This is a genomic window from Asanoa hainanensis, assembly GCF_900188485.1.
Classification (GTDB): Bacteria; Actinomycetota; Actinomycetes; order Mycobacteriales; family Micromonosporaceae; genus Asanoa; species Asanoa hainanensis.
Map to the genome: position 1 here is coordinate 12,211 of NZ_FZPH01000021.1, position 106,427 is coordinate 118,637.

Sequence of the window (106,427 nt, forward strand, 5' to 3'; positions counted from 1 at the left end):
GCCGTGCGCCGTGCGCCGTGCGCCGTGCGCCGTGCGCCGTGCGCCGTGCGCCGTGCGCCGTGCGCCGTGCGCCGTGCGCCGTGCGCCGTGCGCCGAAGTCTGCTCGCGCAGCAGCGATGCGGCTAACCGCATGCAGTGCAACGCGACACCTTCAGAGGGCGACCAACCCCGACTGATAGGCGAAGACCACCAACTGCGCCCGGTCCCGGGCGCCCAGCTTGATCATTGCGCGGCTTACGTGCGTCCGAGCCGTCGCCGGCGAGACCACCAACCGCCCCGCGATCTCCTCGTTGGACAAGCCTTCACCCACCAGGCCGACGATCTCGCGTTCGCGGTCCGTCAGGGTGCCCAGCTGCGGGTGCGGCTTCAACGTCCGCGCCGGTCGGGTGGAGAACTCGCGTACCACCCGCCTGGTCACCGACGGCGACAGCAGCGCCTCGCCCGCCGCCACCAGGCGGATCGCGCGGAGCAGTTCCGCCGGCTTGGTGTCCTTGGTCAAGAAGCCGCTGGCTCCGTGCCGCAGCGCGTCGAACACATACTCATCCAGCTCGAACGTGGTCAGCACGATCACCCGGGTGTGCTCCAGCGCCGGGTCCGCCACGATCCGGCGGGTCGCCTCGATGCCGTCTATGCCGGGCATCCGTACGTCCATCAGCACGATCGACGGCGACGTCGCCGCGGCGGTCGCTACCACTTCGATGCCGTCGGCGGCCTCGCCTACCACTCGCATTCCGTCTTCCGCCTCGACCAGCGAGCGCAGCCCGATTCGCACCAGGTCCTGGTCGTCGGCGATCAGCACACCGATCTCTTCCACGGCACTCACCGATCCTCGTCCGACGACAACCCAGCCCCTACCGGCAACGACGCGTGCACCCGCCAGCCTCGGCCCGCAGCCAGCGGCCCGGCCGTGAGCGTCCCACCCAACGCCGTCACCCGCTCCCGCATCCCCTGCAGGCCATGGCCAGGGACGTCACCGACCACCCCACCACGGCCCGTGTCCGTCACCTCGGCCTCCACCGACGCGGGCAGATACGTGATCACCACCGCAGCGCTCGCGGCCCCCGCGTGCCGCAGCACGTTGGTCAAGGACTCCTGCACCACCCGGTACGCCGCCAGGTCCACCGCCAGCGGCAGCTCAAACGCCGAACCGACCACCGACAGCGACACCGGCAGCCCCGACTCCGCCAACCGGTCCCGCAGAGCCGGCACCTGGGCCAGCCCCGGCGCCGGCGCCCGTTCGCCGCGCGAGCGCAGCACCGACAGCGTGACCCGCAACTCGTCGAGCGCCGCCTTGCTGCTGAGGCTGATCCGGGTCAGCGCGGCCTCCGCCTCCTCCGGCTTGCGGGGCAGCAGATGCAACGCGATCTCGGCCTGCATGTTGATCGCGGCCAGCCCGTGCCCGACCACGTCGTGCACCTCCTGGGCGACCCGTAGCCGCTCGTCGTCCGCGATCCGGCGCGCCTCGTCGGCCCGGGACCGCTGCACCGCCTCCCGGCTCACCTTGACCGTCACCCCGATCGCGAACGGCACCGCCACGAACGCCGCCGCCGGCAGCAGGCCGCCGAACTTCGTGTTGGTCGGGTCCGTGAAGGGCACGAAAGCGTGGAGCGCCAGGAGTACGAAGGCGCCACCGCAGAGCCAGGCCGCACGGCGCAGCGGCACCTCCTCGGCCATCGTGTAGATGACCACCGCCAACGTGATCAAGATCGGTCCGTAGGGGAAACCGATGATCAGGTACGCCGCGGTCATCCCGGCCACGACGGCGAGCGTGCTGACCGGCCACCGGCGCCGCACGAGCGTCACCGCCGCCGCCGCGAAGATCAGCCCGTACGCGAGCGCGTCCAGCGGCGTCCGCAGCGTTCCGGTCGCCTGCTGGTTCTCCTGCGCGAAATGTGACCCGAAGGCACCAATGAGCAGCAGGAACGCCGTGACGAGCCCGTCCGCCACCCAGCGCCGCGCGGCGCCCCGGCGGGCAGACGAGCTCATCACAGCCTCCACACGTCAGAGAATGTCACGGCGGCGCAGGACCACCGCCCCCAGCGCCAGGAAGAAGACCAGGTACGCCGCCACCACCAGCGTCGCCGGCCCGCCGCCCATCAAGGCCGAGACACCCGGCGTGCCGGTCGGCGCGCCCAGCGCGGCCACCAGCGCCCCGGCACCCGGCCCGGGCAGCCCCCGCTGCGCGCTGTCCACCCACGGCAGCAGCGGCGCCGCCAACTGCGAGATCAGGTTCTGCACGGCCAGCATCCACACGAGCCCGAGCCCGACCGCCAACGCCACGCCGCGCAGCAGGATGCCCAGCACCGCCCCGAACATCGTCCACATCGTCGCGATCAGCCAGCCGGCGCCGATGCCCCGCACGATGTCGAACGCCGACGGGAACGTCAGAGAGGCGTCCTCGGCCAGAGCGATCAACACGCTCGCCACCGTGCCCATCAGGAAGATCGCCAGCACGAAGCCGAGCGCGGCCACCGCGAGCACGCCGAACTTCCCGAACAGCACCGTCGTGCGGGACGGCCCCTGGGTGAGCACGGTCTTCCAGGAACCCCAGCCGTACTCGCCGCCGACGAACAGCACACCCAGCACGACCAGCAGCGCACCGAGGAAGACCGGGTAGCCGCCGAGCGTGTTGCCGACGATGTTCGCCGGCAGGGTCGCCGCCAGGCCCCGGTCGGCGGTGGCACCGGTGGTGCCGGACGTGGCACCGAGATACGGAATCACATAGGCGAAGAGCGCCCCGAGCGTCAACGCGATCCCCAGCAGCAGCCAGGTCGCCGGCCGCTTACCCAGCTTCAGCAGCTCCGCGCGAAAACTACCGACCATTGCTCTCGCCTCCGGTGAGCTCGAGGAAGACCTGCTCCAGATCACGTTCACGGGTACGCAGCTCGCTGACCGCGATCCCGGCCTTGACCAGCGACTCGTTGATCTCCGCAGCCCGCGAAGGCGAGACGGTCACGTCCAGCGCCCCGTCCACGACCGCCACCGCCGCGGGCCCGAGCAGCAGGCGCAGCCAGGCGACCGCGTTGTCCAGCGGCGCGGCGAGAATCCGCAGCCCGGCGCCGCTGCGGAGCTCGGCCACCGTGTTCTCCGCGACCAGCGCACCCCGTGCGACGATGCCGACCCGGTCGCAGATCTGCTCGACCTCCCCGAGCAGGTGACTGGAGATCAACACCGTCGATCCGGCCGCCCCGAGCCGGCGGATCAGGGTGCGCATGTCGGCCATGCCGGCCGGGTCGAGCCCGTTGGTCGGCTCGTCCAGGATCAACAGCTGCGGGTCCTTGAGCAGGGCCGCCGCGACGCCGAGCCGCTGCTTCATGCCGAGCGAGTACGTGGCGAACTTGTGCCGCGCCCGATCCGTGAGGTCGACCAGGTCGAGCACGACGTCGATCCGCCGGTCGTCGACACCGGCGTAGCGGGCCAGCACCCGCAGGTTGTCCCGCCCGCTCAGGTACGGATAGAACGCCGGCCCCTCGATCAGCGCGCCGACGCCGGAGAGATCACCGGGCGGCCGGCCGTGCAGCAGCACCCGCCCGCTCGTCGGCCGCACCAGGCCGAGCAGCATCCGCAGGGTGGTCGTCTTCCCGGCGCCGTTGGGGCCCAGGAAGCCGTACACCTCACCGGCCCGGACCGACAGATCCAGATCCTGCACGGCGACCACCTCGCCGTACCGTTTCGTCAGCTTTTCGCACACCACCGGTTCCATGCCCACAGGCTTCCCGCAGAACCGGCAAAGAGCGTCAGTGCGCGAGCGGCATCCCGCGTACGCCCGGCAGCGTAGAAAGGCGCCCGAAAGCGCCGCCTCAGGACGCAGCGGCAGCCAGCACAGCCGCTTCGACGGCGGCCTCACCCGCCCCGATGCCGACCAGGTAGAAGGCGTCCACCACGTCGCCACCCAGGGTGGAGATCCGCGCGGCCCGCACCGATGCCCCGGCCTCGTCGAGCGCGCTGGCCACCCGATAGAGCAGGGCCGGCGAGTCAGCGGCCCGCAGCTCGAGCACGACCGCGTCGGTCGCCGCGTCCCGGTGCCAGACCACCCGCGGCGGCGCCCCGGAACCGGCCGACCGGCCACCCCGACCCCGCAGCCGCTGCGTCACCGACACGTCCCCGGCCACCGCCCGCCGCAGGTCGTTGGCCAACGCGATCGGATCCGGCGAAGTGCCATAGCGCGGAGACGTGACGAACTCGACCAGCGCCCGATCCTCCACCGTGGACACGTCGGCCCCCCGCACGTCGAGCCGGTGCAGCGCGAGGCACCCGGCCACTGCCGCCAGCAACCCGCGCCGGTCGGCCGCGGCCACCGCGACCCGGTCACCGTCGAGGTGTACGGCCGGCAGCGGCCCCTCCACCAACGCCGGGTCGGGGGTCGGCAGCGCGGGCAGCACGCCGGTGTCCAACGCAGTGTGGGTTAGGCGCACGAGCGTGTCGATCAGCCGGCCCTTCCAGTCGGACCAGGCGGCCGGCCCGGTGGCCCGCGCGTCGGCCCGGGCCAGCCCGTGCAGCAGGTCCAATGTGGTCGCGTCGCCGACGGCCGAAGCGACTGCGGCGATCGTCTTCGGGTCGGAGAGGTCCCGGCGGGTGGCCACCTCGGGCAGCAGCAGGTGCAGCCGGACCAGCTTCTCGATCAGTGCGACGTCGGCCGCCGGCAGCCCGATCCGGGCGGCCACGGCGGCCGCGACCGGCGCGCCGGCGGTGCTGTGGTCGCCGGGCAGGCCCTTGCCGACGTCGTGCAGGAACGCGGCCAGCAGCAGCAGGTCGGGCCGGTCGACCTCGCGGGTGAACCCGGTCGCCTCCGCCGCCGCCTGCACCAGGTGGCGGTCGAGGGTGAACCGGTGCACCGGGTTGTGTTGGGGCAGGCTGCGCATCCGGGCCCACTCCGGCAGCCAGCCGTCGACGAGCCCGTAGCGGTCGCAGGTCTCCCAGGCCGGCACCAACCCGGCACCGGAGCCCAGCAGGGTGATCAGCGCGGCAAGCGCGGAAGCCGGCCAGGGCGACGGCAACGGCGGGCAGTACGCGGCCAGCCACTCGCAGGTCGCCCGGGAGATCGGCAGGCGGGTCGTGGCGGCCGCGGCGGCGACCCGCAACGACAGCGACGGGTCCGGCCGGGCCCCGATCGCGGTGCGGGCCAGCACGAGCTCGCCGTCCTGCTCGACCACGTCGCGGGCGACCGGGCGGCGCAGCGGCTTGCCGTCACCGCCCCGCCGGCGGATCACCCGGACCCGGTCGGCGGCCCGCCAGGCGTCGTCGAGGGCGTTGGCGACCGTACGCGCGTCACTGGCCACCCGCCGCAGCAGCGCGTCGCCGTCGTCGAGGCCGAGCAACCCCGCCACCGCGAAGCGCTCCTGTGCCACGAGCCGGTCGACCCGCCGACCGACCGCGATGTGCAGCGCGTCGCGGGTGTCCAGCAGCCGCAGGTGCGCGGCCCGGACGGCCGGCCGCAGCGCGTCGGTGACACCGGAGCGCGCGATGCCGCGCAGCACACCGACATCGCGCAGCCCGCCCGCCGCCTCTTTGAGATCACCCTCCAGCAGGAAAGCCAGCTCGCCGTGCGCCTCCCAGCGGGCCGTCGTCACGGAACGCAGCGCGGGAAGCTGCCGGATAGCGGTGCGCCGCCACTGGTCCGCGGCCGCGGCGGCGAGCGAAGCGGTCAGGTCGGCGTCGCCGGCGATGTGCCGGGCGTCGAGCAGCCCGAGTGCGACCTTCACGTCGTCGTGCGCGACGGACAGCGCCTCGGGCAGGGTCCGCACGGAGTGGTCGAGGCCGAGCCTGGCGTCCCAGATCGGATACCAGAGCGACGCGGCCAGCTCGTCCATCCCGGGCACGCCCGCGTGCAGCAGCACCAGGTCGAGGTCGGCGTGCGGGGCGCACTCGCGCCGCCCCAGACCGCCGACGGCCACCAGCGCGACGCCGGCAACCGAGGCGGGAAACAACTCCCGGAGCCACGCGTCCAACGCGGACGCGCGGGCGTCCCGGGCAGCGGCCCCGATGCCGTCAGGAACGGGAGGAACAACAGGAGCGACCGAGGGACCGACTCCAGCCGAAGCTGGCGCCGATCCCCCGGTCGTCGTCATGCCACTCAGAGCGCGTCGAGGCCGCGCTCGCCGGTGCGGACCCGGACGACGTCCTCGACGGGCGTCACCCAGACCTTGCCGTCACCGATCTTGCCGGTCCGTGCCGCCGTGACGACCGCGTCGACCACCTTGTCGACGTCGATCTCGTCGGTCAGCACCTCGACCCGGATCTTCGGCAGGAACTCCACCGTGTACTCGGCACCCCGGTAGACCTCGGTGTGCCCCTTCTGGCGGCCGTAGCCCTGCACTTCGCTGACGGTCAGGCCAGCCACGCCGAGGGCGTGCAAGGCCTCTTTGACCGCGTCCAGCTGGTAGGGCTTGATGACCGCGGTCACCAGCTTCATATCCAACCCCTCCATCGCTAGAAAACTTAGCCTGAGACCTTCTCGCTGACCGGTTTCTCGTCTGGAACGTCGCTGTTCGATTTCGCCGTGGTGATCCCGGCGAGCTGGAACGCGCTGGCGGAGCCGCCACCGCCGGCCGGCGACAGGTCGTACGCCGACTCGGCGTGCTCAGCCACGTCGATGCCCTCGACCTCGGCCTCGGGCGAGGTACGCAGGCCGATGACCTTCTTGACCACCCACGCGATGCCCATCGCCAGCACCAGCGAGTACACCGTGACGATCGCGCTGCCGGCGAACTGGCGACCGAGCTGGGTCGCGCCGCCGCCGTAGAAGAGGCCGTTGCTGGCACCCAGCACGTCGGTGATGGCGCCGTTGACCTGCGTGGTCGCGAAGAAGCCGATCGACAGGGAGCCGATCCAGCCACCGACGAAGTGCACGCCGACCACGTCGAGCGAGTCGTCGAAGCCGAGCTTGTACTTCAGGCTCACCGCCAGGGCGCAGACCGCACCGGCGATGGCACCGACGATCACGGCCGGGATCGGGGCGATGAAGCCACACGCCGGAGTGATCGCGACCAGACCGGCGATCGCACCGGACGAGGCACCGACCAGGGTCGGCTTTCCGCCTCGGATCCATTCGACGATGATCCAGCCGAGTACGCCGGCCGCCGTCGCGACCTGGGTGTTGAGGAACGCCACCGCCGTGGTGCCGTCCACCGTGAGCTCCGAGCCGGCGTTGAAGCCGAACCAGCCGAACCACAGCAGGCCGGCGCCGAGCGCGACCAGCGGCACGTTGTGCGGCTTGGTGCTCTCCTTCGGCCAGCCGATCCGCTTTCCGAGGATCAGCGCCAGGCCGAGCGCGGCCGCACCGGCGTTGATGTGCACCGCCGTACCACCGGCGAAGTCCAAGGCTTTGATCTTGGCGCCGATGAAGCCGCCACCCCAGACCCAGTGGGCGACCGGGATGTAGACCAGCGTGAACCACGCGCCCGCGAACAGCAGCCAGCCGGCGAACTTCATCCGGTCGGATACCGCGCCGCTGATCAGAGCGACGGTGATGACCGCGAACATCATCTGGAACACGAGGAACACGTACACCGGAATGCCGGTCGTTCCCCAGATGTCACCGAGGAAGTTCGTCTCGGTGCCGAGGTACTGGGTGAAACTGCCGATGACGTTGTTGAGCCCGGAGTTGCCGTTGGAGCCGAATGACAAGGTGAAGCCGTAGATGACCCAAAGCACTGAGATGAGCCCGATCGAGCTGAAGCTCATCATCATCATGTTCAGTACGCCCTTGGACCGGTTGAGGCCGCCGTAGAACAGCGCCAGACCCGGTGTCATGAGCAGCACCAGCGCGGACGACAGAAGTAGCCAGGCGGTGTTCCCGGTGTCGATCTCCACGCTGCCTCCTCTCGGTAGGTTTCCTCCCTCCGGCAGGCAGAGCAGCGTCGCCCGACAGCCGGTTCGGGCTGAAGCCTCCCGGGCCGCTGTTTCGCGCAAGGTCGCGAGTCGGTTACCGCATCGTGACGGGTTGTTTCGTACGTGTGAAGAAACCCGCGATCAACGCAGTGCGTATTCCAAGGTGTGGCGTTCGTAGTCGAGCAGGCGGAGATCACGCATCGGGCGCCGAAGGTGACCCTTGTGCACGATCCGGACGAACGCCGGGTCGCCCGCGGCCGCCATCCGGCGGATGCCCTCCACGTGGTCGACGATCCGCTTGCGGATCGTGCGCACCAGCCGGTGCCGGTCGCGGGGGATCAGCCCGTACGCGTCGGCGAACATCCGCAGGCGCTGCGGCCGGTTGGGCCGCTTCCAGCCGAGCGTGTAGGAGTCACGGTCGGAGAACAGCGGCACCCAGGTCCAGGCCGCGTAGGCGACGTCGTAGATCCGCGCGCCGGGCGAGGCCAGGTCGAAGTCGATCAAGGCCAGAGTGCCGTCCGGACGCCAGATCACGTTGTGCGGCGCCGCGTCGTGGTGACAGATCACCTCGGTGTCCGGCGGCGGCGGCCCGAACGAGCGCCAGACCGCGTTGCGCTCCGGCGCGAAGCCGTACTGCGCGTCGTGGAACATCCGCAACATCGTCGCGACCGTGATCAGCGCTTCGTCGGTGACCCAGTGCGGGGCCAGCGGGTACTCGCCGCACTCCCCCTCGAGGTAGGAGAGCACCTCGCGGTTGCGCTCGTCCATGCCGAGCACGCGTGGTGAGCCGGTAAAACCGACATATTCGAGGTGACGCAGCAACGCGTGCACGGACGGGGTCCACGGACCGGCGTTACGCCGGACGGTGTCGCCGACGCGCACCACGGTGCTGACGTTTCCCCCGCGCAGGGGAACTTCGTGCTGCGTCACCGCGTTCCTCGCTCCGCTCGTCACTGGTGACTGAGTGCTGAGCCGGCTGTTGGGCTCGCGAGGCGAGCCCACAAACGGTCTCCCGAGCCCGGAGGCCTGCCAGTCGTAAGACACCCGAGGTTACGCGTCCGTGCCAACAAGGGCGTCGACGAAGGCGGCCGGCTCGAAGGGTGCGAGGTCGTCCGGGCCCTCGCCGAGACCGACCAGCTTGACCGGGATGCCGAGCTTGCGCTGCACGGCGATGACGATACCGCCCTTGGCGGTGCCATCGAGCTTGGTGAGCACGACACCGGTCACGTCGACCACCTCGGTGAACACCCGGGCCTGCTCGAGCCCGTTCTGACCCGTCGTGGCGTCGAGCACGAGCAGCGTCTCGTCGACCGGGCCGTGCTTCTCGACCACCCGCTTGACCTTGCTGAGCTCGTCCATCAGGCCGACCTTGTTCTGCAGGCGGCCCGCGGTGTCGACCAGCACGGTGTCGACGCCCGTGTCGACGCCCTTCTTCACCGCGTCGAACGCGACGCTGGCGGGGTCGGCACCCTCGGGGCCGCGGACCACCTCGGCGCCCACGCGGCCGGCCCAGGTGGCCAGCTGCTCGGCGGCGGCGGCGCGGAACGTGTCGGCGGCACCCAGCAACACGGAGTGCCCGTCGGCGATCAGCACCCGTGCGATCTTGCCGCATGTGGTGGTCTTTCCGGAACCGTTGACGCCCACCACCATCAATACGGACGGCTTGCCGCCGACCTTGAGCGAGCGGTCCAGCGTGGGGTCGAGCGCCTCGACGAGCTCGGCGGTGAGCAGGGCGCGCAGCTCCGTCGGGGTGCGGGTGCCGAGCACCTTGACCCGCTCCCGGAGCCGGCCGACGATCTCGCCGGTCGCCTCGACGCCGACGTCCGCGCCGATCAGGCTGTCTTCGATCTCTTCCCAGGCGTCGTCGTCGAGCCGGTCCCGGGAGAGCACCGAGAGCAGGCTCTTGCCGAACACGTTCTGCGAGCGGGAGAGCCGCCCGCGCAGCCGGACCAGCCGCCCGGCGGTGGGCGCCGGGGTCTCGATCGTGGGAGGGGCGGGCGCTTCGGGCGCCTCGGCCGGCCGTTCCGGTGCCAGAATGCCGACACCACCGGCCTCCTCGGCGGACTCCTCGGGTGCTCCGGTCGGGCGTGGCGGGGCCGGCGGCACCCGGCGGCGCAGCCGGGGCACGAGCAGGCCGACCCCGGCCAGCAGCAGCACGCCGGCCAGAACGATTCCGAGGATCACGTATTCCATACCGAAATCCTGACATGCCGCGCGCGGACCCCTGCGGCGGCCGGTGTGAGGTGTCGCGCCTTCGGCTATGGCGCCGGGGCACCCTGGGTAGAAAGGATGGTCCCGGTCACTGTTCCGTCCTGGAGGTAGGAAACGCATGTCGACCGCACGTCTGCTGATCGGTCCGGTGCTCCGCCGGGTCGTCGACACCCGGGCCACGATCTGGGTCGAGACGGCGACGCCTGCGCTCGTCACGGTGCGTGCGGAGGGAGGTGCGGAAGGTAGCGCAAACACCTTCACCGCCTTCGACCACCACTACGCGCTGGTCGTCGTCGAGGGGCTGCCGGCCGACGCGGTCACCCCGTACGAGGTGTTCGTCGACGAGGAGAAGGTGTGGCCGGAGCCCGACTCCGCGTACCCCGGGAGTGTGATCCGCACCCGCATGGGTGACGACCAGGGCCAACCGGTCAAGTTGGTCTTCGGATCGTGCCGGGAGGCGACACCGCGCTCGACCGGGCACAAACTTCCCCCGGACGCGCTGGACGCGTTCGCGCGGCGACTGATGGCCGACGAGGGGGTCCGGCCCGACCTGCTGGTGCTGCTCGGCGACCAGGTCTATGCCGACATGACCTCCCAGGAGGTACGCCGGTTCCTCCGCAAGCAGCGCAAGCGGCGCAAGGCCAAGCTGACCGACGCGCCGCCGCACCAGGTCGTCACGTTCCACGAGTACACCCAGCTCTACCTGGAGTCATGGCGCGACCCGGAGATCCGCTGGCTGCTGTCGACGGTGCCGAGCGTGATGATCTTCGACGACCACGAGATCATCGACGACTGGAACTCGTCGGCGTCGTGGCGGGTAGCGGCCCGCGAGCAGCCGTGGTGGGCCGAGCGGATCACCAGCGGGCTCGCCTCGTACTGGGTCTACCAGCACCTGGGCAACCTGCACCCCGACGAGCTGGCCACCGACGCGCTCTACCCCAAGGTGGTCGGCTCCGGCGACGCGACCGAGATCCTGCGCGAGTTCGGGGAGCGCGTCGACAAGGAGGCCGACGCGGCGCACGACACCGAGCGCTGGCGGGCGACCCAATATCAGTGGTCGTACCGCGTCGACCTCGGCCGGACCCGGCTGGTCGTGCTCGACAACCGGTGCAGCCGGGTGCTCGACCCCGACTCCCGGGCGATGCTGCCGCCCGGCGAGTGGTCGTGGTTCCTCGACCAGGCCCACGGCGACTACGACCACCTGGTGGTCGGCTCGTCGCTGCCGTGGCTGCTGCCGCACGGCATCCACCACCTGGAGGCGTGGAACGAGCGGCTGGCCGCCTCCGACCGCGGCTTCGTGGCCAGCGCCGCCGAGCGGGTGCGCCGCGCCGTCGACCTGGAGCACTGGGCGGCGTTCCAGCGCTCGTTCGAGGACCTGGCCGAGCTGTTCGCCCGGATCGGCTCCGGCCCGCGCACGACCGGCGGCGAGCGGGTCGGTGCCGGCCCGGCCTATCCCGCGCCGGCGTCGATCAGCGTGCTCTCCGGCGACGTGCACCATTCCTATGTGGCCCGGGTCCGCTTCCGCGACCACGAGGTGAACACGCCGGTGCACCAGCTCACCTGCTCGCCGATCCACAACGCGGTGCCGGCGGTGATGAAGCCGGTGATGACGCTGGGCTGGTGGCGCGGCCCGTCGGCGCTGGTCCGGGCCCTGGCCAAGACGGCCCGGGTACGCAAGAACAGCATCGGCTGGCGCAAGCTGGCCGGCCCGTACTTCGGCAACGCGGTGAGCACGCTCTCGCTATCGGGGGTCTCGGCCGCGGTCACCATCGAGGGCACCCGCCCCGACGGCGTCCTGACCCGGGTGGCGTCGCTGCCGCTGACCGAGCCCGCCGAGCCGCAGCCCCCGGTGCCGACCCAGAAACCGGGCGGCGTGCCGGCCACCGAACCGGCATGATGCCCCGATGACCTGGGTTGCCCCTGACATCGACCGCCGCAACGAGCCGTACGTCGCCGACGAGCGCACCATGCTCCAGGGCTGGCTCGACCTGCACCGTGACACCCTGCTCTTCAAGTGCCAGGGTCTGACCGCCGAGCAGTTGACGCGCCGGACGGTCGAGCCGTCGACGCTCAGCCTGCTCGGCCTGGTGCGGCACATGGCGGCCGTCGAACGAAGCTGGTTCCACCGCGCGGCGGGCGCCGCGCACGAGAACCTCTTCTACACCGACGACAACCTGGACGGCGACTTCAACGACGGCACCGCGGAGTCGGCCGAGGCGGACTTCGCGACGTTCCGCGCGGAGTGCGCCAAGGCCGACGCCCTGGTGGCCGATCTGCCGCTGGACCACACCTTCGACACGACCCGCGACCGCACGATCAACCTGCGCTGGGTCTACACCCACATGATCGAGGAGTACGCCCGCCACAACGGCCACGCGGACCTGCTGCGCGAACGCCTGGACGGCAAAACCGGCGACTGACCCGTGCTCAGCGGCGGGCGATCAGCCGGTCGGTGAGGATGGTCAAGACCTCGGCGAGCACGTCTTTGCCGACGCGGCCGAGATGCCGGTGTAGGTAGCGCAGGTCAATGGCGCGGATCTGCTCTGTCATCACGAAGCACGGAGTATGCAGGCCGTTTTCCGCGTCCGGCACGACAGGCACGTGATTCGGGACGCCACGGTTGGTCGAGGTCAGCGGGCAGATCAGCGCCAGGTTGGGGATGCGCGCGTAGTCATGACTATGGACGATCAGGACGGGACGTCGCCCAACCTGCTCCACTCCACGGATGTGCCGTTCGCCGAGGTCGGCGATGTAGAGGGTGCCCGCTCTCACCGGTCATGCACGGTCGACGGCACATCGTCGATCATCTCCGGCGGCGTCGGGAAGGGACCGACGGCCGGTAGGTCTGCGTACTCGGGAAACTCATCGTCATCGCCACCGGCATAGCCGTCGGCATAGCCGATCGAGACCTTCTCCCAGAACTCATTGCGCTCAGCGATGTCCAGCAACACTTCTATCTCCTCCCCCATCGGTCGACCATGTCGGGCTGCCCATGCCGCTAGTCGGTCACGAGTGGCGGATTCGACGCTGATCGTGGTCTTGCCCATATCGATGAGGGTAGCGGGAGGCATTCATGATCGCATGCCTAAAGCTATGCCAGATTGAGTGCCGCTCGGATGTAGGGAAGGTCGGCCGGCCCGGTCCAGCGATAGGCAGCCAGCCCCGCGGCGCGCGCCCCCAGCACGAAGCGCTCACTGTCGTCGACGAACAACACGTTCCGCGGCGGGGTCCGCAACGCCAGGCACGCCGCGCCGAAGTACTCCGGAGCCGGCTTCGGGATCCGCAGCTCCGACGAGTTGATCACCGCGTCGAACTCATCGACCAGGCCCAACGTACGCAGGTCGGCCGGAAGCAGATCCGTGGCGTTCGTGGCCAGCCCGACCTTGATGCCGGCGGCCCGCGCCTCCCGGATCAGCGCCAGCAGCCCCGGCTCGACGGTGCCCCGGTACTGCTCCCACTCCTTGACCGCGGCCCGCGCCCGGTCCGGGTCGCCCGTCTGGTCGGCGAGCTCCGCCGCGATCACGTCGGCCCACTCGTCGTGGGTGATCTCGCCGATGATCGCCGGCATCAGCCGCGACCAGTCCAGCGCGGCCATATAGAGCGCGCCGGGCTTGAGGTCGTGCGCCGCCTCGATCCCGTGGATCACGGCCGGGTCCCAGCGGCGCAGGGTGCCGTCCAGGTCGACCAGCAGCGCGGTGGCCTTCGGGCGCATCAGTCCTCCTCGCCGCCGAGTCGCTGGCTGATCACTTCTGTGACGCCGTTGCGCATGGTCACGCCGTACAGGGCGTCGGCGACCTCCATCGTGCGCTTCTGGTGGGTGATGATGATCAGCTGGCTCTTCTCGCGGAGCTGGGCCATCAGCGTGATCAGCCGGCCGAGGTTGACGTCGTCCAGCGCCGCCTCGACCTCGTCCATGATGTAGAACGGGCTGGGGCGGGCCCGGAAGATCGCGACCAGCATGGCCACCGCGGTCAGTGAACGCTCACCGCCCGAGAGCAGCGAGAGCCGCTTGATCTTCTTGCCCGGCGGGCGGGCCTCGACCTCGACGCCCGTGGTCAGCATGTCCTCGGGGTCGGTGAGCACCAGGCGACCCTCGCCGCCGGGGAACAGCACCGTGAAGACCTGCTCGAACTCGCGGGCCGTGTCGTGGTACGCGTTCGTGAACACCTCGAGGATCCGGTCGTCCACGTCCTTGACCACGGTGAGCAGGTCCCGCCGGGTGTTCTTGAGGTCCTCGAGCTGGTCGGAGAGGAACTTGAACCGCTCCTCCAGCGCCGCGAACTCCTCCAGCGCCAGCGGGTTGACCTTGCCCAACAGGGCCAGCTCGCGTTCCGCCTTCGCGGCCCGCTTCTCCTGCGTCGGCCGGTCGTAGGGCAGCGCATCGGGCTCTGGCTCACCCGCCGCGGCGGCCGCGGCCAGAGCAACCTGCGTCGGGGGTACGGGCTGCGCCGGGCCGTATTCGGCGACCAGCGTCTCGACGTCGAGCGAGAAGTCCTCCGCGGCCTTGATCTCGAGCTGCTCGATCCGCATCCGCTGCTCGGCCCGGGCCACCTCGTCGCGGTGCACCGCGCTGGTCAGCCGCTCCAGGTCGCTGGCGAGCCGCTTGGCCGCCGCGCGCACCTCCTGGAACTCGGCCTCGCGGGCGGACCGGGCGGACGCGACGGCGTCGCGGGTCTCCTCGGCGGCGGCCAGCGAGACCGCGACCCGGGCCAGCGCCTCGCGGGCGCCGATCTCCACGGCACGGGCGATGCCGGCACCACGGACGCGGGCGGCCTTGCGCGCGGCCGTGCGCTCGCGGGCGGCGCGCTCGGCGGCGGCCTGGCGGGCCAGCGACTCGGCGCGGCCGGCGATCGACGCGACCCGCTCCTCGGCGGTGCGGACCGACAGCCGCACCTCCATCTCGTTCTGCCGCGCCTGCGGCACCATCGCGGCGAGCTGGTCGCGCTCCTCGGTCGACGGCTCCTCGTCGATCGGGGTGGTCTCGGCCAGCTCGAGCCGGGTCTCCAGCTCGGCCAGCGCGGTCAGGTCCCGGTCGCGGGCCTCCTGCGCCCGGGCCCGGGAAGCGCCGAGGCGCTCGGTCTCCGCGGCGGCGGACCGGGCGGCGGCGCCGAGCTCGGCGAGCCGGCGGGCGGCGGCGTTGCGCTGCCCCTCGGCGGCCCGCTTCTCGCGCTCGGTGACCTGCACGGCCTCCTTGCGCCCGGCGACCGCGGCCCGCGCAGTGGCGAGCTGGGTGCGGAGCTGCTCGATCTGCTCCTCGGCGGTGGACCGGTTGGTCGCCGCCTCGTCGACCGCCGCCTGCAGCTCGATGAAGCTCTGTGCCTTGGCCGAGCCACCCGCGGCGGCGTACGCGCCGACCACGTCGCCGTCCGGCGTGACCGCGCGCAGCTGCGGGTTGTCGGCCACCGCGCGGGTGGCCAGCTCCAGGCTCCCGGTCAGGATCACGTCGCGCAGTGCCCAGTGCACGGCCGGCCGGATCCGCTCGTCGCAGCGGACGACGTCCGGCGCCCACCGCGCACCGTCGGGCAGCGCCGGGCGCAGCGTGTCCGGGGAACCGATCATGCCGGGGCCGGCCGGCGTGCCGACCAGCAGCGACGCCCGCCCGGCGTCCTGGATCTTGAGGTAGCGCATCGCCTCGGCGGCCTCGTCCACGCCGGCGACCGCGACCGCGTCGGCGAGCGCGCCGAGCGCGGCGGCCAGCGCCGCCTCGTGGCCCGGCTCGACGGTCAGCATGCCGGCCAGGCTGCCGAGCAGGCCGGGTACCTGGTCGGCCCGGCTCAGCAGCGCGCCGGCACCGTCCTTGCGCCGCAGGCCGAGTGACAGCGCTTCTTCGCGGGCCTTCCAGGTCGCCGCGTCCTTCTCGGCGATCCGCTCGCGGTTGGTCAGCTCGCGGACCTCGGCCGCGGCGGCCTCGTGCGCGGCCACGGCCTCGTCGTGCCGGGCGTCCAGGTCGGCGTCGGCCAGGTCGGCCTCCGACGACTCCGCCGCGACCGCGTCGACCTCGGCCTGCGCCCGCTGGGCCCGGGCCTGCGCGTCGGCGTGCGCCGTGGCCAGGCGTTCGATCTCCTCGGAGCCGCTGCTGCTGCGGGCGCGGGCGGCGTTGACCTGGCCGGTGAGCTTGGCGAGCCCCTCGCGGCGGTCGGCGATCGCCTTCGCGGCCGCGCGCAGCGCCTGCTCGGCCGCGGCGAGCTGGCGCTCCAGCGCCTGCCGGGACTCGACCGCCTCGGCGAGGTGGGTCTGGTCGTCCTTGAGGGCGGCGCGGAGCGTGTCCTCCTGTGCCCTTATGCGCTCGGACTCAGCGGCCAGCTCGTCGGGGTCGCGGCCGGGGCGCTCGTCGTCGGGGGTGGCGCTCAGGTGGCGCAGCCGCTCGCTGGCCAGCTGCTCGGTGGACCGGAAGCGCTCCTGCAGCGCGGACAGCTTGTACCAGGCGTCCTGCGCGGCCGCGAGCAGCGGCGCGTCCTCGGCCAGGGCGGCCTCGAGCTGGGTCAGCCGGCGCTGCGCCTGCTCGTGCTCGTCCTCCACATATTCCCGCCGCTCGCGCAGGGCCGCCTCGTCGGCGATCTCCTTGTCGAGGGTGGTGCGCAGCGTGAACAGGTCGTCGGCGAGCAGCCGGAGCCGGGCGTCACGCAGGTCGGACTGGATGCCGGCCGCGCGCCGGGCCACCTCGGCCTGCCGGCCCAGCGGCTTGAGCTGGCGGCGCAGCTCGGCGGTCAGGTCCGTGAGCCGGTTGAGGTTGGTCTGCATCGCGTCGAGCTTCCGCAGCGCCTTTTCCTTGCGCTTGCGGTGCTTGAGGACGCCGGCCGCCTCCTCGATGAAGGCCCGGCGGTCCTCCGGCTTGGCGTGCAGCACGGCGTCGAGCTGGCCCTGGCCGACGATCACGTGCATCTCGCGGCCGATGCCGGAGTCGCTCAGCAGCTCCTGGATGTCGAGCAGCCGGCACGAGTTGCCGTTGATCTCGTACTCGCTCTCGCCGGAGCGGAACATCCGGCGGGTGATCGACACCTCGGTGTAGTCGATCGGCAGTGCGCCGTCCTGGTTGTCGATCGTCAGGGTGACCTCGGCGCGACCCAGCGGCGCCCGGCCGGCGGTGCCGGCGAAGATCACGTCTTCCATCTTGCCGCCGCGGAGGGCCTTGGCGCCCTGCTCGCCCAGCACCCAGGAGATCGCGTCGACCACATTGGACTTGCCGGAGCCGTTGGGCCCCACGACGCAGGTGATGCCCGGCTCCAGCCGCAACGTCGTCGCGGAGGCGAAGGACTTGAAGCCCTTCACGGTCAAGCTCTTGAGATGCACCTAATCGAATCCTCGTCCGACGGCCCGCCGTCGGGGCTCACGTGGGTGTCCAACTCTTCGTGTTCCGGCGCAAGCGTATCCCGGCCTCCCCCCGCAGGCCCGGTAGCTTCCCGGCAGTATGGATCCGTCGTACGGGTGATGCCGGCGACACGCCCACACCTCAGGAGGGCAAAAAGCTGCGCGCCGACACCTGGGTGGCGGCGCGCTTCTGGTGGTGCGTGCGGGTCACGCGGGCCGGCTGTTGCCGGCCGTCAAGATCAGGTCAGTGCGGGTTCCGGGAGCCGGAGCAGACCGTCTGCCTCGGCCGCCGCCGCCGCGAGCCGGTCGTTTTCGGCACGCAACCTGGTGATCTCGAACTCGAGCGCCTGAACCCGGGCACGCAATCGGGTGACCTCGTCGAGTAGACGCCGGTCGGGCGCCGAACCCACGTGGCCGTAGAGGGCCTTCGCCATATCGTCTCCTTGTAAAGCGCAGCCGGAAATGGCCGGCCAACGCGCGCCCAATGCCTCGCGACGTCTGCCCACGGGCACAAGTGGGCACGATCGGGCGCGACTGGCGACACCTCCATGTTCCGCCTGCGGCCCGCGTTCGTCAAGCGCAACAAGAAAGCCTTAGGAATTCCTTAGGCAGATTGCCCGATTCAGCAGGTCACGTATAGCGTCCCGACCTGGCTTGATGCAACAGGTTCGACCCAAAGGGGTCGCGTTAGGAGGGCCGAGTGCAGGACACCGAGCACGCCGGCACAGGAAAGCACCGAAACGCACGGCGTACATTCGGGCCTCTCGGCCTCGCCTTTGTCGTCATGATCATTCTAGGCGGTTTAGGCGCCGGAGCGGCACTGTTGCCATCAAGTTTTATCGGCACCTCCAAGAGCTCCACCAAAGGCGCCATCGCCGGCCCGGGCGACAGCGCCTTCGACGCCGACACCAGCGGTGGCGAGGACGGCCCGGACAGCGACGCCTACGGCGACGAAGCGCTGTCCGAGCCGTCGCCGGCGCCGGTCGAGGTCATCCCTACCGCTCCCCCGTCGCCGAAGCCGACGGTGCGCAAGACCACCGCGCCGAAGAAGACCACCTCGTCGCCGAGCAAGCGGTCGACGACCAGCGGGAACACCGTCTCGGTCTCCGGCGCCGGCGGGTCCGAGCAGGCCAAGGTGGTGGCGGAGACCAACCGGCAGCGCGCGCTGAACGGCTGCGGCGCTGTCACCGTCAACGCCAAGCTGACCGAGGCCGCCCAGCTGCACAGCATCGACCAGGCCGACCACAACACGATGTCGCACGACGGCAGCGACGGCAGCAGCCCGTGGGACCGGTCCCAGGCCGCCGGCTACGACAACGCGATCGGCGAGAACGTGGCGATGGGCTACCGCGACGCCGCCGCGGTCATGGACGGCTGGATGAACAGCCCCGGCCACCGGGCCAACATCCTCAACTGCAGCGCGAAGGCGATCGGCGTGGGCCTGGCCAAGGCGGCCGACGGCAGTCCGTATTGGACGCAGATGTTCGGATCAGTGAAGTAGCTGTCGCTTAGTCGACATCGCACTAGTCGGCGCGGCGCTGGGTCGTTGCCTTCTGCATGACCCAGACCGCCGCCGCCGCGGCGCACGGAGTCCCGTCGTGCGCGTAGCACTGATCAACGAAGGCACCTACCCGTACGCGCCCGGAGGCGTCGGCACCTGGTGCCACCAGATCCTCAACGGGCTCGACGGGCACGAGTTCCACGTCGTCGCCCTCACCGGCCACGGTGGCCCGCGCGAGCCCGCCTACCCGGTGCCGCCCTCCGTCACCGCGGTCGAGACGTACCCGGTGTGGGACCGACCGATCATGGTCTCCGGCGGGATCGCCCGGCACCGCCGCCGGCGCGCCGCGTCCGCCGCGGCCGTGCTGCTCTGCCGCGGACTGCTCGGCGACGACCCGCACAGCGCCGGCATGTTCGCCGACGGGCTGCGCCGGCTGACCGAGCTGTCCGGCGACGGCACGCACCCGCTGTTCGGCACGGAACTGCCCGAGGTGCTGCTCGACGCCTGGCAGGCCTCCGCCGGACCCGCCGCCGGCCGCCCGCCGCTGCCCCGGCTGTCGCTGCGCGACGCCCGGTCCGCCGCGGTGCTGCTCGAGCACGCCGTCCGGCCGCTGGCCTGCCGCACTCCCCGGGTGGATCTCTGCCACCCGGCCGCCGCCGGCCTGCCGGTGCTGGTCGCGCTGGCCGCCAAGTGGCGCGCCGGCACGCCGTACCTGCTCACCGAACACGGCGTCTACCTGCGCGAACGCTATCTGGAGTACGGCGCGGGGATGCCGCTCGCGGTCAAGACGGTGGTGCTGCGGTTCTACCGGGCACTGGCCCGGCTCGGCTACGACGAGGCCGCGTTGGTCGCCTCCGTCAGCCGCTTCAACCAGCGGTGGGAGCTGCGGCTCGGCGCCCATCCGGCCAAGGTCGTGGTGGTGCCCAACGGGGTCGAGCCGCTGCGCTACCCGCCGCTGGCCACCGAGCCGACCGTGCCGACGGTCACCTGGGTCGGCCGGATCGACCCGCTCAAGGACCTGCACACGCTGATCCGGGCGATGCGCACCATCCGCGACGCGGAGCCGCTGGCCCGGTTGCGGCTCGCCGGCCCGGTGCCCGAGACCGGCCGGGAGTACGCGGCGAGCTGCCTCGCGCTGATCGAACGGCTGGGCCTGCGGGCGGCGGTCGACCTCTCCGGCCCGGTGACGTGCAGCCGGCAGGCGTACGCGGACGGTCACCTGGTCGCGCTGTCGAGCATCTCCGAGGGCCTGCCGTACACGATCATCGAGGCGATGATGTGCGGCCGGCCGACGGTCAGCACCGACGTCGGAGGGGTGTCCGAGGTGGTCGGCGGCACCGGGCTGATCGTGCCGCCCGGCGACCCGGTCGCGTTCGGCCAGGCCTGCCTGGAGCTGCTCGGCGACGGCGAGCGGCGACGCAAGCTCGGCGCGCAGGGCCGGGACCGGGCCCTCACGCATTTCACCGTCGACCGGATGCTGGCCGCCTACCGCCAGCTCTACACGGACGTAAGAGCGGCATGAGCGCACCGACGATCGGGCCGGTAGGCAGCGTCCCAGCGCCAAAAGGCCCCCCGCCGAGGTCGATCGCCGATCTGGCCGAGCGGTTCGCCGGCCGCGTGCTGGTGGTCGACGTCGAGGAGCTCGTCGCGACCATCGAGGCGGCCGGCATCAGCGACAGGCAGGCGCAGGTGAGGTACGGCGTGCCGACGGTGTTCGCGCTCGGCGAGGCGGTGCTGGCCCAGCTCTGGGCCCAGCGCGGCCACCCGGGTGCGCGACCGCGCCGGCCCGCGATGGCCCCGTTCGCCCGCGCCGCGCTGGCCCGCGCGGCCCTGTTCCTGACACCGGCCCTGGCCGCCAACGCCGGCGGCGCGACGCTCGACCGGGTCGGCTGGCCGCTGCTCGCGATCACGCTGGTGCTCGGCTGGTCCGGCGGTCAGGCGCTGGCCTGCGCGGGGTACGCCCGCGCCGGGCACGGTGCGATCGGTTCGGCGCTGCGCCGGCTCGGGCTCGGCCTGCTGGTCGGCACCGCCGGGTGCGGCGCCCTGGTCGCCCTCGGTCCGAGCTGGCTGGTCGGTGCGCGCGCGGTCGCGTACGCCGTCTGCGGTGTCGGGCTCGTCGCCTTCGCCACCGTCGCCGCCGCCCTGGTCGGGGACCGGGTCGGCGCGGTGCTGCGCTGGTCGGTGCCCGTCTCGCTGGTCAGCCTCGCGCTGCTGGCCGGGCTGCTGCCGGAGCGCTACACGTGGGTGCTCGGCGCCGCGGTCGGGCTCGCCGCCGCACGCGCCTTCGCACCGGCGCTGCGCCGCGACCCACCCGGCGCCCGCATGCCGGTGCGCACCCCGTACGGCGCGGTGGCCGCGTACCTGCTGATCGGTGCCGGGCAGGCGGGCGCGTTCTTGCTGGTATCCCGGCTGGAGGCGGGTGCCGGGGCGGCCGCGGTCCCGCTGCTGCTGGCCGTGCCGTTGATCGAGCTGTTCGTCGGCTGGCACGCCGCCGGCGCCGCGGCCGGCCTGGACCTCTACGACGACCTCGCCACCTACCGCCGGCACCTGCGGGCGCTGGGCGTGGTCACCCTCGCCGCGCTGGTGCCGCCGCTGGCGATCGGAGCCGCGCTCGTGTTCGCGGCCTTCCGGCTGCCCTACGAGCTGTCCCGCCACCCCGACGCGCGCACGCTGGTGCTGTCGGCGGCGGCCGGCCTGCTGCTGGCCGGCGTCTGGGCGGCGACGCTGCTGCTGGCGACGCGCGGTCGGCTGGTGCTGGCCGCGCTGCTGGCGCTGGCGCCCGTCGCCTTCGCGGTGGTGCCGGTAGCGGGTTGGCTGGTGGCCGTGCCGACGGGCAGCGCCGAGTCGTTGATCCAGGTGTTGTTGCCCGCGACGGTGGCCGGCCTGGCCGCGACCTCGGTGCTCGGCCTCGCCGCCACCGCACACACCGTCTTCCATTCCGGGAGCTACCGATGATCGAGCTGCCTCGCCGGGTGCCCGGCGCCTCCACCGCCGGGCCGGCGCCGACCAGGTTGGTGCCGCTCTACGTGCATCCGCACGAGGACCCGCAGGCCTGGGACCCGGACGCGCTGGCCGGCACCACCGTGATCGTCAACGTGCAGGACGGGCCGGGTGCCGCGCCCGACGAGTCGTACCTGTCGGCGACCGCCCGGCTCGCGCGGGACGGCGTGCCGATGCTCGGCTACGTCGACCTGGGCTACTCGGCCCGGCCGATCGCCGACATCCTCGACGACGTCGACCGCTGGACCGCGTACCCGATGTCGGGTGTCTTCCTCGACCAGTGCCCGACCGGCGCGTTCGGCATGGGCCCGGTGGCGTTGGCGGTGCGCGTCGCCCGCCGGGCCGGCCTGTTCGCGACGGTGCTCAACCCCGGCACGCCGCCCGAGCCGGTCTACCGGGACCTCGGCGTGCCGATCTGCGTGTACGAAGGCGCCTGGGACGACTACCAGGAGTGGACGGGCGAGGGCGCGCTGCCCGGCGACGGCCACCTGATCCACAGCGTGCCGCCGTGGCAGCTCGAACACGCCCGCCGCGTGATGGCCTGGCGCGGTGCCGGCTTCGGCCTGGTCACCGACCGCTGGCCGCCGAACCCGTGGCAGGGCCTGCCGTCGGACTCACCGCGCCCGCTGGCCGTGGTGCCCGGCTAAGCCGCGATACGGGGTCGCGGCTGGCACTTCGGGCACGAGAACGACGAGCGGTTCATGAACGCCTCGCGGCGCATCGGCGCGCCGCAGCGGTTGCAGGGCAGGCCCTCCCGGCCGTACGCGTTCAGGCCCCGCTCGAAGTAGCCGCTCTCGCCGTTGACGTCGACGTAGAGCGCGTCGAAGCTGGTGCCGCCCGCGCGGATCGCCTCTTCGAGCACGTCGCGGACGTGTCCGAGCAGGCGCAGGGCGGCGGGCCGGGTCAGCCGGTCGGTGGGCCGGGCACCGTGCAGGCGCGCCCGCCACAGCGCCTCGTCGGCGTAGATGTTGCCGACCCCGGAGATCAGCGTCTGGTCGAGCAGCGCGCGCTTCACCTCGGTGCGGCGGCGGCGCAGGCCGGCGGCGAAACCCTCGTCGGAGAACTCCGGGTCGATCGGGTCCCGGGCGATGTGGGCGATCTCCGCGGGCAGGTCAGCGCCGCCCGAGGAGACCGACAGGCCGCCGAACGTGCGCTGGTCGACGAAGCGCAGCTCGGGATCGCCGTCGTCGAAGCGGAAGCGGATCCGCAGGTGGGTCTCGTCCGGGGTGCTGGCCGGCTGGAGCAGCATCTGGCCGGACATGCCGAGGTGGCCGACGATCGCGTCGCCGCTGTCGAGCGGGAGCCACAGGTATTTGCCCCGGCGGCGGACGTCGAGGACCCGGCGGCCGACGAGCTGGCCGGCGAAGTCGAGCGGGCCGGGCAGGTGGCGGCGGACCGAGCGCGGGTGGTGCACCTCGACCGACGCGATCCGCCGGTCGGCGACGTGCTTCTCCAGACCGCTGCGGACGGTCTCGACCTCGGGTAGCTCGGGCACCGGGTAAACCTATTCGGCGGCGGCCGGTGCGGCCACCTTCTCCGTCACCCGATCGGACAGCTCCCGCCAGGCGGACTCGGCCGCCCGCTGCTCGGCCTCCTTCTTGCTGCGGCCGTCGGCGCCGCCGTAGCGCTTGCCGGCCACCACGACCCAGGCGGTGAACGTCTTGGCGTGGTCGGGGCCGGCCTCGTCGATGCGATATTCCGGGACGCCGAGGCTCAGCGTCGCCGTCAGCTCCTGGAGGCTGGTCTTCCAGTCGAGTGCGGCGCCCCGGCCGGCGGACTCCGCCATCAGCGGGTCGAACAGCCGGTGGATCACCTCGGCCGCGGTGTCCAGGCCGTACTGGAGGTAGATGGCGCCGAGCAGCGCCTCCAGGGTGTCGGCCAGGATGCTGTTCTTGTCGCGCCCGCCGGTCGTCTCCTCACCCTTGCCGAGCAGAAGGTAAGGGCCGAGCCCGCCCGGGCCGAGCCGACGGGCCACGTCGGCCAGCGCCCGCATGTTGACGACGCTGGCCCGCAGCTTGGCCAGCTGGCCCTCCGGCAGGTCGGGGTGGTTGTTGAAGAGGGCGGTCGTGATCACCACGCCGAGCACCGAGTCACCGAGGAACTCGAGGCGCTCGTTGGTCGGCAGTCCGCCGTTCTCGTAGGCGTAGGACCGGTGGGTCAACGCCCGCTCCAGCAGGTCGACGTCGAACCCGATGCCGAACGCCGTCTCCAGCTGCGCGACCGGTGGTCGCCTGCGCTTGTCAGTCATGTGGTCACCTCGATCAGGTCGGCCAAAGCCGTCGCGATACGCGCGATCGCGTGGTTTCGGTGCAGGGTGGCGGCGAGGGCGAGGCCCGACGCGATGTCGTCGCCGGTCGCGCCGCCGTGACAGATCACGACGGTGCCGCACACTCCGAGCAGGGCGGCGGCCCGCGGCGCGGCGCCGCCCGGCGGTGGTCCGCCGGCCATGGCGTAGGCGCCCTCGATGCCTTTGAGCAGGACATTTCCGGTGAAGCCGTCGGTCACCACGACGTCGGCCCGCTCGCCGGACGAGACGTCGTAGCCCTCGACGAGGCCGACGTAGTGAGCGTCGCCGCAGAGCTTGAGGTCGGCCAGCATCGGGTCGGTGCTGCGCCGGGCGCGGTCGCCCTTGCCGGGCTCGGTGCCGATGGAGAGCAGGCCGACGCGGGGGCGGGCGATGTCGTGCACGACGCTGGCGTACGCGGCTCCGAGCAGGGCGTGCCCGGCCAGCGTGATCGGTCGCGCCTCCAGCGAGCCCCCGACGTCGAGCAGGGTCACGGGGCCGGCGATGGCCGGGATGGTGGCGAGCAGCGCGGGACGCCGGATGCCGGGCCAGCGGCCCAGGCTGAGCACGGCCGCGGTGACGATGGCCCCGGTCGCGCCGGCGGAGACGAGCGCGTCGGCCGCGCCCTCGGCGACGGCCAGGGCGGCACCGCGGACGGTGGTGTCGAAGCGGCCACCGCGCTGCGGCGGGTCGGCCATGCCGACCGCACCCCACAGGGCGCGCACGGAGACGCGGTGGCGATCGGCGGCCGGGATGGCCGCGATGAACTCGTCGGCCACCTCAGCGGGGCCGACGAGCAGGAGGCGCAGATCGGGATCAGCCGCGAACGCCCGCAGAGCGCCGTCAACCACGACGGCGGGAGCTCCGTCCCCGCCGAGGAGGTCAACGGCGATCCGCACGGCGACCGGTTCCAGGGAACGTCCGGGAACCGGGTCGCCGGGCGCCGACGCTGCCCGACCGAGGGTCGGGTGCGTCACGCCGAGATCAGACCTCGATGACCTGACGGCCGTTGTAGGTGCCGCAGACGCTGCACGCGGCGTGCGGCAGCTTCGGCGACTTGCACTGCGGGCAGGCCACGGTCGCGACCGCCGTGGTCTTCCACTGCGCCCGGCGCGACCGGGTGTTGCTCCGCGACATCTTGCGCTTGGGAACGGCCACGGTAGTTACTTCCCTTCACGGTTAAGTTCAGACAGCGCCGCCCAGCGCGGGTCGACCTGCTCGTGATTGTGGTCAGCGGGCAGTTCGTCGAGCAGTCCCCCACAGTCGGGGCACAGCCCGGGGCAGTCGGCACGGCACACCGGGTTGGTCGGCAGTGCCAGCACCACCGCGTCCCGTACCGCCGGCTCCAGGTCGATCAGATCACCCTGGACCCGGCCGATCTCGTCCTCGTCGCTCGTCTCGTCGGTGGTGCTGTGCTCGTAGGCGAACAGCTCCTGGATCGGGACGTCTTCGGAGTCGCTGATCGGGCGCAGGCAGCGGCCGCACTCGCCGGTGATCGGGACATGGACCGTCCCGGAGACGAGCACGCCCTCGGACACCGACTCGAGTCGCAGATCGAGACCCAACTCGGCGCCTTCCGGCACACCGATCATCTCCAGGCCGAGGTCGGACGGTGCCGCGACGACGCGCTCGACGGTGCGCATGGCACCAGGGCGCCGTGGCAGTTCTCGGGTGTCGAGAACCAGCGGGGCGCGGGGGTCGAGGTTGTGCTGCGTGTTTTTTGGCATAGTCAGACTCCGGCCTGTCGAGGCCGACATGCCAGGTTACCCGAGGCGTGACGGCCGAGGCCAATCGGGCCGGCAACCGGTCAGAAGGGCAGTGGACGTTCGTTTTCCTCGCCGACGAAGGTGCCGATCTCGCGCAGCGCGTGCATCTTGTCGCGCCCTCGCTCGATCGAGGCTAGCGCGCGGGTGAGGAACTGCTCGAAGTTGGCGAGCGCGGTGTCGACGTAGTCGTCGACCTCTTCCCGGAGCCGCTGCGCCTCGGCCCGCGCCTCGGAGATGATCCGGGCGCCCTCGTGCTCGGCGCTGACGGTGATCTCGTTGACCGACACCAGCCGGGCGTGCTCGGCCTCGCCCTCGCTGATGATCCGGTCGGCCTCGCGCTTGCCGGCGTCCATGATCTTGTCGCGCTCGTCGAGGAGCGCGGCCGCGCGCCGCAGCTCGCTGGGCAGGTCGGCGCGGAGCTCGTCAAGCTTGGCGATCATGGGACCGCGATCGACCATGGCGCTGTTGCGCGACATCGGGACCGCGCGCGCGTGCTCCACAATCGCGATGATCTCGTCGATCTGCTCGAACGGATCCACCGCACTCTCCTGTCATCTTCGGCCGGCGGCCGGTCGGCTGCTCCATCCATGATGCGGCTCGGAGGCGACACCGGGCCCATTCCGGATCGGCGCGTCGCCCTATGTATCGAGGGGCCTGCGCACCCGGTATCGAACCACGACGATCGGTTGGCCGGAAGGTCAGTGCACTCCCTTGGCGGCCAACCGGTCCCGCAGAGCATCCAGGACGTGGTCGGGCACGTGCGCCGACACGTCACCGCCCCATTTCGCCACCTCTTTGACGAGGCTGGACGAAAGGAACGAATAGAGCGGGTTGGTCGGCATGAACAGGGTCTCCACGCCGGCGAGCCCGATGTTCATCTGCGCCATCTTGAGCTCGTAGTCGAAGTCGCTGACCGCCCGCAGGCCCTTGACCACGACGGCCGCCTGCACGGTCCGGCAGAAGTCGACCAGCAGGCCCTGGAAGGACTCGATCCGGACGTTCCCGTAACCGCCGGTCGCCTCGCGGAGCATCTCGATGCGCTCGTCGACGGTGAACAACCCGGTCTTCGACTGGTTGATCAACACACCGACGATCACCTCGTCGAACAGCCGGCTCGCCCGGCCGATGATGTCCAAGTGACCATTGGTGACCGGGTCGAACGATCCAGGACACACCGCACGCCTCATGATCGGCGACCGTACCAAAGCGTCGTCTCCCCGTAACGGCGGCTGCGCACGGACGTGACCCCTTCCACCTGCGGCGGCGGGCCGCTGCGGGACGAGCGCTCGAAAACCAGCACGGCGTCCTCGGCCAGCCAGCCGCCGTCGACCAGTGCGGTCGCCGTCGCGGCGATCTCCTCGTCGATCACCGCGTACGGAGGGTCGGCGAAAACCACATCGTAGGGCGCGCCGTCGGGCCCGCGGCCGAGGACCGCGGCGACCCGGTCGACGACCAGCCGGGCGGCGGGCTCGGCGCGCAACGTCGTCAGGTTGGTCTGTATCGTCCGCGCGGCGCGGCCGTCCGACTCGACCAGCAGCACGTGGGTGGCACCCCGGGACAGCGCCTCCAGCCCGACCGCGCCCGAGCCGGCGTAGAGGTCGGCGAACCGGGCGCCGTCGAGGTCGACCATCGAGTCGAGGCTGCTGAACAACGCCTCGCGTACCCGGTCGGAAGTGGGCCGGGTGCCCGCACCCGGCGGTGCCGTCAACCGGCGCCCGCCGAGCGTGCCCGCGACGATGCGGGTCATGACTGCCTGCCCATAAACGTGCAGGCTACTCGGCCGGCCGGGCGGCTGCCGCGCCCGCACCGCGACGTTCGGGGATCAAGAGGTGACCGGGCGTGTATCAACAATCACGAATCAATATCACCATCCTTAGGTCTTGCTGATAGCGGCGTGTCCCTTTTAGAAACCGCTAAGGTCTCCGCCTGTGTCGACTGCCGCCCAGTTGGCACACGACGGCGAGGCAGACGACCCGGGGCCCGACTGACCACACTCGACGGTGGCGACGGGGTGTCTCGACCGTGTCCTGAAAAGCCCCAATCTGTCAGGAGTACGCGTGTTCCACATCCCATCCGTAGTGCGGCGACCGCTCGCCGTCGCAGGGGCCGCGGTCGTCGGTCTCGCCGCAGCGGTCGTCCTCGGCGGCTCCCCGGCGAGCGCGCACCACCCCGTGGTCACCGGCGACGCGACCTGTGTCGACGGCAAGTGGCAGGTCGAGTGGAAGGTCGCCAACAGCGAGACCGACCTCGACGGTGACATCGTCAGCGCCACCTTCACACCCACCTTCGAGAGCGACACCATCAAGGCCGGCGCCGTCCTGCCGAAGTTCCAGGGCGAGGCCAGCCTGCTCAAGGCCACCCAGACGCTCGACATCAGCGTCACCAAGGCTTCGCTGAGCGTCGAGGCGCACTGGAAGCGCGGTCGCCAGAACATCACCAAGACCCAGGGCGCGACCGTCAACATCCCCCGGGGCGGCTGCAAGACCTCCAAGCCGGCCGTGGCGTTCGCTGACGACTGCGCCGGCCAGGTCACCGTCGTGGTGTCCAACGGCGAAGAGGCCACCAAGGATCTCCGCTACACGATCGTCGTCGGCGACGAGAAGGTCTCCGAGGGCACCGTCGAGCCGGGCAAGTCGTCCGAGCCGTTCGTGGTGCCGGGCAACGAGGACGGCACGCCCGTCAAGGTCGTCGTGAAGAGCAAGGACAAGGTGATCGGCGAGCACGAGTGGACCGGTCCCGAGGGCGGCTGCGAGCCCGAGATCGCCGTCGAGTCGACCTGTGACGACCTGAGCATCTCGGTCACCAACCCGCCGGAGGGCCTCGAGTTCGAGGTCGTCTTCACCCCGAGCACCGGCGAGCCGCAGACCATGAAGGTGGAGAAGGGCAAGACCTCGACGGTCACCTTCCCGGCCTCCGACGGCCTGACCGTGACCCCGAGCATCGGTGAGGACAAGCTCGACGCGATCGCCTGGGAGAACCCGGGCAACTGCGAAGAGGACACCCCGACCCTGCCGGTGACCGGCGCCAACGCCGGTGCGATCGCCGGTGGCGCGGGTGGCCTGCTGGTCGTCGGTGCCGCGGTGTTCTTCTTCGCCCGTCGTCGTCGCCTCCGGTTCACCGCCTGAGGTTCTGACTAGCTAGACAACGCGAGCGCGCCACCCCTCGTCACGAGGGGTGGCGCGCTTGTCTGTGTCGACTGACACGTTGCCGTCAGCGAACCCCGGCTCTGACCTAGGCGTCCTTATTCTGGTCGGGTCGATCTGGGGGGAGCTCGTAAAACCGTGTCCACATCTGCGACCAGAACCTGGGAGGGCATGACCATCCCGAGTGCCGGTGTCTACAAATTGGACCAAGCGCACAAACGGGTGGGCTTCCTGGCCCGACACATGATGGTCAGCCCGGTCCGGGGCGAGTTCCGGGAAGCCAGCGCGCAGATCGTGGTCGGCGAGGATCCGCTGTCGTCGTCGGTCACCGCGGTCATCAACACGGGCAGCCTGACCACACACAACCCGGACCGCGACACCCACCTGCGCAGCCCCGACTTCCTCGACGTCGAACGCTTCCCGCTGATGCGCTACCGCAGCACCGGCATGTCCTGGAAGGGCGCCGACGACCCGATCTTCCTGTGGGCCAGGCTGCGCAACAACAAGCTCAACCGCCGGGTCACCGGCCCCGAGCCGGCGCCGGGACCGGTGCGCTTCACCCTGCACGGCCAGCTGACGGTCCGCGACGTGACCCGCGCCGTCGACCTGCGCGTCGAGTGGGGCGGCGCCCGCCGCGACCCGTACGGCCAGGACATCTTCGGTTTCAGCGCGAGCGCCGAGATCGAGCGCGAGGACTACGGCCTGCTGTGGAACGTCGCCCTGGAAAGCGGCGGCGTGCTGGTCGGCAAGACGGTGCACATCGAGATCGCCGGCGAGGCCCTGCGCGCCGACTAGCTCGCGAGCACCCGCTGGTGGATCGCGGTGACCACCGACCGGGCCGAGACGAAGGCGCCGTCACTCCCTGGGCCAGGGCCCGCGCCTCGCGTTCGGCGTGCGGCAACGCGCTGTAGGTCCGCGCCGCGGCGCCGGTGTTGTAGTAGCCGACGACCAGGCCGCGGCGGCCGTGGAAGCCGTACGACGGGTACCAGATGTGCTGCAGGTCCAGGTCGGTCTCGGTGATGCCGCCGTAGATCCGGTCGTCCTCCTCCCACCACCGGCGCTTGTACTCGAGGCCGATCTTCCCGGCGGCGGTGACGCCGAACTCCGCCAGCGCCGAGGTGACCGGCGTGCCCAGGTTGTGCGGGATCCGCGCCATCAGGTGCGGTGGCAGCGTCGCGACGCAGAAGTCGGCGTGCAGCACCCGGACGGCCTTGCTCTGCCGGTAGGTGACGGCCACCGACGAGCCGGTGTCGGTCACGTCGGTCACCTCGGCGCCGTTCTTGATCCGGTGGCCGCCGACCGCCCTGCCCAGCGCCTTGGGGATCTGGTCCATCCCGCCGACCGGCTGGAACATCAGCATCGCCTGGTCGTAGCCGAGCTCGAAGGAGAAGTACCGCCCGACGTTGCTGGCGAAGACGTCGGCGAGCGCCGCCGGCCCGGCCAGCGGGGTGTCCTCGTCGTTGCCGGCACCGGGATAAGCGGCGAACCCGCGCCGGCTGCCACCCGCGTAGGCGAAAGTCGAGCCGAGCGACCCGTACGACCGCAGGAACGTCATCAGCCTCTCCTTGTCGGCCGTGGTCAGCGCGGCGTCCAGCGCACCCTGGTTCGTGGCCTTGGCCAGCAGCTCCGAGACGTAGCCGAAGACGTCCGCCTTGGCGGTCCGGAAGCGCACCGGAGCCGTCATCCCGGCGGACTCGTTGTAGATCAGCGCGTCGGCGTTGGCGTTCGTGAACACCTCGATCGGCACGCCGAGCCCGCGACAGTAGTCGAGGGTGACCATCCACTGGGCGAGCCGGCCCGGGCCCGCGTTGAGGTAGACGCCGTCACCGAAGCGCGCCTGCTGGGTGCGCCCGTCGAGGTCGGTCTCCGTCGTGCCCCGGCGCACGGTGAAGTTGCGCCCGCCGACCACGTCGCGGGCCTCCAGCACGGTGCAGTCGTAGCCGGCCTTGCCCAGCTCGTACGCTTTGGCCGGACCGGCGATGCCGCCACCGAGGATGGCCACCCGGGCCCGGCCGCGCCCGGTCAGGTGGAAGTCGGCCGGGCTGGGCGCCCGGTACGCGGGAGCCGCCGCGGCGGCGGTCGGTGCGAGGCCGAGGGCGCCCATGGTCGCGAACATCGCGCCCGCTCCCCCGCTGATCCCAACGGCCTGCAGCGCTCTTGCTTTGCTACAGACCCAATTCCATACGTCAGGCCGAGCCGGCGCAGCCCGCGGGTGGGGTGGCGAGCTTCGGGACGGTCTCGATGATCGGGTTCGAGAACACGATCGCCCACTGGCCCGCGGCCTCGTACGCCTTCGGCACCGTGACCTGGATCGTGACCTCGCGGTCGACGGTCGTCAGCACCGTCGCCTCCGGGGTGACCACGTCGTGCCAGCAGACCTTGTCGAGCAGGCTGACCAGGTCGGTCTGCGGGAAGGTCGGCGCCGGGACGCCGCAGGCCAGGGTGATCGCGGGGTCGCCGTAGGCGGCGTTCTGCTCCGTGCCCGCCGTCACCGGGCGTTGGGCCCGGTCACGCAGGGCCTGCGGCAGTTGCGAGAGCAGCGCGCGGCAGAGCGTGGTCGCGCGGGGCGTGAGCGCCGGCGCGGTCATCGTCACCGGGGACGTCGCCTGCGGCGCGGGTGCGGAGGTGGCCGGCGCGGCCTTCGGCTCGTCAGGCGAGAAGCGCCAGAACGACAGCAACACGACGAGTACGGCCAGGGGAACGGCAACCGCGGTCGCGAGGAGCGCGGCCTGGCGGGTCGAACGGTCCACTCAGAGATGCACCACCGAACAGGTGATCGTGCGGGTGATTCCGGGTACGAGCTGGACCCGGGAAACGATCATCTTCCCGAGCTCGTCAAGGGTGTGTGCCTCGGTCAGGGCGATGACCTCGTAGGGTCCCGTTACGGCGTCGACCCGGACGACGCCCGGAATATCCGAGATTGACGCGGCCACGTCACGCGCCTTTCCGACCTCGGTCTGGATGAGGATGTACGCCTGGACCACGACCCGTCTCCAATCGCCGCCAACGGCACGAGAAGTGAAACTACCGCAACGGAGCAGGCACCGAACCCGGAGGTTACTGGTGAGTGTGGCCCGCACGGGTGAGTTCGGGCTGATCGCCCGGGTCACCGCTCGGCTTCAGCCCGGCGCCAGCACGCTGCTGGGGCCCGGGGACGACGCCGCGATCGTCTCCGCGCCCGACGGCCGCGTGGTCGCGTCCACCGACGCTCTGGTCGAAGGTCGCCACTTCCGTCGCGACTGGGCCAGCGGGGTCGAGATCGGGCACCGCGCCGCGGCGGCCAACCTGGCCGACATCGCCGCGATGGGCGCGACGCCCACGGCGCTGCTGGTGGCGCTCTGCGCGCCGCCGGGCCTGGACACCCGGTGGGCCGAGGACCTGGCCGACGGGCTGGCCGCCGAGGCCGCCCTGGTCGGTGCCGCCGTGGTCGGCGGTGACATGGCCGGTAGCCCGACCCTGACGATCGCGGTGACCGCGCTCGGCGACCTGGCCGGGCGGCGGCCGGTGACCCGCGACGGGGCCCGCGCCGGCGACGTGGTCGCACTCTGCGGGCGGGTCGGCTACGCGGCCGCCGGATACACCGTGCTGAGCCGCGGCTTCCGCACCCCTGTCCTGCTCGTCGACGCGTACCGGCGGCCGAAGGTGCCCTATTCCGCCGGTCCGGCGGCCGCCCGAGCCGGGGCGAGCGCCATGCTCGACGTCTCCGACGGGCTGCTCCAGGACCTCGGGCACATCGCGCGCGCGAGCAAGGTGTCGATCGACATCGACCGCGGGGCGTTCGAGGTGCCGCCGCAGATGCGGGACGCGGCACAGGCGCTCGGCGTCGACCCGTACCACTGGGTGCTCGGCGGTGGCGACGACCACGCGCTGGCCGCGACCTTCCCACCCGACCGGACCCTCCCGGAGGGCTGGCGCGAGATCGGCCGGGTCAGCGAGGGTACGGGCGTCACGGTCGACGGCAAATCGCCCAAGGGCCCGCTCGGCTGGGACCATTTCGCTTCCTAGGGCCTGGAACGGGGAACCTCGATGGGGCGTCGTGGCAAGTAGGGGTATGACCACGACGACCACGGGAGCCGACCTCGGCGCCGACCCGGCGGATCTGGCCGGCATGTTCACCGCCTACGGGCGCGAACTGCTGCGCTACTGCACCCGCCGGGTCGGCGAGCATGTCGCCGAAGACGTCGTGGCGGAGACGTTCCTCGTCGCGTACGAGCAGCGGTTCCGCTATGACCCCAGCCGGGGTGGTGTCCTGCCGTGGCTCTACGGCATCGCGACCAACCTGCTGCGGCGGCACCGGCGCACCGAGGTCCGCGCGCTGCGGGCGCTCGCCGACACCGAGCCCGGGCCGGACGCGGCCACGGATCGGGTCGACGCCCAACGCACCGTTGCCAGGCTCGCCGCCGTGCTCGCCGGGCTGCCCCGGCGCCAGCGCGACGTGCTGCTCCTGTTCGCGGTGGCGGAGCTCGACTACGCCGAGATCGCCACGGCCCTCGATATCCCACCCGGCACGGTCCGGTCGGCCCTGCACCGGGCACGCGCGAAGGTTCGCGCCGCCCTCACCCCTGAAGGAACCGTTCCCGCTGAAGGAGATGTGCCGTGAACCGCGCCGATCCCGACCTCATCGCCGTGCGCGACCTGCCGCCGGGCACGGTCGAGCCGACCGACGAGTCCGTCTCCCGCACCTGGCACACGATGACCCGCCGCCAGGCGCCGCCCGCCCGGTCCCGGTTCCGCCGCCTGGTGCCGGCGGCGGCCGCGCTGGTGGTCGCCGGCCTGGCCACGACCGGCGTGGTGGCCCTCCAGGGCGGCGGCAGCGACCCGGGCGTCAGTGTCGGCAGCGCACCGAGCTCGCCGCCGAACCCCAAGGGTGGGGAGGTGTCCCACGGGCCCAAAGGCGGCGGTGGCAAGAATCCGTCGCCGGCGGTGGGCACGCCACTGCCGCTCGGCGCCAGCAAGCCGATCAACGCCAAGCAGTCGCTCGACCGGCTGGCCGCCAAGGCCGCCACCTCGAAGACCGAGACGGTTCGGCCCGACCAGGTGATTTACACCCGGATGTACGGGGTGAGCTCGACCGACAACATCGGTGACGCCGCACCGCCGGTGCTCGGTGCGGACGAGACCGAGCTCTGGTTCGCACCGGAGGGCATGACCGCCGTGGCGAACATCCGCAACGGCGTCGACCGGGGCGGAAGCACCGACCCGAGCACGCCGGTGGACAAGCCGTCGATCTGGCAGCCGACGCCGGAGTGGCTGGCGGCCCTGCCGACCGACCCGGCGGCGTTGCGGGCGGCGCTGCTGGAGGGCATCGGCGGGAACGACAAGCGGAGCGACGACAGCCTGCTGGCCAAGGAGATCGGTGAGCTGCTGGTCAGCTCCGAGACACTGCTGAAGGCCGACGTCCGGGTGGCGATGCTCAAGTCGATCAAGAGCTGGCAGGGGCTGTCGGCTCGGGAGACCGTCTTCGACGGCCGGAAGCTCTGGGCGATCCGACAGACCGAGCGGGGCCGCTTCGACGAGCTGCTCTTCGACCCGGCCACGGGGCGGGCCGTCGGGCGGGCGTCGGGCACGGACAGCACGGTCGACTACCAGGTCCTCTGGACCCACAAGATCGTGGCGAAGGCAGGTGACCGATAGCGGGAGTGATCGTCGCTACAGCGGCGGCGGCCGGTCACCCACCGGTCGCCGCCGTACCGTCGTGTCCGTGGAACATCTCGACATCAAGCGCCTGCCGTTCACCGCGCCCGAGTCGGTGGCGCTGGTCACCGAGCTCATGATCGACCTCGGCGCCCGCTACGGCAGCTCGGGCGACGACACCCCCGTCGACCCGACCGACTTCTCCCCGCCCAACGGCGACTTCCTCGTCGCGTTCCTAGACGGGGAGCCCGTCGGCTGCGCGGGCTGGCGCGTCCACGGCGCCGAGGAGGCCGAGCTCAAGCGGATGTACACCGCGCCCGCCGGCCGCCGCCGCGGGGTGGCCAAGGCCGTCCTGCGGGCGATCGAGGACTCCGCCCGGGAGGCGGGGCGCAAGCGGTTGATCCTGGAGACCGGCGACAAGCAGCCCGAGGCGATCGCGTTCTACGTGGCCAACGGCTACGAGCGGATCCCGGATTTCGGCTACTACCGCGACTCGCCGGGCGTGCGGTCGTACGGCCGCGTTCTGTGAGCACAGCAAGCCGCCGGGCCCTGTCAGGCCCGGCGGCTTGGTGAAAGTACTCGGTCGCGCCGTCAGGCGCGCGTGACCTTGCCCGCCTTGATGCACGAGGTGCAGACCTGCATCTTGCGGGTGTTGCCACCACCGGCCGGGGTGCGCACCGTCTGGATGTTGGGGTTCCAGCGGCGGTTGGTCCGCCGGTGCGAGTGGGAAACGTTGTGGCCGAAGCCCGGCCCCTTGCCACAGACGTCGCACACGCTAGCCACGGGTTACTCCTGGGATCTGGTCGCCTTGGGGGTTGCTGGTGGGTCCTCGCCGACCAGGCAACCTGTCGAGAATACCCGACCCCTGCCGCACCCGGCGAATCGGCTCCCACCGCAGCGCGCGGCGGGGTTGACTGGAGGGCGGGAGGTCGTCATGAGGGTACTGCTCGCGGGCGCCACGGGCGCCATCGGGACGCCGCTGATCCAGCGGCTGGTCGCCTACCACCACGAGGTCATCGGGATCACGCGGCTGCTGGCCAACACCCGGCGGCTGGAGGCGTTCGGCGCGAAGACGCTGGTCGCCGACGTGCTGGACCGGGAGGACCTGCTGCGCGCCGTGTCCGGCCTGTCCGCCGACGTGGTGATCCACGAGTGCTCCGCCCTGACCCGTCCCCCACTGCGCTTCCACGACCTGGACAAGACCAACGACCTGCGCACGATCGGCAGCGCCAACCTGGTGGCCGCGGCGCGGGAGGTCGGCGCGAAGCGCTTCCTGACCCAGTCGATCGTGTACGGGTACGGATACGGCGACCACGGCACCAAGGAGCTCACGGAGGCCGACCCGTTCGGGGTGCCGGCCGAGGGCCCGCTCGGCCCGATCATGGACGCCTTCCACGAGGCCGAGGCGACGGCGTGCGAGACGCCCGGGCTGGAGGGCATCGCGCTGCGGTACGGCCTCTTCTACGGCAGCGATCCTGGGACAAAACGGATGATCGACGCAGTACGCAAGCGGCGCTTCCCGGTACTCAAGGGCGGCGGCGGCGAGGTCCCGATGGTCCACCTGGACGACGCGGCATCGGCCACCGTGGCGGCGATGGAGAAGGGCCGGGCGGGGAGCGCCTACAACATCGTCGATGGTGTCCCGGTGACCTGGGGCGAGTTCCTCGACGAGGTGGCCAGCCTGGTCGACGCCAAGCCGCCGATGCGAGTGCCGGCGCCGGTGCTACGCGCGGCCGCGCCTTACGGCTACACGGCCATGACCACCTCGATGCGCGTCTCCAACGACAAGGCCCAGAACGAGCTTGGGTGGACGCCGGCCGTCGTCGACTACAAACAAGGCCTTCGGATGGTGGCAACGGAATAGCTCAGGTAGATCAAGATCTAGATCGAGTTCAAGATCTGGTCCCGGGTCCGTCGTGGGCACGACCGTTGCTCCCGGGGACCGGGCCGGGCCCGAGGGGGCCCGTCCCTGCCAGGTCCGCGGTCGGAAGGTCCGGAAGCTGAGGGCTGGGCGGCGCCCGGCCCGAGGGCTACCGCGTGATGGTTGTTCAGGACCGGATCCTCCGACCGTGCCCGACCCGTCACCCCCGGGGACCGGGCCGGGCCCGAGAGGCCCGTCCCCGCAAGGCCCGCGGTGGGAAACGCGGAAGCTCAGGGGTGGGGCAGGGGACCGCACAACGCCGTCACCCGGACCTGCACGTCGGAGACGACCTCGGCGCCGCCCGGGGCTACAGCCACCCCCTTCACCGCCCAGGAGAACGACACCCATACGTCACCGACGGGTTGGATGGACGGCATGGCGCTCGATCGGCACCCAGCCCGGGGCCTACCGCGTGATGGTTGTTCAGGACCGATCCCCCGGCCGTGGGCACGACCGTTACCCCCGCGAACCAGGCCCGGGCCTTGGCGGCCCGTCCGTGCAAGGTCCGTGGGGCGAACGCTGAAGCTCAGGGTTCGATGGGCGTCCGGCCCGCGGCGTACCGCGTGATGGTTTCCAGGACTGAGTCCGCCGGACGGTCGCCGAACGTCAGCGACGCGTGCAGTGGTGTGCCGTAGAAGCGCTGGAGCACGTCGAAGACGTCGACGTTGGGGTAGGACCGGAGGTGGAACTCGCGCGGGTTCCGTGGCGCGACGCAGATGCGTTTGTCGAGGGCCACCCGCCGCACGTAGATCCGGTCGATCGCGGCCCACGGCACGAAGACGGCGGTGAACTGCGGGCCCAACCGGACGAAGCCGCGCACCCGTAGGCTGACCCAGATGCCCTCCGGGTTGATGGCCAGGGTCGGGCCGCGCCGTGCGTTCGTCGCGAGGTAGACGAACAGGATCAGCAGGGCGGGCAACGCGGCCAGCGCGACCGGCAGCAGGAGGTAGTCGCCGATCAGCAGGACCTGGAGGCCTCCCACGACCACCATGGCACCGACCCAGTAGAGGCCGAGCCGCACCAGGTTGAGGCTCAGCTCGAAGGGCTGGCCGGCCGGGATCCGGCGCGGTGCGGCGGTGGGCTGGTCCAACGGGAGTTCGTAGCCGGCCATCGTGTCGCCTCCGATCGGAGATCCATGGACATGGTAGGTCCCGACCGCAATGCGTGGTCTCCCGCGAACCGGCAGTCAGTCGATCCGGACCTGGCCCGCGGAGAATTGCTCGATGGCGGCGAGCACCGCGGGCGCCGGCCGATCGCCGAACGTCAGCGACGCGGTGAGGACGCCGCCCTGGAACAGCGCCGAGGTCAGCCCGAGGGCGGCACGCGGGTCACGGGGACGCACATGGAACAGGCGCTCGAAACCGCGGCGCGCCACGTACACCCGCTCGATCGCGGCCCAGGGCAGGAAGACCGCCTGCCTTCGGTTTCGCCGCCGCCGGATCCAGACGCCCGCCGCGTTGACCGCGAGCACCGGCCCCGAGGCCTCCCGATAGACCTGGACGCCGGCGACGACCGTGAGGACCACGAACAGGACGAAGACCGGCCCGCCGGTGCCACCCTCCGCGAACGTGGCGGCGCCGACCAGGCAGAGGATGAAGAGCAGGATCGCGGCCGGCGGGAGGATCCGCTTGCGGAGGTCGAGCCGCAGCACGAAGGGCTGGTCGTCTGGGACTCGGTCGGCCGTTTCGACCGGGGGTGGCGGATAGGCGGGAGTCGTCACGCGAGCCTCCGGGGGTAGGCCGATCTTGGCGCCAGGCTAGGACCGTCGCGCCAGACCCGCTGTCCCCCGAGCCGGGATCGACGGAGTTGTCAGGCCCAACCGATAGGCTCGGGGCGTGTTGGAGAGCCTCGACGCCCCGGCGCTGCGCCGCTGGTGCGGCGGTGCCCTGGCGGCGCTGCGCCGCCACCAGAGCGAGATCGACGCGCTCAACGTCTACCCGGTGCCCGACGGCGACACGGGCACCAATCTCGTGCTCACGCTGACCTCGGCCAACGAGGCGCTGGTCTTCGACCCGATCGCCGAAGGCGACCTCACCCCACACGGCCAGGTGTTGCGCCTGATGGCCCGCGGCGCCCTACTCGGCGCCCGAGGCAACTCCGGCGTGATCATCTCGCAGATCCTGCGCGGCCTGGCCGACGCCACGTCGCCCCTGACCGTGTTCGACGGGCCCGCCCTCGCCCGCGGGCTGCGGGCGGGCGCGGACGCGGCCTACGGCGCGGTCGCCGAGCCGGTCGAGGGCACCGTGCTCACGGTCGCCGCGGCCGCCGCCACCGCAGCGGAGCACGCGGCCGCGAGGGCCGGCGGTGCCACCGGCGACGCCGGCCCATCGGCCGAAACCGCCGCGCCGCCCTCCCGCGCGAACGCCGGCAACGCCGAACCGCCCGCCGAAGGCGGCGCGCCGCCGGGCGGCGGTCCCGCTGGCGAAGCCGGGTCGTTGGCCGACGTGGCCCGGGCCGCGGCGGCCGCCACCGCCGCGGAGCACGCCGGCGGTGCCGCCGGCGACGCCGGACCGTTAGCCGAAGACGGCGCGCCGCAAGGCGGCGATGCCGCTGGCGAAGCTGGGTCGTTAGCCGCGGTGGTGCGGGCCGCGGCGGCGGCCGCCGCCGAGGCGTTGGCGCTTACGCCCACCCAGTTGCCGGCGCTGGCCCGGGCCGGCGTGGTCGACGCCGGTGGGCGCGGCCTGTGTGTGCTGCTCGACGCTCTGGCCGAGGTGGTGACCGGCGAGGTGCTGGCCGAGACCCGGCTGTTGCCCGCCCCGCGGGCCAGGCGGCCGCTGGTCGCCGCGCGGGAGAGTGGCTCGGCCGACTTCGACTACGAGGTGCAGTTCCTGCTCGACGCGCCCGAGCCGGCGGTCGAGAAGCTGCGCGCCCGGCTCGCCGAACTCGGCGACTCGCTGGTCGTGGTCGGCACCGGCGAGGGCGACGAGTCCACCTGGAACGTGCACGTCCACGTCAACGACGCCGGCGCGGCGATCGAGGCCGGCGTCGAGGCGGGTCGGCCCCACCGCATCACCGTCACGCGCTTCGCCGACCAGATCGGCGCCGGCGGGCCCGACCGGGCCGCCGTCGTGGTGGCCGCCGGCGAGGGCATCGCGGAGCTGTTCGCGAGCGAGGGCGCGGCCGTCGTCGGCGCCAACCCGTCCACCCGCGAGCTGCTGGCGGCGATCACCGCCACGGGCGCCGCGCACGTGGTCGTGTTGCCCAACGACCCCAACACCCAGACCGTCGCCGCCGCCGCGGCCCGGGAGTCCACCGCCGCCGTGCGGGTGGTGCCGACCCGTTCGCCCGTGCAGGCCCTGGCCGCGCTGGCCGTGCGCGACCCGGCGCGCGAGTTCGACGACGACGTCATCGCGATGGCCGAGGCCGCCGGCGCCTGCCGTTACGCCGAGGTCTGCCACGCGAGCCGCGACGCGTTGACCGTCGCCGGTCCGTGCCGGCGCGGCGACGTCCTCGCCCTCGTCGAGGGCGAGGTGCACCTGATCGGCGCCGACCTGGCCGAGACCTGCCGCGACCTGCTCGACCGGCTGCTCGGCGGCGGCGGCGAGCTGGTCACCCTGATCACCGGGGCCGACGCGCCGGCGGGGCTGGCCGACGGGCTGGTCACGCACGCCGCTGTGCACTGGCCGTTCGTCGAGGTGCAGGTCTTCGCCGGCGGGCACCCGCACTATCCGCTGCTGGTGGGTGTCGAATGACCACGCTGGCGGAGCCGCTCAAGAAGGTGCTCGGCGACAAGACCGCCAAGGCCCTCGACAAGCACCTCGACCTGCGTACCGTCGGCGATCTGGTCTATCACTTCCCCCGCCGCTACGACGAGCGTGGCGAGCACACCGACATCCGCTCCCTGTCGGTCGGCGAGGACGTCACCGTGCTCGGCCAGGTGCGGCGGGCCACCACCCGGCCGATGCGGCAGCGCAGCGGCCGGCTGCTCGAGGTGCTGGTCGAAGACGGCACCGGCGGCCTGCTCACGCTGACCTTCTTCAACCAGGCGTGGCGCGAGCGCGACCTGCGGCCGGGCCGGTGGGGGCTGTTCGCCGGCAAGGTCACCGAGTTCCGGGGCAAGCGCCAGCTCAACGGCCCTGACTACGTGCTGCTCGGCGACGAGGGCGAGGCCTCCGAGGAGATCGAGGAGTTCGCCGGCGCGCTGATCCCGGTCTACCCGGCCGCAGGTGCCGTGCCCACCTGGACCATCGCCCGCTGCGTCCGGGTGGCGCTCGACACGCTCGCCCCCGTCGACGACCCGCTGCCGGCGACGGTCCGCGCCGGCCGCGGCCTGCTCCCGCTCGACACCGCGTTGCGCGAGATCCATCGCCCGGGCTCCCGCGAAGACCTGCACAAGGCCCGCCGCCGGCTCAAGTGGGACGAGGCGTTCGCGGTGCAGCTCACCCTGGTGCGGCGCAAGGTGCGGGCGACCGCCCTGCCGGCCCGCCCGCGCCCGGCCACGGCCCAGGGCGTGCTGTCCACGTTCGACACCCGGCTGCCGTACGAGCTGACCGAGGGCCAGCGGCGGGTCGGCGCCGAGATCGCCACCGACCTGGCCACCACCCATCCCATGCACCGGCTGCTCCAGGGCGAGGTCGGCTCCGGCAAGACGGTGTGCGCGCTGCGGGCGATGCTCCAGGTGGTCGACTCCGGCGGGCAGGCGGCCCTGCTGGCGCCCACCGAGGTGCTCGCCGCGCAGCACCACCGGTCCATCTCCGCCCTGCTCGGCCCGCTGGGCCGCGCCGGGGAGCTCGACGGCGACCCGGCCGGCACCCAGGTCGCCCTGGTCACCGGGTCGCTCGGTGCGGCGGCCCGGCGCGCGGCGGCGGCCGAGGTGGCCTCGGGCGCGGCCGGCATCGTGATCGGCACCCACGCCCTGCTCTACGAGAACGTCGAGTTCAACGACCTCGGCCTGGTGGTGGTCGACGAGCAGCACCGGTTCGGCGTCGAGCAGCGCGACGCGCTGCGCGCCAAGGCCGACCAGCCGCCGCACACGCTGGTGATGACCGCGACGCCGATCCCCCGCACAGTGGCGATGACGGTCTACGGCGACCTGGAGATCTCGATCCTCGACCAGCTCCCCGGCGGCCGTTCGCCGATCGCCTCCCACGTCGTGCCGGCCGCCGACAAGCCGGCCTTCCTCGACCGCGCCTGGCGCCGGCTCCGCGAAGAGGTCGACGCCGGCCACCAGGCCTACGTGGTCTGCCCGCGGATCGGCGACGGCTCGGCCTCCGACGCCGACGAGCCGCCGCCCGACGACGACGGCACCGCCCGCCGGCCACCGCTGGCGGTCACCGAGGTGGCGCCGCTGCTGGCCGAGGGCCCGCTGCACGGCCTGCGGATCGGCGTGCTGCACGGCCGGCTGCCCGCCGACGAGAAAGACGCGGTCATGCGCAGCTTCGCGGCCGGCGACCTCGACGTGCTGGTCGCCACCACCGTGGTCGAGGTCGGCGTCGACGTGCCCAACGCCACCGTGATGATCGTGATGGACGCCGACCGGTTCGGCGTCTCCCAGCTCCACCAGCTCCGCGGCCGGGTCGGACGGGGCTCCGCCGCCGGGCTGTGCCTGCTGGTGACCGAGGCCGTGGAGGGCTCGGCCGCGCGCGAACGGCTCGACGCGGTCGCCTCGACCACCGACGGCTTCAAGCTGGCCGAGCTCGACCTGGAGCAGCGCCGCGAGGGCGACGTGCTCGGCGCGACCCAGTCGGGCCGCCGCTCCCACCTGCGGTTGCTCTCGCTACTCAAGGACGAGAAGCTGATCGGCGAGGCCCGGCAGGAGGCCATCGACCTGGTCTCCGCCGACCCGGAGCTGACCGCACACCCGCTGCTGGCCCAGTCGATCGCGCTGCTCGTCGACGAGGAGCGCGCGGAATACCTCGAGAAGGGCTAGCGTCCCCGGGCATGGATGACTGTCTCATCTGTGCCAAGCATCGGGGTCAGGGTCCGCTGGTCGGTCCGGAGATCTGGCGCGACGACCTCGTCGCCGTCTCGCACGGCACGCTGGGCGAGGGCGGCGCCCTGCTCGGCTACCTCTTCGTCGAGACGTTGCGGCACGTGGGGTCACTCGACGCCCTGACCGACGTGGAGGCCGCGGCGGTCGGCTCGGCCGCCCGCCGGGCCGCGATCGCGATTCGCTCCGAGCTCGACCCCGAGCACGTGTTCTCCGCCGTCATCGGCCGCGGCATCCCGCACTTCCACCAGCACGTCTTCCCGCGCCACCGCGGCATCCCCGAGGAGACGCCGTGGCACGAGAGCGCATACGCCCCCGAGGCGCCGCGCGGCGACCTGGCGGAGGTGACCGCTCTCGCTGACCGCCTCCGCCGGTATTTCACCGCCGTCTAAGAGGTCAGTGCAGGCCGCTGCCGCGCCGCAGCGCGGTGCGGATCAACCGGTCCACCAGCTTCGGGTACTCCAGCCCGCTGGCCGCCCACATCCGCGGGAACATCGAGGTCGCGGTGAAGCCCGGCATGGTGTTGATCTCGTTGAGCAGCACCTCGCCGGCGTCCGTGACGAAGAAGTCCACCCGCGCCAGGCCGGCGCAGTCGAGCGCCGCGAAGGTCCGCACCGCGTAGTCGCGCACCTGCTGGGTCAACGGCTCCGGCAGCCCGGCCGGGATGTCGTACTCGCACTGCTCGCCCAGGTATTTGGCCTCGAAGTCGTAGAAGTCGTGCCCCGCACCGGTCACCCGGATCTCGGCGAGCACCGACGCCTCCGCGCTGCCGCCGGCCTCGGCCTCCAGGACGCCGCACTCGATCTCGCGGCCCACGATCGCGGCCTCGACCAGCACCTTGGGGTCGATCTGGCGGGCGGTCGCGACGGCCGCGTCGAGGTCGGCCCAGTCGGAGACCTTGGTGATGCCGTACGACGAGCCCGCCCGCGACGGCTTGACGAACACCGGCAGCCCGAGCCGCTGCTTGTCGGCCTCGCTGAGCGAGACACCGGCCCGCAGCACCACGTAGTCGCCGACCGGGATGCCCTCGGCCGCCGCGAGCTTCTTGGTGAACTCCTTGTCCATGGCGGCCGCGCTGGCGAACACGTTGGCACCCACGTAGGGAATGCCGGCCATCTCCAGCAGACCCTGGATGGTGCCGTCCTCGCCGTAGGCGCCGTGCAGCGCCGGGAAGACCACGTCGACGTCGCCCAGCGCGCTGAGCCCGGCGGACGGCTCGACCACCATCAGCCCGCGCGAGGTCGGGTCGCCCGGCAGCACGACGGCGGTGCCGGCGGCGGCGGTGACCTCCGGAAGCCGGGCACCCTCGATCGCGAGGGCGCTGGGATCACCGTCGGTGAGCACCCACTGACCCTCGCGGGTGATCCCGACCGGAATGACCTCGTACTGGTCGGGGTCCAGCACCCGCAGGATGCTTCCGGCGCTGACCGCCGAAATCGCATGCTCAGTGCTCCGGCCGCCGAAGACGACCGCGACTCGGATCTTCCTGGGTCTTGTCACGGTCAGGACCCTACTCTGCCGTGGCACGCGAGGCGGGCTGGTCCGGCGATCACGCTCCGTGCGCGCCGTTTTCCAACTGGCACCACGGGGAACACCCGGGCCCATGACGAAATGGGAGTACGCGCTGCTCGTCCGCCGGCGCATGGCGCGGGTCGACGCGGCCGGCTGGGAGGTCACCTTCCACTGGTACGGGCCGGACGGCTCGATGCTCGACGTCTCACCCTTCGGCGAGACCGCCCTGGCCCACCTCAACCGGGCCGGCGAGCAGGGCTGGGAGCTGGTCTCGGTGAGCGAGAACCCGAGCCTGGAGGGCACCAGCGAACTGCACCGCTACCACCTCAAACGGACGGCACCGGTGCCCGCACCCCGCGCGCGGCTCGGCGGCGGCTCGCGCGGGGTGCGCCGCCCGCGGGACTAGACCGCGTCGAGCGCCGCGGTGATGTCGGCGACCAGGTCGGCCGCGTCCTCGATGCCGCAGGACAGCCGGACGAAGCCCGGCGCGGTGTCGTCACCCCACTGCTCGCGGCGGTCGGCGCTGGTGTGCACCCCGCCGAACGACGTCGCGGCCGCGACCAGCCGGGACGCCGCGAGAAAGCGGGCCACCCGGTCGGCCGATCCCAGGTCGAACCCGACGATGCCGGGGATCCGGCGCATCTGCCGGGACGCCACGTCGTGCGCCGGGTCGCCGGGCCGGCCCGGCCAGCGCAGCGCGGCCACGTCCGCGCGCCCGGCCAGCGCCTCGACCACCGCGGCGGCGTTGGCGGACTGGCGGGCGAGCCGCAGGTCCAGAGTGAACAGTGAGCGGTGGGCGAGCCAGGCGTCGAACGCGCCCGGGATCGAGCCGGTCGTGTTGCGCCATCCGGTCAGCGCGGAAAGCAGCTCTGGAGAACGCGTAGCCACATAGCCCAGCAGCAGGTCCGAGTGCCCCGTCAGCGCCTTGGTGCCCGACGCCAGCGAGATGTCCGCACCCAGGTCGAGCGGGCGCTGGCCCAGCGGGGTCGCGGCGGTGTTGTCGACGGCCAGCAGCGCGCCGGCGGCGTGCGCGCGGTCGGCGACCGCCGCGATGTCGCAGACATCCAGTCCGGGGTTGGCCGGCGTCTCCACCAGCACCAGGCGCACGCCGGCGTAGTCCGGGTGCGGGCCGGCCGTCGGCGCGAACACCGCCGTGACACCGAGCTCCGCGAGCGTCGAGGTGGCGAAGCCGCGCACCGGGTAGTAGCCGTCCGCGGGCAGCACCACCGTGTCGCCGGGACGCAGGATCGACAGCAGCACGGCGGTCACCGCTGCCTGGCCGCTGGCGAAGGCCAGCGTCGGACCGCCCTCCAGCTCGCCGATCGCCGCCTCCAGCAGCCTGCGGGTGCGGTTGTCCGGCCGCCCGTAGCCGTTGGGCGACGCGGCCGGTCCGACCGCCGGATCGAGGTGGTACGGGGCCGCGAAGACCGGCCCGGGCAGGAAGGGCTCACCAGGGACCGCCGGCGGCAGTCCCGCGTGCACGGACCGCGTGCCGTCGCCGTATTCCGTCAAGTCACTCGGCTTTCGTGGTGCGGGTCATCAGGATGGTCAGCGCCTCGCGTGGGTCGGCGCCCTCGTGGCAGACCCGTTCCACCTGCTCGGTGATCGGCATCTCCACGTTGTTCTTGCGTGCGAGGTCGCGGATCGCGAGGCAGCTCTTGACGCCCTCGGCGGTCTGCCCGACCGCCGCCTGCGCCTGCTCCAGCGTCTCGCCCCGGCCGAGCCGCTCGCCGAACGTCCGGTTGCGCGAGAACGGCGAGTGGCAGGTGCCGACGAGGTCGCCGAGCCCGGACAGGCCCGCGAAGGTCAGCGGGTCAGCGCCGAGCGCGACGCCGAGCCGGGCCGTCTCGGCCAGGCCGCGGGTGATCAGCGTGGCCTTGATGTTGTCGCCGAGGCGCATCGCCTCGGCGATGCCGTAGGCCAGCGCGATCACGTTCTTCACGGCGCCACCGAGCTCGGCGCCGACGACGTCGTCGTTGGTGTACGGCCGCATGTAAGGCGTCGTGATCGCGTCCTGCACCAGCGTCGCGCGGCGCAGGTCGATGCCGGCCGCCACCGTCGCCGCCGGCTGCCCGCGGGCGATCTCGGGGGCCAGGTTCGGGCCGGAGACGACGACGACCCGGTCGGCCGGAACCTGGGCGGCCTCGATCACCACCTCGCTCATCCGCTTGGTGGTGCCGAGCTCGATGCCCTTCATCAGCGACACCAGCGTGGCGTCGGAGTCGAGGAACGGCCGCCAGTCGGCGAGGTTGCCGCGGAGCGTCTGCGACGGCACGGCGAGCACCACGATCTCCGCGCCGGCGATCGCCTTGCCGGCGTCGGAGGTGGCGGTCACCCGCTCCGGCAGCCGCACGTCGGGGAAGTAGTGCGGGTTGCACCCGGTCTCCCGGATGCCCGCGGCGACGACCTCCCGGCGCGACCAGATGGTCACGTCGCGGCCGGCGTCGCCGAGCACCTTGGCGAACGCGGTGCCCCACGACCCGGCACCGAGGACGGCGACGTGACTCATGCGGGGTCACCACCCGTCGGCGCGTCGGTGGTCGCGTCCTGCGTCGCGGTGCGCGCGGCCGGCTTGCGCGGCGGCGACCACAGCGGCGGCGGGTCGGTCACGCCGCGCAGGTCGGCCAGCATGTCGCGGAGGTGCAGCATGATCGCCTCGGTCATCGCGTCGAGGGTGTGCCGGGTGGGTGCCGCGCCCGCCCACTTGCTCAGGTCGATGGGCGCGCCGGCGTTGACCCGCACCGGGATCCGGGCCTTCAGGCCGACCTTGCCCGTACGCGGGTCGAACATCGCCTGCGGGCCGTCCATCACGACGGGGATCACCGGTGCGCCGGTGATCAGGGCCAGCCGGGCGGCGCCGGTCTTGCCCTTCATCGGCCAGAGGTCCGGCTCCTTGGTGGTGGTGCCCTCGGGGTAGATGATGACGCTGCTGCCGTCCTTGACGGCCGTGACCAGCGTGTCCAGCGAGCGGGCCGCGTCGACCGAGCCGCGCTCGACCGGGATCTGCTGGCAGCGGCTGATGATGTAGCCGACCACCGGCACCCGGAACACGCTGGCCTTGGCCAGGAAGCTCGGCCACCGGCCGGCGTCGTAGACGTAGTGCCCGATGACCACCGGGTCCGCGTGCGACAGGTGGTTGGCCACGATGATCGCGCCGCCGGTGGTCGGGATGTGCTCCATCCCGGTCCAGGTGCGCTTGGTCCAACCGGTCAGCACCGGCTTGACCAGGGCGACCACGAACCGTCGCCAGAACCCGAGCCTCCGCCGTGCCACCCTGCCTCCTCGCCACCGCCGACCGCGCCCGTCCGCGCGACCCGCAGCGAAATCATGCCTGCTCCGGGGCGCGGAGGGCCAGCCAGGGAGCCTGGCACGATAAGCGGGTGCGTGGGGACTGGGCGGTGGTGCTGGCGGTCAAGCCGCCCGCCGCGGGCAAGAGCCGCCTACGCGGCGCGCTGCCCGGGGTGCCCCACGAGGCCCTCGCGCTGGCCCTCGCCCTGGACACCGCGACGGCGGCGCTGGCCTGCGCGGACGTGGCCGAGGTGGTGGCCGTCACCGGCGACGCGGGCGCCGCGGCCGCGCTGGCCGCGCTCGGCGTTCGCACGGTGCCCGAGCCGGCCGGCGGCGGGCTCAACCCGGCCTTCACGCGGGGCGCGGCGGCGGCGACCGGCCGTCCGGTGGCCGCGCTGCAGGCCGACGTCCCCGCGCTGGACCACCACGAGCTCACCGCGGCCCTCAACGAAACGGGCGCCCGCCGAAGCTATGCGGCTGACGCCCCCGGCACCGGCACCGTGCTGCTGACCGCCCCGCTGGGCGTACCCCTGGATCCGCGTTTCGGTCCCGGGTCCGCCAAAGCGCACGCGGCCTCCGGCGCCGTGCCCCTCGACGGGCGGTGGCCCACCCTGCGCCGTGATGTGGACACGGCGGCCGATCTCGCCGCGGCCGCCGCGCTCGGGCTGGGACCGCACACCGCGCGCCTCGTGGGCTACGGTGCTGGCATGCAGGGCACCGTCGCCACGTACGACCCCGACAGCCGCTCCGGCACGGTGCTGCTCGACGACGGCAGCGAGCTCAGCTACCCGGCGGCCGCGTTCGACGCCTCGGGGCTGCGCCTGCTCCGCCTGGGCCAGCGCGTGCGCATCGAACAGGACCCGTCGGGAGTGGTGACCCGCCTCACCATCCCCACGATGCCCTGAGCCGCCACCAGTCGACTGAAGTGCATTTCACGTTCAGCTCGATCAGGTAATGATGATGGGGTGACCCAGACACCTCCCGGCCGACGCATGCCACGACCGCGGGGAACCGACGGGCGGTTCCTCCCCCTCGACGCGTCGAGTGAACATGCCGCCCTGGTGTCCGTCACGGGTCTGCCGACGGCCGGCCCGACCGAGACCCGCAGCGCGCCCGCACCGCACGGCCGCGGCGCACCACGCGCGGGGCACGGACCGGCGCCGGAGAACCCGGCCCCGCCGACCGCCAACGACCACGTCGACGGGCCGCCGCCGGACGACGTGCCGCCGCTCGGCTCGGACCCGTTGCCCGAGGACCGCTTTCTCAACCGCGAGCTGTCCTGGCTGGACTTCAACGCCCGGGTGCTGGCCCTCGCCGAGGACCCGTCGACGCCGCTGCTGGAGCGGGCCAAGTTCCTCGCCATCTTCGCCAGCAACCTCGACGAGTTCTACATGGTGCGGGTCGCCGGCCTCAAGCGTCGCCTCCAGGCCGGGCTGCCCGTCCGCGGCGGCGACCAGATGCCGTTGCGCACCCAGCTCGAGTTCGTCGCCGAGAAGACCGCCGACCTGGTCGCGCGCCAGGCGGCCTGCTTCGTCGACGAGGTGCTGCCCAAGCTCAGCGCCGAGGGCATCGAGCTGCTCCAGTGGGACGACCTCGCCGCGGAAGAGCGCGAGCAGATGCGCACCTACTTCCGCGACCACGTGTTCCCGGTGCTGACCCCGCTCGCCGTCGACCCGGCGCACCCGTTCCCGTACATCTCGAACCGGTCGCTCAGCCTCGCCGTCTCGGTGAAGGACCCCGACGGTGGGCAGGTGCTGTTCGCCCGGGTCAAGGTGCCCAACAACGTGCCGAGGTTCGTCCGGATCGGGCGCACCAACCGGTTCCTGCCTGTCGAGGAGCTCATCTCCACCCACCTGAGCCAGCTCTTCTCCGGCATGCAGGTCGTCGAGTGCCACCTGTTCCGGGTGACCCGCAACGCCGACGTCGAGGTCGACGAGGACCGCGACGAAGACCTGCTCCAGGCCCTGGAGCGGGAGCTGGCCCGGCGCCGGTTCGGTCCCCCGGTGCGGCTCGAGGTGGCCGCGTCGATCTCCGACCACGTGCTCGACCTGCTGGTCCGCGAGCTCGACATGGAGGCCAGCGACGTCCTGCGGGTACGCGGCCTGCTCGACCTCTCGTCGCTCTGGCAGATCTACGGCGACGTCGACCGGCCCGACCTCAAGGACCGGCCGTTCGTGCCGGCCACCCACCCGCGGTTGGTCGAGGGCGAGGTGCCGCGCAGCGTGTTCTCCGTGCTGCGCGACGGCGACGTCCTGGTGCACCACCCGTACCACTCGTTCTCGACCAGCGTGCAGCGGTTCATCGAGCAGGCCGCGGCCGACCCGAACGTGCTGGCCATCAAGCAGACGCTCTACCGCACCAGCGGCGACTCCCCGATCGTCGACGCGCTGATCGACGCCGCGACCGCCGGCAAGCAGGTGGTGGTGCTGGTCGAGGTCAAGGCGCGGTTCGACGAGGTGGCCAACATCGGCTGGGCCCGGATGCTGGAGCGCGCCGGCTGCCACGTGGTCTACGGGCTGGTCGGGCTCAAGACCCACTGCAAGACGGCCCTGGTCGTGCGCCAGGAGGGCAACCAGATCCGCCGCTACTGCCACATCGGCACCGGCAACTACCACCCCAAGACAGCCAGGTTGTACGAGGACTTCGGCATGCTGACGGCCGACCCGGAGGTCGGCGCCGACCTGACGGACCTGTTCAACGTGCTGACCGGCTACAGCCGACAGACCGCGTACCGCCGGTTGCTGGTGGCTCCGCACGGCATCCGCAGCGGCCTGATCGAGCGGATCGACCGCGAGGTCGACAAGGTCCGCCTCGGCGGCCAGGGCCTGGTCCAGATGAAGGCCAACGGCCTCGTCGACGAGGAGATCGTGGACGCGCTCTACCGGGCGTCCCAGGCCGGCGTGCACGTCGACCTGGTCATCCGGGGCATGTGCACGCTGCGGCCGGGCGTGCCCGGGCTCTCCGACAACATCCGGGTGCACTCGATCCTGGGCCGGTTCCTCGAGCACTCCCGGGTCTTCCGGTTCGGCGTCGACGCGAACGACCCCGAGACCGAGTTCTGGATCGGCTCCGCCGACATGATGCACCGCAACCTCGACCGCCGGGTCGAGGCGCTGGTGCTGGTCACCGACCAGGTCGCGCGGGCCGAGCTCGACAGCGTGCTGCAGGCGTCGATGAGCGACGACACCGACACGTTCGTGTTGCACGGCGACGGCAGCTGGACCCGACGCACTTCCACTTTGGACAAGCCGCTGGAGCACGTGCAGGACCGGTTGCTGCGCCGTATCGTCGGCACGGCAAGCTGATTAGGCTAGGTCGATGATCGAAGAGGAGCGCAAGTTCGCCGCCGACGACGCCTTCCAGCTGCCCGATCTGATCGACCGCCTCCCCGCTGGCGGCACCGTGGTCTCGGCCCCGCCGGCCACGCTGACCGCGACCTACTACGACACCCCTGACCTGCGGCTGGCCCGCGCCGGCGTTTCGCTGCGCCACCGCAAGGGTGACAGCGCGCCCTGGACCGTGAAGCTGCCGGCGGCCGTGCCCGGGCTGCGCCACGAGGTCTCCCGCAAGGGCCGGGCCGGCAACCCGCCGGCCGAGTTGCTGGCGCTGGTCACCGCCTGGTCGCGCGGCGAGGCGCTGGCTCCAGCCGCGAAGATCCAGACCGTCCGGCACGCGTACGACCTGACCGACGCCGAGGGCACCGTGCTGGCGGAGGTGGCCGACGACGCGGTCACCGTGTTCGACGGCAAGGCCGTGCGGATGGCGTTCCGCGAGATCGAGGTGGAGCGCAAGGCCGGCGAGCGCGGGCTGCTCGAGGCCGTCGCGGGCGCGCTGACCGGGGCCGGCGCGACGGAGGGCGAGTTCACGCCCAAACACGTGCGGGCCCTGGGCGCGGCGGCCGCGTTGCCGCCCGACCTGACTCCGCCGGGCGACCTGCCCGACCAGCCGTCCGCCGCCGACGTGGTGGTCGCCGCGGTGCGCTCCGGCGTCGGCCGGATCCTCGCGCACGACCCGCTGGTGCGTCTGGGCCAGCCGCTCGACGACGGCGACACCGCGGTGCACCAGATGCGCGTCGGTTGTCGCCGGCTGCGCAGCGACCTGCGTACCTTCGCCGCTCTGCTGGACCGCGAGTGGGTCGGCCGGATCCGCGACGAGCTCCGCTGGATCGCCGGCGTGCTCGGCGAGGCACGCGACGCCGAGGTGCTCCGCGAGCGCCTCCAGCACACCGCGAACGCCGACCCGCTCTGCCCGGTCGACCCGGCCGCCGTCGCCCGGCTCGACGAGGCGCTCGACGCGCGGCAGCGGCAGGCGCTGGCCAACGTCGACGAGGCACTGCGCAGCCCCCGCTACCACGCGCTGCTCGACCTGCTCGTCGACGCGGCCCGCGAGCCTCAGGTCTCGTCCACCGCGGCCCAGCCGGCGCTGCGGCTGCTGCCTCGCATGGTGGCCAAGCCCTGGCGGCGGCTGGCCTACGGCGCCAAGGGCGTCGACGGCGCCGCCGACCTCGACCCGCTGGCCGCCGACGAGCGCTGGCACGCGGTGCGGATCAACGGCAAGCGGGCCCGGTACGCCGTGGACGCGGTCTCGTCCGTGATCGGTGGCCCGGCCGCGAAGCTGGCCAAGGCGCTCGGCAAGGTGCAGAACCTGCTGGGCGAGCACCAGGACGCCGCGGTCGCGGCCGACACCTGGGTCGCGCTGGCCGCCGAGACACCCGGTGACACCGATCTCGCGGTCGTCGCCGGCCGCCTCTACGAGCGCGAGCGGGCGTCGATCCGCGCCGTCCGCGCCGCGTTCCCCGAGGCGTGGGCGGTCGCCGCCGAGCCGACAAGGACGCGATGGTTGCCCTGATCCGCGCCGCCGGCGGCGTGGTGTGGCGGCCGGCCGGGCGGGGCGTGGAGATCTGTCTCGTGCATCGCGAGCGGTACGACGACTGGTCGCTGCCCAAGGGCAAGCTGGAGCCCGGCGAGCATCCGCTGGCCGCCGCGGTGCGCGAGGTGGCCGAGGAGACGGGCGTGCACGCCGTGCCGCAGGTGCGCCTCCCGGGCGTGCGCTACACGGTGCGCGAGGGCTTCCCGAAGACGGTCGACTACTGGTCGATGCGCTACGCGACCGAGGAACCCGCCCTGGTCGAGGACTCCGACGAGGTCAACGAGACCCGTTGGCTGTCCGTGGACGACGCGCTCGCGCTGCTCACCTACTCCCACGACACCAAGGTGGTCCGGGACTTCGCCGCGCTGCCACCGGTCACCACCGTCTGCGGGCTGGTGCGGCACGCCCACGCCGGCAAGCGGAGCACCTGGTCCGGCCCGGACTCCGCCCGGCCGCTCGACAAGCCCGGCCGGGACCGGGCGGCCGAGCTGGCGCCGCTGCTGGCCCTGGTGCGCCCGGCCCGCCTGGTGTCGGCGACTCCGCTGCGGTGCGTGCAGACCCTCGAACCGCTGGCCGGCCTGGTCGACCTGCCGGTCGTGGCGGACTCCGCGCTCGACGAGCCAAAACCGGGCCAGGACCCGGACGAGAAGGCCCTCTCCACCGCCGGCCGGCTGGCCGAGCTCGCCGCCGAGGGCGCCGACTTCGTCGCCTGCAGCCAGGGCAAGGTGATGCCGGGCGCGCTGGCCCACCTGGTGGGCACTAGCAAGTCCGACGACCACCACACCCCCAAGGGCGGCGGCTGGCTCGTCGCCTTCACCGCCGAAGGCGCTCTCGCCGCCGACCGCCTGTGAGGGTTGCCTGGACCACCCCGGAGCGCCCTGATCGCGCTCTGGTTGATCTGAGCGGGCGCGCCGGCGGTCTCAGGGAAGCTGGAGGGTGGCCGCCACGGGAAGGTGGTCGGACGCCTCGGTCCGGGGCGCGACGACCTCGGTCACGCTGATTCCCGGTGACACCAACAGGTGGTCGATCTGCTCCCGGGGCGCGTCGGCCGGCGACGTGAGCAGCGGGCGGTGGGCGGCGAACCCGTCGACCAGCCCGGCCTCGGTGAAAGCGGCGAACGCCGCGTCGCCCGGCTGCGTGTTGAGGTCGCCGCCGACGACCAGTGGGCGGCCGGCGGCGAGGCCGCGCGCGAAGGCCGCGACCTCGCGCGCCTGACTCACGGGTCCGCCGTCCGGCGGCGGTTGCAGGTGGGTGGAGACGACCGCGACCTCCGTGCCGCCCACGTCGAGCACGACGCCGAGCGCCTGGGCGCCGGTGGGCGCGCCGACCGCCCGCAACCGGCTGGTCGCGGTCCGCCGCACCGGAAGCCGGGTCAGCACGGCGTCGCCCCAGACCGCGTCGGCGGCGGGCGCGAAGCGGAACGGCAGGTCGAGCCGTTCGGCGAGCAGTGCGAGCGTGTCGTGGCCGCCGTTGAGCAGCCAGGCGCGGTCGACCTCGCTGAGCAACACCACGTCCGGGCGCTGCTCCTCGATCGCGGCGGTCAGCCCGGCCAGGTCGAACCGGCCGTCGAGGCCGAAGCCCATCCGGATGTTGTAGGCCACCACCCGGATCGCGCCGGGCGTGGCCGGGCCGGCCGCGCTTCCCGCGCCGGCGGGCATCAGCAACGCGGCCAACAGGGTCACCGCCATGGCCACGGGAACGGCGGTCCAGGGCCAGGAACGGTGCACGACCACGCGGGGGTACGGCGGTCGGGCGGCGACAACCGCGACGACGACCGCGACCGCGGGTGGCACCCACTCGTTGGGGTAGCCGATGTCATATGAGGCGTAGTACAGCACCGCCGCCACGGCGAACACGGTCAGGCCACCGACCGCCGCGAAGCCGCGCCGGCGCGAGCCCGTCGCCGGATCGGGGTCTTCGGTGCGACAACCGGTGGCGCACAGCGACAGGCCGAGGCCCAGTGCGGTAGCCGGGATCGCCACGAGCAGACCGGATCCCCAGGACAGCCCGAACGTGGCCGTGCCGACTCCGAGCGTGACCACTGCCGCGACCGCGACCGCGCGGGACGGCCGCGGCAGCGACGCGCCCGCCGCCAACAGGCCGACCGACAGCGCCAGCAGCGCCGCGACCGCGACGGCCGAATCCGGGCCGGGACCGGCGATTCCCTTTTCCGCGCCGAGTGCGTAGGAGACGGCGGTGCCGGCGAGGGCCGGTGAGCCCGCGACCATCGTCCACAACAGCAGGACGGGCCCGACCACGAACCACGCCGCGGGGCCCGGCACGGATCCGGTTGTGTGGTTGGTCAATGCGGGCAGCAGCGCGCCGAATGCCAGGCACAGCAGGGCTGTCACCGACCATCCGAGCGCTCCGCCGCGCCACGTCAGGTCGAACGTGCCGACGGCGGCGTGCGTTGCCGTGCCCGCCGCGAGGCCGAGAACGAGGCCGGGCACGGGTTGCGCGCCGCCGACCGCGAGCGCGGCGAGCCAGGCGAGACCGGCCAACAGACCGGCGCTGGCGAGATAGAGCTGTGGTTGCCCGCCGTCGGTGGCGAGCAGACCGAGGCGGCAGGCGGCGAGCGCGATGCCCGCCACGAACGCCACCCGGCGGGGCCCCGACGGGCGCAGCAACGGCACGACCGCGAACGCGGCGGCGAACCACAGCAGCGCGAAGCCACCCATCAGCTCGGCCGGCGTCGAGGCCGCCTGGCCGAAGATGGTGATGATTGACGGAAGCCAGACGCGGAGCACGTCCGTCAGCAGGATCACACCGAGGGCGATCCCGACGGCGACAACAAGAGGGCGGCGCACCCGAGACATTCTCGCCAGCGCGACCGACCCGCGTCTATGGCCTGGCGGTCACCCGTCCACAGCGGACGGGCCCGGACAGACCAAGACGCCCACCGAGCTCCGGTGGGCGCCTTCGTCGTCTCGTCTGGTCAGCGGGCCTTCTTGGCCGGCGCCTTCCGGGCCGGGGCCTTCTTCGCCGCGGCGGTGGTGCGTGCCGTGGTGGTCTTCTTGGCGGCCGCGGTGCTGGTCTTCTTGGCGGTCGCCGCCTTGCGGGCGGTGGTGGTCTTCGCCGCGGTCGACTTGGCGGCCGTCTTGGCGGGAGCGGCCTTCTTCGTCGCGGTGGCGGTCTTCTTGGCGGCCGCCGCCTTCGTGGCGGTGGTGGCCTTGGCCGTGGTGGCCTTGGCGGTCGTCGCCTTGGCGGTCGTCGCCTTGGCGGTGGTCTTCTTGGCGGCGGCGGCCTTCGGCACGCGGCCGGCAGCGACCATCTCCTTGAAGCCCGCACCGGCGCGGAATGCCGGGACGGACGTCTTCTTGACCTTCACCGCTTCGCCGGTGCGCGGGTTGCGGGCTGTTCGGGCACCACGCACGCGCTTTTCGAAGACACCGAAACCAGTGATGGCCACCCGGTCGCCCTTGGTGACTGCCTGCTGGACCTCGGTGAGGACCGCGTCGAGCGCCGCCGTCGCCGTCTTCCGGTCCCCCAGGCGAGCGGCCAGCGCCTCGATGAGCTCGGCTTTGTTCACAACTTCCCTCCGATGTTTGCATGGCCTCAACGCGAGCCATTCTGCGCGCACCGTATGCCCATTGTCGTCGGTACACAAACATCTTGCCGAAAAAAGGCGTTGTGTCGTAACGGATTCGCCCCCTCCGGTGGAGTCCGGAGGGGGCGAATCAGCGGCTGGGACCGGCCGTGTGGCCGAGAAAGAGCTATCCGATAGCCGGCAGGAACGCCGGTCGGTGCTGCTCATACTGCGTGATTTCCGCCTCATGCCGCAAGGTCAGACCGATGTCGTCAAGCCCTTCGAGTAGCCGCCAACGGCTGAAGTCGTCGAGCGGGAACGCCCAAACGTGGTCACCCGCACGGAGTTCACGCTTCTCGAGGTCGACCGTCACGGCAGTGGTGGGCTCGGCCTCGACCAACGCCCACAGCTCTTCCACAGCCGGCAGTTCGAGCTCGACCGGCAGCAGGCCCTCCTTGAGAGCGTTGCCACGGAAGATGTCGCCGAACCGCGGCGAGACGACGGCCCGGAAACCAAAGTCGCGCAAGGCCCACACGGCGTGCTCGCGCGATGACCCGGTGCCGAACTCCGGACCGGCGACGAGCACGGTGCCGCCGGCGTAGGCCTCGTTGTTGAGCACGAACGACGGGTCCTCGCGCCAGGCGGAGAACAGGCCGTCGGCGAAGCCGGTGCGCGTCACCCTCTTGAGGTACACCGCCGGGATGATCTGGTCGGTATCCACGTTGGACCGCCGCAGCGGGACCGCGGTGCCGGTGTGCACGGTGAACTTGTCCATCTTCTCTTCTCCCTATGTCGCCGACGTCACAGGTCCGCCGGCGACGCCAGCCGGCCCCGCACGGCGGTGGCGGCGGCGACGGGTGGCGAAACGAGGTGGGTCCGGCCGCCGCGGCCCTGGCGGCCCTCGAAGTTGCGGTTGGAGGTGGAGGCGCAACGCTGGCCGGGCGAGAGCGTGTCGGGGTTCATGCCGAGGCACATGGAGCAGCCGGCGAACCGCCACTCGGCACCCGCGTCTGCGAAGACCTTGTCGAGGCCCTCCATCTCGGCGGCCTCGCGGACCGCCGCGGAACCGGGCACGACGAGCATCCGCACGCCGTCGGCGACCCGGTGGCCCCGGATCACGTCGGCCGCGGCGCGCAGGTCCTCCAGTCGCCCGTTGGTGCACGAGCCGACGAAGACCACGTCGACGGTGAGGTCGCGCATCGGGGTGCCGGGCGTCAGCGCCATGTATTCCAGTGCGCGGGTGGCCGCCGTCCGCTCGCCCTCGAGAACGAAGTCCTCCGGCGCGGGCACGGAAGCGTCCAGCGGCACGCCCTGACCCGGGTTGGTTCCCCACGTGACGAACGGGCTGATCCGCGTGGCGTCGAGGGTCACCTCGGTGTCGAAGACCGCACCGTCGTCGGTCGGCAGGCTGCGCCAGTGGTCCAGCGCGGCGTCCCAGGCGTCGCCCTGCGGCGCGTACGGCCGGCCCTTGAGGTAGGCGTAGGTGGTCTCGTCCGGCGCGATCATGCCTGCCTTGGCGCCCCACTCGATCGACATGTTGGCGATCGTCATGCGGCCCTCCATGGAGAGGTCGCGGATCGCCTGGCCCCGGTATTCCACGATGTGGCCGCGGCCGCCGCCGGTGCCGACCTGTGCGATCAGCGCCAGCACAAGGTCTTTGGCGGTGACGCCGGGCGCCAGGTCGCCGACCACGTTGACGGCCATGGTCTTCGGGCGCGACTGCGGCAGCGTCTGGGTGGCCAGCACGTGCTCCACCTCGCTGGTGCCGATGCCGAAGGCCAGGGCGCCGAAAGCGCCGTGGGTCGCGGTGTGTGAGTCGCCGCACACGATGGTCAGACCGGGCTGCGTGACACCGAGCTGCGGGCCGATCACGTGCACGATGCCCTGGTTGTCGTCGCCCAGCGAATGCAGCTTGACGCCGAACTCGGCGCAGTTGCGGCGCAGGGTCTCGATCTGCGTGCGCGACGTCGGGTCCGCGATCGTCAGCGGGTCACCGCGTCGAAGGTTGAACGCCGGGTTGCTGTAACCCGTGGGCGTGTTGTGGTCTTCGGTGGCAAGGGTGAGATCCGTGCGGCGCACGGTGCGGCCGGCGGCGCGCAGCCCGTCGAACGCCTGCGGGCTGGTCACCTCGTGCAGCAGGTGCAGGTCGATGAAGAGCAGATCCGGCTCACCCTCGGCGGATCGCACCACGTGAGCGTCCCAGACCTTCTCGGCCAGGGTCCTCGGCGACGTTGGCTTCGGAGTGACTCCCACCATCTGGACATCCTAAATTCTGGGAGGTATGTTTCGGCTTGTGGGACACAGTATGAGCGGTGTCGGCGTCCTCGACAAGGCGGTAGTGATCCTCGCGGCCTGTGTCGACGGCGCCAGCCTGGCCGAACTGGTGGAGCGGACCCGGTTGCCGAGGGCCACCGCACACCGACTGGCGCAGGCGTTGGAGATCCATCGCATGCTCGTGCGGGACACGCAGGGGCGCTGGCGTCCCGGCCCGCGCCTGGGCGAGTTGGCCAACGCGGCGCCCGATGTGCTGCTCACCGCCGCCGAGCCGCTGCTGTCCGCATTGCGGGACGCGACCGGCGAGAGCGCCCAGCTCTATCTGCGCCGTGCGGACGAACGGATCTGTGTCGCCGCCGCGGAACGGGCCAGTGGCCTGCGCGACACGGTGCCGGTCGGTTCGGTGCTGCCGATGACGGCCGGCTCGGCCGCCCAGATCCTGCTCGCCTGGGAGCCGCCGGAGGCGGTCATGCCCCTGCTGCCACGGTGCAAGTTTACCGGCCGCACGCTGGCCGAGGTCCGCCGCCGAGGCTGGGCCCAGAGCGTCGCCGAGCGCGAGCCCGGCGTAGCCAGCGTCTCGGCACCCATCCGCGACCGCACGGGCCGCGTAATCGCCTCGATCAGCGTCTCAGGCCCGATAGAGCGCCTGGGCCGCCGCCCCGGCGACCGCCACGCGATGGCCGTAGTCCGCGCCGGGCAGCGGTTGTCCGGCCTCTGACCCTATTGGACAGACCTGTTCCCGCCGCGGACCTGGCAAACGGAGCGAAGCGGAGTGATCCCCGGCGGGAGCAACGGTCGTGCCGCCGGCGGACCTGGGAAAGCCGCACTTGATTTTGGGCAAAGAAAAACCCCCCGATTGCTCGAGGGGTTGCTCTGTGTAGCCCCGATGGGATTCGAACCCACGCTACCGCCTTGAGAGGGCGGCGTCCTAGGCCGCTAGACGACGGGGCCAGGACTTCCGATGTCGTTGTGGCGACGGAGCGGAACTCTACCAGAGTCCAGCGCCGGTGCCATGTCGGCATCGTTGCTGGGGTACCAGGACTCGAACCTAGACTAACTGAACCAGAATCAGTTGGGCTGCCAATTACCCCATACCCCATTGGCGCTCGGAAGCGCCGAGTGAGAACTTTACCGGAGGGGGTGGCGACCCACAAATCCGCCACCCCCGGTTCGATCTCAGTCGATGGCGGTGACCGGGTTGGTCAGCTCGCCGATGCCCTCGATCCGCACGGAAACCGTCTCACCGGCCAGGATCGGGCTCACCCCGGCGGGGGTGCCGGTCAGGATCACGTCGCCCGGGCCCAGCGTCATCACGTGCGAGACGTAGGACACGATCGTCGGGATGTCGAAGACCATGTCGCGGGTGTTGCCGAGCTGGCGCACCTCGAGCTCCTCCGGCGGGCGGCCGACCTCGCAGCGCACCTCGAGGTTGCTGACGTCGAGGTCCGTGACGATCCACGGGCCGATCGGGCAGAAGGTGTCGAAGCCCTTGGCCCGGGTCCACTGACCGTCGGTGCGTTGGAGGTCGCGCGCGGTCACGTCGTTGGCGGCGGTGTAGCCGAAGATGGCCCGCTCGGCCCCGGCCCGGTCGACCCGGCGGGCGCCCTGCAGACCGATCACGACGGCCAGCTCGGCCTCGTGCTCCACCTGCTTCGACTGGATCGGCAGCTCGATCGCGTCGCCGGGCCCGATCACGGACGACGGGGGCTTGAGGAAGAGCAGCGGTTCCTTGGGCACCTCGTTGCCCAGCTCGGAGGCGTGCTCGGCGTAGTTGCGGCCGACCGCGATGATTTTGCGGGGCAGCATCGGCGGCAGCAGCCGCACGTCGGCCAGCGCCCAGCGCCGGTTGGTGAACTTGATCTCGCCGAACGGCAGGCCCTCGATCTCGGCGACGGTGAGCGCGTCGGCACCCGCGCCGGTCTCACCCTCGACGACACCGAACGACTGCCCGTTGGAATGGGCGAACAAAGCGATACGCACGCCTCAAACTTAGCCGTCGCACACGGTGTCCCCGTCAACGGCGCCGCGGTTGGCATGCTAAGGGCCGGGACGGGGAGGTCCGCGGTGCGCGACGAGCAACCCAATGTGGCCCGCATGTGGGATTACCACCTCGGTGGTGACCGGGCCGGCGAGGCCGACCGGCGGTTGGCCGACGCGGTCACGGCCGCCTGTCCCGAGGTTCCGCTTGCCGCGCGCGCCAGCAGGGCGTTCCTGGGGCGGGTGGTGCGCCATCTGGTCGACCTCGGTGTGCGGCAGTTTCTCGACCTCGGTGCCGGCCTGCCGACCGCACGCAACACCCACGAGATGGCCTGTGGCAGCCGGGTGGTCTACGTCGACATCGACCCGATGGCCGTGCTGCACAACAGGATCGGCGTCGTCGGCAACCCCGACGTCACCGTGGTGCAGGCCGACGTGCGCGATCCGGAGCTCGTGTTGCGGCACCGCGACGTCCGCCACTACATCGACTTCGAGCGCCCGGTCGCGGTGCTGGCGTTGGCCGTCTACCACCTGGTGCCCGACGCCGAGGAGCCGGCGGCCGGCACGGCCGCGATCTACGACCAGGTCGCACCGGGCAGCTATCTCGCGATCAGCCACGGCAGCGCCGACCTGTCACCGGAGCGGGCCGCCCGGGTGGCCGAGCTCTACGCGGCCTCCGGTTTGACGTTGCGACCGCGCAGCCGGGCCGAGATCACCACGATCTTCGATCGCTTCGGGCTGGTCGGGCCCGGCCTGGTGTCCGCCGACCGGTGGCATCCGGCCGCGCCGGCGGCACCCGTCCTGCCGGCCGGATGGTACGGCGGCCTGGGGCGGAAAGCGGGCCTATAGACCTTGCTCGGTTTCCGCACCCTGAGCCATCTGGCCACGCCAGGATCTGGGCATGACTGACAAAACCATGCGCTACACCGACCAGGAGCGCGACACCCTGCGCAACTCGGCGATGGGCGCGATGATGCTCGTCTCGAAGTCCGACCCGGGGATCATGGGCACGATCAAGGAGATGATCGCGGGCTCCAAGGCGCTCCGCGGCGCCTCCCCTGAGATGCAGGAAATCTTCAAGGGCAGCGGCGGCATGCCGAAGATGCCCAAGGGCTCGCAGGGCGACATGGAAAGCGGCGTCATGTCGGGGCTGCAGCAGTCGATGCAGATCCTGTCGAAGTCGCCCCAGGACCAGCAGAACTTCCGCAACACGATCATGAGCGCCTGCGACCAGGTCGCGAAGGCGCAGGGCGGCGTCAGCGACAACGAGACGCAGATGATCAACAAGATCCGGTCCGCCCTGGGCGGCTGACCCGCGTTGGCCGACGGTGGCGCCGCACGCACGGAGGGCGCGGCGCCACCGCTGGCTACGCTGGGGCGCATGACGGTTCTGGAGCGCCCCGCCTGGGTCGCCCGTCGGCTCGCGCACGAGCAGCGGGTCGACGGGTGGGTCGGGCCGCACCTGAGCCGCCGCAAGGCCGGCCGGCGGCATCCGGTCGAGGACTTCCTGTTCACCTACTACTCCCACCGGCCCGCCCAGCTGCGCCGCTGGCACCCCGGTGCCGGGGTGTTCCTGGCCGACGCCACCGTCGACGAGCTGGGCCGCGACTACGTCGCCCGGCCCGCGGGGGTCACGGTCGACACCGATGGCGTACGCGAGCGCCGGGCCGACTCGATCGCCTGGATCCGCACCCTGCTCACCCGCACCGCCGCCCGCCCCGCTCAGCTGGGCTGCTTCGGCATGCACGAGTGGGCGATGGTCTACCGGCAGACGCAGCAGGAGGTCCGGCACGACGCCTGGCCGCTGCGGCTCTCCCCCGCCGAGACCGCCACCGTCGTCGAGGAGCGCGGGGTGCGCTGCAGCCACTTCGACGCGTTCCGGTTCTTCACCGCCCCGGCCCGCCCGCTCAACGTGCTGACCCCGACCCGGGAGCTCCAGCACGAACTGGAGCAGCCGGGCTGCCTGCACGCGAACATGGACCTCTACAAGTGGGCCTACAAGCTCTCGCCGCTGGTGCCCAGCGAGCTGGTGGCCGACTGTTTCGCGCTGGCGCACGACATCCGCACCCTCGACATGCGGGCCAGCCCGTACGACCTGGCCGAGCTCGGCTACCCGCCGGTGCGGATCGAGACGGCGGCGGGCCGCGCCGAGTACGCCGCCGCCCAGCGCGCGTTCGCCGACCGCGCCGCGCCACTGCGCGCCCGGCTGGTGGCGGCGATCTAGGCGCGCCGCTTCTGGTAGTGGCGGCGGGCCCGGGCCCGGTTGCCGCACATCCGGCTGTCGCACCACTGTCTACTGTGGTTGCGGCTTTCGTCGACGAACAGCCAGCCGCAGGTCTCGCCCGGGCACTGCTTGAGGGGCGGGGCGTCGGGTGAGCCGAGCACCGCCACCGCGTCGGCGGCCGCCTCCCAGGACGGCACGTCCAGGCCCGTCCAGCCCGGCCGGTAGCCGCGTCCGTCGCCGACGCCCACCCGGATCTGCCGCATGCCGGCCCGGAAGACCCGGTCCAGCACGGCGAGGTCGGCGCCGTCCGGTTCGGCGCCGGCCGCGACCGCGGAGAAGAGCCGGAACAGCGCCTCACGCAGCGCCAGGGCCCGATCCAGGGCCGCCGTGGCGGCGGCCGGCTCGGCGGCGGCGCCGGCCTCCAGGTCGGTCAGCGCGGCGTCGTCGAGCCCGCCCGCGTCGCGCAGGTAGCCGGCCAGCGCCGGGTAGTCCGTGATGCGCTCGACCGGCTCGGCCGACCGCCGCCACAGCACGCTGTTGACCAGGGCCAGCGACAGCCGACCCCCCAGGGCGTGGGCGATCGGGCGGGCCGGTCGCAGTTCGACGCTCAACACCCTAACGAGTCTAAGGGCCTTGACCTGTTAAACCCGACAGCCGTACCGTGCCTAACATGTTTGGGACGTTAAGCTCGTTAGGAGGGCCGGTCTCCGTCACCCAGCACGGAGTCGAGGAACGCGGTGGCGTGCTGGTCCACGACATCACCTACGCCGCGCGCGACGGTGATCCCGTGCGCGCCTACCTGGTCGAGCCGGCCCGCCCGGGCCGCTACCCGGCCGTCCTCTACCTGCACTGGTTCGAGCCGCCCAACCCGACCAGCAGCCGCCTGGAGTTCCTCGACGAGGCGGTGGACCAGGCCCGCCAGGGCGCCGTCGCGCTGCTACCGGACCTGACGTTCCCGTGGTCGGTCGACCCGGTCGGCGACCGCCGGGACGTCGCCAACGTGGTGGCCCAGACCGTACGGCTGCGCCGCGGGCTCGACCTGCTGACCGCCCGGCCGGACGTCGACCGGTCGCGGATCGCGGTGGTCGGCCACGACTACGGCGGCATGTACGGGCTGCTGCTCGCTTCGGTCGACCGGGACCGGATTCACGCCGTGGTGGCGATGAACGTCGACGCCACGTTCGGCAACTGGTTCGCGACCTTCTTCCTCGGCCTCTCCGGCGACGCCACGATCGCCTACGAGAAGCTGTTCGAGCCCGTCGACCCGATCCGGTACGTGGCCGACCGCGGCGGCGTGCCCCTGCTGTTCCAGTTCGCCGAGCCCGACTTCTTCGTGCCCGACTCGACCCGCCGCACGCTCGTGTCCCTGGCGGAGCAGCCCACGGACTACCGCCTCTACCCCGGCGCGGGGCACGAGCTCGACGCTGCCGCCCGCGCCGACCGGGAGGCCTGGCTCACCTCGCGGTGGAAGGCCTAACCACCACCGGCGATGATCCGGTCGGCCGCCTGGGATGCCTGCTCGATCGGGATCGCGAACCCGATCCCGATCGAGCCGCCGCCTTCCAGCGACGCGATCGCCGTGTTGACCCCGACGACCTCGCCGCTCCCGTTGACCAGCGGCCCGCCGGAGTTGCCGGGGTTGATCGAGGCGTCGGTCTGGATCGCCGTCTGGCGCCGGCCCTTCGGCAGCTTCACCTCGCGGTCGAGCGCGCTGACGATGCCGGCGGTGACCGTCCCGGACAGCCCGAGCGGTGACCCGACGGCGATCACGGGCTCACCCACCTGGGTCGTGCCGGTCTTGGCCAACGGCAGCGGGCGCAGGCCGGTGCTCGGCGGCACCTTCAGCACCGCGATGTCCCGGTCCGGGTCCCGACCGACCAATGTGGCCTGGATCCGCCGACCGGACGGCGTCTCCACGTACACCGCCTTGGGTTCGCCCGTGCCCAGCGTGTGGTCGTTGGTGACGATGTTCTGGTTGCCGTCGAGCGCGAAGCCCGAGCCACCGGACACGCTGCCGTCCGCGGCCCGCACCTCCACCGAGACCACGCCGTCGAGGGTGTTCTTGGCCGCATTGATCATGTCGCCGGACAGTCCGCCGGCCGCCGCGCTCGGCGTGGGCGACGGCGCGCCCGCGCCGTTCTCCTGGCGTGCCACCAGGCCGCCGGCCAGCCCGCCGGAGGCGGCCGAGACCAGGACCACCGCGGCCCCGACGAGCGCGGCCCGCCGCCAGCCGGCCGTCGAGAAGGACCGCCGCCCCCGACCGGGCCCACCGGGCGGTCCGGCGCCGCCGCCGATCAGGTCGAGGTCGGGCGAGACGTACTCGGGGCCACGCGGCTCGCCGAGACCCGTTGGGCTCGTCGGTGTGGTCGTCATCGCCTGTCCCTTCTCACGGGATCCTGGAGAACCAGAACATCGACGCGAGCGCGGTCACCATGGCCAGGATGAGGGCGAGGCCGATGAAGCGCGCCGAGACGTCCGCGCGTTCGTTGACATAGCCCACCGAGGTGCCGATGTCGGCGTACACCTTGCGTAGTTCCTCTTTGGAGTCCGCCTCGTGGTAGCTGCCGTTGGTCTTCTCGGCCACCCCGCGCAGCGTCTCGCCGTCGACCGGCACCGACATCGCGACCCCGCCGCGCCGCGCGATCTCGCCCGCCGTGGTGCCGAAGGAGATCGTGTCGACGGGGATGCCGGCCGTGTCGGACTCGCTCGCCGCCTCGTCGGGGTCCCTCCCGGACGTGTTGGCGCCGTCGGAGAGCAGCACGATCCGGGCCGGCGGTGGGTCCTTGTCGGCCCGCGCGTCGATGCTGCGGATGGCGTCCAGCGAGGTGGTGATCGCCTCGCCGATCGCGGTGCCGCCCAGCCCCGCGGTGGTCTCGGAGAGCCGGTCCACACCGGCCTTGAACACGTCGCGGTCGGGGCTCGGCGGCACCACGACGGTGGCGTTGCCGGCGAAGGCGACCAGGCCGACGTTGAAGTGGCGCGGAAGCTGGTCGGCGAACTCGCGGGCGGCTTCCTTGGCCGCCCGCAGCCGGTCCGGCGGCACGTCCGTCGCGAGCATCGAGGCCGACACGTCGACCGCGATCATGACGGTGGCGCGCTCCTTGGGCACCCGCACCTCGTCGGTTGGCCGGGCGAAGCCGACCACCAGCAGGGCCAGCATCGCGATGAAGAGCGCGGCCGGCACGTGGCGGCGCCAGGCCGGGCGGGACGGCGCGACCTTGTCGAGCAGGCGCAGGTTGGTGAACCGCACGGCGTACCGGCTGCGCCGCCGTTGCATGTACACGTAGCCGACGGCCACCAGCGCCACACCGACCAGCAGCCAGAGCCGGCCCGGGTTGAGGAAGGCGACGTCCGGAACCCCGTTGTTCACCCGGCACCCCCGGCTGGTCGCGGCCGGGCCGGCGCGGCACGGGCCCGCCGGCGTTGGCTCAGCACGTGGTGGACGATGTCGGCCACCCAGTCCCGGTCCGTCCGCAGTGGAAGGTGGCCGACGCCGGTGCGGCGCAGCGCGGCGGCCACCTCCGCGCGCTGCTCCAGCGCGGCGGCCGCGTACCGCTCGCGAAGCTGGCGGTTGCCGGTCGAGACCTCGCGCCGCCGGCCGGTCTCCGGGTCGACGAAGGTGATCAGGCCGACGTCGGGCAGCTCGAGCTCGCGCGGGTCGGTCACCTCGACGGCCAGCACCTGGTGCCGGGCGGCCAGCCGCTTGAGCGGGCGCTCCCAGGCGAACGTCCCGTCGGCCGCGTCGTCGAGGAAGTCCGACACCACGACCGCGAGTCCCCTGTGGATGGCCGCGCGCTGCAGGCCTTCGATGGCGGTGGCGAGATCGGCGCCGTCGGCGCCTTCCTCCTCGCGCTTGGCGCCCAGCAGGTCGTGCAGCAGAGCCTGGAGGTGTACGCGACCGGTGCGCGCCGGCACGCGGCGGATCCCGTCGCGGCGCAGCACGTGGGCGCCGATCCGGTTGCCGGCACCGGCGGTGAGGAAGCCGACCGCGGCCACCGCCGCGACCGCCAGCTCCCGCTTCTCCACCTCGGCGGTGCCGAAGTCCATGCTGGCCGAGCCGTCCACGAGCACCCAGGTGGTCAGTTCCCGGTCCGCGTCGACCTCGCGGACGTGCGGCACGTTGGTGCGGGCGGTGACCGCCCAGTCCATCCAGCGCACCTCGTCCTCGCCCGGGCGGTACTCGCGCGAGCCGGCGAACTCGGATCCCGGCCCGGGGAGCAGACCGAGGTACTGGCCCTGGAGCATGCCGTCCAGGCGCCGGGTGACCATCAGCTCGAGCCGGCGCAGCCGCTCCTCCGGTGCGAGCTGCCGCACGGTCGTCTCGGCCGCGCCGCGGGTCATGCCGCCGCCAGTCCCCGAAGCTCCGCGTCGGTCTCCGGCGCCAGATGCGGCGGTGGGACCACCTCGACGAGCTTTTCCACCAGGGACTCGGCGGTCACGCCGTCGGCGATCGCGTCGAAGGAGAGCACCAGCCGGTGCGCGATCACCTCGGCCGCGAGCTCACGGACGTCGTCGGGCACCACGTAGTCGCGGCCGCGCAGCAGGGCCAGGCCCCGGGCGGCGGCGACCAGGCCGAGGGTCGCCCGCGGGCTCGCGCCGTACGCCAGGTGCCTGGCCACCTCGATCAGGCCGAACCGGGCGGGCTCGCGGGTCGCCAGCACCAGGCGGACGACGTACTCGGCGATGGCGTGGTGCACGAAGACCTTGCGGTTGAGGCCCTGCAGCTCGCGCAGGCGGGCCGGGTCGAGCACCCGGCGCGGCTGTGGTTGCTCCCCGCTCATCCGGTAGAGGATGCCCAGCTCGTCCTGGTCGGTCGGGTAGCCCACGACCACGCGCATGAGGAACCGGTCCCGTTGCGCCTCCGGCAGGTGGTAGACGCCCTCCGACTCGATCGGGTTCTGCGTCGCCAGCACGAGGAACGGCTCGGGGACCGGCCAGGACTTGCCACCGATCGACACCTGCCGCTCGGCCATGGCCTCCAGCAACGCCGACTGCACTTTGGCCGGAGCCCGGTTGATCTCGTCGGCCAGCAGGAGGTTGGCCATCACCGGGCCCAGCTCGACGTCGAACGACTCCGTCGAGGAGCGGTAGATCCTGGTGCCGACGATGTCCGAGGGCACCAGGTCGGGGGTGAACTGGATCCGGGAGAAGGTGCCGCCGATGGTTTCCGCGAGGGTCTGTGCGGCCAGGGTCTTGGCCACGCCGGGTACGCCCTCCAGCAAACAATGGCCGTCGGCGAGCAGCGCGACCACCAGGCGCTCGACCAGCCGGTCCTGTCCGACGATCACCCGCTTGACCTCGAAGAGCACCTCCTCCAGGACCGCGCTGGTCTGCCGCGCGGCGGCGGGGTCGGAGCCGGCCGCGTACGCCTCGTCGGGCGTCTCCTCCGCGAAGTCGAACTCGGACGGCGGCGGCAAGCTGGGCGTCATGTGTCGAGACTCCCGGTTGGACACGCGGTTGGGAGCCTTTTAGCCCAATTTGTGGCGACTATTCTCTAGATCATCTAGGTTCCCGCAGGTCAGCGACGAAGGCCGGCAGATCGCGCAGCCGGTCGCCCGCGGTGCGATCCAGTTCCTCGATCGGAAACGGGCTCGGGTCGCCCTCCCCCAGGGTCCAGTTGATCCGCTCGGCGAGCCGGCTGAGCATCAGCCCGACGCGGCGGGCGAAGCGGTCCTCCGGGGACGGCAGCCGCCCGCCGTGGGCCACGTAGGCGGCCAACGCGCGGTCGGTTCGCGGGCCATGGCCACCACCGAAGGCGTACGCGGCGTGCGCGGCAACCAGGCCGGCGCTGTCCCCGCCGGCGCCGTCCCAGTCGACGATCACCGGGCCTTGCGGGGTCACCAGGACGTTCCACGGCTCCAGGTCGCGATGGGTCTCGACGTAGTCGCCCGCGCGTTCGAACGCGCTCTTGACCCAGCGCGTGGCCTCGGCCACGTCGTTTCGCCTGCGGGCCAGCATTGCCGCCCACGGTCGGGCCTGGCGCTCGCCCTCGGCCTGCCACGCGGCCCAGCTCTCCGGCGGGTGGATGCCGTAGACGACGGGCTCGGCGGCTGCGCGCGGGCGCAGCGTGTTGAGCCGGGCCACCGTTTTGCCCAGCCAGTCGGCGAGGTCGTCGCCCGCCTCGATCGGGCGGCCGTCGACCCACTCCGAGACCCGGACCAGCGTGCCGTCCGGGAGCCGGGCGGCACACCCGACCACGGGGTGCACGGGCACGACCGGGCTTGGTACGGGGATGCCGGCAGCCCGCGCGGCGCCCTCCAGCGCCATCGCGGCGCCGATCTCGGTCGCCCAGGCCTCCGGGATCCGCTTGGCCAGGAACTCGGCGCTTTTGGTGGTCAACCGCCAGGTCACGTGGGTGTGCACGGTGATCGTCGCGCCGCGCTCCGGCAGCCCGAAGGCGGCGCACACGGCTTCCGCGGTGACGGGCATCGGCCGACGATACCGGCGGGTGGATCTCCGTCGGAAGCGCACCAATCCTTCACACCGGATGGTTAGCGTGCTCTGTGTGAAGACGGCTCGCCAGCAGATCATCGCCGCCGCCCCCGACCAGCGGGGGCGGTCGGTCGCGGCGGCGGTGGCCTGCTGGCTGACCGTCACACCGGGGGCGGCGCTGGCCGCGGTGCGCCTCGCGGGGTGGGAACGTGGGCCGCTGGTGCACCTGGTGGCCTACACCCCGTACGCCGCCGGCCTGAGCGTGCTGCCGCTGGTGGGTGCGCTGGCCCTGCGGCGCTGGAAGGCGGCGGCGGTCGCGGCCCTGTCGCTGGCCGCGCTGGCCGGCGTGGTGCTGCCGCGGGCCGTTCCTGGCCTTGCGGCCGACGCGGGCGGGCCGCGGCTGCGGGTCATGACGGCCAACATCAAGCACGGCGAGGCGGACCCGGCGGTGCTGGTCGACCTCGTCCGGGAACACAAGATCGACGTGCTCGCGGTGCAGGAGCTCAACTCCGGCTTCATCGCGGCCTTCGACGCCGCCGGCATCGGCGCGGAACTGCCGCACCGGATCGTCGACGACCCCGCGATCTACGTCAACGGCGGGCTGTACTCCCGGTTGCCGCTCACCGGGACTGGCATCCACCAGCACGAGTCCGGCTTCACGCAGGCGTACGCGACGGTGACGCTGCCCGGCGGCGCACCGTTGGTCATCGAGTCGGTGCATTCCTGCGCCCCACTCAGCCTGGCCGACGTGCCGTGCTGGTTCGCCGGCATGCGTGGGCAACGACCGGCCACACCGGACGGTCCGATCCGGCTGCTGATGGGCGACTTCAACGCCACATTGGACCATGAGCCGATGCGGGCCTTGCTGGCAACGGGATATCGCGACGCGGGGGCCACCGCGGGGCATGGGCTGTCGGGCACCTGGCGGCCGATCGACCACGGGTTCTCGTTGCCACCCATCGCGATCGACCACATCCTGGTCGACCCGCGGGTGGCGATCCGCGAGTACGCGGTGTGGCCGCTGCCGGGCAGCGACCACAGCGCCGTCTTCGCGGAGATCTCCCTGCCTTCTCTTTAGTTCTTCGCGGTGGCCCGGTTGAGGCCGTACGTCAGTGCGTCGACCAGGGCGTGCCAGCTCGCCTCGACGACGTTCTCGTGCACGCCGACGGTGGTCCAGTCGCGGCCGTGGCCGTCGTTGGTCTCGACCAGCACGCGGGTGACCGCACCGGAGCCGTGCGAGCCCTCCAGGATGCGCACCTTGTAGTCGGCCAGCACGAAGCTCGTCAGCTCCGGGTAGTGCTTCGACAGAGCCAGCCGCAGCGCCTCGTCGAGGGCGTTGACCGGGCCGTTGCCCTCGGCCGTGGCAATGACCCGCTCGCCCTTGACGCGCACCTTCGCGGTCGCCTCGGAGACCACCGCGCCGTCCTCGCGGTGCTCGACCAGCACCCGGTAGGACTCCAGCGCGAACGGCCGCGGCACCTCCGCGAACTCGCCCCGGACCAGCAGCTCGAAGCTCGCGTCGGCGGCCTCGAACGACCAGCCGCCCGCCTCGAGGTCCTTGACCCGCTGGGTGACGCGGGACAGCTCGGTCGGATGGCCGGCCAGGTCGATACCGAGCTCACGGCTCTTGAGCTCGATGCTGGCCCGGCCGGCCATCTCGGTTACCAGGATCCGCATGTCGTTGCCGACAACCGAGGGCTCGACGTGGTTGTAGAGCAGGGGATCCACTTTGATCGCGCTCGCGTGCAGGCCCGCCTTGTGGGCGAACGCCGCAGCTCCCACGTACGCCTGGTGGGTGTCGGGTGCGATGTTGGCGATCTCGGCGATCGAGTGGGACACCCGCATCGCCTGTTCCAGGCAGCCGTCGGGTAGGACGGGCAGGCCCAGCTTGAGTTGGAGGTTCGCGACGACGGCGAACAGGTCGGCGTTGCCCGGCCGTTCCCCGTAGCCGTTGGCGGTGCACTGGAAGTGCTCGACGCCGGCCTCGACCGCGGCGACCGTGTTGGCCACGGCGCACGAGGTGTCGTTCTGGCAGTGGATGCCGAGTTGGTCGGCGCTGACTCCGAGCCGGGTCGTGAGGTCCTGGATCGCGGCGGTGATCCGCGACGGGAGCATGCCGCCGTTGGTGTCGCACATCACCACGCGTTCCGCGCCGCCTTCGAAGGCGGCCCGCACCACTTCGGCCGTGTACGCGGGATCGTGGCGGAAGCCGTCGAAGAAGTGCTCGCAGTCGAGGAAGACGCGGCGGTCGTTCTTCACGAAGTGGGCCACGGTCTCCCGCACCATCGCGAGGTTCTCGTCGCCGGTCGTGCGCAGGGCCCGCTCCACGTGCCGGATGTCGGACTTCGCGACCAGGCAGACGGCGGGCGTCTCGGCGTCGAGCAGCGCGCGCACCTGCGGGTCCTCGTTGACCCCGACGCCGGCCTTGCGGGTGGCGCCGAACGCCACGAGCTGGGCGTGCTTCAGGTCGAGCTCGTTGCGGGCGCGCCGGAAGAACTCGGTGTCCTTGGGCATCGCGCCGGGCCATCCGCCCTCGATGAAGCCGACGCCGAACTCGTCGAGCAGGCGGGCGACGGCGAGCTTGTCGACCACCGAGTAACTGATCCCCTCGCGCTGTGCCCCGTCGCGCAGCGTGGTGTCGTACACCTGGTAGGGCATGATCCTGGTCCTTCTTTCGGAGGCGGTGGGGCTTTGCGCGTCGCGCACTGCAACACAGGGCTCGCTTCAAGCAAAAAGACCCCCCGCTGGAATGCGGGAGGTCTGCGCGCTCGGCGGTGTTGGTTGCCGGCGCGCTAGCTGCCAATAATGAGGGCGAGCGGTGTCACGCTCCGTACTTTGCCACGGTCGTGCCGTGACACCAAGCACCTGACCACATGTCGGGAACTCCCCTTGGTGGTTTTCGTCCGCGTTGCGCCGGGTAGGAACTTGTCGACCGAGTACGACAGTCGATACGAGGAGTGAAGGTTCTCATGGACCAGCTCAACCCTCAGCCGACGCCTCCCTCTGGTGCCCACGGCGGCGTGCCTACCGGTGCGTTCGACCCGTGGTCGTTCCGCGACGAGGCTGGTGTGACCGGCTCGGACCTGGTCGGCTACAAGGTCGAGGCGACCGACGGCAGCATCGGCAAGATCGATGCGCACAGCTACGACGTCGCTTCGAGCTACCTCGTGGTGGACACCGGCGCGTGGATCTTCGGCAAGAAGGTCATGCTCCCGGCCGGTGTCGTCAACCGCGTGGACCACGACGAGCAGAAGGTCTACGTCGACCGGGACAAGGACCAGATCAAGTCGGCTCCGGAGTACGACGCGGACAGCCACAGCGATCCGGCCTACCGGGACAAGCTCGGCGGTTACTACGGCGGCATGTACGACTCCGCCGGGCCGCGCTTGTAGTTCGGTTGTTCCTCGCGGCGGCGCCCGCCGTCCTTCCTTCGGCGGGCGCCGCCCTTTTCTTGTCCACAGTGGATTCTTCTGAATCGGTTAAGGTTCTGGCATGGAGCCCAACCGGTCGTATCCCCTCGACGGCGTCTTCAACTTCCGCGACATCGGCGGCTATGCCGGGCACGACGGGCGCACCGTGCGGTGGCGCCAGGTGTTCCGGTCCGACTCGGTGCACCGCGTCGACCCGGCCGCGCTGCCTTCTCTGGGAGTGCGCACGGTCATCGACCTCCGCCGCCCGCGTGAGGTGGCCCGTGACGGCCGGGTGGTCGACTATCCCGGGCTGAGCTACCAGCACATCCACCCGGAGCACCCGGAGTGGACCGCGGCGGGCCCGGACGAGACGATTGACCGGTTCATCGCCGACCGCTACCGGGAGCTGGCCGACATCGGCACAGCGGGCATCGCGGCGGCCCTGAAGGTCATCGCGGACCCGACCGCCGGCCCGGTGGTCGTGCACTGCGTAGCGGGCAAGGACCGCACAGGCGTGGTGTGCGCGCTGACGCTGTCGCTGCTGGGAGTCGCGGACGACGACGTGGCAGCGGACTACGCCCTGAGCACGGCGGCATCGCAACGGTTCTCGGCGTGGTTGCGCGCGGCGCTCCCGGACGCCGAGGTACCACCGACGCCGTTCATGGCCTCACCCGCGACGGCGATGCTGTTGTTTCTCGCTGAACTACGGGACCGGCACGGCTCGATCGAGGGCTACGCGACCCACGCCGGCCTGACCACGGACGACCTGGCGGCGCTGCGTTCGCACCTGCTGACGGACGGGGACCGCGCGGCGTAGGCCGCGGGCTCCCCGTCCGCGCCGGCGTCACTTCTTCTTGATGGGCTCCAGACAAAGCACGTGACCGGTGCCGTTCTTCTCGCCGGTCCAGTAGGAGACGGCCGTGGTCTTCCAGGGGTCGCAGGTAGCTTCGTTCTTACCTGCGGCCAGGAAGTCCTTCTGCCGAATCCCATCGACCCTGCCGACCACCGTCCATTGGGCGGTCGCGTCGTCGCAACGCACGATCTTCATGTCCTGGGCCGTCTGGCCGACCAGACACTCACCGGCGGAGGCGACCTCGGGTTCACGGTCGCGCGTCACCACCGACCACCCATAGCCCACGAGCCCCGCCACCCCGAGCACGGCGACGAGCACGGCCAGAACCTTGCCGAGAACGACCGCCTTGCTCCTCCCCCGGACGGGTTCCCCCAGCTCCTCCCGCTCCGCGAAAGAGTCACCGTCCGCCGACGGCACGGTGGCGTCGGCATCCAGCGAGGGGGCTTCCTCGCCCTCCGCCTGCGCCGGCGCCGGCGCCGGCGACGAGGTCTCGCCGACGAAAGTCGGAGTCCGCGCCTCGCCCGACAGCCCCGCAGTGGCGCCCCCGGGCAACGGCGGCGGAGCCTGCGCATCCGACGGGACCGGGCCCGCGTCCGCGGACTGAGACGCACCCGGCGCCGCGTCCGAAGCCACCGAGGCGGCGTCCGCGGACAGCGACGGCGCAGGCACCCCACCCGACGGCACCACAATCCCGTCCGCGGACAGGGACGCACCCAGCGCCTCGTCCAAAGCCACCGAGACGGCGTCCGCTGGCAGGGACGCACCCGGCGCCTCGTCCGAAGCCACCGAGGCGGCGTCCGCGGGCAAGGTCGCGGCGGGCGCCCCATCCGGCAGCGATGCGACGGCATCCGCCGACAGCGGCGGTGCGTCCGCCGCATCCACCGGCGGCGGGGTCGGCGAGGCGGGCAGCGACGAGGCGTTCCCTCCATCGGCCGGGGGCGAAGCGGGCGGGGTGGGCGCCCCGTCCAGCGGTGGTGAAGAGGGCGGCGGCGTCGTGGACGGCTCGGACACGGGTGTTCCTCTCGAAGATCAAACTCCGAGCGGAACGCTAGATGATCGGTTCCCGGCCCGTTGCCCCAAGCCGATCATCCATTTGGCCCCCGTGTAGCCCCGAACGACGGCCGCTTACTGTCACTTCGCTCTTTGTTCGGCAATTTCCTTTCGGTGGCTTTCGCCCGCCGGCACCGCCCAACGCGGAGCCAACCCAAACCCCGCACACCCAGACCGCACCACCGCCCACGCCACCGCCGCCACCGCCGGCGCCGCCGCCCGCGCCGGTGCCGGCGGCGGTGCCGGGCGGCGGCGGCGTCCCCACCAACGGCATGGCCACCCACCACGGCGGCGTAGGGGAGGCAGAGCACGGCGGTGACCGCGCCGAGCTTCGTCGCGCGGCGACCGCGCCGATCGCAGAGACCGCTGGCGACCACCCGTTGTCGGCAGCGCCCGGCCGCGCAATGATCCCCGCAGCTTCCGGCTCGTCGCCGCCCTGGCCGGACTACTGCTCACCGCCGGCGCATTGCTCGGCCGGCGGCGGGAGCGGGGTCAGAACTACGGGCCCAAATCCACATCGGACCCGGTCAGGTCCGAAAAGGAGCTTTGAGCGTAACCATCGGCGGAGGCTGAATTCCGGCGGGAGCGACGGTCGTGCCCACGACGGACCCGGGACACGGAAAGACGCACCTAGGCCAAGCCCGGCACGCCTTCCACCTGACCCGGGACACGGAAAGACCCACCTAGGCCAAGCCCGATGCGCCTTTCACAGTGAAGAAAGGTCAGAAAACCTTGTGCACCCAGCCATAGGTGTCCGCGGCGCGGCCGCGTTGGATGTCTACCAGGCGTTTGCGGATGTTCATCGTGACTTCGCCGGAGGTGCCGTCGCCCATTTTGAACGCGCCTCCTTCGAAGCGGACCTCGCCGATCGGGGTGATGACCGCCGCGGTGCCACAGGCGAACGCCTCGCGGATGCGGCCGCGATCGGCGTCCTTGTGCCATTCGTCGAAGGCCACTGGGCGCTCGATCACCGCCCGGCCGTCGTCCTCGGCCAGACGCATGATGGCTTCGCGGGTGATGCCCGGCAGGATCGTGCCGAGTGGCGGCGTGACCAGCGTGCCGTCGTCGTACACGAAGAAGATGTTCATGCCGCCGAGCTCGTCGATCCAGCGCTGTTCGACGGCGTCGAGGAAGACCACCTGGTCGCAGCCGTTGGCGGCCGCCTCCTGTTGCGGCAGCAGCGACGCCGCGTAGTTGCCGCCGAACTTCGCCGCGCCGGTGCCGCCCGGGGCCGCTCGCGTGTAGTTCGGTGAGACCCAGACGTTGACGGGCTTGATGCCGTGCTTGAAGTACGAGCCGACCGGCGACGCGATCACCACGTAGAGGTATTCCATCGCCGGGCGGACGCCCAGGAAGACCTCGCTGGCGAACATGAACGGCCGCAGGTAGAGGCTGCCTTCGTCGTCCGAGGGGATCCACTCGCGGTCGACGCTGATCAGGTGCCGGAGCGAGTCGACGAACGCGCCCTCGGGCAGGTGGGGCATCGCGAGGCGGGTGGCCGACGTGGTGAACCGCGCGGCGTTGGCCTCCGGGCGGAACATCGTCACCGTGCCGTCCGTGTTCTTGTATGCCTTCAGCCCTTCGAAGATCTCCTGGGCGTAGTGCAGGACGGCGCTGGCCGGGTCCATCGGGATCGGGGCGCGGGCCTCGACGCGGGCCTCGTACCAACCTTTGCCGTCGGCGTAACGCGCGGTCACCATGTGGTCGGTGAAGACCCGACCGAACCCTGGGTCGACCATCAGCGCGGCGCGCTCGGCGGCGGGTACCGGCTGGGGATTCGGGCGAATCTCGAAGTCGAGCTTGTCACCACCGCTCATCGGCGTTGGACCTCCAGGTAAGCCGGCGGGGGCCGGCAACGCTCAGTAAAGGCTGCGCAAGAAACTTACCCCGAACGGTCGTTCAAGGGCGAGAGGGCGGCGGACGAAACGGTTCGCCCGAAGGGTCCTGATTCTTCCGACGCCTAATGATGCGAAACGGTTCAACCGGAAAGGCGGGCTCAGCCCACGGCGCCGGCGGCGAGCCGGTCACCGACCTCGGCGGTACGCAGCGGCGTGCCGGACGTGCGCCCGGCGAGCTCGGCGGCGACCGCCTCGGCTACTCGGTGTGCGGCGTCGGCGTGCCCGAGGTGGTCGAGCAGCAGCGACACCGAGAGCACGGCGGCGGCCGGGTCGGCCACGCCCTTGCCGGCGATGTCGGGCGCCGAGCCGTGCACCGGCTCGAACATCGACGGGTGGACCCGCTCGGGGTTGATGCAACCGCTGGCGGCCATGCCGATGCCACCGGTCACGGCGGCGGCGATGTCGGTGAGGATGTCACCGAAGAGGTTGTCGGTGACGATCACGTCGTAGCGCTGCGGCTGGGTCACGAGGAACATCGCGGCGGCGTCGACGTGCTGGTATTCGGTGGCCACGTCGGGGTGCTCGGCGGCGACCGCGTCGAACGTGCGCGCCCACAACGAGCCCGCGTGGGTGAGCACGTTGGTCTTGTGGACGAGGGTGACCTTGCGGCGGGGACGCCGCGTGGCCCGGGCGAACGCGTCGCGGATCACGCGCTCGACGCCGTGCCGCGTGTTGAGGCTCTCCTCGGTCGCGATCTCGGCGGGCGTGCCCCGGTGGAGGCCGCCGCCGGCGCCGGCGTAGAGACCCTCGGTGCCCTCGCGCACCACGATCATGTCGATCTCGCCGGGCTTGACCCCGGCCAGCGGGCTGACCACGCCCGGGAAGAGCCGCGAGGGGCGCAGGTTGACGTATTGGTCGAAGGCGAAGCGGAGCTTGAGCAGCAGGCCGCGCTCCAGCACGCCCGGCGGCACGGTCGGGTCGCCGACGGCGCCGAGCAGGATCGCGTCGTGCCCGCGAAGCTCGTCGAGCACGGAGTCGGGCAGGACCTCGCCGGTGCGGTGGTAGCGCGCCGCGCCAAGGTCGTATTCGGTCGCCTCGACACCCGGGAGCACCGCGTCGAGCACCTTGCGCGCCTGGTCGATCACCTCGGGACCGATGCCGTCGCCGGCCACCACCGCGATCCGCGCCACAGACACGTCAAAGCTCCTTCGTAGCGAAACGTCTAACAAACGTTAAGCCATCGTCCCGCAAAGCGGTAAGTCGCTCCCACTATGCGGAATCGGGCAGACTTACCCAGCAAACTCTCAGCCGGTGCTCATGCCCTCGTCACCCGCAAATCCTAGGTTTAACGCAGTCACAGCCGGAAGGGGGCCCAATGCGCCCAGACCTACGCCTAGGCGGCGGCTCGGCCACGACGCTCGCCCACCCCGCCGCCGCCAACGGTGGCTTGGTCGCACACCACAGCGTGCAGACCTCGACCGCGGGTTTCACGCTGACCCTGGTCAGCCCCGCCACCATGAGCCGCAAGGAACTGGCGGCCGCCATCGCCGACGCCGTCGGTGAGCTGCGCGCGATCGACGTCGCCTACAGCCCCCTGCGCGAGGCCAGCCTGGTCGCCCGTCTCCGGCGCGGCGAGGTGTCCGCCGACGCGTACGCACCCCTCGCCGATCTCGTGGCCCGCTGCGACGCCATGCGCGCCGCCACCGACGGCTGGTTCGACGCCTGGTCCGCACCCGGCGGCTTCGACCCCAGCGCCCTCGTCAAAGGCTGGGCCATGGAACGCGCCGCCGCCCGGGTCCGGGCCGCCGGCATCACCGACTACGCGGTGGCCAGCGGAGGCGACCTGACGGTACGCGGCACGGCCCCCCATGGCGGCCCGTGGAAGGTCGCGGTGCACCACCCGTACGACGCGCGCCGCAAACCGGTTCAGCTCGAGCTCACGTCGGGCGCCATCGGCACCTCCGGCGTGACCGGCCGCCGCGGCCACGTCATGGACCCACACCGCGCGACTCCCGTCGACGAGATCCGCGCCGCGACGGTCATGGGCCCTGACCTGGCCGTAGCTGACGCATATGCGACAGCTCTCTACGCCGCCGGCGAGGCTGGGCTGGCTTGGTTCCCCACAACAGAGGGCTATACGGCGAGTTTGATGCAGGAGGAGTACGCGACACGCGGCGCCGTGTGACCCTTGCGTCCCGAGCCAGAGAATCGATAGCGTGGTCGCGCGGTTACGCAGTGAGGTTTTCCGACGCGGATCAGGTCTTCGGGTGACCTGTTGATGCGAAGGTGCTGTGAGCCACCCTCCGCAGTGCGCAACCAGTGCACGCGAACGTAGATCAGCTCCCCCATCGCCATTGCCGAGGCGACGGGGGAGCTGATTTTTATTGTGGCCAAGGTTTTACGGCGTCGGTCGTACCGGGCAGTGGGTGCGGCGCCAGCCGGGTTTGTCGCGTCCGACGAAGGTGCGACCCCTGCGAAACCACCGAAACCCGCACTGCGAAGCGGCGCTGATGTCGACAAGATCTTGCCCAACGAAAGGCGAGAAGGTGTCCACCGCAAACCGTGGCGACTACCCCGCCTAGCACGGTGGCTGCACACGCTTGGATGCGTAGTGGTGCGGTCGTGTTCCGCGGCGCTCTCTGCCCGAGCGAAGCAAGGGGCAGAGAGCGTCGCGGAACACGACCTGCTCGGCACCACGGAGCGTCCAAGCCATATGGCACAGTATGGGCCGTGAGTTTCGATCTGGTGGTCTGGGCGATGGAGCCGGACGCCTCGGCAGAGGATGTGGGCGCGGCCTTTGAGCTGTGCCGACAGGGCGAGCACGTTGACGGTGCGCCGCACCGGAAGATCGCCGACTTCTATGTCGCTATGACGTCGGCATACCCGGACCGGAACACGAATGGTTCGCCGTGGGCGGTCACGCCCCTCCACGTGGCGATCGACCACGTCGAGATGAAGCTCGACGAGGACTGCCCCGACGAGGTGCTGTTGGCCGTGGAGGAGCTCGCCGGCAAGCACGGGTTGCTGTTGTTCGACCCGCAGGGCGGCACGGTCTACCCGCCGGGAGCGATGACCTCCTGACAACATGAATAAACGGGACGGGCGGCACACTGGCCGCCCGTCCCGTTTTGATGCGCTTATTCGGTACGCAGGTCCACGGCGCTGGCCGAGCCGGCACCGATCTTGGCCTGGGCCGCCGCGAGCAGTTCCGCGTCGACCGAGTTGTCGACGGTCAGCGTCATCAGCGCCTCACCGCCGGCCTCGCGCCGGGCGACCTGCATGGCGGCGATGTTGACGCCCGCCTCGCCGAGGATCGAGCCGATCGCGCCGACCACACCGGGCCGGTCCGCGTACCGGAAGAAGAGCAGGATGCCGTCGGCGGCCAGCTCGAGCGCGAAACCGTCCACTTCGGTCAGCTTGGCGATCTCGCGGCTGCCCGAGATGGTGACGGTGCCCGAGACGCTCACCGTGCGGCCGTCCGGCAGGGCGCCGCGGACCGTGACGAGCGTCGGCTGGTCGCTGGTGTCGGTCAGCGTGACGAGGTCGACCTCGACGCCGCGGTCCGCCGCGATGTGCGGGGCGTTGACGTAGGTGACCTGCTCCTCGACCACGGACGCGAACAGGCCCTTGGTGGCGGCGAGCTTGAGCACCGACACCTCGTTGGCCAGGACCTCGCCGCTGACCTCGACGGTCACGCTTGCGGCGACGCCGCCGGCGACTGCGGTGAACGCGCGGCCGAGCTTCTCGGCGAGTGGCAGCAGCGGTCGGACGTCTTCGGCGACGACGCCGCCGGCCTGCACGTTGACCGCGTCGGCCACGAACTCGCCCTGGAGCGCGAGCTTGACGGAGCGGGCGACGGCGAGGCCGGCCTTGTCCTGCGCCTCGGCGGTCGAAGCGCCCAGGTGCGGGGTGGCGACCACGTTGTCGAACGCGAACAGCGGCGACGAGGTGCACGGCTCCTTGGAGTACACGTCGATGCCGGCACCGCCGACCCGGCCCTCGGCGATCGCGTCGGCGAGCGCCTGCTCGTCGATCAGGCCGCCGCGCGCGGCGTTGACGATGCGGACGCCGGGCTTGACCAGCGCCAGTTCCTTCTCACCGATCAGGCCGACGGTCTCCGGCGTCTTCGGCAGGTGGATGGAGATGAAGTCGCTCTCCCGCAGCAACTCCTCCAGACCAACCAGGCGCACGCCGAGCTGCGCGGCCCGGGCCGGCTGCACGTAGGGGTCGTAGGCGATCAGCCGGGTGCCGAAGGCCGCGATCCGCTGGGCGAACAGCACGCCGATGCGACCCAGACCCACCACGCCGACGGTCTTCCCCTGGACCTCGACGCCGGTGTACTTGGACCGCTTCCACTCCCCCGCCTTGAGCGCGGTGCTCGCGCTCGCCGTGTTGCGTGCGACGGCGAGCAGCAGCGCGACGGCCTGCTCGGCCGCGGACACGATGTTGGACGTCGGCGCGTTGACCACCATGACGCCACGCGCGGTGGCGGCGGGCACCTCGACGTTGTCGAGCCCGACACCCGCGCGGGCCACGACCTTGAGCCGTGGGGCGGCCGCGATCGCGGCGGCGTCGATCTGGGTGGCGCTGCGGACGATCACCGCGTCGGCTTCGGCGAGCGCGGGCAACAGTGCCTCGCGGTCGGAGCCGTCGACGTGCCGGACGTCGAAGTCGTGCGCGAGCACGTCGATCGCGGCGGGGGCCAGTTCTTCGGCGATAAGAACTACGGGAGTCATAGGTCCTCGTAAATTAGGGAAAGGGCGCCGGCAGCGGCTGCCTACCACTGAAATGGTAGGCGGCCGGCCGGCGCCCCATGTTCTCTCTCTGGCGTGTTTGCCCTCACAACGGGAGCTTTCGCCCCGGTGGGACCCGCTGTCAGACCCCGAACGTGTTGGTCGTCACGCGGTCTCGGTGATCGGGCGGTCCACCCAGCTCATCATGCCGCGCAGCTTGCGACCGGTCTCCTCGATCGGGTGAGCCGCGCCTTCCTGGCGCCACTTGGTGAAGTTCGGACGGCCGTTGTCGTCCTCGGCGATCCACTCACGAGCGAACTCACCGGACTGCACCTCGGAGAGAATGCGCTTCATCTCTTCCTTCACGCGGCCGTCGATGACGCGCGGGCCACGGGAGTAGTCGCCGTACTCGGCGGTGTCCGAGACGCTGTAACGCATCCGGGCGATGCCGCCCTCGTACATCAGGTCGACGATGAGCTTGAGCTCGTGCAGGCACTCGAAGTAGGCGATCTCCGGGGCGTAGCCCGCCTCGGTGAGCACCTCGAAACCGGTCTGCACCAACGCCGACGCGCCTCCACAGAGGACGGCCTGCTCGCCGAACAGGTCGGTCTCGGTCTCCTCCTTGAAGGTGGTCTTGATGCCGCCGGCCCGCAGGCCACCGATCGCCTTCGCGTACGAGAGGGTCAGCGGGAACGCCTCGCCGGTCGCGTCCTGCTCGACGGCGACCAGCACGGGCACGCCCTTGCCGTCGACGTACTGCCGGCGGACCAGGTGACCCGGGCCCTTGGGCGCCACCATCGCGACGTCCACGTTGGCCGGTGGGGTGATGAAGCCGTACCGAATGTTCAGGCCGTGCCCGAAGAAGAGCGCCTTGCCCGCCGTCAGGTTCGGCTCGATCGCCTCGGCGTAGAGCTTGCGCTGGGCGGTGTCGGGCGCGAGCACCATGGTGACGTCGGCCCACGCGGAGGCGTCAGCCGGCGTCTCGACGCGCAGCCCCTGCTCCTGCGCCTTCTCGCGGCTCTTCGAGCCTTCCGGCAGGCCGATCACGACGTCGACGCCGGAATCCCGCAGCGACAGGGCGTGCGCGTGCCCCTGGCTGCCGTACCCCAGGACGGCGACCTTCTTGCCCTGGATGATCGACAGATCGGCGTTGTCGTCGTAGAAAACCTCTGCGGTCATTGCTTCCCTCTCGCGTGTTGCTGTCTCTTAGGCGGCGCGGAGCGCCGGCCCCGTGGTGATGGAACGTGACCCGCGCCCGATCGCGACCATCCCCGACTGGACCATCTCCTTGATCCCGTACGGTTCCAGGTCGCGAAGCAGCGCGTCCAGCTTGTCCGAAGTGCCGGTGGCTTCGATAGTCAACGTGTCGGCGGCCACGTCGATGACGCGGGCGCGGAACAGGTCGACCGTCTCGAGCACCTGCGAGCGGATCGCGCGGTCGGCACGCACCTTGACCAGGACGAGCTCGCGCTGCACCGACTGCACCGGGTCGAGCTCAACGATCTTGAGGACGTTGACCAGCTTGTTGAGCTGCTTGGTGACCTGCTCCAGCGGCGACTCGTCGGCGTTGACGACGATCGTGATGCGGGAGATCTCGGCGTGCTCCGTCTCACCGACCGCCAGCGAGTCGATGTTGAAGCCGCGCCGGGAGAACAGACCCGAGACGCGGGCCAGGACACCGGGCTTGTTCTCCACGAGCACGGAAAGGGTGTGCTTGGACATCACAACTCATCCTCGTCGAAGGCCGGGCGGACGCCGCGGGCGAACATGATCTCGTCGTTGCTCGTGCCGGCGGCCACCATCGGCCACACCATGGCGTCTTTGCCGACCACGAAGTCGATGACCACCGGGGCGTCGTTGATCGCCATCGCGGCCTCGATCGTCTTGTCGACGTCTTCCTTCGTCTCGCAGCGCAGCCCGATGCAGCCGAGCGCCTCGGCCAGCTTCACGAAGTCGGGGATGCGGTGCTTGTGCGTGCCCAGGTCGGTGTTGGAGTAGCGCTCGCCGTAGAACAGCGTCTGCCACTGCCGGACCATGCCGAGGTTGCCGTTGTTGATCACGGCGACCTTGACCGGGATGCCCTCCAGCGCGCAGGTCGCGAGCTCCTGGTTGGTCATCTGGAAGCAGCCGTCGCCGTCGATCGCCCACACCGTGGTGCCCGGCATGCCGACCTTCGCGCCCATCGCCGCGGGCACCGCGTAGCCCATCGTGCCGGCGCCGCCGGAGTTGAGCCAGGTGTGCGGCTTCTCGTAGCTGATGAACTGCGACGCCCACATCTGGTGCTGGCCGACGCCCGCGCAGTAGATCGCGTCCGGTCCGGCGATCTTGCCGATCCGCTCGATCACGTACTGCGGCGCGAGCGTGCCGTCGGAGGGCTCGTCGTAGCCGAGCGGGTAGCGCTGGCGCAGGTCGTCGAGCTGGCCCCACCACGCGGTGCGGTCGCCGGTGCGGCCCGCGGCCTGCTCGGCGGTGATCGCGCCGATCAGCTCGTCGATCACGTAGCGGGCGTCACCCACGATCGGGACGTCGGCCGCGCGGTTCTTGCCGATCTCGGCGGGGTCGATGTCGGCGTGCACGATCGCCGCGTCGGGCGCGAACGAGTCGAGCTTGCCGGTCACCCGGTCGTCGAACCGGGCGCCGAGGCAGACCAGCAGGTCGGACTTCTGGAGCGCGTAGACCGCGGCGACCGTGCCGTGCATGCCGGGCATGCCGAGGTGCTGCGGGTGCGAGTCCGGGAAGGCGCCGCGGGCCATCAGGGTGGTGACCACCGGGATGTTGGTGAGCTCGGCGAGCTTGCGCAGGCCCTCGGTGGCGCCGGCCTTGAGCACGCCGCCGCCGACGTACAGGACGGGGCGCTTGGCGGTGCTCATCAGCCGCGCGGCCTCGCGGATCTGCTTGCCGTGCGGGTGCATCGTCGGCCGGTAGCCGGGCAGGTCGAGCGTCGGCGGCCAGGCGAAGGTGGTCTGCGCCTGCAGCACGTCCTTGGGCACGTCGACCAGGACCGGGCCGGGCCGGCCGGTGCTGGCCAGGTGGAACGCCTCGGCCAGGACCTGCGGGATCTCCTCGGCGGTCTGCACGAGGAAGTTGTGCTTGGTGATCGGCAGGGTGATGCCCTGGATGTCGGCCTCTTGGAAGGCGTCCGTGCCGATCGAGGGGCGCGGCACCTGACCGGTGATCGCGACGACCGGAACCGAGTCCATGTACGCGTCGGCGATCGGCGTGACCAGGTTGGTCGCGCCCGGGCCGGAGGTGGCGATGCAGACGCCGACCTTGCCGGTGGCCTGGGCGTAGCCGGTGGCCGCGTGACCCGCGCCCTGCTCGTGGCGGACGAGGATGTGGCGGACGGAGGAGTCGTAGATCGGGTCGTACAAGGGGAGGATCGCTCCACCGGGGATCCCGAACGCGACTTCGACGCCGAGCGACTCGAGCGACTTGACGAGCGACTGCGCGCCGGTGATCTTGGCCGGGGCGGGCTGGGCGGCCGGCGCCGGGCGCTCGGCCTGGTGCCGCTCCGCCGGCTGCTGGCGCTCGGCGTGGTTGCCGTGCGCCGCCTGTGCGGCGACCGTCGCGGGGGTCGCATGGATCCGGTGGGCGATGGTCTCGGGAGTGGGTCTCGTCATGGCGGGTGCCTTCGCTCGGTTCTGCGCTCGTGTGGTGTTGGTGTTCTTTGGTGACCTTCAGTGATCGGGGTCACGTGTGTCCGGGCACAAAAATGGCCCTCATGCTCGATGCATGGGGCCAGCGCACTCTCTAAGAACGAGAGTGCGCTCAGGTAAGTACTCGAGACGACCAGCGTGGCGACATGGGGCTAACTCTGACGTATCTCGCGGGATGAGTCAACTGATCCCACATCTTGGACGGGCGGTGTCGGTGCGAGCCGCTGGGCGGGTGGTGCGAGCTCCCCACACGCAGGGCGATCAGCGATCTTGTCGGTCTTGACCTTCTTCTCGGGTCGCGCGCCCGGTGAGGTGGACGCGTCGAGCAACGCCTCGAAGTGCTCCGCCGGCACGCCCCAGCCGAAGAGCTGGCCCTGGCCGAACCGGCACCCGGCGCCCTGGACGGCGGCCTGCTCGCGCTGGTTGGTGACACCCTCGGCGATCACCTCGAGGCCGAGCCGGTGACCTAGCCGGACCACGATGTCGACGAGCGGGCCACCCTGCGGCTTGGCCTTGGCGGTGGGCTCGAGCCCACCGGCCAGGGTGACGAGCCCGTGGTCGACGCTCGGCTCGGTCTCGGCGACCAGGCTGTGGTCGATCTTGAGGATGTCGATCGGTAGCCGGCGGAGTTGGCCGAGCGAGGAGAACCCGCTGCCGAAGTCGTCGAGGGCGATGCGGACGCCGATGGCACGCAGCGCCCGCAACCGCTTGATCAGCTCGTCGAGGTCGATGGCGACCGCCTGCTCGGTCACCTCCAGCACCAGCCGTTGCGGCGGCACGCGGTGTGCCCGCAGGGCGTCGGCGACCTGGTCGACGTATTCCGCCGCGTGCAGCTCGCGCGGCGAGACGTTGACGCTCACCCAGACGTCGTGGCCGTCGGCCAGCCAGCGGGAGAGCTGGTGGCACGCCTGGTGGAGGACCCAGGCGCCGACCTTGGCGATCATGCCGCACTCTTCGGCGATGGGGATGAAGTCGTCGGGCTTCACCTGGCCGAGCTCGGGGTGGTGCCAGCGGATCAGCGCCTCGGCGCCGACCGGCCGGATCGACGGCATGATCACCACGGGCTGGAACGCGAGGTGCAGCTCGCCCCGGTCGATCGCACCGCGCAGCTCGTGCTCGATCGTGGTGCGCCGGCGCAGGAGCTGGTCGTAGGAGGCGTGGTAGCGCTCGACCCGGTTCTTGCCGCGCTGCTTGGCGTAGCGCAGCGCGAGGTCGGCGTGCTGCAGGAGGGTGGCGTCGTCGGACGCGGTCTCGCCGCCGGCGACGCCGATGCTGACACTCAGGAAGACGCGGCCGGACTGTTGCTCGTAGGGCTTGTTGAGCACGCCCAGCAGGCGCTCGGCGGCGCCCTGCGCCTCGTGCGGCTTGGCCCACATCAGCACCGCGAACTCGTCGCCGCCCAGCCGGGCCGCCACGTCGCCGGGGCGCAGGTTCATCCGGAGCCGCTGGCCGACCTCGACCAGCACGTCGTCGCCGACGTCGTGGCCGCGCATGTCGTTGACGTTCTTGAAACCGTCGAGGTCGAGGCCGAGCAGCACGCAGGGCTTGTCGGGCTCGACCTCTTCGGCCAGCGCGCGCAGCAGGCCGCGGCGGTTGGCCAGGCCGGTGAGCGGGTCGGTGTGCGCCAGCTCCTTGAAGTGCGCCTCGCGGTCCTGCATGCGGATCGCGTAGTTGCGCACGTCGCGGAGCGCCACGAACTGCCGGACGGCCAGCGCGAAACCCTCGAGGCTGCCGAGCGCGATGCCCATCGTGGTGATCTGCCCGCCGGCCATCACGTGCACCATGCCGGAGATCGCCATCGCGAGCATCGGGACGAACGCGTAGGACGCCCCGCGCCGGATCACGTCGAGCTCGGCGATCGCCTCGGTGTCGCGGCCGCGGCCGGCGAAGGCCACCACCATCAGCGCGATCGGCATCACCACGCCGCTGAGCGTGGCCAGGCCGGGGCCGCTCTGGCAGAGCCCGGCGGTGAGCCCGACCCCGCAGGCGGCCACCGAGATCGCGCCGCAGCCCATCAACAGGAGACGCAGCCGCGACCCGGCGCCGCGCATGGTGACGATCACGACGATGCCGACCGCGAGGGCGGCCGCGGCGGCGGCGACGAAGATGCCGACGCAGGGGCGCGGGGTCGAGGCGCCGAAGATCTGGGCCGGTGGGGAGACCAGCACCCAGCCGACGAACCACAGCGCGAACGCGATCACCAGCGCGTCGAGCAGGTGCCGGCCGGCGATCCGGCGGGTGCCGGCCGCCCACGGCAGCCGGAGCAGCCCGGCGCACATCACGATGGAGCTGATGGCCGTGCCGAGGCCGATGCCGATCGCGAAGTTGGTGCGGGCCGCCTGGTGGTGGGTCCACTGCTCGGCGAAGGTGAGGACGCCGACGAGGGCGATCGCGGTGGTCAGCGCGGCGAGGGCGCTGCCGATCGCGAGCATGAGGTGGGCCTGCCGCGCGGCACCGACCCGGGCGCGCGCGGATGAGACCAACAGGACCGTGACGACCGCGGCCGCCAAGGTGCCTGCGGCGGCCGCCAACGCAGCACCAGTCCCGAAGTGCACGTATCAACTGTGCCGGATCGAAACCGTGCATGGGGGACTCTGTGTGCGACGTGTAGCGGACTGGCTTGTTGCGCACATTCCGGCATATGGCACAAATCACGCCCGCTGTCGTCCCGCCTGATGGACGTTTGGCGTACCTCACGAGCGCTCATCCGGTTTCGTGGTGCGAGACTTGACAACATGCCTGAGCTGCGTTCCAGAACTTCCACCCACGGGCGGACGATGGCCGGCGCCCGGGCCCTCTGGCGGGCCACCGGGATGACCGACGACGACTTCGGTAAGCCGATCGTGGCGATCGCCAACAGCTTCACGCAGTTCGTACCCGGGCACGTGCACCTTCGCAACATGGGCGCACTGGTGTCCGAGGCGGTCACCGAGGCAGGCGGCGTCGGCCGCGAGTTCAACACGATCGCCGTCGACGACGGCATCGCGATGGGCCACGGCGGCATGCTCTACTCGCTGCCCAGCCGCGAGCTGATCGCGGACGCGGTCGAGTACATGGTGAACGCCCACTGCGCCGACGCCCTCGTCTGCATCTCGAACTGCGACAAGATCACGCCGGGCATGCTGATCGCCGCGCTGCGGCTCAACATCCCCACCGTGTTCGTCTCCGGCGGGCCGATGGAGGCCGGCAAGACCATCGCCGTCGACGGCGTCGTCGGCAACAAGCTCGACCTGATCGACGCGATGATCGCCTCGTCCAACGACTCGGTGACCGACGCCGAGCTGAGCGAGATCGAGAAGTCGGCCTGTCCCACCTGCGGGTCCTGCTCCGGCATGTTCACCGCGAACTCGATGAACTGCCTGACCGAGGCGATCGGCCTGGCGCTGCCCGGCAACGGCTCGACGCTGGCCACCCACTCGGCCCGGCGCCAGCTCTTCCTCGACGCGGGGCGCACGGTCGTCGACCTGGCTCGCCGTTACTACGACGACGACGATTCCTCCGTGTTGCCGCGCAACATCGCCACCCGGCCGGCGTTCGAGAACGCCGTCGCGCTCGACGTGGCCATGGGCGGCTCCACCAACACCGTGCTGCACCTGCTGGCCGCGGCCCGCGAGGCCGAGCTCGACTTCGGCGTCAAGGACATCGACGCGATCTCGCGCCGCGTGCCGTGCCTGGCCAAGGTGGCGCCGAACACGCAGAAGTACCACATGGAGGACGTGCACCGGGCCGGCGGCATCCCGGCCATCCTGGGCGAGCTGGCCCGGGGCGGGGCGTTGGACACGTCGGTGCACTCGGTGCACTCGTCCTCGCTGTCCTCGTGGCTTGCTTCCTGGGACATCCGCAGCGGTTCGGCTTCCGCGTCGGCGATCGAGTTGTTCCACGCCGCGCCGGGTGGGGTGCGGACGACCGAGCCGTTCTCGACCTCCAACCGGTGGTCCACGTTGGACACCGATGCCGCCGACGGGTGCATCCGGGACTTCGAGCACGCGTACACGGCCGATGGTGGTCTGGCGATACTGCACGGCAACCTGGCGCCCGAAGGCTCGGTGGTGAAGACCGCCGGTGTCGACGAGGAGCTGTGGACGTTCCGCGGGCCGGCCAAGGTGTTCGAGTCGCAGGAGTCCGCGGTCGACGCGATCCTGGCCAAGGAGATCCAGCCCGGCGATGTCGTGGTCATCCGCTACGAGGGGCCGCGGGGTGGGCCGGGCATGCAGGAGATGCTCTACCCGACCTCGTTCCTCAAGGGACGCGGGCTCGGCAAGGCGTGCGCGCTGATCACCGACGGGCGGTTCTCCGGGGGTACGTCGGGGTTGTCCATCGGCCACGTCTCGCCCGAGGCGGCCGGCGGCGGCCTGATCGCCCTGATCGAGGAGGGCGACGAGATCGTCATCGACATTCCGTCCCGTGCGCTGACGCTCAACGTGTCGGACGACGTTCTCGAGGCGCGGCGGATCGCGCAGGAGAAGCGCGACAAGCCCTACACGCCGGTCGACCGGGTGCGTCCCGTGTCGGCGGCGCTGCGGGCGTACGCGTCGATGGCGACCTCGGCCAGCGATGGCGCGTACCGGAAGGTGCCTGAGTAGTTCGTCAGTCGTTGACGCAGCGGAGCACGGGCTTGGCCCATTGGTCCGGGGCGGTGGCGGTCGCGATGGTGAAGGTGACCGCCTCGCCCGGGAACAGGTTCCGCAGGGCGTCGTCTGCCTCGGCGTCCGGGTCGAGCCGGTCCGGATAGACGGTGAGGTCGCGCAGGAACGTGCGGGCCGTGACGGTCACCCCGCCGCTCTTCGCGTCGACGTCGTACTCCGCCTTCGGGTAAGCGATGTCCTTGTCCTCCGCGTAGAAATGCCAGGCGCGCTCCGCTCCGTCGGCCTCGGCCCAGAGCACCTCGGCGCGGAGGTCGCCTGGTGGGGCCACGTCGTGGGCCAGCTCCTCCCTGCTGTGTGGCGGGACGGTGACCGCTCGCCTCGTCTCCGCCTGCGTCTTCGCGTCCAAAGTGGACCGCCGGACGGCCAGCTCGGTGTGCCACGGCGTGGCCGTCTCGTTCACCAGCACAGCCCGGTCCTGGTCCAGGATCAGGATCCGGTCCGCGTACGCGCGGCGTAGGGCATACCACATGGGCTTGCGTCGGCCCTTCCCGTCCACGGCGCTCCAGGACGTGACCGGCCAGCAGTCGTTGAGCTGCCAGACGATCGTGCCCATGCAGTGCGGTTTGAGGGCTCTGAAGTGCTCGACGGCGGTGGTGATGGCGCGGGCCTGGTTGACCTGGGTGAGGTAGTGCCAGTCGGCGGTGTCGCGGGGTGCCGAGAAGTGCGCGTCGAGTCCACGTTGGAGCTTCTGGTCGCCGTCCGCCGCCTTCTGGTGGTGGCGCATGCCCGGCGAGGTCGGGGTGAGTGGGTCGTCGCTGATGGCCTCGGTCATGGTCGCCCAGGTGGGAGGCGCCTGGTAGCCGAACTCCGCCACGAAGCGGGGGCTGTGGTCGCGATAGTGGGTGTAGTCGAGCCTGTTCCAGACGTCCCAGATGTGCATGGTGCCGTGGTCGGGGTCGTTCGGGTGCCTGTCCGCTGTCCCTGACCAGGGGCTGCCCGGCCAGTAGGGGCGGGTCGGGTCGAGCGTCTCGACGATGTCCGGCAGCACGCGGTGGTAGTAGCCCGCTCCCCAGGACCGCTCTCCCAAAGCTGTTTTCCAGCCCCAGTCCTCGTGGCCCCAGAGGTTCTCGTTGTTGCCGCACCACCAGAGCAGGCTCGGGTGGGTCGAGAGGCGGACCACCTGCTCGGCCGCCTCCGCCGCGATCTCGGAGGCGAACGGCTCCTCCTCCGGGTACGCCGCGCAGGCGAACAGGAAGTCCTGGGTGACCATCAGGCCCTGCTCGTCGGCGAGGTCGTAGAAGTCGTCGGACTCGTAGCGGCCGCCGCCCCAGACCCTGAGCAGGTTGACGTTGGCCTCGGTGGCCTGGCGGAACCGGTGCCGGAGCCGGTCCCGGGTGATCCGGGTCGGGAAGGCATCGTCGGGGATCCAGTTGACACCGCGCACGAAGATCGGTTGGTCGTTGACGACGACCGTGAAGGGCGTGCCCCGCTCGTCGGGCGTGGTGTCCAGGCGGACGCTGCGGAACCCGACCTTCTGGCGCCAGGTGTCGAGCTTCGTGCCGGCGCTGTCGGTGAGGGTGACCTCGAGGTCGTAGCGGGGCTGCTCGCCGTAGCCGCGCGGCCACCAGAGTCGCGGCCCAGGCACCTCAAGAGTGACCACGGCGGTGCTGTTGTTGACGGTGGCAGTTCCCGTCTGGCCGACGCTTCGGCCGGCGTTGTGGCCGGTGCCGTGACCCAGGCTCCCGCCCGCGCCGTGATCCACGCCGCCGCCCGAGCCCTGATCCACGCCGGCGTCGGCGCCGTCAACCGGGTCGAGGTTGGCGTGACCCGTGCTCGCGCCCAGGCCGCCGCCCGCTTCCTCCCCCACTCCGCCGCCCGAGCCGAGCCTGACGCCGTGACCCCCACCGTCGTCGGCGCGGTGGACCCGGTCGCGGCCGGCGGCGCGGACGGCGCTGTGGCCGTGGCCCGTGCCGTGGCCTGCGATCGTCGCGGAGACGGTGAGGGGGCCGTCTGTGGCGCGCTCGATGTCGGCGTGCACTGCGACGCGGCCGGTTGTCGCGTCGACCGTCACCAGTGGACGGATCCGATCGAGTCGGGCGGTGTGCCAGAGGTCGAGCTCGATCGGCTGCCAGATGCCGGCGGTAATCAGCGTCGGGCCCCAGTCCCAGCCGAAGTTGCAGGCCATCTTGCGGATGAAGTTGAACGGTTCAGGGTAGGCGTTGGGCCGGTCACCGAGCTTGCACTGCCAGTGCCGGGCGTACTCACGGGCCGGCCGGAAGACCACCGTCAGCTCGTTGGCACCGGGCCGCAGGCCGTCGCGTACGTCGAAGCGGTAGGACCGGTGCATGTTGGCGGTGCTGCCCAGCGGCACGCCGTTGAGCTCGAGGTCGGCGACGGTGTCGAGGCCCGCGCAGACCAGGTCGACCCGGTCATGGCCGCCGGGACCGCGCCATTCGAACGTCGTGGTGTAGCGCCACGTCGTCTCGCCGATCCACTGCGACGAGGTCTCGTTGCGGTCCTGGAACGGGTCGGGGATCAGGCCGGCGGCGAGCAGATCGGTGTGCACGCAGCCCGGCACGGTCGCCGGAATCGGACCAGCGGCCAGGACCTCGTGGGGCACCGCACCGGCCGCCGCGGGCATCAGGGTCCAGCCGGAATTGAGCGGTTTCCGCATGAGCGTTGACCCTTCGCCGATCCGAGCTGCTGAACCGGATAAGTAAAATTGACGGTACGATGAGCGCGGGAATGCTGTCAACGGCGGTGATAGCTTGCCCTTGTCGTGGTCCTGCGGGTGCGGGAGGCATTGGGTGAAGCGGCCGACGATTGCCGACATCGCCGCTCTGGCGGGCGTGTCCAAGGGCGCGGTCTCGTACGCCCTCAACGGCCAACGCGGCGTCTCGGAGACGACGCGCCGCCGGATCCTGGCCATCGCCGAGGAGATCGGCTTCAACCCGCACAGCGCGGCCCGAGCCCTGTCCGGCGCGGCCGCCGACACGATCGGCCTGGCGTTGCGCCGTCCGGCCCGGGTGCTTGGCTTCGAACCGTTCTACATGGAGCTGATCAGCGGCGTCGAGGCCGAGCTGTCTGCCCGCGGCCAGGCGCTGATGCTGCAGATCGTGGCCGACGCCGACGCCGAGATCGACGTCTACCGCCGGTGGTGGGGTGAGCGGCGCGTCGACGGGGTGCTCGTCTGCGACCTGCGGGTCGGCGACCCACGCATCGCCGTCGTGACCGACCTGCGCCTGCCCGCGGTCGTCGTCGGCGGCCCGGACGGCGTCGACGACGTGCCGCACGTCTGGAACGACGACGCCGTCGCGGTGATCGAGACCGTCGAGTATCTGGCCGCCCTCGGCCACCGCCAGATCGCGCGGGTGGCGGGCCTGCCGGACCTGTGGCACACCCGGATCCGAGCGTCGGCGTTCCGGGGCGCGTGCGAGCGCCTCGGCGTGCGCCACGCGTTGACGGTCGGCACCGACTACTCGGGAGAAGAGGGTGCCCGGGCCACCCGGCGCCTGCTCAGCGGCGAGCACCGGCCGACAGCGGTGATCTACGACAACGACGTGATGGCGATCGCGGGGCTGGGCGTCGCCCAGGAGATGGGCCTCACGGTCCCCGGCGACCTGTCCATCGTGGCGTTCGACGACTCGCCGTTGTGCCGGCTGGTGCATCCGGCGCTGACCGCGCTGACACGCGACATCCCGGCCTACGGCGCATTGGCCGCGCGTCACCTGCTGGCGGCCATCGCCGGCCAGCCCGTCGGCTCGGTCGAGGCGCCGACGGCCAAGCTGGTGCCCAGGGCAAGCACCGCCCGCCCGAATACGGCTACTTAACCGGCCTACGACGCACTGGCCGCGCGTCACCTGCTGGCGGCCATCGCCGGCCAACCCGTCGGCTAGGTCGAGGCACCGACGGCCAAGCTGGTGCCCAGCGCAAGCACCGCCCGCCCGAATACGGCTACTCAACCGGCCTACGGCGCACTGGCCGCGCGTCACCTGCTGGCGGCCATCGCCGGCCAACCCGTCGTTTAGGTCGAGGCGCCGATGGCCAAGCTGGTGCCCCGCGCGAGCACCGCCCGCCCGAATGCGGCTACTTAACCGGTTCATCCCAGCGCCGGTGCAAATGCGGAACAGCCGCGAGCAGATTGCGGGTGTATTCGTGGCTCGGGTTGGTGAATACCGTTTCCGTGGGCCCGGCCTCGACCACCTCCCCGGCGCGGAGAATGACAGTGCGGTCGCTGATGTAGGTGCCGAGCGCCAGATCGTGGGTCACGAAGAGCACGCCGAGCCCCGACGACTTGAGCTCCCCGAGCAGATTCAACACGTCAACCCGCGTCGAGGCGTCGAGCATGCTGATGATCTCGTCGGCGACCAGCAGACGGATGTCGAGCAACAAGGCCCGGGCGATCAGCATCCGCTGGAGCTGGCCGCCGCTGAGCTGGTGCGGGTACTTGTCGAGGACGTCCGCGGGCTCCAGGCGTACCCCGTGCAAGGCGGTCTCGACCCGCTGCCGCCATTGGGCGGCGGGCACCGACCCGAAGAACCCGTCCCGTACGAGGGCGAAGACGCGGTCCGCCTTGAACACGGGGTTGAACGTGCTGAACGGGTCCTGGAACACGCCCTGCACCCGCCGGTGGTAGCCGTGCAGCGCCCGCCCCCGCAGCCCGGAAACCTGAACGCCGTCGAAGGTGACGCGGCCCTTGGTGGGTGACGCGAGCCCGAGCACCATGCGACCGATGGTGGTCTTGCCGCTGCCGCTCTCGCCGATCAGCGAAACCACCTCGCCGGGATCGACGCTCAGCGAGACGTCCTTGACCGCGGTGAGCTCACGGTTGCCGAACGCACCGAGCCGAAAGGTCTTCGAAACCTGATCAAGCCGCAACATGCGGTTTCCGCCCTCCAGGTCCGCCGTAGGTGTTGCCCGACATCCGAACGCGGCGCCCGGTCGCCGTCTCAGCCGGCAGTCGCCCGCCGCCGAAGACCGGCACTCGCGCACCGTCAAAGGCCGGCACTCGCCCGCCGCCGAAGGCCGGCACGTCGGTCCAGGGCGACGCGAATGTGGGCGCGTACCCGGTCGGGTTCGTGGCGCCGGGAGCAATGCCCCCGGTGCCACGCGAACGCCCACCGGCAAGGCGGCCGAGGCCGCCGCGGGCCCTACCCCGCAACCCACCACGTATCGGCGAACACGACCCCATCGCCGTTCCGGCCGGGCGGATACGACGGCTCGGGCCGCACAACGTGTCGTGCACCCGCAGGGTTGGCGCGATCACCACACCACCCGCACGGCCGCGGCGACACCAACCCGACAACCCAGATCGTTCCCATGCGAACCGCGCGATCATCGCGCCGCCCCACCGACCGGACGACTCCAGCCCACGAAGCCGACCGGCCCCCGCACGGGCGGCGCGATCCCGGCCGCGTCCTGACGAGCGCGACCGCTTCGGGTCGGCGAGAGGGCGCATGCCAGACGGGCCGGCGTCGTCATGAGCCTGCCTTCCAGCAGGCTACCTGGTGGTTCTCGGCTACCTCGACGAACGGTGGCTGTTCCGCGCACTTGTCGAAGGCCAGCGGGCACCGTGCCCGGAAGCGGCAGCCCTGCGGAGGGTTGCGCAGGCCCGGCGGACGGCCGGGTATACCGGTCAACCTCCGTTCGCTGAATCTCGCGCCGACTTCGGGTAGCGCGCCGATCAACAGCTGGGTGTACGGATGAAGCGGTTCAGTTACGACCACATCGGACGGTGCCTTCTCCGCCAGGCGGCCCGCGTACATCACCATGATCGTGTCGGCTATCTGGTAGACCAGCGAGATGTCGTGGGTGACCACGAGCATGCCGCGCACGTATCCCCGGTCCCGGAACTCGACCAGGGTCTGGGCCACCGCGCGCTGGGTCGACACGTCCAGCGCCGACGTCACCTCGTCCGCGACCAGCAGGGCGGGGTCCCGGAGGGTGGACAGGACGAGCACCACGCGCTGCTTCATGCCGCCGGACAGCTCGATCGGGTAGCTGTCCAGGACCGTCTCCGGCAGGCCCACCAGGGCCAGCCGGCGGACCAGCTCCGGGCGGGTGGCCGCGTACGACATTCCGTGCGCGTCGAGCAGGTCGGCCACCAGGCGACCGATCCGGCGGGTCGGGTTGAGGGCGCTCATCGCGTACTGGGGGATGATCGACACGGACGTGAAACGGAACCGGTTCATCGCGCGGTCGTCGGCGATCGGCAACGGCTCTCCGTCGACGGTCACCGTACCGCCGACGTGTTTCATCCTGTTGTCCAGGCGGACCAACGACTTGCCCAATGTGGACTTGCCGCAGCCGGACTCGCCGACGACGCCCATGATCTCGCCGTCCGCCACCGTGAACGAGACACCGTCGAGGGCCCGTACCTCCCCCATGAGCGTCCGGTAGCAGACCCGGAGGTCGTCGACCTGAAGGGTCACGGTCACATCTCCCGCAGCTTGGGGTTGAAGACCTCGTCGAGACCGACGTTCATCACGTAGAGCGCGCCGACGATCGCGGTGATCGCCGCGCCGGGTGGTACGAACCACCACCACAGTCCTAGATGGAGCGCACTCCAGTGGACCGCGCTGTTCATCATCAACCCGAGTGAGATCGCGTCGGTCGGGCCCAGGCCGATGAAGTCGAGGGTGGCGGCCATCAGCACCGAGCCGCCGAACAGCAGAATGAACGTCATGAACAGGTAGGAACTCATGTTCGGCGCGATCTCCCGGCGGATGACCGCCAGTGGCCGCATCCCACTTAACCGGGCCAGGTCGACGAACTCCCGTGACCGCAGGGAGAAGGTCTGCGCCCGCACCGCGCGGGCCACCCACGGCCAGGAGAACAGGCCGATGAACACCGCCTGCATCGGCACCGAGGTGACACCGACGTACGCGTGCAGGATGATCAGGACGGCCAGCGCCGGCAGCACCAGGACGATGTTGGTCAGCATGTTGAGCAGCTCGTCGACCAGACCGCCCCTGTAGCCGGCGACGAAGCCGACAGTCATCCCGATCAACGCGGCGAGGCCGCCGCCCAGCAGGCCCACCACGAACGTCGACCGGATGCCGTTGGCGAACTGGAGGAACACGTCCTGCCCGAACGTGGTCGTGCCGAACCAGTAGTCGGCCGACGGTCCGGCCGCCGGCGGACCCACGTACTCGTTGGGTCCGTGGTCCGTGAACAGCGGTGCGACCAGGCCGAGCACGAGGAAGCCCGAGATCACCACCAGCGCGCCGACCACCTTCTTGTTGCGCAGCGCGAAATGCAGCGTCTCGCGGCGCCGGCCGGCCAGCGACACAACCGGCTCAGCGAGCGCGGGCACCCCCGGCGCCGCTACATGGTCGGTGTCGGTCAGCTGACCAGGCTCGGTCATGCCGCCCCCTCCCTTCGGTCGGCAGAGCATGACCGAAGGCGACTGAGCCGACCGCGCTCGCTTCGCTCACTCACGCCGCCCCCTCCCCTCGGTCGGCGGAGCATGACCGACGGCAACTGAGCCGACCGCGCTCGCTTCGCTCACTCACGCCGCCCCCTCCCCTCGGTCGGCGGAGCATGACCGACGGCAACTGAGCCGACCGCGCTCGCTTCGCTCGCTCATGCCGCCCCCTGCATGCCGGTTCGGGTTCGTGGGTCCACCAGGACGTACACGATGTCGATCACGAAGTTGGCTACCAGCACGCCGATCACGATGAACAGGAAGGCGCCCTGGAGCAGGAAGAAGTCCTGGTTCTGGATCGCCTGCAGGATCAGGTGGCCGAGGCCCGGGTAGGCGAACACGATCTCCGTCACCAACGCGCCGGAGACCAGCACGCCGAGTTGCAGGGCCAGACCGGTGATCTGCGGGAGGAGCGCGTTGCGGAACGCGTACCGGCGGATCAGCCGGCGTGGTGCGCCGAGCGCCGCGAGATAGCTCGCGTAGTCGGCCTCCAGCTCGTAGATGATCAGATTCCGCATGCCGATCGCCCAGCCGCCGAACGCCACGAGGAACAGCGACAGGAACGGCAGGAACCAGTGCAGCGCAAGGCTTCCGACGAAGACCCACGACCAGTCCGGGCGCAGCTCGAAGCTATAGCCGCCGGCCACCGGGAACACCCCGGCCACGATACCCAGGCCCCAGGCGAGCAGGATGCCGAGCCACATGTACGGCGTGGCGGTCAGCGCGTACGAGACCGGCAGCGCGGTGTTGTCCAGCCACGTGCTGCGCGCCGCCAGCGCGCCCACCTTGTTGCCGGCCCACCAACTCAGCAGGATCGAGGGCAGCAGGAGAGCGAGCGTGTACGGCACCGCGTGGAGGATGACATCGGCCACCGGCGCGGGGAACAACCACACGCTGACGCCGAGGTTTCCCTGGAACAGCTCGACCCAGTAGTTGACGTATTGCTTCCACAATGGAACGTCGAGTCCGAACACGTTCTCGTAGTACGCGCGCATCGGCGCGATCGCCTCGGGATTCGAGACCGACGTGCGGGTCAGCATGCGCAGGACCGGGTCCCCCGGCATGAACCGGGGGATGATCCAGTTGAGCGTCACCGCGACGACGAAGGTCAACGCGTAGATCGCCAGTTTGCGGCCGAAGTACCGCCTCATCAGGCAACCGGCTTCAGCTGGGTCAGCATCTTGATGCTGCCCATCTCCCACAGGTTGTTCCACGTGGTCGGCAGGTCCTTCGGCGCGTCACCGGCGGACGACGGCCAGTTGGTCCAATGTGCTGTGTTGAACTGGGCCCACAGACCGTTGTACCAGAGCGGGATCATCGGCAGCTCGGTGAGGTGGATCCGCTCCAGCTCGCTGATGGTGGTCTTGAAATCAGGCGAGTCCTGGGCGGTACGAGCCAGCTTCTGCACCAGTTCCCACGCCGTCTTGTTCTCGTAGCGCGCGAAGTTGGCGTTGAACTGCTGCTTCTGGATCGGCAATTGGAACACGTAGTTGTAGTAGTTCCACGGCGTGTTGGACAGGCCGGCCCAGTTGTTGAGCACCAGGTCGAACGTGCCAGCTGTGCGGGCGTCGTCGAGCGCTCCCGCGTCGGGGAACTCGGGCACCACGTTGATCCCGGCGGCCTGCGCACCGGCGCTGATCACCCGGGCCGCCTCCATCCAGTCCGTCCAGCCGGCCGGCACGATCAGCGACAGCTTGACCGGTTTACCGTCCTTGCCCTCGACGAAGCCGTCGTTGTTGGTGTCCTTGTAGCCCGCGTCCGCGAGGGTCTTCTTCGCCTTGGCGGTGTCGAAGCTGAAGCCGTTCTGGCTCACCACGCCCTGATCGACGAACTGGTCCCAGACCGGCAGCAGTCCCGTCGGGTTGGCCGCGCGGACGATGTTGCCGTACACGCCCTCGACGATCTTCTTGGTCTCGATCGAGCTGGCCAGCGCCCGCCGGAACGCGACGTCGTTCATCGGCGCCTTGGTGGTGTTGGGGATCAGCATCGCGGTGTTGGCCGACAGCATGTAAGGCGGTTCCGGGTAGTACGTCTTGATCTTGAAATCGCCCTTGACCAGGTTGGCGATGCCCGGCAGGAAGTTGTTCGACAGGTCCATGTTGCCCTGCAGCAGCAGCCCGAGCGCGACCTCGTTGCTGGAGTTGACGATGTCGACGATGTAGTTCGGTTTGACGTCGAGGTTGAGCGCTTTAGTTGCCCACCAGTCGGCCTTCTTCTTCCACACCATGCGGTCCTGGTCGTGGGTCAGGTACTCGTAGGGGCCGGTGCCGACGGGCTTCTCGTTGGCCGTCGTCGTGATGTCGGCCTCGGAACGCGACTCCCAGATGTGCTTGGGCACGATCGGGTTCTCGTAGAGCCAGTTCTCCCACTCCTGGATGCGTGGGTCGCTGAAGGTGAACTTCGCGGTGCGCGCGTCGACCACGTCGACGGCCGACAACCAGGTCCAGAGATTGCTGTACGGGACGGCTTTGATCTTGCCGAGCTCGGCCGTGTACTTGACATCGTCCGCGGTCAGCGGCTTACCGTCGCTCCAGGTGATGCCCTCGCGCAGGGTCAGCGTGTAGGTCTTGTCGGCCCACTCGCCCTTCTCGGCCAGCCACGGGCTGAGCTCGGTCTTCTGCGGGTCGAAGAGGAACAGCGTCTCGTATGCCAGACCGACCGTGCCCATCGCGTAGCCGGGGATGATCGGGTTCCAGCTGTTCGGCGGCCCCCACTGGGTGCCGCTCGTGTAGAGCGTCTCGTTGCGCGGGTAGGCGCCGCCGCCTCCCGCGGGGCCGGGCAGTCCGCCGGCGCCCGGCGTCGCCGCGCCGTCGTCGCCGGTGCACCCGGCCATTCCCATCGTGAGCGCGAGCGCGCCCGCCACCAGCCACCTCGACCGCCTGCGCATTGCCGTCCTCCTCGAACTGGGAGCTCCCGACGTGCGATGTAACGGAGATCACTTAACCGGATAAGTAGACACACTGAAACATGGGTTTTCTGAGTCGTCAAGAGCGCTCCCACGCTGTCGGGGCTATCGATATCGGTCCGGATGGGAGCGCACCCACTTAACCGGTTGCTTTAGCAGTCTTCGATGCCTTGGCGCCGTCGCCGCCGCGGACCGCCGATTCGGCTAGCATTTCCGGGTACTCGCGACTGGCGCAGCGAGGTGGAACTGACCACCGGGGAGCGACCGCAGGCAACGCCGCACCGCGCGCCTGGGTGTGGTGTTCGTCAGATGCCTCAGGAGACGCCGTGCACGTGCCACCGATCCCCCACCTGACCGCCGAAGACCCGCAGCTGGCCACGCTGATCGAGGCCGAGGCCAGCCGCCAGCACGACAAGCTGCGGATGATCGCGTCCGAGAACTACGTCTCCGAGGCGGTGCTCGAGGCGAGTTCGACCGTGCTGACCAACAAGTACAGCGAGGGCTACGCCGGCAAGCGCTACTACGAGGGCCAGCAGCTCATCGACCCGATCGAGACGCTGGCGATCGACCGGGCCAAGAGCCTGTTCGGCGTGGACCACGCCAACGTCCAGCCGTACTCGGGCTCGCCCGCCAACCTCGCCGTCTACCTGGCGTTCCTGCAGCCGGGCGAGACCGTGATGGGCATGGCGCTGCCGATGGGCGGCCACCTCACGCACGGCTGGTCGGTCTCGGCGACCGGCAAGTGGTTCAACTCGGTCCGCTACGCGGTGAACCGGGAAACGGGCCGGATCGACCTCGACGAGGTACGCGACCTGGCCCTCGCCGAGCGCCCCAAGGTGATCTTCTGTGGCGGCACCGCCGTACCGCGGACGATCGACTTCCCGGGTTTCGCGGCCATCGCCCGCGAGGTCGGCGCCGTCCTGGTCGCCGACATCGCCCACATCGCCGGCCTGATCGCCGGCGGCGCACACCCGTCGCCGGTCGGCCACGCCGACGTGATCACCACGACCACGCACAAGACCCTCCGCGGCCCCCGCGGCGCCATGATCATGACGACCGCCGAGCACGCGACGGCGATCGACAAGGCGGTCTTCCCCGGCCTCCAGGGCGGTCCCCACAACCACACGACCGCCGCGATCGCGGTGGCGTTGCGCGAGGCGGCGACGGCGGACTTCCGCGCGTACGCGCACCAGGTCGTCGCCAACGCGGCGGCGCTCGCGACAGCGTTGACGGAGCACGGCTTCGCGCTGAGCTCGGGCGGCACCGACAACCATCTGATCCTGGCCGACCTGACCAGCAAGGGCATCGCCGGCAAGCCGGCCGCCCAGGCGCTCGACCGGGCGGGCATCGAGCTCAACTACAACACGGTGCCGTACGACACCCGCAAGCCGTTCGACCCGTCGGGCATCCGCCTGGGCACGGCGGCGTTGACCACCCGCGGCCTCACCGAGCAGCACATGCCGCAGGTAGCGGCCTGGATGGACGAGACGGTCACGGCCGCGCTCAAGGACGACGAGGCGACCATCGACCGCATCGCCGGCGAGGTCCGCGACCTACTCGCCGCCTTCCCGATGCCGGGCTACCGCGCGGCCTGACGAACGAAGGTGCGGGCTGGGCGACACGAAACGGGCCGCCCAGCCCGCTCCGTCACGACACGTCGACGTTGACGGTGGAGGTCTTCCCGTCGTTGTCGAGCAACGTGACAGGGCCGAACGTGATGCCCCGACGTTCCCGCACGCTTGAACAGCGTCATGCGGCGAGTCTTCCGAAGCCGCCGGTGCCGTCCGTCGTTGCGGCAACGATCAGAGTCGAAGGCACCCACCGCACGGCCTGTGCGGCGTGCGCGGTCAGTTGCCGGGTGGCGGCACCGTTGGGGTCGGGGACAACGTCGGTGTCGGGCTCGATGTCGGGGTGGGTCCGGTCGAGGTGGACGGGCGCGGGCGTTCCACCACGGTGCGGTTGAGGGTGACCTGGGCCTGGCCCGTACCCCCGAGTTGGATGTCGTCGTATGCCTGCAGTTTCTTGGCGTCGTCGAAGTAGAGCACCGACATCTGCAGCGGCGTCGGCTGCTCGCCCTCCAGGCCGCGTAGGCCCGCGCCGCCCGTCGAGCCCTCGACCAGGACGCGGCTCGGGTTCGGGACGTTCGGCAGTGTCGGAAGCATGCGGATCTCGCGGTGGTGCAGATGGCCGGCGAGGATCGTCGGGCAGACGCCGTTGAGGGCCGGCGCCGACTCCGGGTCGTGCACCAGGCAGACGTCCGCCGGCTTGCCGCTCGCCTTGATCGTGGCGGCCAGGCGCGCGCCGGCGTCGTACACCTGCTCGATGACCTGCCTCGAGCGCCCCGAGCCGGTCGGCGACGTCTCCTTGTCGGGGGTGAAGCGCGGGTCGCCGATGCCGGCGATGCGTAGGCCGGCCACGTCTACGACCCGGTTCTCGAGGACGATCGCGTCGCGCTGGCGGCCGACCGCCGCGGCGGTGACGGCGGAGTCGTGGTTGCCGCGGATGTAGACGTAGGGGACGCCGAGCAGCGAGATCGAGCCGACGTACGTGGCCTCTGGCTCGGAGCCCCAGTCGGTGATGTCGCCGGTGTCGATCACCGCGTCGATGTCGAACTGCTCGACCACGGTGCGGATGGTGGGCCAGGCCGACGGGTTCAGGTGCAGGTCGGAGACGTGCAGGATGCGGATGCCGCCGTCGACCTGGTCCGAGATCGGCAACTTGTTGACCGTCGTGTAGATCCGGCTGACGTTGGCGACGATGGCCTTGAGCTGGTCGGCGTACTTGCCGTAGTCCTGCGCGATCCGCCGCGCGTCACCGACGATCGCGGGGGCGTTGACGAGCAGGCCCTCGTACCTGGGCTGCTCGATCGAATCCGGCCTGATCGTGCCGGCCGCGATCCCGAAGGTGCTCGCGGTGACCGCCAGGGCGACGCCGCCGCACCAGGCCGCGCGGCGGGTGCTGCGGAAGACCAGCAGGCCGATCACGACGGCGCCGAGGACCGAGACCGAGACGGTACGGAAGCCGAGCCGCAGGATGCCCGCCTGGAGATCGTCGACGACGGTCTGGCTGGCGCGGGTGATCCCGGACGGGTCACTGATCAGCGCCTGGGTGCGGCCCTGGTCGAGGGCGCCGAGCCGGACGGTCAGCCGCAGCGGGCCGTCGTGGCTGTCGATGTGCAGCGCGCCTAGCGGCGGCACGACGACCTCGGTCTCACCGCTGGTCGCGGGGCGCAGCGACATCTCGGCCTGGAAGGGGCCGATGTCGGTCTGGGCACGGGCGCCGAGGAGCACGCCGACGACGAGACCGACCAGCGCTACGCCGATGATCGCGAAGAACACCCCGGTGCGCCGGGTGAACCGGGACGCCGCGGCGCGGCGCACGGCCGACCACATCCGGGCCCGGCGCGGCTTGGGCTCATCCTCCTGAGGGGTCACGTGATCCATCTTTACCCGCTGTCGACGCGGTCAACTCTTTCCCGCGCCGCCGTCGGAGAACACGAGGCGGAGGATGCGGTCGTCGTCGGGCTCCGGGTCACCCCGGCCGTCTTTGTTGGAGGTGCTGATCCAGAGCGAGCCGTCGGGTGCGGCGACCGCCGCGCGCAGCCGGCCGTACTCGCCCTGCAAGAGCGACCGCGGCGCGCCGAGGATCGTGCCCGAGTCGGTGAGCTCCATCGCCCACAGCCGCTCGCCGCGCAGGCAGGCCGCGACCAGCACCCGGTCGATGATCGCCGCGCCGGAGCAGGACGACTCGCTGGTCGGCCACGTGACCAGCGGATCGACGAACTTGCCCTGGTTGGCGCCCTCGGCCTTGCCCTCGACCGTCGGCCACCCGTAGTTCTTGCCCGGCTTGATCAGGTTGATCTCGTCCCAGGTGCTCTGCCCGAACTCGGTGGCCCAGAGCCGCTTGCCCGCGTCCCAGGCGATGCCCTGCACGTTGCGGTGCCCCATCGACCAGACGAGCGAGTTGGGGAACGGGTTGCCGGGCGCCGGCTTGCCGTCGGTCGTCATCCGCAGGATCTTGCCGCCGAGGCTGTTCTTGTCCTGGGCGAGCCCACGCTCCGAGGCGTCGCCGGTGGTCACGTAGAGGAAGCCGTCGGGCCCGAACTCAACCCGGCCGCCGTTGTGGATGCCGGACAGCGGAATCCCGGTAACGATCGGCTGCGGCTGCCCACCCAACGTCATCTTGGCGACGCGGTTGTCCTCGGAGGTCGAGTAGTAGACGAAGATCGTTTTGTCGGAGGCGTACTTCGGGGACACCGCGATGCCGAGCAGCCCACCCTCACCCTGCGCGTCGACCCCGTCGAGCGTCTGCACGGTGGTCACCTTGAGCCCGTTGGTGTCGGACTCGGGCCCGACCTTGCGGATCCGCGCGGTGTCGCGCTCGGTGACGAGGGCGGAACCGTCAGGCAGGAACGCGATGCCCCACGGCACCTCGAGCCCCTTGGCGATGACCGAGACGGCAACCGACTGGTCGAGCCCGCCACTGGTCTTCGACGGGTCGGCGGAGGGCTTCGGCAGGTTGGGCGGCTTGCCGGCAGCGTCGGGCTCAGGCTGCCCGAAGGCACAACCACCCGCGAACAACAGCGCAGCCACAACCACGCCGGCAAACCCGCGGCGTCGAAGTCGTCGGAACGAGGGATGGCCGGTCACCCGGCACAGCCTAGCGGGGCTGCCTGACAAGTCGTTGCGCATGCATCAACGGAGCCGCGCGGCGGGTCCGGGGTTCCCCGGGTTTGCGGATCCGCGCGGGTCCGCGGTTCGGTAGGGGGTCCGCGGGTCCACCTGCGTACGCGGGTCCCCAGAGTCCGCCCGTCCGCGCAGGTCCGCGGACCCGGGTCCCCAGGGCTCGCGGGTCCCCAGGGTCCGCGCGTCCGCGCGGGTCCCCGGGTCCCCAGGGTCCTCGGGTCCCCAGGGTCCTCGGGTCCGCGCAGGTCCTCGGGTCCCCACAGTCCGCGGGTCCCCGGGGTCTCGCGGATCCGCCGGTCCCCAGAGTCCGCGGTCCGCGGTCCCCTACGATCCGCGGGTCACGGGGGTCCGCGGGTCCCCGGGGTCCGCGCGTCGCCAGGGTCCGCGGGTCCCAAAGGTCCGCGGGTCCGCGCGGGTCCACAGTTCCCCAGGCTCCGCGGGTCCGCAGTTCCCGGGGCCCGCGGGCCCTCAGGCGAGCGGTCCCCAAATCCGCGGTTCCTGAAGCCCGCGAACCCCAGGCCCGCGGTTCCCGAGGTCGGGGGTTCCCCAGGTTCGCGAATCCCGAGGTCAGGCCTCGACCAGCGGCTCGGACACGATCCACAGATGGCCGAAGGGGTCTGCGAACCGACCGTCTTTCATGCCGTAGCCGTGGTCAGCTACGGGGAAGACGGTGGTCGCACCGGCCTCGACCAGCGATGCGGCAGCCGCGTCGGCGTCGGTGACGCCGAGGTGCATGATCACGGGAGTGCCGCCGAGCGAGGTTGGTGCCCGGTCGCCGCTGTCTTCGTCCTTGAGGTGCAGCCGTGAGCTGCCGATGGTGAGCTCGGTGTGGATGATCCGCCCTTCGTCGTCGGTGTAGCGCTTGCCCTCGGCCGCGCCGAGCGCCCGCTGGTAGAAGGCCACCGCGCCGGCTCCGTCCGCGACGACGAGGCGCGGGATCACTTCGGTCACGAGTTCCATGACCCCATCGTCACCCGACTGGCTGGTTACTGCTGGGCCGAATCACCCAGACCGCTGGACAAGTCGGGCAAATCTGGTTTCGCAGATCCGCGACAGGCGCGACCGTAACTCCCACGCGAGCCGCGTCCGCTGCGTTGCCAGGTCAGGGCGGCCGAGACCACCTCGACCACGATGTCGCGCGACCGAACGACCAGCAGCGACGAGCGCCGCCAGCCACCCAGGCTGCACGGCTCTCGAGCCGGCGCCCGACCTCTCGGCCCGTGCAGCTCGTGCCGGACCGGGCGACGGGCACCGTGTGCTGTGACGCGGCTGGGTCTGGGTTGTGCGCGCTTCAGCCGCCGGCTACCGAGGGAAGGACCTGGATCTCCGCGCCGGGTGGGACCTCGGTTTCAAGGCCGCCAGAGCGGCGGCAGTCCTCTCCGTCGACGTAGATGTTGACGTAGCGGCGTACGGCGCCCTGCTCATCGCGGAGGCGGCGGTCCAGACGTGGCCAGGTCGCCGCCACCGCGTCGAGCACCGCTCGTAGTGAGCCGGTGGCGTCCACGGTCAGAGAGCTCTGGCCGTCGGCCTCGGCTCGGAGCACGCCTGGCAGCAGGATCGTGACGGGTGCGGTCATAGCGCCGCCGCTTTCACCGACAGCACGTCGGGTAGGTGGGCCGCCACCTGGACCCAGGACTCGCCCTCGTCGGCGCTGGACCAGACCTCGCCCGAGCGGGTGCCGAAATAGACGCCGGCGGGGGTGGCGTTGTCGGCGCACATCGCGTCGCGGAGGACCGTCGGGTAGAACGGGTCCGTCGGGAGGCCCGCGGACAGCGCCGACCAGGTGGCGCCGGCGTCGGTCGAGCGGAAGACGCGGCAGCGGTGGTCGGGCGGGAAGCGCTCGCTGTCGGCCGCCAGCGGGAAGGTCCAGACCGTCTCCGGGCGACCCGGATGGGTGACGATCGGAAAGCCGAAGTCGCTCGGTAGGCCCTCGGCGATCGACGACCAGCTGGCGCCCTCGTCGTCAGAGCGGTAGACGCCGCCGTGGTTCTGCGCGTAGAGACGGGTCGGGTCGCCGGCGTCGCGGGCCACCTTGTGCACGCACTGGCCGAACTCGGGATAGGGGTCCGGGAAGAAGCCAGCCTTGATGCCGGCGTTGCCGGGCGACCAGGTCGCACCGCCGTCACTCGTGCGGTAGACGCCGCCCGTCGACATCGCGACCAGGACCCGGGCCGGATCGTCGGGGTGCGGCAGGATCGTGTGGATCGCCTGGCCGCCGAAGCCGGCGCCCCACTCGGGGCGGTGCGGGTGGTCCCACAGCGACCGGACCAGGGTGAAGGTGCGCCCGCCGTCTTCGGAGCGGAACAGCGCCGAGGGCTGGGTGCCCGCGTAGACGACATCGGGCTCGCCGGCCGGGCCGGGTGCCAGTTGCCAGACGCGGACCAGCGAGGTGTCGGTGTCGGCCGGGAAGGCGACCGGGGCGTGGTCGGGCTCGGACCAGGTCTTGCCCAGGTCGTCGCTGGTCGCGACGCTCGGGCCGAAGTGGGAGCTGTCGACGCCGGCCATTAGCCGCGGCGTGGCCCGGCGGTGGTCGATGCCGACAGCGTAGATCGAGGTCATCGCGAAGTGCGGCCCGCTGACCTGCCAGTCGACCCGGTTGTCGGTGGTCGCCAGGAACAGGCCCTTGCTCGTGCCGATGGTCAGGAGGACGGTCATG

The 106,427-nt window shown here is 71.4% G+C and carries 94 protein-coding genes, 2 tRNA genes, 3 pseudogenes and 1 riboswitch; of the genes and pseudogenes, 34 read left to right on the forward strand and 65 right to left on the reverse strand.

Annotated elements, in window-relative coordinates; genetic code table 11:
• Positions 1-151: 151 nt before the first annotated feature.
• The 9 genes from CHC05_RS35100 to ftsY form a co-directional block, all read right to left on the reverse strand.
• On the reverse strand, positions 152-823 hold the full coding sequence (locus CHC05_RS35100) for a response regulator transcription factor (RefSeq protein WP_245871378.1): 672 nt from the start codon (positions 821-823) through the stop codon (positions 152-154).
• Positions 820-1,986: a sensor histidine kinase gene (locus tag CHC05_RS35105; protein WP_089254946.1), complete on the reverse strand. Its 1,167-nt coding sequence runs from the start codon at positions 1,984-1,986 to the stop codon at positions 820-822. Before CHC05_RS35105 ends, CHC05_RS35100 begins: the two co-directional genes overlap by 4 nt.
• 15 nt (positions 1,987-2,001) lie before the next feature.
• Entirely contained in the window at positions 2,002-2,823 is an 822-nt protein-coding gene (locus CHC05_RS35110) for an ABC transporter permease (protein WP_089254947.1), read from the reverse strand.
• Positions 2,813-3,703 carry an ABC transporter ATP-binding protein gene (locus tag CHC05_RS35115; protein WP_089254948.1) on the reverse strand — a complete coding sequence of 297 codons (891 nt, stop codon included), beginning with the start codon at positions 3,701-3,703 and terminating at the stop codon, positions 2,813-2,815. Before CHC05_RS35115 ends, CHC05_RS35110 begins: the two co-directional genes overlap by 11 nt.
• 97 nt (positions 3,704-3,800) lie before the next feature.
• Positions 3,801-6,068 carry a [protein-PII] uridylyltransferase gene (locus CHC05_RS35120; RefSeq protein ID WP_089254949.1) on the reverse strand — a complete coding sequence of 756 codons (2,268 nt, stop codon included), beginning with the start codon at positions 6,066-6,068 and terminating at the stop codon, positions 3,801-3,803.
• A gap of 5 nt (positions 6,069-6,073) precedes the next feature.
• The gene (locus CHC05_RS35125; RefSeq protein ID WP_176984980.1) at positions 6,074-6,412 is read right to left on the reverse strand and encodes a P-II family nitrogen regulator; all 339 of its coding nucleotides are present in this window, start codon (positions 6,410-6,412) and stop codon (positions 6,074-6,076) included.
• A gap of 26 nt (positions 6,413-6,438) precedes the next feature.
• Positions 6,439-7,812 (reverse strand): ammonium transporter, encoded by a 1,374-nt coding sequence (locus CHC05_RS35130; RefSeq protein ID WP_089254951.1) that lies wholly within the window; start codon positions 7,810-7,812, stop codon positions 6,439-6,441.
• Between the two features lie 159 nt (positions 7,813-7,971).
• Positions 7,972-8,874, reverse strand: coding sequence for an aminoglycoside phosphotransferase family protein (locus CHC05_RS35135; RefSeq protein WP_425426893.1), 903 nt, complete (start codon positions 8,872-8,874; stop codon positions 7,972-7,974).
• A 6-nt stretch (positions 8,875-8,880) separates the two neighbouring features.
• Positions 8,881-10,023, reverse strand: coding sequence for a signal recognition particle-docking protein FtsY (gene ftsY, locus CHC05_RS35140; RefSeq protein ID WP_089254953.1), 1,143 nt, complete (start codon positions 10,021-10,023; stop codon positions 8,881-8,883).
• A gap of 136 nt (positions 10,024-10,159) precedes the next feature.
• Between ftsY and CHC05_RS35145 the strand changes: the two genes are divergently transcribed.
• Both CHC05_RS35145 and CHC05_RS35150 read left to right on the forward strand, forming a co-directional pair.
• On the forward strand, positions 10,160-11,938 hold the full coding sequence (locus CHC05_RS35145) for an alkaline phosphatase D family protein (protein WP_089254954.1): 1,779 nt from the start codon (positions 10,160-10,162) through the stop codon (positions 11,936-11,938).
• Positions 11,939-11,945: 7 nt separating this feature from the next.
• Complete coding sequence (locus CHC05_RS35150) at positions 11,946-12,461, forward strand: DinB family protein (protein ID WP_089254955.1); 516 nt, start codon at positions 11,946-11,948, stop codon at positions 12,459-12,461.
• 7 nt (positions 12,462-12,468) lie between these two features.
• Here CHC05_RS35150 and CHC05_RS35155 read toward each other — a convergent pair whose 3' ends face one another.
• From CHC05_RS35155 to CHC05_RS35175, 5 genes are all read right to left on the reverse strand, one after another.
• Positions 12,469-12,813: a type II toxin-antitoxin system PemK/MazF family toxin gene (locus CHC05_RS35155; RefSeq protein WP_089254956.1), complete on the reverse strand. Its 345-nt coding sequence runs from the start codon at positions 12,811-12,813 to the stop codon at positions 12,469-12,471.
• Entirely contained in the window at positions 12,810-13,088 is a 279-nt protein-coding gene (locus CHC05_RS35160; protein WP_144022908.1) for a hypothetical protein, read from the reverse strand. Before CHC05_RS35160 ends, CHC05_RS35155 begins: the two co-directional genes overlap by 4 nt.
• A 44-nt stretch (positions 13,089-13,132) precedes the next feature.
• Complete coding sequence (locus CHC05_RS35165; RefSeq protein WP_089254958.1) at positions 13,133-13,756, reverse strand: HAD family hydrolase; 624 nt, start codon at positions 13,754-13,756, stop codon at positions 13,133-13,135.
• Positions 13,753-17,331: a chromosome segregation protein SMC gene (smc, locus tag CHC05_RS35170; protein WP_089254959.1), complete on the reverse strand. Its 3,579-nt coding sequence runs from the start codon at positions 17,329-17,331 to the stop codon at positions 13,753-13,755. The genes CHC05_RS35165 and smc overlap by 4 nt, the downstream gene beginning before the upstream one ends.
• Positions 17,332-17,588: 257 nt before the next feature.
• A complete protein-coding gene (locus CHC05_RS35175; protein ID WP_089254960.1) occupies positions 17,589-17,783 on the reverse strand; it encodes a hypothetical protein in 195 nt (64 codons plus the stop codon).
• Between the two features lie 266 nt (positions 17,784-18,049).
• On the opposite strand from CHC05_RS35175, the gene CHC05_RS35180 reads away from it, so the two are divergent.
• The 4 genes from CHC05_RS35180 to CHC05_RS35195 all read left to right on the forward strand — a co-directional run bounded on the left by CHC05_RS35180 (position 18,050) and on the right by CHC05_RS35195 (position 22,497).
• Positions 18,050-18,850 (forward strand): CAP domain-containing protein, encoded by an 801-nt coding sequence (locus CHC05_RS35180; RefSeq protein ID WP_218824779.1) that lies wholly within the window; start codon positions 18,050-18,052, stop codon positions 18,848-18,850.
• Between the two features lie 97 nt (positions 18,851-18,947).
• On the forward strand, positions 18,948-20,372 hold the full coding sequence (gene pelF, locus CHC05_RS35185; RefSeq protein WP_089254962.1) for a GT4 family glycosyltransferase PelF: 1,425 nt from the start codon (positions 18,948-18,950) through the stop codon (positions 20,370-20,372).
• The gene (locus CHC05_RS35190; RefSeq protein ID WP_144022909.1) at positions 20,369-21,805 is read left to right on the forward strand and encodes a hypothetical protein; all 1,437 of its coding nucleotides are present in this window, start codon (positions 20,369-20,371) and stop codon (positions 21,803-21,805) included. Before pelF ends, CHC05_RS35190 begins: the two co-directional genes overlap by 4 nt.
• Positions 21,802-22,497 (forward strand): spherulation-specific family 4 protein, encoded by a 696-nt coding sequence (locus tag CHC05_RS35195; RefSeq protein WP_089254964.1) that lies wholly within the window; start codon positions 21,802-21,804, stop codon positions 22,495-22,497. Before CHC05_RS35190 ends, CHC05_RS35195 begins: the two co-directional genes overlap by 4 nt.
• On the opposite strand, the gene mutM is transcribed toward CHC05_RS35195, so the two are convergent.
• The 8 genes from mutM to rsmD form a co-directional block, all read right to left on the reverse strand.
• Positions 22,494-23,345, reverse strand: a complete 852-nt coding sequence (gene mutM, locus CHC05_RS35200) for a bifunctional DNA-formamidopyrimidine glycosylase/DNA-(apurinic or apyrimidinic site) lyase (RefSeq protein ID WP_089254965.1) — start codon at positions 23,343-23,345, stop codon at positions 22,494-22,496. The genes CHC05_RS35195 and mutM overlap by 4 nt on opposite strands.
• A 9-nt stretch (positions 23,346-23,354) precedes the next feature.
• Positions 23,355-24,098, reverse strand: coding sequence for a ribonuclease III (rnc, locus tag CHC05_RS35205; protein ID WP_089254966.1), 744 nt, complete (start codon positions 24,096-24,098; stop codon positions 23,355-23,357).
• A complete protein-coding gene (locus CHC05_RS35210; protein ID WP_089255032.1) occupies positions 24,095-25,048 on the reverse strand; it encodes a phosphate acyltransferase PlsX in 954 nt (317 codons plus the stop codon). The genes rnc and CHC05_RS35210 overlap by 4 nt, the downstream gene beginning before the upstream one ends.
• A 70-nt stretch (positions 25,049-25,118) precedes the next feature.
• Entirely contained in the window at positions 25,119-25,292 is a 174-nt protein-coding gene (rpmF, locus tag CHC05_RS35215) for a 50S ribosomal protein L32 (protein WP_089254967.1), read from the reverse strand.
• 5 nt (positions 25,293-25,297) lie between these two features.
• Positions 25,298-25,861: a YceD family protein gene (locus tag CHC05_RS35220; protein WP_089254968.1), complete on the reverse strand. Its 564-nt coding sequence runs from the start codon at positions 25,859-25,861 to the stop codon at positions 25,298-25,300.
• Positions 25,862-25,941: 80 nt separating this feature from the next.
• Entirely contained in the window at positions 25,942-26,439 is a 498-nt protein-coding gene (locus CHC05_RS35225) for an SPFH domain-containing protein (RefSeq protein ID WP_089254969.1), read from the reverse strand.
• Between the two features lie 159 nt (positions 26,440-26,598).
• Positions 26,599-27,087: a pantetheine-phosphate adenylyltransferase gene (coaD, locus tag CHC05_RS35230; protein ID WP_089254970.1), complete on the reverse strand. Its 489-nt coding sequence runs from the start codon at positions 27,085-27,087 to the stop codon at positions 26,599-26,601.
• Positions 27,084-27,647: a 16S rRNA (guanine(966)-N(2))-methyltransferase RsmD gene (gene rsmD, locus CHC05_RS35235; RefSeq protein WP_089254971.1), complete on the reverse strand. Its 564-nt coding sequence runs from the start codon at positions 27,645-27,647 to the stop codon at positions 27,084-27,086. Before rsmD ends, coaD begins: the two co-directional genes overlap by 4 nt.
• A gap of 310 nt (positions 27,648-27,957) precedes the next feature.
• Between rsmD and CHC05_RS35240 the strand changes: the two genes are divergently transcribed.
• Both CHC05_RS35240 and CHC05_RS35245 read left to right on the forward strand, forming a co-directional pair.
• The gene (locus CHC05_RS35240) at positions 27,958-29,025 is read left to right on the forward strand and encodes an LPXTG cell wall anchor domain-containing protein (RefSeq protein WP_144022910.1); all 1,068 of its coding nucleotides are present in this window, start codon (positions 27,958-27,960) and stop codon (positions 29,023-29,025) included.
• Positions 29,026-29,214: 189 nt separating this feature from the next.
• A complete protein-coding gene (locus tag CHC05_RS35245; protein ID WP_089254973.1) occupies positions 29,215-29,838 on the forward strand; it encodes a YceI family protein in 624 nt (207 codons plus the stop codon).
• A gap of 82 nt (positions 29,839-29,920) precedes the next feature.
• Here the strand turns inward: CHC05_RS35245 and CHC05_RS35250 are convergent.
• From CHC05_RS35250 to CHC05_RS35260, 3 genes and pseudogenes are all read right to left on the reverse strand, one after another.
• Positions 29,921-31,159, reverse strand: a pseudogene (locus tag CHC05_RS35250) (flavin monoamine oxidase family protein); the annotation flags it as partial.
• 70 nt (positions 31,160-31,229) lie between these two features.
• Complete coding sequence (locus tag CHC05_RS35255; protein WP_089254974.1) at positions 31,230-31,793, reverse strand: DUF3515 family protein; 564 nt, start codon at positions 31,791-31,793, stop codon at positions 31,230-31,232.
• A complete protein-coding gene (locus CHC05_RS35260) occupies positions 31,794-32,027 on the reverse strand; it encodes an Lrp/AsnC ligand binding domain-containing protein (protein ID WP_089254975.1) in 234 nt (77 codons plus the stop codon).
• Positions 32,028-32,106: 79 nt separating this feature from the next.
• On the opposite strand from CHC05_RS35260, the gene CHC05_RS35265 reads away from it, so the two are divergent.
• The 4 genes from CHC05_RS35265 to CHC05_RS35280 all read left to right on the forward strand — a co-directional run bounded on the left by CHC05_RS35265 (position 32,107) and on the right by CHC05_RS35280 (position 35,206).
• A complete protein-coding gene (locus tag CHC05_RS35265) occupies positions 32,107-33,048 on the forward strand; it encodes a thiamine-phosphate kinase (RefSeq protein ID WP_245871379.1) in 942 nt (313 codons plus the stop codon).
• A 46-nt stretch (positions 33,049-33,094) separates the two neighbouring features.
• Positions 33,095-33,643, forward strand: coding sequence for an RNA polymerase sigma factor (locus CHC05_RS35270; protein WP_089254977.1), 549 nt, complete (start codon positions 33,095-33,097; stop codon positions 33,641-33,643).
• Entirely contained in the window at positions 33,640-34,677 is a 1,038-nt protein-coding gene (locus CHC05_RS35275) for a hypothetical protein (RefSeq protein WP_089254978.1), read from the forward strand. Before CHC05_RS35270 ends, CHC05_RS35275 begins: the two co-directional genes overlap by 4 nt.
• A gap of 82 nt (positions 34,678-34,759) precedes the next feature.
• Positions 34,760-35,206, forward strand: a complete 447-nt coding sequence (locus CHC05_RS35280; protein WP_245871386.1) for a GNAT family N-acetyltransferase — start codon at positions 34,760-34,762, stop codon at positions 35,204-35,206.
• Positions 35,207-35,268: 62 nt separating this feature from the next.
• Here the strand turns inward: CHC05_RS35280 and rpmB are convergent, their stop codons facing one another.
• Complete coding sequence (rpmB, locus tag CHC05_RS35285; protein WP_089254979.1) at positions 35,269-35,460, reverse strand: 50S ribosomal protein L28; 192 nt, start codon at positions 35,458-35,460, stop codon at positions 35,269-35,271.
• Positions 35,461-35,611: 151 nt separating this feature from the next.
• Here rpmB and CHC05_RS35290 point away from each other — a divergent pair, with 151 nt between their 5' ends.
• A complete protein-coding gene (locus CHC05_RS35290) occupies positions 35,612-36,541 on the forward strand; it encodes an NAD-dependent epimerase/dehydratase family protein (protein ID WP_089254980.1) in 930 nt (309 codons plus the stop codon).
• A gap of 583 nt (positions 36,542-37,124) precedes the next feature.
• On the opposite strand, the gene CHC05_RS35295 is transcribed toward CHC05_RS35290, so the two are convergent.
• The gene (locus tag CHC05_RS35295; protein ID WP_089254981.1) at positions 37,125-37,709 is read right to left on the reverse strand and encodes a hypothetical protein; all 585 of its coding nucleotides are present in this window, start codon (positions 37,707-37,709) and stop codon (positions 37,125-37,127) included.
• Positions 37,710-37,784: 75 nt separating this feature from the next.
• Entirely contained in the window at positions 37,785-38,318 is a 534-nt protein-coding gene (locus CHC05_RS35300; RefSeq protein WP_144022911.1) for a hypothetical protein, read from the reverse strand.
• A 115-nt stretch (positions 38,319-38,433) separates the two neighbouring features.
• Between CHC05_RS35300 and CHC05_RS35305 the strand changes: the two genes are divergently transcribed.
• From CHC05_RS35305 to CHC05_RS35315, 3 genes are read left to right on the forward strand one after another with little or no spacing between them, the layout of a single operon-like run.
• Positions 38,434-40,290 (forward strand): DAK2 domain-containing protein, encoded by a 1,857-nt coding sequence (locus CHC05_RS35305; protein ID WP_089254983.1) that lies wholly within the window; start codon positions 38,434-38,436, stop codon positions 40,288-40,290.
• Positions 40,287-42,467: an ATP-dependent DNA helicase RecG gene (gene recG / locus CHC05_RS35310; RefSeq protein WP_089254984.1), complete on the forward strand. Its 2,181-nt coding sequence runs from the start codon at positions 40,287-40,289 to the stop codon at positions 42,465-42,467. The genes CHC05_RS35305 and recG overlap by 4 nt, the downstream gene beginning before the upstream one ends.
• An 11-nt stretch (positions 42,468-42,478) precedes the next feature.
• Positions 42,479-42,919, forward strand: a complete 441-nt coding sequence (locus CHC05_RS35315; protein WP_089254985.1) for an HIT family protein — start codon at positions 42,479-42,481, stop codon at positions 42,917-42,919.
• A 4-nt stretch (positions 42,920-42,923) separates the two neighbouring features.
• Here CHC05_RS35315 and CHC05_RS35320 read toward each other — a convergent pair whose 3' ends face one another.
• Positions 42,924-44,027, reverse strand: coding sequence for a D-alanine--D-alanine ligase family protein (locus CHC05_RS35320; RefSeq protein ID WP_089254986.1), 1,104 nt, complete (start codon positions 44,025-44,027; stop codon positions 42,924-42,926).
• A 103-nt stretch (positions 44,028-44,130) separates the two neighbouring features.
• Here CHC05_RS35320 and CHC05_RS35325 point away from each other — a divergent pair.
• Positions 44,131-44,373, forward strand: a pseudogene (locus CHC05_RS35325) (hypothetical protein); the annotation flags it as partial.
• Positions 44,374-44,441: 68 nt separating this feature from the next.
• Here the strand turns inward: CHC05_RS35325 and CHC05_RS35330 are convergent.
• Genes CHC05_RS35330 through CHC05_RS35340 form a run of 3 tightly spaced genes read right to left on the reverse strand, consistent with a single transcriptional unit; the run spans position 44,442 to position 47,312 of the window.
• A complete protein-coding gene (locus tag CHC05_RS35330) occupies positions 44,442-45,551 on the reverse strand; it encodes a cystathionine gamma-lyase (protein ID WP_089254988.1) in 1,110 nt (369 codons plus the stop codon).
• A 1-nt stretch (position 45,552) separates the two neighbouring features.
• A complete protein-coding gene (locus CHC05_RS35335; protein ID WP_089254989.1) occupies positions 45,553-46,548 on the reverse strand; it encodes an NAD(P)H-dependent glycerol-3-phosphate dehydrogenase in 996 nt (331 codons plus the stop codon).
• On the reverse strand, positions 46,545-47,312 hold the full coding sequence (locus tag CHC05_RS35340) for a lysophospholipid acyltransferase family protein (protein WP_089254990.1): 768 nt from the start codon (positions 47,310-47,312) through the stop codon (positions 46,545-46,547). The genes CHC05_RS35335 and CHC05_RS35340 overlap by 4 nt, the downstream gene beginning before the upstream one ends.
• A 107-nt stretch (positions 47,313-47,419) precedes the next feature.
• Here CHC05_RS35340 and cofC point away from each other — a divergent pair.
• The 4 genes and pseudogenes from cofC to CHC05_RS35360 all read left to right on the forward strand — a co-directional run.
• Positions 47,420-48,043 (forward strand): annotated as a pseudogene (gene cofC / locus CHC05_RS42880) (2-phospho-L-lactate guanylyltransferase); the annotation flags it as partial.
• A gap of 276 nt (positions 48,044-48,319) precedes the next feature.
• On the forward strand, positions 48,320-50,632 hold the full coding sequence (locus CHC05_RS35350; RefSeq protein ID WP_425426894.1) for an RNA degradosome polyphosphate kinase: 2,313 nt from the start codon (positions 48,320-48,322) through the stop codon (positions 50,630-50,632).
• Positions 50,633-50,645: 13 nt separating this feature from the next.
• The gene (locus CHC05_RS35355; protein ID WP_089254992.1) at positions 50,646-52,175 is read left to right on the forward strand and encodes a CYTH and CHAD domain-containing protein; all 1,530 of its coding nucleotides are present in this window, start codon (positions 50,646-50,648) and stop codon (positions 52,173-52,175) included.
• Entirely contained in the window at positions 52,163-53,047 is an 885-nt protein-coding gene (locus CHC05_RS35360) for an NUDIX domain-containing protein (protein ID WP_089255035.1), read from the forward strand. The genes CHC05_RS35355 and CHC05_RS35360 overlap by 13 nt, the downstream gene beginning before the upstream one ends.
• A gap of 69 nt (positions 53,048-53,116) precedes the next feature.
• Here CHC05_RS35360 and CHC05_RS35365 read toward each other — a convergent pair whose 3' ends face one another.
• The 4 genes from CHC05_RS35365 to leuC form a co-directional block, all read right to left on the reverse strand.
• On the reverse strand, positions 53,117-55,012 hold the full coding sequence (locus CHC05_RS35365; protein ID WP_089254993.1) for an endonuclease/exonuclease/phosphatase family protein: 1,896 nt from the start codon (positions 55,010-55,012) through the stop codon (positions 53,117-53,119).
• A 119-nt stretch (positions 55,013-55,131) separates the two neighbouring features.
• Positions 55,132-55,725, reverse strand: a complete 594-nt coding sequence (locus tag CHC05_RS35370; protein ID WP_089254994.1) for an HU family DNA-binding protein — start codon at positions 55,723-55,725, stop codon at positions 55,132-55,134.
• A gap of 184 nt (positions 55,726-55,909) precedes the next feature.
• Positions 55,910-56,497, reverse strand: coding sequence for a 3-isopropylmalate dehydratase small subunit (gene leuD / locus CHC05_RS35375; protein ID WP_089254995.1), 588 nt, complete (start codon positions 56,495-56,497; stop codon positions 55,910-55,912).
• Positions 56,498-56,523: 26 nt separating this feature from the next.
• Positions 56,524-57,978, reverse strand: coding sequence for a 3-isopropylmalate dehydratase large subunit (gene leuC / locus CHC05_RS35380; protein ID WP_089254996.1), 1,455 nt, complete (start codon positions 57,976-57,978; stop codon positions 56,524-56,526).
• Positions 57,979-58,027: 49 nt separating this feature from the next.
• Here leuC and CHC05_RS35385 point away from each other — a divergent pair, with 49 nt between their 5' ends.
• On the forward strand, positions 58,028-58,714 hold the full coding sequence (locus tag CHC05_RS35385; RefSeq protein WP_089254997.1) for an IclR family transcriptional regulator: 687 nt from the start codon (positions 58,028-58,030) through the stop codon (positions 58,712-58,714).
• A gap of 160 nt (positions 58,715-58,874) precedes the next feature.
• Here the strand turns inward: CHC05_RS35385 and CHC05_RS35390 are convergent.
• The 3 genes from CHC05_RS35390 to CHC05_RS35400 form a co-directional block, all read right to left on the reverse strand.
• Positions 58,875-58,947, reverse strand: a tRNA-Glu gene (locus tag CHC05_RS35390).
• A 76-nt stretch (positions 58,948-59,023) separates the two neighbouring features.
• Positions 59,024-59,095: transfer RNA gene (locus tag CHC05_RS35395), tRNA-Gln, on the reverse strand.
• Between the two features lie 77 nt (positions 59,096-59,172).
• Positions 59,173-59,976 carry a fumarylacetoacetate hydrolase family protein gene (locus CHC05_RS35400; protein ID WP_089254998.1) on the reverse strand — a complete coding sequence of 268 codons (804 nt, stop codon included), beginning with the start codon at positions 59,974-59,976 and terminating at the stop codon, positions 59,173-59,175.
• Between the two features lie 84 nt (positions 59,977-60,060).
• Between CHC05_RS35400 and CHC05_RS35405 the strand changes: the two genes are divergently transcribed.
• The 3 genes from CHC05_RS35405 (at position 60,061) to CHC05_RS35415 (ending at position 62,197) form a co-directional block, all read left to right on the forward strand.
• Positions 60,061-60,822: an SAM-dependent methyltransferase gene (locus CHC05_RS35405; protein WP_179266512.1), complete on the forward strand. Its 762-nt coding sequence runs from the start codon at positions 60,061-60,063 to the stop codon at positions 60,820-60,822.
• A 52-nt stretch (positions 60,823-60,874) separates the two neighbouring features.
• Complete coding sequence (locus tag CHC05_RS35410; RefSeq protein WP_144022913.1) at positions 60,875-61,285, forward strand: tellurite resistance TerB family protein; 411 nt, start codon at positions 60,875-60,877, stop codon at positions 61,283-61,285.
• Positions 61,286-61,354: 69 nt separating this feature from the next.
• Entirely contained in the window at positions 61,355-62,197 is an 843-nt protein-coding gene (locus tag CHC05_RS35415) for a 3-methyladenine DNA glycosylase (RefSeq protein ID WP_089255036.1), read from the forward strand.
• Here the strand turns inward: CHC05_RS35415 and CHC05_RS35420 are convergent.
• On the reverse strand, positions 62,194-62,811 hold the full coding sequence (locus CHC05_RS35420; RefSeq protein ID WP_089255001.1) for a CGNR zinc finger domain-containing protein: 618 nt from the start codon (positions 62,809-62,811) through the stop codon (positions 62,194-62,196). The two genes, CHC05_RS35415 and CHC05_RS35420, sit on opposite strands and share 4 nt — an antisense overlap.
• Before the next feature lie 56 nt (positions 62,812-62,867).
• On the opposite strand from CHC05_RS35420, the gene CHC05_RS35425 reads away from it, so the two are divergent.
• A complete protein-coding gene (locus CHC05_RS35425) occupies positions 62,868-63,674 on the forward strand; it encodes an alpha/beta hydrolase family protein (protein WP_089255002.1) in 807 nt (268 codons plus the stop codon).
• Here the strand turns inward: CHC05_RS35425 and CHC05_RS35430 are convergent.
• From CHC05_RS35430 to CHC05_RS35450, 5 genes are all read right to left on the reverse strand, one after another.
• The gene (locus CHC05_RS35430) at positions 63,671-64,570 is read right to left on the reverse strand and encodes a S1C family serine protease (protein ID WP_089255003.1); all 900 of its coding nucleotides are present in this window, start codon (positions 64,568-64,570) and stop codon (positions 63,671-63,673) included. The two genes, CHC05_RS35425 and CHC05_RS35430, sit on opposite strands and share 4 nt — an antisense overlap.
• Positions 64,571-64,583: 13 nt before the next feature.
• Positions 64,584-65,567 carry a VWA domain-containing protein gene (locus CHC05_RS35435; RefSeq protein ID WP_245871381.1) on the reverse strand — a complete coding sequence of 328 codons (984 nt, stop codon included), beginning with the start codon at positions 65,565-65,567 and terminating at the stop codon, positions 64,584-64,586.
• Positions 65,564-66,538 (reverse strand): DUF58 domain-containing protein, encoded by a 975-nt coding sequence (locus tag CHC05_RS35440; protein WP_089255005.1) that lies wholly within the window; start codon positions 66,536-66,538, stop codon positions 65,564-65,566. The genes CHC05_RS35435 and CHC05_RS35440 overlap by 4 nt, the downstream gene beginning before the upstream one ends.
• Positions 66,535-67,626 (reverse strand): AAA family ATPase, encoded by a 1,092-nt coding sequence (locus tag CHC05_RS35445; protein ID WP_089255006.1) that lies wholly within the window; start codon positions 67,624-67,626, stop codon positions 66,535-66,537. The genes CHC05_RS35440 and CHC05_RS35445 overlap by 4 nt, the downstream gene beginning before the upstream one ends.
• 70 nt (positions 67,627-67,696) lie before the next feature.
• The gene (locus tag CHC05_RS35450) at positions 67,697-68,626 is read right to left on the reverse strand and encodes a phosphotransferase (RefSeq protein WP_179266513.1); all 930 of its coding nucleotides are present in this window, start codon (positions 68,624-68,626) and stop codon (positions 67,697-67,699) included.
• Positions 68,627-68,771: 145 nt separating this feature from the next.
• Here CHC05_RS35450 and CHC05_RS35455 point away from each other — a divergent pair, with 145 nt between their 5' ends.
• The gene (locus tag CHC05_RS35455) at positions 68,772-69,707 is read left to right on the forward strand and encodes an endonuclease/exonuclease/phosphatase family protein (RefSeq protein WP_089255037.1); all 936 of its coding nucleotides are present in this window, start codon (positions 68,772-68,774) and stop codon (positions 69,705-69,707) included.
• Here CHC05_RS35455 and cimA read toward each other — a convergent pair.
• Positions 69,704-71,287 carry a citramalate synthase gene (gene cimA, locus CHC05_RS35460; protein ID WP_089255008.1) on the reverse strand — a complete coding sequence of 528 codons (1,584 nt, stop codon included), beginning with the start codon at positions 71,285-71,287 and terminating at the stop codon, positions 69,704-69,706. The genes CHC05_RS35455 and cimA overlap by 4 nt on opposite strands.
• Positions 71,288-71,598: 311 nt before the next feature.
• Here cimA and CHC05_RS35465 point away from each other — a divergent pair, with 311 nt between their 5' ends.
• Both CHC05_RS35465 and CHC05_RS35470 read left to right on the forward strand, forming a co-directional pair.
• A complete protein-coding gene (locus tag CHC05_RS35465; RefSeq protein WP_179266515.1) occupies positions 71,599-72,021 on the forward strand; it encodes a PRC-barrel domain-containing protein in 423 nt (140 codons plus the stop codon).
• Positions 72,022-72,121: 100 nt separating this feature from the next.
• On the forward strand, positions 72,122-72,856 hold the full coding sequence (locus CHC05_RS35470) for a tyrosine-protein phosphatase (RefSeq protein WP_089255009.1): 735 nt from the start codon (positions 72,122-72,124) through the stop codon (positions 72,854-72,856).
• A 27-nt stretch (positions 72,857-72,883) separates the two neighbouring features.
• Here CHC05_RS35470 and CHC05_RS35475 read toward each other — a convergent pair whose 3' ends face one another.
• The 3 genes from CHC05_RS35475 to CHC05_RS35485 form a co-directional block, all read right to left on the reverse strand.
• Positions 72,884-73,903, reverse strand: coding sequence for an LppU/SCO3897 family protein (locus CHC05_RS35475; RefSeq protein WP_144022914.1), 1,020 nt, complete (start codon positions 73,901-73,903; stop codon positions 72,884-72,886).
• Between the two features lie 761 nt (positions 73,904-74,664).
• The gene (locus tag CHC05_RS35480; RefSeq protein ID WP_089255011.1) at positions 74,665-75,759 is read right to left on the reverse strand and encodes a branched-chain amino acid aminotransferase; all 1,095 of its coding nucleotides are present in this window, start codon (positions 75,757-75,759) and stop codon (positions 74,665-74,667) included.
• Positions 75,760-75,938: 179 nt separating this feature from the next.
• A complete protein-coding gene (locus CHC05_RS35485) occupies positions 75,939-76,970 on the reverse strand; it encodes a 3-isopropylmalate dehydrogenase (RefSeq protein WP_089255012.1) in 1,032 nt (343 codons plus the stop codon).
• 185 nt (positions 76,971-77,155) lie between these two features.
• On the opposite strand from CHC05_RS35485, the gene CHC05_RS35490 reads away from it, so the two are divergent.
• Entirely contained in the window at positions 77,156-77,965 is an 810-nt protein-coding gene (locus tag CHC05_RS35490; protein WP_089255013.1) for an FAD:protein FMN transferase, read from the forward strand.
• 545 nt (positions 77,966-78,510) lie between these two features.
• On the forward strand, positions 78,511-78,861 hold the full coding sequence (locus CHC05_RS35495) for a hypothetical protein (protein ID WP_089255014.1): 351 nt from the start codon (positions 78,511-78,513) through the stop codon (positions 78,859-78,861).
• A 56-nt stretch (positions 78,862-78,917) separates the two neighbouring features.
• On the opposite strand, the gene serA is transcribed toward CHC05_RS35495, so the two are convergent.
• The 5 genes from serA to CHC05_RS35520 all read right to left on the reverse strand — a co-directional run bounded on the left by serA (position 78,918) and on the right by CHC05_RS35520 (position 86,700).
• Positions 78,918-80,516 (reverse strand): phosphoglycerate dehydrogenase, encoded by a 1,599-nt coding sequence (serA, locus tag CHC05_RS35500; protein WP_089255015.1) that lies wholly within the window; start codon positions 80,514-80,516, stop codon positions 78,918-78,920.
• 162 nt (positions 80,517-80,678) lie between these two features.
• A complete protein-coding gene (ilvC, locus tag CHC05_RS35505; protein WP_089255016.1) occupies positions 80,679-81,692 on the reverse strand; it encodes a ketol-acid reductoisomerase in 1,014 nt (337 codons plus the stop codon).
• Positions 81,693-81,719: 27 nt separating this feature from the next.
• Positions 81,720-82,235 (reverse strand): acetolactate synthase small subunit, encoded by a 516-nt coding sequence (gene ilvN, locus CHC05_RS35510; RefSeq protein ID WP_089255017.1) that lies wholly within the window; start codon positions 82,233-82,235, stop codon positions 81,720-81,722.
• A complete protein-coding gene (locus tag CHC05_RS35515; protein WP_089255018.1) occupies positions 82,235-84,133 on the reverse strand; it encodes an acetolactate synthase large subunit in 1,899 nt (632 codons plus the stop codon). Before CHC05_RS35515 ends, ilvN begins: the two co-directional genes overlap by 1 nt.
• 188 nt (positions 84,134-84,321) lie before the next feature.
• Entirely contained in the window at positions 84,322-86,700 is a 2,379-nt protein-coding gene (locus tag CHC05_RS35520; RefSeq protein WP_425426895.1) for a putative bifunctional diguanylate cyclase/phosphodiesterase, read from the reverse strand.
• Between the two features lie 204 nt (positions 86,701-86,904).
• Between CHC05_RS35520 and ilvD the strand changes: the two genes are divergently transcribed.
• Positions 86,905-88,752: a dihydroxy-acid dehydratase gene (ilvD, locus tag CHC05_RS35525; protein ID WP_089255019.1), complete on the forward strand. Its 1,848-nt coding sequence runs from the start codon at positions 86,905-86,907 to the stop codon at positions 88,750-88,752.
• Between the two features lie 4 nt (positions 88,753-88,756).
• Here ilvD and CHC05_RS35530 read toward each other — a convergent pair whose 3' ends face one another.
• A complete protein-coding gene (locus tag CHC05_RS35530; protein ID WP_245871383.1) occupies positions 88,757-91,429 on the reverse strand; it encodes a glycoside hydrolase family 2 protein in 2,673 nt (890 codons plus the stop codon).
• A 133-nt stretch (positions 91,430-91,562) separates the two neighbouring features.
• Between CHC05_RS35530 and CHC05_RS35535 the strand changes: the two genes are divergently transcribed.
• Positions 91,563-92,585 carry a LacI family DNA-binding transcriptional regulator gene (locus CHC05_RS35535; RefSeq protein WP_089255020.1) on the forward strand — a complete coding sequence of 341 codons (1,023 nt, stop codon included), beginning with the start codon at positions 91,563-91,565 and terminating at the stop codon, positions 92,583-92,585.
• Positions 92,586-92,841: 256 nt separating this feature from the next.
• Here CHC05_RS35535 and CHC05_RS35540 read toward each other — a convergent pair whose 3' ends face one another.
• From CHC05_RS35540 to CHC05_RS35560, 5 genes are all read right to left on the reverse strand, one after another.
• Positions 92,842-93,636, reverse strand: a complete 795-nt coding sequence (locus CHC05_RS35540; protein WP_089255021.1) for an ABC transporter ATP-binding protein — start codon at positions 93,634-93,636, stop codon at positions 92,842-92,844.
• A 596-nt stretch (positions 93,637-94,232) separates the two neighbouring features.
• Positions 94,233-95,192, reverse strand: a complete 960-nt coding sequence (locus CHC05_RS35545) for an ABC transporter ATP-binding protein (RefSeq protein WP_218824780.1) — start codon at positions 95,190-95,192, stop codon at positions 94,233-94,235.
• Positions 95,189-96,121, reverse strand: a complete 933-nt coding sequence (locus CHC05_RS35550) for an ABC transporter permease (protein ID WP_089255022.1) — start codon at positions 96,119-96,121, stop codon at positions 95,189-95,191. The genes CHC05_RS35545 and CHC05_RS35550 overlap by 4 nt, the downstream gene beginning before the upstream one ends.
• A gap of 218 nt (positions 96,122-96,339) precedes the next feature.
• The gene (locus CHC05_RS35555; protein ID WP_089255023.1) at positions 96,340-97,332 is read right to left on the reverse strand and encodes an ABC transporter permease; all 993 of its coding nucleotides are present in this window, start codon (positions 97,330-97,332) and stop codon (positions 96,340-96,342) included.
• A complete protein-coding gene (locus tag CHC05_RS35560) occupies positions 97,332-99,068 on the reverse strand; it encodes an ABC transporter substrate-binding protein (RefSeq protein WP_089255024.1) in 1,737 nt (578 codons plus the stop codon). Before CHC05_RS35560 ends, CHC05_RS35555 begins: the two co-directional genes overlap by 1 nt.
• A gap of 231 nt (positions 99,069-99,299) precedes the next feature.
• Positions 99,300-99,388, forward strand: a riboswitch (ZMP/ZTP riboswitch).
• Between the two features lie 24 nt (positions 99,389-99,412).
• Between CHC05_RS35560 and CHC05_RS35565 the strand changes: the two genes are divergently transcribed.
• On the forward strand, positions 99,413-100,681 hold the full coding sequence (locus CHC05_RS35565) for a serine hydroxymethyltransferase (protein WP_089255025.1): 1,269 nt from the start codon (positions 99,413-99,415) through the stop codon (positions 100,679-100,681).
• Positions 100,682-100,933: 252 nt separating this feature from the next.
• On the opposite strand, the gene CHC05_RS35570 is transcribed toward CHC05_RS35565, so the two are convergent.
• From CHC05_RS35570 to CHC05_RS35590, 5 genes are all read right to left on the reverse strand, one after another.
• Positions 100,934-102,529 carry a metallophosphoesterase family protein gene (locus CHC05_RS35570; protein WP_089255026.1) on the reverse strand — a complete coding sequence of 532 codons (1,596 nt, stop codon included), beginning with the start codon at positions 102,527-102,529 and terminating at the stop codon, positions 100,934-100,936.
• Positions 102,530-102,550: 21 nt separating this feature from the next.
• The gene (locus CHC05_RS35575) at positions 102,551-103,735 is read right to left on the reverse strand and encodes a PQQ-dependent sugar dehydrogenase (protein ID WP_245871384.1); all 1,185 of its coding nucleotides are present in this window, start codon (positions 103,733-103,735) and stop codon (positions 102,551-102,553) included.
• Between the two features lie 603 nt (positions 103,736-104,338).
• Entirely contained in the window at positions 104,339-104,731 is a 393-nt protein-coding gene (locus CHC05_RS35580; protein ID WP_089255028.1) for a VOC family protein, read from the reverse strand.
• 331 nt (positions 104,732-105,062) lie between these two features.
• Complete coding sequence (locus CHC05_RS35585; RefSeq protein ID WP_089255029.1) at positions 105,063-105,347, reverse strand: MoaD/ThiS family protein; 285 nt, start codon at positions 105,345-105,347, stop codon at positions 105,063-105,065.
• A partial coding sequence (locus tag CHC05_RS35590; protein ID WP_089255030.1) for a WD40/YVTN/BNR-like repeat-containing protein occupies positions 105,344-106,427 on the reverse strand: 1,084 nt, incomplete at its 5' end. The genes CHC05_RS35585 and CHC05_RS35590, both read right to left, overlap by 4 nt.

Excerpts from the sequence above, each read along its gene's own strand:
- CHC05_RS35355 (WP_089254992.1), top strand. The coding sequence starts at position 50,646 with ATGATCGAAGAGGAGCGCAAGTTCGCCGCCGACGACGCCTTCCAGCTG.
- CHC05_RS35385 (WP_089254997.1), top strand. The coding sequence starts at position 58,028 with ATGAGCGGTGTCGGCGTCCTCGACAAGGCGGTAGTGATCCTCGCGGCC.
- CHC05_RS35125 (WP_176984980.1), bottom strand. The coding sequence starts at position 6,412 with ATGAAGCTGGTGACCGCGGTCATCAAGCCCTACCAGCTGGACGCGGTC.
- recG (WP_089254984.1), top strand. The coding sequence starts at position 40,287 with ATGACCACGCTGGCGGAGCCGCTCAAGAAGGTGCTCGGCGACAAGACC.
- CHC05_RS35425 (WP_089255002.1), top strand. The coding sequence starts at position 62,868 with ATGTTTGGGACGTTAAGCTCGTTAGGAGGGCCGGTCTCCGTCACCCAG.
- CHC05_RS35555 (WP_089255023.1), bottom strand. The coding sequence starts at position 97,332 with ATGAGGCGGTACTTCGGCCGCAAACTGGCGATCTACGCGTTGACCTTC.
- CHC05_RS35540 (WP_089255021.1), bottom strand. The coding sequence starts at position 93,636 with ATGTTGCGGCTTGATCAGGTTTCGAAGACCTTTCGGCTCGGTGCGTTC.
- CHC05_RS35195 (WP_089254964.1), top strand. The coding sequence starts at position 21,802 with ATGATCGAGCTGCCTCGCCGGGTGCCCGGCGCCTCCACCGCCGGGCCG.
- CHC05_RS35110 (WP_089254947.1), bottom strand. The coding sequence starts at position 2,823 with ATGGTCGGTAGTTTTCGCGCGGAGCTGCTGAAGCTGGGTAAGCGGCCG.
- CHC05_RS35585 (WP_089255029.1), bottom strand. The coding sequence starts at position 105,347 with ATGACCGCACCCGTCACGATCCTGCTGCCAGGCGTGCTCCGAGCCGAG.
- CHC05_RS35245 (WP_089254973.1), top strand. The coding sequence starts at position 29,215 with ATGACCATCCCGAGTGCCGGTGTCTACAAATTGGACCAAGCGCACAAA.
- CHC05_RS35530 (WP_245871383.1), bottom strand. The coding sequence starts at position 91,429 with ATGCGGAAACCGCTCAATTCCGGCTGGACCCTGATGCCCGCGGCGGCC.
- CHC05_RS35415 (WP_089255036.1), top strand. The coding sequence starts at position 61,355 with ATGACGGTTCTGGAGCGCCCCGCCTGGGTCGCCCGTCGGCTCGCGCAC.
- CHC05_RS35115 (WP_089254948.1), bottom strand. The coding sequence starts at position 3,703 with ATGGAACCGGTGGTGTGCGAAAAGCTGACGAAACGGTACGGCGAGGTG.
- ilvD (WP_089255019.1), top strand. The coding sequence starts at position 86,905 with ATGCCTGAGCTGCGTTCCAGAACTTCCACCCACGGGCGGACGATGGCC.
- CHC05_RS35550 (WP_089255022.1), bottom strand. The coding sequence starts at position 96,121 with ATGACCGAGCCTGGTCAGCTGACCGACACCGACCATGTAGCGGCGCCG.
- CHC05_RS35360 (WP_089255035.1), top strand. The coding sequence starts at position 52,163 with ATGGTTGCCCTGATCCGCGCCGCCGGCGGCGTGGTGTGGCGGCCGGCC.
- coaD (WP_089254970.1), bottom strand. The coding sequence starts at position 27,087 with ATGAGGCGTGCGGTGTGTCCTGGATCGTTCGACCCGGTCACCAATGGT.
- CHC05_RS35290 (WP_089254980.1), top strand. The coding sequence starts at position 35,612 with ATGAGGGTACTGCTCGCGGGCGCCACGGGCGCCATCGGGACGCCGCTG.
- ftsY (WP_089254953.1), bottom strand. The coding sequence starts at position 10,023 with ATGGAATACGTGATCCTCGGAATCGTTCTGGCCGGCGTGCTGCTGCTG.
- CHC05_RS35335 (WP_089254989.1), bottom strand. The coding sequence starts at position 46,548 with ATGAGTCACGTCGCCGTCCTCGGTGCCGGGTCGTGGGGCACCGCGTTC.
- CHC05_RS35350 (WP_425426894.1), top strand. The coding sequence starts at position 48,320 with ATGCCACGACCGCGGGGAACCGACGGGCGGTTCCTCCCCCTCGACGCG.
- CHC05_RS35220 (WP_089254968.1), bottom strand. The coding sequence starts at position 25,861 with ATGCCAAAAAACACGCAGCACAACCTCGACCCCCGCGCCCCGCTGGTT.
- ilvN (WP_089255017.1), bottom strand. The coding sequence starts at position 82,235 with ATGTCCAAGCACACCCTTTCCGTGCTCGTGGAGAACAAGCCCGGTGTC.
- CHC05_RS35410 (WP_144022913.1), top strand. The coding sequence starts at position 60,875 with ATGACTGACAAAACCATGCGCTACACCGACCAGGAGCGCGACACCCTG.
- CHC05_RS35440 (WP_089255005.1), bottom strand. The coding sequence starts at position 66,538 with ATGACCCGCGGCGCGGCCGAGACGACCGTGCGGCAGCTCGCACCGGAG.
- CHC05_RS35515 (WP_089255018.1), bottom strand. The coding sequence starts at position 84,133 with ATGACGAGACCCACTCCCGAGACCATCGCCCACCGGATCCATGCGACC.
- leuD (WP_089254995.1), bottom strand. The coding sequence starts at position 56,497 with ATGGACAAGTTCACCGTGCACACCGGCACCGCGGTCCCGCTGCGGCGG.
- CHC05_RS35445 (WP_089255006.1), bottom strand. The coding sequence starts at position 67,626 with ATGACGCCCAGCTTGCCGCCGCCGTCCGAGTTCGACTTCGCGGAGGAG.
- CHC05_RS35490 (WP_089255013.1), top strand. The coding sequence starts at position 77,156 with ATGCGCCCAGACCTACGCCTAGGCGGCGGCTCGGCCACGACGCTCGCC.
- CHC05_RS35450 (WP_179266513.1), bottom strand. The coding sequence starts at position 68,626 with ATGCCCGTCACCGCGGAAGCCGTGTGCGCCGCCTTCGGGCTGCCGGAG.
- CHC05_RS35160 (WP_144022908.1), bottom strand. The coding sequence starts at position 13,088 with ATGGGCAAGACCACGATCAGCGTCGAATCCGCCACTCGTGACCGACTA.
- cimA (WP_089255008.1), bottom strand. The coding sequence starts at position 71,287 with ATGCCCTACCAGGTGTACGACACCACGCTGCGCGACGGGGCACAGCGC.
- ilvC (WP_089255016.1), bottom strand. The coding sequence starts at position 81,692 with ATGACCGCAGAGGTTTTCTACGACGACAACGCCGATCTGTCGATCATC.
- CHC05_RS35175 (WP_089254960.1), bottom strand. The coding sequence starts at position 17,783 with ATGGCGAAGGCCCTCTACGGCCACGTGGGTTCGGCGCCCGACCGGCGT.
- CHC05_RS35295 (WP_089254981.1), bottom strand. The coding sequence starts at position 37,709 with ATGGCCGGCTACGAACTCCCGTTGGACCAGCCCACCGCCGCACCGCGC.
- CHC05_RS35120 (WP_089254949.1), bottom strand. The coding sequence starts at position 6,068 with ATGACGACGACCGGGGGATCGGCGCCAGCTTCGGCTGGAGTCGGTCCC.
- CHC05_RS35270 (WP_089254977.1), top strand. The coding sequence starts at position 33,095 with ATGACCACGACGACCACGGGAGCCGACCTCGGCGCCGACCCGGCGGAT.
- CHC05_RS35465 (WP_179266515.1), top strand. The coding sequence starts at position 71,599 with ATGGACCAGCTCAACCCTCAGCCGACGCCTCCCTCTGGTGCCCACGGC.
- CHC05_RS35480 (WP_089255011.1), bottom strand. The coding sequence starts at position 75,759 with ATGAGCGGTGGTGACAAGCTCGACTTCGAGATTCGCCCGAATCCCCAG.
- CHC05_RS35470 (WP_089255009.1), top strand. The coding sequence starts at position 72,122 with ATGGAGCCCAACCGGTCGTATCCCCTCGACGGCGTCTTCAACTTCCGC.
- CHC05_RS35430 (WP_089255003.1), bottom strand. The coding sequence starts at position 64,570 with ATGACGACCACACCGACGAGCCCAACGGGTCTCGGCGAGCCGCGTGGC.
- CHC05_RS35365 (WP_089254993.1), bottom strand. The coding sequence starts at position 55,012 with ATGTCTCGGGTGCGCCGCCCTCTTGTTGTCGCCGTCGGGATCGCCCTC.
- CHC05_RS35560 (WP_089255024.1), bottom strand. The coding sequence starts at position 99,068 with ATGCGCAGGCGGTCGAGGTGGCTGGTGGCGGGCGCGCTCGCGCTCACG.
- CHC05_RS35105 (WP_089254946.1), bottom strand. The coding sequence starts at position 1,986 with ATGAGCTCGTCTGCCCGCCGGGGCGCCGCGCGGCGCTGGGTGGCGGAC.
- rnc (WP_089254966.1), bottom strand. The coding sequence starts at position 24,098 with ATGACTGACAAGCGCAGGCGACCACCGGTCGCGCAGCTGGAGACGGCG.
- CHC05_RS35315 (WP_089254985.1), top strand. The coding sequence starts at position 42,479 with ATGGATGACTGTCTCATCTGTGCCAAGCATCGGGGTCAGGGTCCGCTG.
- rsmD (WP_089254971.1), bottom strand. The coding sequence starts at position 27,647 with ATGACCCGCATCGTCGCGGGCACGCTCGGCGGGCGCCGGTTGACGGCA.
- serA (WP_089255015.1), bottom strand. The coding sequence starts at position 80,516 with ATGACTCCCGTAGTTCTTATCGCCGAAGAACTGGCCCCCGCCGCGATC.
- CHC05_RS35145 (WP_089254954.1), top strand. The coding sequence starts at position 10,160 with ATGTCGACCGCACGTCTGCTGATCGGTCCGGTGCTCCGCCGGGTCGTC.
- CHC05_RS35570 (WP_089255026.1), bottom strand. The coding sequence starts at position 102,529 with ATGGATCACGTGACCCCTCAGGAGGATGAGCCCAAGCCGCGCCGGGCC.
- CHC05_RS35580 (WP_089255028.1), bottom strand. The coding sequence starts at position 104,731 with ATGGAACTCGTGACCGAAGTGATCCCGCGCCTCGTCGTCGCGGACGGA.
- leuC (WP_089254996.1), bottom strand. The coding sequence starts at position 57,978 with ATGGTGGGAGTCACTCCGAAGCCAACGTCGCCGAGGACCCTGGCCGAG.
- CHC05_RS35150 (WP_089254955.1), top strand. The coding sequence starts at position 11,946 with ATGACCTGGGTTGCCCCTGACATCGACCGCCGCAACGAGCCGTACGTC.
- CHC05_RS35190 (WP_144022909.1), top strand. The coding sequence starts at position 20,369 with ATGAGCGCACCGACGATCGGGCCGGTAGGCAGCGTCCCAGCGCCAAAA.